Genomic DNA, 115,343 nt, shown 5'->3' with positions numbered 1-115,343 from the left:
CGTGATCGAGCTGGCGTTGTCGCCAAGTGCGGCCGGCAGGCTGCGCGCCAAGGCGAGCACATCCTCAACGGTTGCGTTTTCGCGCGCGGCAAAGCTGGTAAGAACGCTTCGCACTGCTTCAGATATCAACATGTTGCTTCTATCTTCCATTTGCGCACTCTCTCCTCTGACGTTTTGCCCTGCGAACCCAGGGCGCGATAATCCGTTTCAGGTGAGAGGCTGTTTTTGCGTCCCGCGAATGTTTTTGCACAAAAAACGAACATGTCAAGAACAGTCTAAGTTTAAGCGCTTTTGGGCCTTGAATTTCAATCTATAGGCGATTTTTCTCCTTCGATGGCGTCAAAGTAACGCCTGCAAAGAGCCGATCCTAAGAAGAGTGGGCGAAAGAATTTTTCGGCAGCCTCAGCTGTGCGTCCTTCGTTTGGCTCAATGAATGGATAATCTGGTGCCAAAACCCAATGGGTTGTCTGATTTGCGCGTGACATCATCCGTTAAAATACCTGATTGCATCACAACCAGATGGGCGCTGCGCATGGCTTGTTGAAGGAAAATATCATTTTTTTCTATAGAAATTAAATGCTTAAGTCGCTGTGCCGCCGCTATGGCGACCTTGTGCGGGTGGTCCGTAATGCTTGTCATAGTTCTACCTAGCTTCCAGGTTCGATCAGGCGCTTCTGCGACCGTGACACCATGTATGTAACGGCGAAAGTTAACAAAAGGTTTCAGTTTTAGAGATTTGCAAGAATTAGAGCTATGATGCCTAAGAACAGCGAAGGGATAAAAAAGATCAAAATGAATTGAGTTCAGCGCAATTTTGGCGCTGTATGGGGGTCTGTTCCGATTCTCGAGTTGCATTGTTTTTGTGTTTTTGCCGATAGTTGACGGATGTATCAGTGAGTCAAAACAAGCCAACCTCCCTTTTGATTACCAGCGATAGCCGGTTAAGGAATCCGCTCAACTACCTGTTTTCTGTCGTCCTTAAGCATGACCTGGAAGTGGTCGAAGATGCCGACGCGGCACGCGGAGTTATGAGGGCTGATCAGCCGGTCAAATCCGTGGTTGTGCACATGCCAGGCCGCGAAAGTGAGGCGCTGGAGATTACCCGAACTGTGAAATCCACGGGTGGGCCTAATATCGTCATCATGCTTGCGGCTGAGCAGGATAATCTTGGGGTCGATGCATTCTTTGCCGGTGCGGATGATGTTGTTGTCTGGCCGTGCAGTTTGCGTGAACTGGCCGTCCGATTGTTTGTGCGTCTCGGTTTGCCGTTGGATGACGCGATTTTGCAAACGGACGAAGGCAGTTGGAATGCGCGCGCTTATATCGCTGATCGGGCGGGGCTGACCGTATCGGAAGCTCAAGTGATGCACGTTTTGTACACGCATGACGGGGAAACTGTCAGCCGTGACGCGTTGAGCCTTGCGGTTGATGCGCGGCCCTGGCGCTATGGGGATCGCAAGTTCGATGTTCATGTGGCCAAGCTTCGCAAGAAATTGTCGGACACTTTCGGCGACAAGGTTTCTGTGTCGACGATCCGTTCGTTGGGATATCGGTTGGTCACCAAGGGTGCCAACATTTTTGATCCGGCCTGAAACACCCCTCATCAGAATTCTCTGATCGGACTTGAAAGCCGTCGATTTTCGACCCGCTACTTCAGGTTGGGAGGTTTGCGAATTTCGCAACTGGAGTTTTGTAAATCGTTCAATCCGTTGCCCACTGATCAAGTTGACGAGTGCACAACAGCTAGGCGCAGCGGATTTTCGGGATACTACATTTAGACGGCTGAAATTTAATGGAAATTTGCAATAATTCATCCGGAGGTTGAGATTTTGCCGTTCGGAGAGGCACTAAACCGGCAAGTCCGCCGAGGTCGGAACCCCTGAAAAAATTAACACTTTGGCCATTCAATCTCACCTTAAGCGGGAATAATCTGGTGGTGCAGAGAGAGTTTTGGGGAACGGATTAATGAATATTGTCGAGCATATCTGGAGTGGCACACTGGAGCTTCGTGATGAGGCGAACCTGCCGCCTCTTGGCAAAATTCTGAATTCTCTGCTTGCCGCACCGATGATCTGTTTCACGACAAAACAGGGTGGTCCTAACGTCCAGCCCGTCGTCAGCTATGCGGCTGACGAGGTTTTGCCGGGGGCAAGCTTGGCCGATGTGCTGTTCGAAGAGTTCGGCATCGAAATTTGTGACCGCACCATCGTCTTGATCGAACCTGCCGAAACCGGGAAGGCGTTTGTTCTGTCGAGCCAGGATCTTGGGCAGGCTTTGGGCCAGGTTCTTGTCGATCTTTCAAAGCTCAGCATGGGCCGCGCCGCAACAGGCAATGGACAGGTTGTCACGGAAGTTTCTGCCAAGGCCCAGCAATCTGAAAAACACCCGGAACTGATGAGTTTGGTTCAGTAAACCCAACGACCACTGCGCAATAGATTGCCCGTCGCAACTGATGTTGAGGCGGGTTTTTCATGTGTAAGTCATAGATTCTAAATGTTTTTAACAAGGTGTGTTCAAACCGACACTATTTTGACCAATAAGGGTGAAAATTGATGCCGCGGTGAAAATAACAAGAACGTTAAATTTCCCTTAACCGCGACTCGTTAAAGATTAATGTGAGGCAGAATAAAAACATAGGTGACGAGAATGAGTGTAACCGCGTACAAGCGGACCATCTCGCACACGGAAGCGCCACGCCAGATTGAGCGTCGCATCCTTGCGCAGGTGACTTCAGAGTTGGAATCGCAATATCAAGCGTTCGATAGCGCTGAAAGACGTCTGGATCGTCTGCAGATTCTGGCGGACGGTCTTCGGCATACGTTGGTGAAAAACCAGATGGTTTGGTCGACGTTCAAGATGGATCTAACCGAAGCTGAAAACGGACTGACGCCCGAGTTGAAGGCAACGCTGATCTCGATCGCGATTTGGGTGGAATCCCATACGCAAGGCGTCCTTGCCGGCGGCAAACTGGTCCGGCCGCTGATTGATATCAACCGCAGCATCATAGATGGGTTGAGCGGTCGCAGTTTTGAAACAGCAGCGGAGTAAGTGACATGGCACTCCGACTGACGTTGAAACCGAACGAACGTATCTTGATTAACGGCTGTGTGGTCCGCAACACGGACCGGCGACAATTGTTGGTGATCGAAAATCACGCTGATATCGTACGCGAGGCGGATCTGCTGGGCGAAAGCGAGGCGCGCACGCCGGTAAAGGAAGTCTATTTCTTTATCCAGGCCGCACTTTTGGATCCCTCAAAGCGCAAAAAGCTGGTTCCGATCATCCAGAAAAAGCTCGCGCAGTTGGTGCCGGTTTTTCATGATGAGGTGGGCGAACATATCTTTGAAGCGGCCGGTCATGTGTCACAGGCTGATTTTTACAAAGCAATGCGCGCCCTGCGCCCCTTGATGGAATACGAAGACCGGTTGTTTGAAATGATCCACGCAAAGGCCGCCGCAACCGCGGCGGAGTAGGGATCAGATGATCGGCATCTCGGGTCTTTCCAGCGGGGCGGCGCTTCGGTTGATCGATTCCACACGAGACCAGCAATTGGTTTCGATGCGCAACGATGCCGCAAACAAGCGCGGCGAAGAAGCGTTTCGCGACCGTATCGGAAGCATCACAACGCCCCAAGAGCTGGTCGCTGATTTCGAGGTCTATAGTTTCGTGATGAAAGCCTTTGATCTGGAAGACCAGATTTTCGGGAAAGGTATGCTTCGCAAGGTACTGGAAAGTGATCCGGTTGCGCCGGAATCCCTGTTGAACCGGCTGACAGACGAACGGTTTCGCGAACTGCATTTGGCGTTAGGATTCACTACGGAAAACGGGCCGCAGGTACCTGATTTTACGGATGCGGCGTTCCTTGATGACATCACGGGTCGCTTTTACAACCAGCAATTCATCAATGCGAACGACGCGCAGAATTCGACCGTCGGCACCGTGCTGGAATTCCGTGAAGAAGGCGAAAGTATTGGCAGTTGGTTCGATGTGTTGGCCAATGAGAAATTGACCAACTTCTTTCAGGTGGCGCTTGGCCTGCCCGAACAGATTTCAGGGCTAGATCTGGACAAGCAAAAACAGCTGTTCGAAGATAAATTTGATCTCGCTGATTTGGCTGATCCGGCAGAACGTGAGCGGTTGATCTCGCGCTACGTTGCGATCTCTGACGTGATCAATCCACAGTCCTTTGCGTCCAACAGTGCTGCGGTCAATATTTTGCAAAATTCACAGATTGGTGCACAATTTGTATCCATTACGTTGGACATTGCGACAGTGAATTACAGCGCGTCGCAGCTATACCGTTGATGGCAGCTGGATCGGCGGTTTAGTCCGCCATATCTTCCATCATCTCTTCGGTTGTATCTGCCAATGCCACCGAACCATCCGCCAACAGGCGTAGCGCCCCTTCAACCAGTTGGCCCTGCGCTTCTTTTACGTCGCGCAACTTGATCGGGCCCATGGATGACATTTCATCTTGCAGCATACCCCGTGAACGGGCGGGCAGAGCTGAGAGGAAATGTTCGCGGATTTCTTTTTTGGCACCCCGCAGAGCCAGCGGCAAAGCGGTTGCTGTCACTTCGCGCATAATCTTACCCAGATGCATTTCGTTGAACTTAACCAAATCGTCGAAAACAAACATCTTTTGTTTGATACCGCCAAACTGTTCGGGGCGGCGCTGCTCAAGCTCGGATGAAATCTGGTTGAACAAATCCCCGTCGAGCTTGTTAAGGATCGAAACCAGGTGCCCCTCAATCCGCGCTTCGGGGCTGTTGTTGGCCTTGGCCAACACATCTTCGCGCAGGGTATTTTCGATGTTCTGGATCGTGTCTGACGGCAGGTTTTCCATCGCCATAATGCGTTCGATCAAATCGGGTGCCCGTTCGGGGCCAAGCAGCGGCAACACCTTGGCTGCGGCGTCGGGGCGGATGCGGGTGAGAATAACAGCAACCGTTTGATTGTGTTCCTTACGCAGAAATTCGACCAGTTGTTTTTCGTCCAGATCGGACAGATCTTTCCAGACGTTGCCGGTGGTGTTGCTGTTAATCTCTTGCAAGATGTCGGCAACGCGATCTTCCGGCAGGAATTCACTTAGCAGGTTGCGCGCGGCATCAATGGAACCGACAACACCACCCTCGTGGTTAATCTTCTCATCGAATTCCTCAAGAATACTTTCGACAATACCGGCGTCGATTTCACCCATATTCGAGATCGCGGTTGTGATTTGACGAATTTCAGCCACGTCCAGTTGCTGCATCAATGCGCCGCCGCGCCCCTCGCCAAGGCACAGGAACAGAACCGCAGATTTCTGCGCGCCCGTCATGCGGCGGTGCTTACGAAGGGGGACAAATTGGCTCATGACAGGCGTGATCCGAATGAAGGCGGGCGTTAGGTAAGGATAAAGCAAACTATCCTTGAATCAAATGGCTTTCTTGAAGGCGCGACGATTAACCGGAGAGATATGACTGGATCAACGACCCTGCCAGCATGTACCAGCCGTCGATCAAAACAAAGAAGATCACCTTGAAAGGTAAGGACACCAGAACCGGCGGCAACATCATCATACCTGCGCTCATCAGAACCGAAGCGACGATCAGATCAATAGCGACGAAAGGCAGATAGATCAGGAACCCGATGGTAAAGGCGCGGCGCAACTCTGAGATCATGAAGGACGGGACCAATACGCGCCAGCTGGGGCCGTCGTCGTCATCCTCGACCGCTTCGGCGGTGTCATTGGCGATGTCCGTGAAAAGCTGGATGTCCTTGTCACGGGTGTTTACCAGCATGAAATCATAAAACGGTTCCGAGATGTTGCGGATCGCTTGTTCTTCGGTGATGGCATTGTTCATCAGGGGTCTGATCCCGCCCTCCCAGGCGTCTTCGAACACGGGTTGCATGACGAAAAAGGTCATGAACAACGCCATTGCGTTCAGCACAATATTGGGCGGTGTCTGGTTCAGACCCAAGGCCAGACGCAGCATGGAAAACACGATCACAAAGCGGGTAAAGCTGGTCATGACAACCAGCAAACCGGGGGCGACGCTGAGCGTCGTGATCAGCACGAAAAGCTGGATCAGACGTCCCGACAAACTGGCCCCCGCATCGCTGCCCGGTTGCACGCCGCCCAGTTGCGAAGACAGTTCGCGGATCAACCCACCCACCTCTGTTTCCTGCGCAAGGGCGGGGGCCATTGTGACAAGCAACACCAGCGGCAAGGCCATGATGGCATTCACCACAGGGCGACGGATGGGCAGGGCAGAGGGGTGCATTTTAGCTGTCTGTAACAAAATCTTTGACGATTTCGCGCAGCGCAACACCCAGCATGTCGCCTTTTACCCGCACCAGATCACCGCGGGCGACAAGCCGGTCATTGATCATCAGATCAACGGGTTCGCCGACGCGACGGTCCAGTTCGATCACTGATCCTTTGGTAAGGTTCAGCAATTCGGAAATCGGTATTCTGCTACGGCCCAACACGGCGCGCACGTCCAGTTTGACACCGAAAATTGCATCCAGATTTTTACCAGTGGCCTGCGCATCGGCGCCGGCTTTGGGGTCGGTTGCGTTATCCTTGACCGGTTCTGCCTTGGCGGCGTCAGCGGTGGTTTCTGCTTCGTCGTTGTTTTCCAACATCTATCTGGCTTCCTACGTCGCTTCGTTATAGTCGTTTGCAGCTTGCGTCAGTGCCTGAAGCATCTGCGTGCAGGCGGTTTCGAGGTCATATTCAAGGCGACCGCCCTTCCAACGCACCTGCGCTGAGCCACGCGGCATGTCAGGGTCCGCAAAAATATCGATTTCCGCTGTATGAGACGCGATCGTTAACCAAGAGGTCGCTTCATCTTCCAGAACCGCGACAACGTCAGGACAGGCGGTGATGGTGAGTTCCGGTGAGGTGCGGCTTTGTTGGACGGCCTGTTTGATCCGGTCGGCGGCCAGTTGCGGGCCATAGTGACCGATCAATTCCGGCACCAAGCGTTCCGTGATGCCCAAGAACAGTTCGATGATGTCACGCTCGGTATCCGACCGGTCGCGGGTGTCCTGTGCAACCAGCTGGGCCAGGCTTTCCTGAATGAGCTGGCGTTCTTGTTCGAACCGCTCGGCAGCGCCGGCGTCGAATTCCGCTTTCGCTTCCTTACGGCCAAGGTCACGCCCCGCCTCAAAACCCTCTTTGCGGGCGGTTTCGAGTTGTTCCTTCAAATCGGCAATGGCCGTGACTGTAGCGGCAGCATCACGGTGGGTCGATTGCTCGGTTTCGGCGTCGAAGTTATGATCGAACAGGGTGATCACGCTTCAGCCTCGGTGGTCAACCACGACCGCATCACACGCAGCACATCTTCGGGTTTTTCATCCGCAAGGCGTTGAATTCTATCGATATTGCCCTTCTGGATGCTGCCGCGGATGCCCTGTGTCGTGACATATTGCTGATCACCCACCGCAATGTCGTCCTCGACGACGGCCGGTGCCAGCTTGCGCGGTTCGGTGGCGTCACCGGTGCCAGCTGTGGAGGACAGCAGCTTTGCCTCGGGCGTCCCTGCCGGTTTGTCCGGCGCATTCAGGGCCTCGCGTTCGGTTCGGTCTGATGAAAGCGCAGGGTCTTCGACAAGGTTAAGCGGGTCCGGCTGGTTCAGGCGGCGCAACATCGGGCGCACCCCGAGGATCATTACCAGCGCGACGATCAATAGGGCAAGCACGCCGCGAATGATTGGCACCATGCTTTCTGAAAGGCGATCCCCCAAAGTCTGGACAATCGGATCGCCCAGATCCATCGAGTAATCCATGAACCGCATGCTATCGACTGACACGCTATCGCCGCGGCCTTCTTCGAAACCGACGGCGGATTTCACCAGTTCGGTCAAGCGGTTCAGTTCTTCCGGCGTCCGTTCGGCATAGGCCACGTCGGAGCCTTCTAGGTTGTAGATACCGTTCACCAGAACGGCGACGGTCATACGGCGGACTTCGCCCGCTTCGCGTACGATTTCGCGGCGTGTGTTGCCGATCTCGTATTGCACCTGCTCGCCTGCTTCACTGCGGTTGGACGTGGCACCGCCGCCCTCGACCAAAGCTGCGGGTATGTTGTTTTCAACGCCGACATTGCCACCGTCTTCCGAACCGGTCTGACTCTCTGTACTGCTCTCTGTTGAACGCACAACTTGCTGATCGGGATCAAAGCTTTGCTCGACGATCACTTCACGCTGCGTGGTCAGATCGACATTGACGCGAACGCGGGCATTTCCGGCCCCGACGCGGGCGGTCAGGATGTTCTGGATTTCTTGCGACAGCCGGTCCTCGATGGAGGTTTTGGTGGACTGAATGCCGGTAGGCCCTTCGCCGCCAGCGCCCTCGGCCAAAATGGTTTCGCCGCTTGCAGACAACACCGCAACGCGTGAAATTTCCAGTTCGGGAACGGAGGAGGCAACAAGGGTGCGCACCGCAATCGCTTGTTTGCGGGTGATCGCGCGGCCGGCACCGGAGCGCAGAATAACAGAGCCGCGCGGCGAAGGCGCTTCGCGGGAAAACGGTTCGCGGTCAGGTAAAACCAGATGCACACGCGCAGATGAAATGCCATCGAGCGTCTGGATAGAGCGCGCCAGCTCCCCCTCCATCGCGCGGACGCGGTTGATTTTTTGCAGGAAGGAGTTCATCGCCAAGCCGCTTTTTTCGTCAAACAGCTCCCAACCGGGGTCGCCATCAACCTGAACACCGGTTTCGGCCAGCGCCATACGTGCACGCGCACCATCGGACCGCGGCACGGAAACCGAAGAGCCGTCTTCGGACACCATCACGCGAAACCCTGCATTGGTCAGGGTCGCTTCGATTGCGCTGGCGGAGGTCACAGAGAGATTGGAGTAGATCGGTGCGTAATCCGGCCGCGAGATCGTGTTCAGCCCCAACAGCAGCGCGACAACAACGGTGACGGCGGTGCCTGCCAAGATCATCAATCTTTGCCGCCCCAAAGATAGCAGGTTATCAATTAATCCTTGCACGGCAAACTCCACTGGACGTTGTGTTGACTATACATCATTAAAGCAGAGTTAATGCAAGTTTAAGTTCAAAAGTAAACTTGTATTTCATGCGGAAAGTGGCAATTATCCTTGGAAAGGAAAGACGGTAAATCATGGCTGCCAAGCCCGACCCAAAAAAGAAGTCTCCAGAAGCCGGCGCAGAGGATGCGGAGGCGCAAAAGTCGCGCGGGTCACGCAAAACCCTGCTTGCGGCCGCTCTGATGTGTCTTGTTTCGCTTGGGGGCGGCTTCTTTCTGGCGCGCGCGGCTTATCTTCAGGATGCCGAGGAATATGCGCCGGAGTATAAGGATGCGGAAGCCGCGGATGCGCATGACGAACAGGCGGATGCGCATGGGGGTGATGCGAAAAAGGGTGGTGCCAAGTTGCGCGAGGATTTAACGGATCCGCTGGCCAAGGATGGGCACGATGCCGAAAAGGCGATGGCGCTGCAGCCTAAGGACGACGGCGACGGGCACTCAGGCGCGGCTGTGGATAGTGGTCTTCTTGATCTTGGTGACATGCTGACGAATATTCAAAGCGTAAGCCCGCAAGGCACGCCAGACACGGCGTTTCTAAAGATCAACCTTGTTATCGCTTACCGGCCGGACGCAGAAGCGGGTGCGCTTATGGAAGAGCGTCAACCGTTCATCCGCGATCTTTTTAACAGCTATCTGCGCGGCCTGTCGGAGGCAGATCTGCGTGGCATGGGAGGGATCATGTACGTCAAGGCAGAGCTGTTGAAACGGGCGCGGGCCGCGGTGGGAAATGACCTGCCTCAGGAAATCCTGATCAAAGACCTGATAGTTCAATGAGGATGTGCGGGTGAACGAGGTACTTTCACAAAACGAAGTCGAGGACGGGAACGTCAGTCTGGTTGACGAGATCATCCGGCAATCCGACTTTACGTTTGACCGGCTGCCGATGCTCGACATTATCGGTGCGCGTCTGGTCGAAAACCTTGCCGAAGCATTTTCCGACCTGACCCGAACCAGTTGCGAAGCCAGCATGGTGTCGCTGGATTACATCACGATGGATCAGGTCGCCGCAGACGTACCAACACCCGTTCTGATGGCGGTTGGCATTGGCAAACCGTTCGATGGTGAAATCCTTATTGCGATCGACAAGGTAACCTTGTTGGCGACCAGTGAGTTGATGCTGGGGGGCAGTGCGAAAAATCTGGATGTTGACGGGGTCGAAAGCTTCACAGCAATCGAGTTGGGGTTTGGTGAGCGGGTGGCCGCAGCGGTGCTGGCGGAGCTCCAGCGGGCGTTGACGGTGGTGAGCGGCTCTGCGCTGGAGCTGGAGCGTGTCGAAACCGACCCCGAAGCCGCGGCAGTGGCGAAACACAATAGCCTATGCGCGCGCATCAAGGTTTCCGTTGCAATCGCCGGCCATCAGGGTGCGGTGGATGTCATCATCCCTTACGACGCGCTTGAGCCAATCCGGCCTGATCTGGGCAAGGTGTATTTCGGGGACCGCGGCGACGGGCAAAGCAGTTGGCATGACATGATCGGCAGCCAGATAGAGCGCGCCCATATGACGTTGGAAGTGCTGCTGGCTGAAGAGGCAATCCCGATTCAGCAGATCATGGCGTGGAAACCCGGCGATACGATTAACTTTGGCATCGAAGAAGGTCAGGACGCGACCATGATCTGCGCCGACACGCCGATGTTCAAAGTGTCCATTGGCAAACGCAACAACGGCTTTGTCGCCGTTCAAATCACCGAAGAACTGAAACTCAAAAAGGAGCTAGAAACAGATGGCGATGATAATTGACAGCGTAATCATCCTGCTTCTCATCGGCAGCATCACATACGGCTATATCGTGTCGCGCAAGGTGCGCATGTTGATGGCGATCCTGAAAGACCTTGAACCCTTGGTCGAGGAGTTTTCGTCGGCGGTAGATAAGTCGCAGGATTCAGTCAGCCAGATGCGCGATAACATCGAAGTTGCAGAACAGGTTCAGCATGCAGAGCCCGAAATGGAGCCGGAGCTGGCGCAGCAAACGGCCTTTTCCAGCCGCCGTGCCGCCCCGGTTGAAACACCCGGCCTGCGCGTGATGCGTGACAAGAAAGAACTGGTGCGCGCGTTTTTCGACACCCAAAGCACTGCGAAGGTATAAGTCATGCGAAACCTGTTGAGCGGTAAGATGATCCTTGGCGGTTTGGGCGTCATGTTGTTTGCCAAGGCCGCGATGTCCTTTCCTGAACTCCCGTCATTGAAAGACGTGGCACCGGTTAGGGATATCGGTGTTGTCACAGCCGCAGGCAAGACCGAGGCCCCGGCGGAGTCGGCAACGGATTCACCGCCCTTGGTTGAAGGACTTATCGAGCCGACAGGAAACCTTGATACGCCCGAGGCGATTTTACGTTCGTTGACGCGGGAACGTGAATTGGTCGCGTTGCAAAAGGCAGAGATCGATAAACGGCAGGCTGAAATTGCTTTGGCCGAGGAGCGGTTGCGGGTTGAACGCGCATCGCTGACAGAGTTGAAGACCTCTATCGAAACGCTACTGGCGCAGGTCGAAGCGTCACAGACCGATGATCTGGAGCGGTTGATTGCGTTCTACAAAAACATGAAACCTGCTGATGCCGCACGGATCATTGACGATCTGGACATCGAGACAACCATCATGATCCTTGGCACGATGAATCCGCGTATTGCCGCGCCGATTATGGCCAAGGTATCGCCTGTTCGGGCGCGGGCTGTGTCCAAGATTATTCTGGAACGGTCGCAACTGCCCGGAGATCAGGACCTGACAGGTATCAAGCTGAACTAAACCTAAACCGGACGGGTCCGTAAAACCGATCCTTCCGGTGCGACATGGGGTTTGTTTTCCTTCAGCGCAAAGACAAAGCTGATGATCTCGGCCACGATTTCCCAATGTTCGACGGGCACCGCCTGATCAATCTCGACCGTGTCAAAAAGCAGTCGGGCAAGTGGTTTGTTTTCCACAATCGGAATGTCGTGTTCAAACGCAACTTCGCGGATACGCAGGGCGACTAGATCAGCGCCTTTCGCGATACACACGGGTGCCATGTCGGTGTCGGGATCATATTTCAGCGCCACGGAATAATGCGTGGGGTTGGTCAGGATCACATTGGCAATCGGCACTACAGCTAGGGTCCGCTGACGCGACAGCTCACGCCGACGGCGTGCCCGCTGATTGCGAATCTCGGGGGATCCTTCGCTTTCCTTCATCTCGTCACGCAGGTCTTTCTGGCTCATGCGTTGCTTTTTGCGCCAGTCGAAACGGCGCCACAGGATGTCGGCAATCGCGACAGGCACCAGAAATAATGCGGCGGCCAGCAGCAGTTTCTGTGAGGCCGCAACAAGGTATCCGGGCAGGTATTCGGGTAAGAATCCGGACATCATCCAGACCCGTTGCACCGCTTCAAGTGTGACCCAGATTGCAAACCCGCCCACGGCAAATACCTTGACGATGCTTTTGACAAACTCCACCAGCGAGTTGGCCGAAAACAGGCGTTTGAGCCCCTGCGCGGGGGAAAGCTTTGATAGCTTGGGGCGGATGCGTTCAAAGGAGATCACGGTCTCGCCCTGAATGGCCGCACCTATGGCGGCCCCTGCGAGCAAGACGGCGAACATCGGTGCAATGGCGATGACGATACTCAGAGAAAAGTCGCTCATGATTTCACCCAGACGGGTGACGCCGGTTGTTCCTGTATCCACCGTCAAAGTGGTGGATTGTTCGATCAACGCAAACAAGGCATCCATCACCTTGGGTGTCTGGACTGGCAACACAAACGCAATGATACCCAACAGCGCCAGAACCACGACCATGTTCCCGGTCTCTTTCGAGGAAGGCACATCGCCTTTCTTGCGGGCGTCCTGAAGCTTCTTTTCGGTGGGTTCTAGGGTCTTTTCTGTGCTGTCGTTGTTCTCTGCCATGCTCAGAACTTAAACCCGCCGAGCCACGCGCGGAACTCCGATATGTAGAAATCAAGAATTGTCGGCATGGAGACCGCAAGGATCAACAGGCCCGCGCCGATCAACAAGGGTGCTGCGACAAAAAACACCGGAAGCTGTGGCATCACGCGGTTGGCCAGACCCATGCCAAGGTTCAATACCACCCCCATGATAAAGAACGGGGCGGCGATGGCGGTTCCGATATACAGGCTTTGGCCCGCGGCCCTGAGAATCTGGTCGGTCATATCAATGATCATAATCTGACCGGGTGGGAAAATCACATAGCTGGACAGCAAAGCGCGCAAAATGATGTGGTGCGTGTCGGTGACAAAGATCATGGCAACAGCCGAGATCAGCATCAAGGTTGCCACCATCGTTGCGCCCTCGAACGATCCGAAGGACGGCCCGAAAGCATTGGCCAAACCGGAAACCTGCCCCGCCTGAAACCCCGCAAATTGCAGCGCGGACAGAATGATGCGGGCGCTCAGCCCGATCCACAAACCGATGGTGATTTCGACAGCTAGCAAAAGCAGAACAGCAACGGGGGCGGTGGGCATCACAGCCTGCACAGGCGTCATTGGCAAAAGCGCGGCACAGAGTACCACGGCAAAAGACAGGCGCGCACGGACAGGAATCTGCACCTCGCCAAAGGCGGGCATAAAAATCAACGCGGATCCGAGACGGGCAAACACAACGAGGTAGGAAAAGAACAGCGAGCTGATGAAGGTATCAAGGGGCATCGGTCATTGCCCGACTGTACCAACCGTGCGCAACGACGCTTTGCGGTGGACTTCGTTGTGGGAAATCACTTGGGTCATCGGGCTGACACGTTCCAGAATCGAGCGCACATAAGGGCGCGCGCGCGGCGTGACCAGAATGGCTGGCCATTCGTCAGCGGAAGAAAATTTCTGGATTTCCTTGCGCATCTCAAGAACAAATTCCTGTACCCGTGTGGGTGACATCAAAAAGGTTTCTTCGCCGTTGGTGGTTGAGATGGCATTGATCAATTCGCTTTCCCAAGAACCGCCCAGATTGATCACAGGCACATAGCCCTGCGCATCGACAAGCGCGTGACAAATCTGCTTCGCCAGCTTGCCCCGTGCGTGTTCGATAACGGTGCGTATGTTCTTGGTGTTGGCGGTTGCTTCGGCCACGGCTTCGATGATCTTTGGAAGGTTGCGAATGGAAACCCGTTCGGCCAACAGCGCTTGCAACACATGTTGCAATGTCACCGCAGGGTTGTTGTTGGAGCTGTCCGCCAACAGTTTTTGATAATCTTTTTCCTGCCCTTCAATCAGTTCCTGCGTGGCCGCATAGGTCAGGATTTCGGGCATGTGTTCCTTGATCACCTCGGTCAGGTGGGTGGTGATCACGCTTTCTGGGTCCACAACGGTCAGGCCTTGCAACTCGGCTTCCGATGCGCGGGCCTCATCCACCCAAATCGCTTCCAATCCGAACGTTGGTTCACGGGTGCGTTTGCCGGGCAGGTCGATTTCTTCGCCGGTGGGGTTGATGACCATCATCATGTTCGGGTCCACCTCGCCGCGTGCGGCCTCGACGCCTTGCAGGGAGATCGAATAGGTCATCTGTGGCAGATCGGTATCGTCCTTGATGCGCACCATGGGTAGGACGAAACCGAAATCCTTGATAAACAACGACCGCAGGCTTTTGACCTTGCCGGGTAGGGCGGCGTTGTTTGATGTGATCATCGGCACCAGTGCCGTTCCAAGGTCAAGGCGCACATCATCGACGCGCAACATCTCTGACATGCTGTCTTCCTGCGGCGCTTGCGCGGCCTCGCTGTCTTTTTCGACCTGTTTTGCCTTTGCCTCATTCTCGGCCGCCTGTCCTTGCATGCTATATCCGAAAGCGGCCAGTCCAACAGACATGGGCAGAAAGATGAACAGCGGGAAACCGGGCAGCCAGCCAATGCAGAATGTCAGGACCGCCGCCATATAAAGCGCTTTGGGAAAGTTGCTGAGTTGGCCCAGAACCGCCACGTTCGCAGCACCATGTGTACCGCTTTTGGTGACCAGAAGACCCGCGGCAAGTGAGACGATCAGCGCAGGAATTTGGGTGACCAGACCATCGCCGATGGTCAGGACGGTGTAATTGCTCATCGCTTGGCCGACGCTCAGATCGTGGCTCATCATGCCGATCAGAATGCCGCCGAACACATTGATCAGCGTGATGATCAGACCCGCAACCGCATCCCCGCGCACGAACTTGGAGGCACCGTCCATCGCGCCGAAGAACGAGCTTTCTTCCTCGACGGTTTTACGGCGCAGCTTGGCGTCTTGTTCCGTGATGGCACCTGCCGCCAGATCGGCGTCAATCGCCATCTGTTTGCCGGGCATCGCATCAAGCGAAAACCGTGCAGCGACTTCGGCGATGCGGGTCGACCCCTTGGTGATGACGATAAAGTTGATGATCACAAGGATGGTGAACACAATGATCCCGATGACAAAATCACCACCGACAATGAACCGCGCAAACCCTTCGATCACATTCCCGGCGGCCCCGGGCCCATTGTGCCCTTCGCTCAGGATCAGCCGTGTCGATGACACGTTCAACGCCAGCCGCAGCATGGTCACCACGAGCAAAAGCGTCGGGAAAGAGTTGAATTCAAGCGGCGTACCGATCCACAGCGCCACCATGAGGATCAAGACAGAAAGCGACAAGGATATCGCCAGACCCAGATCCAGAAAGAACGGGGGCAGGGGGACAAATAGCATGCCCAGAATAAGCACAACGCCAATGGCAAACCCGATGTCGCGGTTGTTATGCCCTAACTTCAACAGGCCGCTTAGTTGAAACCCGCCTGTGTTGGTGTCGTTCACAGCCATCTCAATCGGCCTGTTCATAGTCGGGCAACACGGCCTGTAAGGGCGAGGCTGAATAGATCGACATGACATTGCGCGAAACGCCCTGCGACCCTGTCATATCAGAGGTCCAATTGACGGCCGGCGCATACCACGGCGCGGCCGTTACGGCTGTTGCTTGGGTGGGGGCGTTTTGTTTTGCAAAATGGACCTGGTGCCTGTTCGCGAGTTTCTGGTTTTTGCCAAGCTTGCGCAGGTAAACAGATTTGTAGCTTTCGGTGGACGAATGATAGCGGCCAGCCGCCTGCCACCAGTCGCGGGTTTCGCGGTAAAGGCTCAACAAAAAACGCGCCGCATAATCGACGTTCGATTTGGGATCTGTCGCTTCCTCAAGGGAGGCGAACTGGCGGGCATGCCATTTCTGGTTGATTTGCATACAGCCGACATCAACCGAACGCGTCCCCGACGCTTGGGTTTGGCGCACCCATGCTTCCAAATCTTGCTTGGAGTCGAAAAAGACGCCTTTGCCGCGGGCGTTCGCAGTCCATGGCCAAATGGCGATCTTTCCATCCACGCGCCGGCCTGCTTCCTGAATGCCAATGGCCAGCAGCAGGTTGTCGGGAATGTTATATCGGGCCTGTGCTTGCAGAATCTCGGTCATGCAGACGCTGGCATTCACCGGCGCGGCAGCGGCGGGCGCTTGCGTGACAGACGGACGGTAAAATCCGAGCCAGCCGCCGGATCCCTCGGCCTGCGCCGCGCCCGCCGTGAGGGCGAAGGCGATAACCACATATGTTGCGCGTGTCCGCCGCACCTTACACGCCACCATTTACGATAAGATCGAAAACGCGGTCCGTCAGTTGTGTTAGCGTGCCGAAAACGAACGGCAAGGATAGTGCGATGGTCACAAAGATAGCAGCGATCTTTGGCACGAAGGTAAGGGTCATTTCCTGAATCTGCGTCAGCGCCTGAAAGAACGCGATCACCAGACCGACGATAAGCGCAACCGCCAAGACAGGGGCGGACGACAATAACGTTGCAGTAAGCGTCTGGCGGATGATTTCGTAAGCTGCGACAGGTTCCACGGACTGGCCCTTGTGTTTATGCGACGGGAGGTCGTCAGATCGGCATGCGCATGATGTCTTGATAGGCTTCGACCAGCTTGTCACGCAGTGCCACGGAAACCTGAACAGTACTTTCCATGGCCATCGTTGCTTCGACCACCTGCTGCAAACCAGCCTGACCGTTCAGGCCGGCAATGGCCATCTGGTCGCCGGTGCGCACGGTCTCTACCGCTTGCGCTGCGGCATTCGAAACCATTGTGGAAAAATCAGCCGTGGCCGGATTTGCATCAGCCGGTTTCGGTTTGGTTTCTGCTGCCTTGGAATAGGCCGCTTGGACATAGGAGGACCGGATGGCCGCGAAATCTGACATCTGTTATCCCTTACTTCAACATATCGACAAGCTGGCTGCGCATGTCGCGGGCATTTTCCATCATCGACAGGTTCGCCTCGTAACTACGGGAGGCTTCGCGCATGTTGCTCATTTCAATCAACGGGTTAACGTTTGGAAGCTTGATGTATCCGTTTTCGTCTGCTGCCGGATGGGAGGGGTCAAAACGCAGCTCGAAGGCGCTTTCATCCCGTCCAATGTCGCCGGATTCGACAATCGCGGCACCTGTGCGACTGTCGGTGGAGGACTCAAACGACATGGTTTTGCGCTGATAGGGATCGCCCCCCGGTTGTTGCGCGGTCGAACTGGCGTTGGCCACGTTTTCGGACACCACGCGCAACCGGTCTGCCTGGGCGCGCATGCCGCTGGCGGCGGTTGTTCCGATACTGCTGAGAGGATCCATCTTGCGTTCTCCTTAAGCTTACCGGCGACCGGCGACCGTATAGAGCATCTCATGTGCTTTGCGGTACAGGTTCGCTGCAATTTTGAACTGCGAGGCGGTCGAGTTTGCTTCGATCATCTGTTCTTCGAGGATGATGTTGTTGCCCGACATATCCTCACCCCAGCTGACATCGGCGTCTTTGACTTGGGCGTCGGGCAGAACCTCGCCCGCGCGAATGCCGTTGAGGTAGCTGGCGAAACTTTCGACATCCTGCGCGCGTGCGCCGCTGACGTCTGCGTTGGCGATATTCTCTGAAACCACCTTTTGACGGTTCGCCAGCCATTGCAGGCGCTGGGGTGCCAGATCAAAGAGAGATGTCGGTTCGGTATTCATTGTGGACTCGCTATTTATCCTTGATCTATAACAAGGATAGAAAGATTAGGAAAGTTTTAAATCCCATGAAAACCTTCGCCAAAATGCAAGATGCTATCTATTCATCTTCTAGCGCGCGGACCATTGGCAGCACCAAAGCCATTGTCGGCCTGACCTTGACGGTTGGCGGGCTTGAGGCAGTTGCCGGCATTGGCAGTCGCTGTCGTGTGTTTGGTCGGAAGGGTATCGTCGACGGACAGGTTGTCGGCGCGCAGGAGGGTGATTTGTGCGTGCTGCCTTTCGGGGCGTGGGATGGCGTTGCCGTTGGTGACCCGGTCGAATTGATCGAGCTGGACGACATGGTTTATCCCGATGAAAGCTGGATCGGCACGGTTGTGGATGCCTTGGGGCGGCCCTTGTCCGATTATGACCGCGCGCCGCGGCCGCGCAAGAAAACCACCGGCGCAGCGCAGCCGCCCAAAGCGTTCGAGCGCAAACAGGTTGGCGAAAAGCTTGAGACGCAGATCAAATGTGTGGATGTGTTCACACCGCTGTGCCGTGGCCAGCGGATGGGAGTTTTTGCCGGTTCGGGTGTGGGAAAGTCGACGCTGATGGCGATGTTGGCGCGCAACACGGATGCGGATGTCATCGTGATCGGTCTGATCGGGGAACGTGGCCGCGAAGTTCAACAGTTCATCCGCGAGGATCTGGGCCCCGAAGGCATGGCCCGTGCAGTTGTCGTTGTGTCCACCGGCGACGAGGCACCGTTGCTGCGCAAGCAGGCGGCCCTGACGACAACTGCCATCGCCGAGTACTTTAAATCGCAAGGCAAGCAAGTGTTGCTGCTGCTCGACAGTGTGACCCGATTTGCCATGGCGCAACGTGAAATCGGCCTTGCCCGTGGCGAGCCGCCAACGCTGCGCGGCTACCCCCCGTCAGTGTTCAGCGAGTTACCACATCTGTTGGAACGTACGGGCCCCGGACGCGAAGGGGAGGGGGATATCACCGCGCTTTACACAGTTCTGGTGGATGGTGATGACATGAACGAACCCATTGCGGACGCCGTGCGCGGTATTGTGGATGGCCATCTGGTGCTGGATCGGCGGATCGCGGAACAGGGGCGTTTTCCGGCGATTGATTTGCAGAAATCACTGTCGCGGATGTTGCCGGGGTGTCATTCACCAGAAGAGTTCGAGATCACAAGAACGGCCCGTAAGGCATTGGGGCGTTATGCCGACATGGAAGACCTTATTCGATTGGGGGCCTACAAGCCTGGCTCGGACGTGGATACCGATCAGGCGGTTCTGCTGTTTCAAAAGGTCAGCCCGTTTTTGTCACAACAGCGCAGTGAGTGTAGCGCTGCCGGACAAAGCTTTGCCGAGATTTACCGGATGATCCTGGAAGCGGGCATCGACGACCCGCTTGCTGCGTTTTTTGAACAGCAAGACGCGCAAGCCGGCGCTGTCCCGGCGCATGCGCAATAAAACACCGGCCTGCCATAATGGAAGACCGGTGTTTCATAGGCTAGGATAGGTGCCGCGCCCTGATCTCGGGCGAGGCTTTTGCTTTAACTCAAGTCAGCCCGAATTAACGGAACAGGCTCAGGATGTTCTGTGGCGATTGGTTCGCAATCGAAAGCGATTGTGTCGCGAGCTGCTGCTGAACCTGATAGGCCTGCAGACGCGCTGCTTCTTCTTCCATGTTCGCGTCAACCATCGAACCCACACCGGAATCGAATGTATCGGTCAGGCTTTCAAGGAATACCATCTGGCCTTCAAGCGTGTTCTCTGTGATGCCCAAAGATGTTGCAGCGTCGATTGATGCCGCGAGCTGGGTTTCGACAGTTGCCAGATCGGCCTCAAGGTCGGTAGAGGTCGCCAGGTCGATGCCGTCCATTGCAGTCTGGATCGCCTGCAAGTCGACCGAGTTAAAGTCGATCGATGTTGTGGCGAACGAGCCGGAGGCACGTGAAACACCCGTTACAACAGTAACCGCTGCAACGCCTGTAACCAGATCGTCACCGTTAAAAGTAGACTGGTCGATGGCGGACTGCATGTTCAGAACCATTGCGTCAATTTCCAGCTGAACGTCAGCCGGATCAATACCGCCACTTTGTGCGAATGCAACGCGTTCGACGATTTGCTGGGACAGTTCCTTGACTGTTTCGGCGCCAAGGCGGGCAGTCGCAACGGAGTTTTTCGTTGCAGTCATGCCGTCATTCAGCGCTTTGAACATTGCGCTATCGCCCTTCATTGTCTCGGAAACCGAGAAATAAGCGGCGTTTTCTTTACCGGAACGGATCGACAGGCCGGTAGAGATACGGGTTTGGGTTTCGTTCAGATTGCGGTTCACGTCTGTAAGGGACGCGAGTGCGATCATGGCGGAGTTATTGGTGAGAATGGACGACATTTAATGTTCTCCTTGGTTCTCTAGTCTTTTTCAGTCTTCTGACTGAGGCGGGCTTTAGGCCAGCAAGGAACATTTAGGAGCTGAGGTTAACGGAGGGTTAAAGAATGGCGCTTTTTGACGCGTGGCCCTTCAAAACTCCCGATTTATCTCTTGTTTTCCGCTGGCGTTCGCCCCCATCTTTCGGCCCGACTTGCCGTACAGCCCGCCCAAGCTGTTGCGATTGCTTACCTTATCGACTTCACGCAGGATCGTTCGGGCGGCGACCGCCATGCGTGACAACATTGCGCCATCTTCCTCGATATATTTCTTGAGATCGCCAAGGTGCTCTTTGATTTTAAGTTTTCGGGCAAATTCGTGGTGAAGGAACGGTTCAACCAAAGGGGTCCGAAGCTCAAGCCATTTCAGCACTTTTGACTTTTCCTCAAAGACGTTGCTGATGACTTCCAATTCACCATTGTTGATCGCGGTAATTTCCTTGCGCAGGATCGCAACCGTTTCCTGAATCTTGCCAACATATGCGTCAAGATTTGCCTCGTCTTCTGCGGTCAGCGTCATCGGCGTCTCTGATTGGCCGTCGATTGCCGGTCTCTCGCCAAAACGGAATTTCTTTCTGGGGGTCATGTGCCGGACCTCTCGACAGGTGTTTGTGGTTTCGCTGCGCTGGTGTAGGCATCCATCATTTGCTCGACACTGCCGGCCAGTCCCAGACCGCCCTGTTCAACCAGATGTTTGGCAACCGCTTCGGACATGAAAGACCGCCACATTTCGGCTTGATCCTTGCCGCCAAACGCGGTCTCGCCTGCGGTCTTCATCATTTCATCTACAAACTGCGTGAGGAACACGGCTTCGAAATTCTTGGCGGTTTCGGTGGAGCGTGCCTGCTCAATCGCGGCTTTGGTCAATGCGGGCTGTGGCCCTTGTGCCAAGAGGGATGTGAGATCGCTCATCAGATGATCTCCAGATCTGCATGCAGGGCACCGGCGGCCTTGATCGCTTGTAGGATCGCAATGGTTTGCCGCGCACTGACCCCAATCGCGTTCAACCCGTTCACCAGTTCTTGCAGGCTGACATCGCCCTGCAAGATGGTAAAGCTGCCGTCCCTTTCTTCGATGTCGATTTCGGTTTCTGGCACGACAACGGTTGATCCGCCAATCTGGATCGGGGCACCGGTGACCACAGCCGTGTTGCCACCAAAACTGACCGGACCCGGCTGGCTGACCTGAAAGTTCTCTTGCACGCGCACAGTCAAACCGCCCTGACTGATCGCGACCTGCGCAATGCGGACATCGGCCCCCATCACAATGGTGCCGGACTTTTCGTCAACGACAACCCGCGCAACCGCATCAGGTGTAAGCGTCAGGTTCTCGACTGCCATGATGGTGTCGGCCACATTGCTTTTGCCGTTTACCCACACCTCAACGGTACCAGAATCCAGCACTTCGGCGGATTGGGGGCCCAGCTTGGCAACGATGGCTTCGCGCATCCGGTCTGCTGTGGTGAAATCGGGGTCGCGCAGGGCGATGCGGATGCTGTCCAGTTGGAACAGGTTAAAATCAATCTCCTGCTCTACAATCGCCCCGTTTTCGATTTTTGCGATGGTTGGCACGCCTTCGACAACGCTGGCGGCATTGCCGTCGACCCGGTAACCCGAGGTCGCGACAGCACCCTGCGCCACAGCGTAAACTGCGCCGTCGGCACCGGTGAGTGGTGTCACCAGCAAGGTACCGCCGCGCAGGCTGGTGGCATCGCCCAATGAGGAAACCGTGATATCAATTGGCGACCCGCGCCGCGCAAATGGTGGTAGTTTGGCGGTTACCATGACCGCTGCCGTGTTCTTGGTCTTGAGGTCCGATCCCTCAAGGTTGGCCACACCCAGACGTTCAAGCATGCCGCGAATGGATTCACGGGTGAAGGGGCTTGAGTTCAGCTTGTCGCCTGACCCCAAAAGCCCCACCACCAAACCGTAGCCGATCAGGTGGTTTTCACGCACGCCTTCAAAGTTCGCGATATCCTTGATCCGTACTTCCGCGCTGGCAAGATGGGGCGCGAACGAAAGCGCACCGATCACAACCGCCTGCCAGAATGTTCTGCTAAAATCCCGCATCCACTTAACCCCGTACCCGCAAGAACAGGCGTTGATAGTAATTCTATGTTTGCCTGCTAGTGTTTAACCTAGAATTAATCCACTATTTAATCATTGTAAAGAAAATCTATACTTGATATTCAGCAAGGATAGAAAGCACAGGGGTTGGCAAACATATGAAAGCGTATGTTTACGAACAGCAAGAAGAGCGTCGCGTCGGTTTGGCGTCGGAATTGCGCAATGCGGGGATTGATCCGCAGTTTGTAGGAAGCGACTTTTTTGCCTCCGGTCTTGGTATTTTGACGCAGCAAGGCCAAAAGAACCGTGCCATTTTACTGAGTGAATGCGATGAACTGCGCGAACATATTCGCGCGCTCAGGATGGCGAAATGCGTCAGCCCGATCATCGTTTTCCGGAACTTTCGCAATTCGCAAGATACCGCCAGCTTGCTTGATCTCGGGGCGGACGACGTGATGGTCAGCCCGATCAGGGGTGCCGAAGTTGTGTCGCGGATGAACTCGGTTATCCGGCGGCTGTATGGCCATGCAGCGGACAGCATCGTTATGGGCGAACTGACGGCCTATTTCGACGGGCGCGATCCGATTATCTCCGGCAGCCGGATCAAGCTGTCCAAGCGGGAGCATTCAGTTTTCCAGCATCTCGCGTTGAATTCGAACAAGGTGATCTCGAAGGACGCGATCTATGACGCGGTCTACGGGTCAAGCATTGATCAGCCCTTTGACAAGATCATCGACGTTTATATTTGCAAGCTGCGCAAGAAAATCGCCGCAGCATCCGAAAGCGGTTGGCAATATATCGAAACCGTACAAGGGCGCGGCTACCGGCTTATGTTGCCCGAGACCATTTCGAAAGCCGGTTAACCGCTATCTCAGGAAGTTCAGGATCGACAGGCCGGAAAGGCGGGATGTCACCTCGTAACTCGCCTGAAGCTGGATTTCCAGACTTTGTACCCGCGTGGCCGCCTCATAAGGATCGACGTTTTCGTAGGTGCCAATTTGGGTGCGCTGGATCAGGGATACATCGGTCAACTGGGTCTGTGCCGTCTCGATGATTTGCTGGGTGAAACCGATCTGCGACGATATCGTGATCATGCCGTCCTGCGCATTGCCTAGTGCCGTTATGACGCTGTCCATATATGTTGCATAGGCGTCTTCATCCATGGTGCTGACATCTGTGACCGCCAGCATTGAAAGCCCTTTGTATGCCTCGACAAAGGCGTCGTCGTTGGCTCGCACCCCATAGGACACTTGATGGCCGACGTTTACCCACGCCTTAAGCTGGTCATTAGGCTGCCCGCCCCCGTCTAGCGCCGGTGTGCCCTGATACATTGTGGCTTCGAAGTTTCTGTTGGGATTGCCGGCATCATTTGATGCAAAAGCAAGGTCGATCTGTCCTGCAAGCGCTGCAGCACTTGCGGCGTCAGTCGGCCCGCCCGCAAAGATTGACGCGATCGCATCCTCAGGGGACAGTCCGGTCGTGGCATTGGTTTGCGACCATTGCACCAGCGGGGCCGCTTCGGAATTCACCCCAGAAAACAGGTGGTCGCCGTTGTATTTTGTGTTCATCACCGCGACAAGTTTGTCGAGTGCAACAATCGCATCGCGCTGCAATGCTTCGGCGTTGATGTGGGGGCGTGACGCATTGGTAACAGCGCGTTCCAGCACCGAATTCACACTGTTGCGCGCGGTATCGACCGACAGCAGCATGGTTTCCAGCTTGTTGCCCAGAACATCGTTGGATTTCATGTAAGTCTGCGTATCAGCCTCGCGGGCGCGCAGTTTAATGGTGGAAACGGCGTTTGACCCCAGATCGGCAAAAATGTCCGCTTTGCGCCCGGTCGCCAGTTCCTGTCCGGCCCGCTGCAAGGCCAAGGTCGTGCTTTGCACATTCTGTCGGTTGAACATGCTGAATTGCAGGCTTGAAATATTGGTGATGCCGAATGTCATGCTAGTGCCTCATACCGCTGCGATTAAGGTATCAATCATATTCGATACCGTGGTCAGCACTCTTGAGTTTGCCGCATAGCTCTGCTCGATCAACAGTAAGCGCTGCATCTCGTCATCTATGTTCACGCCTTCGGCGTTGGCCCGCGTGCCATTGGCCATTTCAGCCGATGTTCGGGCGGCAAAGTAACTGTTTTCGGCGCGAACACGTTCGGTGGCTTGGTTGGTTACCATCTCGGCGGCGAAATCCTGCAAGGTGACGGTCGATGGGATGCCTGTATTTGCGGAAGCACCCATCGTCGTCGCGAACCCGTCGATAAAGCTGGCGATTTGGGTGGTTTCAGCGGCGGGACCCTGCGTGGTGGCGCTCATCCCGTCGCGCAGGCGCCAAACTTCGGCGTCGCCTGACATGGATACTTTTTCGTTCACCTGTAACCGGCTTGCCAAACCTTGCAGATTGGCCGGATCGAAAGGTATGCCATTGTCCGTGAACAGCCCGGCATCGCCCGGTGCCAAAGACGCATCTGCGGCCTCAAAAGTCTGGATCAAGCCACGGGCATATTCGTCAAGCTGGGAGTTGAATTGCGGAATGATCGTGCCCTTTAGCTCCGACAGACCCACCAAGCTGCCGTGCTGCAACCCGCGCACGCCGTCCTTGAAGGGGGTGATGTCCTGTTGACCGGCCATCAAGGTGCCATCGCCCGCGTTAAAAGTGACGTCCTGTACGGATTGCCCTTCGATTAACGCCGTGCCGCCGATTGTATAAACGCTGACCGTGCCCGAAGAAGAAAAGGAAACCCGCGTGTCGACGATACCCGAAATCTGATCGAGCAACCCGTCAATCTGTTCACTTACATCGGCGGAATTGGCCGACCCTGGAACGGTGGAAAGCTGTTTGGCATTAAGGTCCTGCAATTGGTACAGCGCTTGATTGAGGTCGGCGACCTCATAGCGCATTTCCATATCGACCTCGCTTAACGTCGTACCAAGGCTTGTGGCTGCCCCCCGCACCACTTGTGCCAGATCTTCTGCGGCAAAGGCGACGCCGGCCTGCGCCCCGTGAGAGGACGGCATGTTCACCAATGTGGTAAAACTGTTCTGAAAAGCGCTGAATTTATCCGCAGGCGATGTGCCGTCACCGGGCTGCCCCAGATAGGATGTGTAACGGCTTAACCCTTCATCAAGGGCTTGGTAGCGGGCCATCTTACCGGTTTCCAACTGTGACATCCGCTGCAATGACGCATCTACGTCCCGGCGGATGTCTGCAATTGTAACGCCATCTGCCCCGCTGGCCGTGGAAATCACCGACGCCGTGCGGCGCGTGTATCCGGGCGTTAACGCATTGGCCACGTTGTCTGCTGCAACGCTCGACAGGGTCTGCGTTGTGCGCAGCCCTGATGATGCGGAATTAAGTGCCCCTGTTAGACTCATGTCTTACTCCGGCATTAGAGAATTAGCGCTTGAGCCGCGCTGTTTCGTCCATCAATTCATCTACCGTTGTGATCACTTTGGCATTTGTCGAAAACGCGCGTTGTGCTTTGATGAGGTCGGTCATCTCTTGCGCGATGTCCACGTTTGATCCTTCAAGCGCGCCTGCGTTCAGGGCACCGACGGTTGATGAATTGGCTTTCAGCGCATTGAATGATCCGGTTTCGCCTGAAAGATTGTAAGCGTTGCCTTTTGCGGCGATCAAGCCGTTCGGATTCTCAACGATAGCGACCGGAATTTCATAAAGCGCACGGCGCATGCCGTTGTCGAAAATCCCGAATAGAACACCGTCCGCCGATATTTCGCTGCGCACCAATTCGCCCGCGCTGGACCCGTCACGGTCGAAAGACAGGCTGAAATCGCCGGCAAATTGGGTGATGCCATCAAACGTCCCCGGCGCGCCAAGTTCCAGTTCCAGCACTTGCGGCGTCGTTCCGTTATCGAGCGTCAGCGTTGCGATACCTGTGGCTGCGTCAAAGGCAAAATCGGCAGGTGCTGTCGCGGTGGATGTGATGGCGCTGTAGGACAGCGGTGACCCGGCTTCGGGGCCGGAATCGTTAAACTCGACCGTTACTGTGCCAAGCGGATCACCGTTTTGGTCCGAAAGCTCGAGATCCCAAATATTTGCCACAGATGTCGGTGACCAGGACTGGCCGATGCGCTGGCTTGCCCCCAAGGAGGAGAATATTTCGGAAGAAGTAAGGAAAGGGGCACCCGGTGTGGCAACGCCAGTGTCTTGTGATGGCAAGTTGCCGGATGCGGTGACGGAGGTTGTAACCCCCGCTGATATGTCGATGTTGCCGATGTTTACGGTTTCCATCTGGTCAAATGAACTGCGGTCGACCGACCCGATGGTCCCGTCCAATCCAAAAGGGTATCCGGCAAGGTAATACCCTGCGGCATTACGCAAATCGCCATTTTCGTCCGGCAGAAACGATCCGGCCCGCGTCAGCAGATAATTCGTCGCGATGGGATCGTTCGGGTTGATCGATACGGCAAAAAAACCGTTGCCACCAATGGCGAGATCGGTTGTTGACTGGGTTGAGATCAAGCCACCAGCAGAGGAAATATCAACTTCGTCAACAGCGGCGACGGATAAAACACCCTCTTTGTTGCCACCGGAGGCGGTCGTCGTAACCATATGTACAAAGCCGCGCCGGTATCCGATCGTGTTGGCATTTGCGATGTTTTCAGAGATGCTGCCGACTGCCTTGGAGTTAGCCTGAAGGCCACTCACGCCCGTCTGGAGTGCGCTTGAAATACTCATTATCCCGCCTTTTTTAACTTTTTTATTCTTGCCTCTTAACCACACTTAAAGAAGTGAAGTTTAAGGAGAGTTAAAGAAATGCAAAATATTGAACATTTAGAACTTGTTGAAGTGAGGTATTAATCTGATGTCCTTGGTGAAGCACTTGTATTCTTGATGGATTGGAACGCATCTTCGAGACTTTGAAGCCTATCCGCCGCTTTCTCCGCACTTAACGGAAGCAATTCCGCCGGATCAGCGTTCAGGCTTTGGGCCAATTCAACAAGGGATGCGGTGCTGGTCAGCTGCGGAAACGCCCGCGCGACTCTTCCAATTGTCGCCCCGTCACCCGACCGGTTGGCGGCGATAAGCAGTCTTGTGGCATCCTCAAAGGCAAACGCCCGTGGGTGATTGTCCCAGAGTTGTAGATATTGAACAACAGCATCATCCCATTGTTCGGCGTCAGAAAAAGCCATTCCCAAATCGCGCAAATGGGTTGGCGTTGGTGTTTTAACGGGCGTCTGCAATAGCGCCGGACTGTCGTTCAGGCCGGATAAGACCCGCGCCAACAAGGCGCTGTGCGCGTCCTTGTCCGCTTCCGTCATTGGCAAGCCCGCTTTGGTTAGGGTCTCGCGGGCTTGGGCGAACAGACCGGCCTGTCGTTGTGCATCTGCCAACTTGAGCGTCAGGCGGGTCAGGTCCGGTGTGTACTGCGGCGCATCGCGTCTTTCGATCTCTTGCATGGCGCGTCGATATTCTTTGGCGGCAAGATCAGTTGCGCCGAGTCCAAGAATATAATCTGCCAAGGCCTCGGTGTGTGCCGGAAAGTCGGGAAAGGAGCCATAGAGCGGCACCAATCCCAGATGCGCAGTCATCCAGTCTGACAGCAAATATTGGCCGCTGGTCCCTTTGGCATAAAGGCGCTTCAGCAGGTCTTGGGCCTGTTCCGTGGCGCTTGTGGCCTCGGGGGAATCGGAAAAGCGGGTCAGTAGTTTGCCGAGCGTCAAAAGCTGTTCGAGATCATTTTCGGTTGCCGCATAAAGGCGTGCCAGTCGTTTGATGATTTCCAGCTCAAACCGGTCCCCCCGCCATGCTTCTGCGCCATCTTGCAGGACACTCTGCGCGGCCAGCAAGGCACCGTCCCCGCCATCCCGCAAGGACATATCGGCCACCGCAAGTCGCGCCCGCGCTGCATATTGGTCCCAGCCTTCTGCGGCTTTGAAATATGCCTTTAGCGCTGATGACTCATTGCCGCGCCGTTCTTCGACCCGGCCTCGCAGGAAGTGACCTGTGGGTGCAGCCGCGAGGTCTGGCAATTCTTCCAGCAATTGAAGTCCGGCGGCGGCATGGGCGTGCTCGCCCAACTCTGTGGCTGCTTCGATAAAAACCGGCAACATTTGACGTAATGCCGCGCGTGATTGAAGCCCCAGCCCCGTAAAACTGTCGCGGATGTTGGTGCCAAGCAATCCTGCGTCAGCGGTTGCGATGGCTTGAAGGGCTGCCCAGAATGCACGGTCCGGCCGTTCCGGCTGATTGAGTGCAGAGGTTTGGAACTCCTCAACAGGCTGGCCCGATAGCAGAGCTGTTGCATGTTGCACGGCAAGCAAACGGCGTGTTTGCGCGGGTGTTGTCGGGGTGACACCATGCAGTGCTGTTTCGGCCTCGAAAAGAAGCATATGGGTCAGGAATATCTCTGCGATATCGAGCATGACCGCGTCTTTGGTTGCGCCATGTGCTGCACTTAACGCGCGGATAGCCCCCGATAGATCATTGTGAAAACTCGCGGTTCCCCAATGCTGAAGGTCAAGATCGCTGCGCCAGCCCTCTGCCCGTGTTGCTGCGATCGCCGGGGGGCTCGCAGCGGTTTTCGCACCCGCATATCCGGTCAGAGAGGCAAGGATTAAGCTTGCAAATACAGTGCGTGCTCTTGTTGGGCGCATTTGTTCTTGCTCAATACATTAAATCTTGCCTTAACCTTGTATTTGTGAAATTTTGTTTTTGCAACAGACTGCCATCTGAATGAATAAATTCGGTGCCTGCCCACCGGAGGAGACTGTCATGAGCAATATCGGTTATGTGTCGCTGTCTCAGGCGACAGCGCTTGAGCGTAGCATGAATATGACCGCTCATAATCTGGCGAACGCGTCGACCTCTGGGTACAAGGCGATCAACCCGCTGCTTGAATCTGTTGACAGTGCAGCGTCGTCGGATGGCATCAGCTATGTGGTGGACAAGGGTACGTATCTGGATCTGTCCAATGGCCCTCTGACGCCAACGGGAAACCCGCTTGATATAGCGGTCGCCAGCGAGGGTTGGTTCTCTTTCCAGCTTGATGGTGGCGAAACCGGTTACAGCCGTCACGGGCAATTTGTCGTTGATGTTGATGGCCAGCTCAAAACATCCACCGGCTTGCCCTTGCTTGATGCAGGCGGCGGGCCTGTCACCTTGCCCGATGATGTGGGGCAGGACGTCGTCATCACCACGGGCGGCACAATTACCGATCCCGAAGGCGCTGTTTTAGGCACCATCGGCGTTTTTAAAATCGAGCAAGAGGCGCGTATGACGCCTTTGGGTCGCGGCATGTATCAGCTCCCCCCGGACGCCGCGGCCCCACAACAGGTAGAAGACCCAAAGGTTAAACAGGGCTTTGTCGAAGGCAGCAATGTTCAGGCGATTTTGGAAATGACGCGTCTGATCGACATTCAGCGGGCGTACGAAAATTCGGTCAAGCTGATGACCGAAGATGACAGCCTCACCAAAACATCCATCCAACGATTAGGGCGCGTTTGACCGCGGGCGCATAGGAGCGACACATGAAAGCACTGGGAATTGCCGCGACGGGCATGTTGGCACAGCAGACCAACGTGGATGTCATTGCCAACAACATCGCCAACGCAAACACGACGGGCTTCAAAAGCGGGCGCGCTGCGTTTCAAGATTTGATCTATCAAAGCGTCAACAGCGCGGGGGCGCTGACGTCGGAGGAAGGCACTGCGCGTCCTGTCGGCACGGATATCGGGCTGGGCGTTCAGGCCGCCGGTGTGATCCGCCACAACACCCAAGGCGGGTTGGTTCAGACCGAAAACCAGCTTGATATGGCCATCGACGGCAACGGGTATTTCATCGTCAACCGGCCCGACGGCACGCAGGCCTATACCCGCGACGGGAATTTCCAGCTGAGCGGCGAAGGGCAGTTGGTGACGTTGAACGGGTACGAAGTCGAGCCGGCGATTGTGGTGCCGGAACTGACCCGTCAGGTTGAGATCAACCAGAACGGCGTTGTCATGGCCTATATCGAAAACGAAGCGGAGCCGGTTGAGCTGGGGCAGGTGACCTTGGCGACATTCCTGAATCAGGCTGGGCTAAAGCCGATGGGAGACAACCTTTTGGCGGCCACTCCAGCATCTGGCGAGCCGGTCGAGGCCACCCCTGGCGATCCCGGTGTTGGTGTGACGCGGCAGGGGTATCTGGAAAATTCCAACGTGAACATCATCCAGCAGATCACCGACCTTATTTCGGCCCAGCGGGCGTATGAGATGAACTCAAAGGCGATTGAAACCGCTGATCAGATCATGACCACAACCAACCAGATCAAGTGATGAAACCTTCTTTTACCTTTGTTTTGATGATGCGCGCTTTTTCGTCGATGATGGTGCTTGCCAGCCTGTGCCTGCTGACGTTGCCGGCGTCTGCGAATACGATGAAAGTTGCAGACCTGATCGAAGAACGGGCATTGTCGGCACTGGAACAACAGATCCCTGCAAACGGGCGCATCGACATTCGCATGGCCGAAGGGGCCATTCACGAAGGCGAGTTTATCAAGGAATTCTGGATTGATCCCGACAGCGGTCAGTTCATCGCGAATGTCGTCACCGCATATGGTGAAACCCACCGCGTTTGGGGCCTTGCGGTGATGACCGTTAAGGTGCCTGTGCCCGCACGCCGGATCATGCCCGAGGAAATCGTCACTGCCGATGATGTGACCCTTGTGGAAATGCCCCTGCAACGGGTCGGCACTTTCGCGATTGCGTCGGCCGAAAAGCTGGTCGGCCAACAGGTGCGCCGGATGTTGGTTGCGGGACGCCCCGTACCACGTCAATCCGTTATCCCGCCTGTCATCGTAAACCGCGGTGAAAAGGTAAAGATATTGCTAAGCTACGGTGGCCTTCAGCTTACCGCGGCGGGGCGTGCGATGGCGGATGCGCACGCTGGCCAAGAAATTCGGGTGGTAAACCTGTCGAGCAACAAGGCGATTTCCGCAATCGCAACCACCCCCGGCACCGTCGAGGTAACCCAGTGAACTTAGCCGCCCTTTCCCCCCGCATTCCCTTCGCTCTGGCGCTGTCATTGATCGGTCTGGCGGGGTGCGCACAATTTGAAGAAAACCGAAACCCCGAGGTGAGCAATCTGGTTCTTGACCCGTCAAACATGAACGAGGTGAACCGGATCAGCGTGCCAATGGCACCTGCGGCGATCAAGTTGCCGCCAAAGCGCGCCGAAGGGGCCAGCCTGTGGTCCAATACAACGACCAGCTATTTCACTGACCGGCGTGCCACGGATGTGGGCGATCTGGTGACGGTATTGATCGAAATTGACGACCGCGCGCAGTTGCAAAACAGATCGGGCCGCAGCCGTGGATCGAAACAGGAAGTCGGCGATCCCGATTTCCTGAACTTTGATTTGTCCACGGACAGTGGCAATATTCTTGATCTGGAAAGCAGTTCTGAGTCCAGCGGCGAGGGGTCGATCCGGCGCAACGAGGCGATCAGTTTGCGGGTTGCTGCCTTGATCATCGAAAAGTTGCCGAACGAAAATTACGTGATCGCTGGGCGCCAAGAGGTCAAGGTGAACTCGGAGTTGCGAGAGTTGCGCATTGCCGGGATCATTCGCGGGGCCGACATCAATGTGAACAATACCATTGATTACGATAAAGTCGCTGAAGCCCGGATATCTTACGGGGGGCGGGGCCAGATTTCTGCGGTCCAAAGCCCGCGCATCGGGGAGGACGTCCTTGAAGTTATCCTGCCTTACTAACCCAACTGTCTGATGCTGAAAATCCTGATCATGTTGGCGATGGTCGCGGGGGCAGGGGCCCTGGGCTATTTCGGTGAGCGTTTCGTGCGGGTGACGCAAGCTCCTGCGTCCACGGGGGCAAAGAAGGATGCGGACAGCGCGCTGTTGTACAAGATGCCGCTGGGCGGATTCACCGTTCAACTGCCGCGCGGCATTCAGACCTTGAACCTCAAATTCGATTTGGATGTCTATGTAATGGGCGCAACTGCGTTTCAGGAGATTAACGGTGCGGTCGGTCGTGCGCGTCTACGGGATGCGACCGTCGTGGCGATCGCTGATCTTGCGGGCTCCGATATTTCGTTTCACGATGTGATCACCGGCGAGGGCAATAAGGTTGCGCTGGCGGAAATGCTGGTGCGTAAACTATATGTGAATTTTCCGACAGTGCGTACTGCGCGGATCAACACGCTAATTTCCAACCTAAGCGCTGAGGGGTAGCGCTTAGCTCGCAGCCTGTATCGTGATGGAAGAGACAACTTCGCCCCCGCTCAGACCAAAGAAAATTTCACCTGCGTTGAACCGGACATCCTCTACGGTGGCGCTGCGTGACACGACGTTGGCCACCTTTGCACCGGCTGTATCAAGGGCCACAATCTCAACCGTATAGGCCCCTTCAAGCATCGGAGTGCCATCGTCATCCGTGCCGTCCCAGTCGAGCGGAATCTGCTGGCCCGCGGTCGTAGACAGTCCTTCAAGCGTGCGCACAACGCGGCCCAGCGGATCGGTGATACGGGCAGAGACATCAACCGCACCCGCGCCCAACACATAGGTTGAGTCGACGCTGCCGTTTTCCAGATCCATGACGTTTGACGTAATCGAAACCTCTCGACCCAGCAGATCGGTACCACCCATGTTCATCAGGGCGGACACCTGTGTGTTCAGTGTTTCCAACTGCGAATTGGTCTGCACGGCCTGCTCGACCTGCGACAGCTGTGCCAGCTGTGCAACGAACTGTGTGCTGTCGACCGGGGCGAGGGGATCTTGGTTGGAAATCTGCGCAGTCAGCAAGGTCAGAAACTTGTTATAGTCATCCCCAAGCTGGGACAGCGATGTGTTGCTGGCATTCGTTGTCGTCGCGCCGATGGTATCTATAAGGCTGGGATTGGTAAGCATGATCTGATCCTTCTTACGTCAAGATATCAAGCTGGCCGTCCTGGACCACATCGAGATGTTTAGGTTCCGGCTGCGCCAGGGGGCCGTCGGAAAGAGCGATACCACCCTGATTGCTGTTGTGCTGGCGCTGGGACGGGTGATCCCCCGCGGCCTGTTCCTGAAAGTCAAAAATGCTGCTGTCCGAAACGCCAATCGCCTGCGCAAGGCCTTGCCGGTCATCCCGCAACGCTTGCAAAACAGCCGGATTTTCAACGCGTACTACAACCTTTTGTGTGACGTCACTTTCCGAAAGGACTTCAATTTCGATACTGCCTAACCCACGCGGGATCAGGTTAACGGTGGTGCGCCCCTGCGCGACCTCGACGGATTTCACCTGTGCCATCAGTGCTTCTGAAAAGGGCTTGGCGGCAGGTTTGGCCACGGTTTCAGCAGCGCTCATGGCCTGTCCGGCTTCGGTGCTTGCTGTTGTTGATGAAAGGGCAGGCGCAGGCGGCAGGTGTTCGGGATGATCAAGATCAAGCGGGACCGTCCCTTGGTTTGCCGGTTTGAGAGGGGCGTTTGGTAGCGTCGCTTTGCCGGTCGCGAAAACAGCGCCCATCATCGATGGCCGATCTGCCGCACGTCCGTCTGGCGCAGCGTGATCGATCTGGGACAGCTCACCCTGTTTGATCAAGGAAGGTTTCGCAACGCCCTGCGCGGTTTGGATGGCGGGCATGCCTTGGGCTGCGATCGTCTGTTGTTCTGGTCCCAAAACCTGAAGCTGCCCTTGGCTCAATTGAACCTGTACCGTCGGTTTCGCGATGTCTTGTGCAGGGTTTGGTGTCGTCAGTTGCAACGCATCCTTTGCGACGGTTTGAGGTGCCTGAGCGGTGGGCATTTCTGGTGTTCGGATTGGGGGGGTGGGCTTGTCCGACGGCAACGATAAGGGCGCCGCGCTGTCCTGCCCGACTTGCGAAACGGGGGTGATGGGCGCGGGAGATTGCGGCTGTCCGGCGGCTGCCACCGTAACCTGACGTTTGGCGATGTCGGTCGTATCCACGGCAATTTGGGGCTGGGTGCTTGCTTGCGCAAAAGCTGGTTCTGGCAGGGCTGACTGGACCATCGGAGCGGATGTGATCGCAACCGGTACGGGCTGCGGCCCTGTTTGGACAGGCGGTACCGTCTGATGTGTCAGTTTGGTGTCCGTGGCGATTACAGGCGTGCTGTTCACTAGATTTTGGGATTGTTTGTTGCTGTCTGTCCCGACCAATGTCTGCGGCGCAGCGTCGGGTTGTTGTACCTTTCCGGCGTCGGCGAACTGGTCTGGCACAGCGAAACCGCGACGTTCAAAAGTTTGGGCATCAGGGAGACCCACCTTCGCCGAAACCGCGGGCACCACCGTTTCACCGTCCTTCAACAGGGGCGCGGGCGACGGCATTTGAGCGGGCGGTCCAGGTGTTTCCGTCGCCCGCTCAGCTGCGCCGTCAATAAGTTCCCCCGCAACCAACTCGCTTTCTGCATTGGCAATCTCAGGGGCGGTGACAGCGGTTTCAACGGCCGACTTGCCCTGCATCAGCGCGGCAAAACCTTCCGGCACAGTTTGTTGATTGGTTGCATCCGATGATTTTGACGGCGCTAATAGGTTGATTGTCTGGATCACGCTAATCAGCTCTGCTTGTTGTGACGCCGCGGGCCAATAGCTCGTTTTTTAACCGCGACATTGCGCGGCGTTCGACCTGTCTTACCTTGGTGGTGTTCATATTTAACCTTGCCGCCAGATCGTTGATCGTTTCCGAGGGGTGCTTCAAGGTTCTGCTGGTCACGATTTCACGGTCAATTTCGTTCAGCCCCGTAAGGGCATCGGCCAGCCGCGCCCGCAGCTGATCGCGCGATGAGATCGCGATCATCCGTTCTTCGGGCGTGGGATCGTCGCAAACCAACATATCAAACAGGTCTGTACTTTGTTTGACCTGCTGCCCTTCTTCCGCACGCATACCGGCGGGCAATTCAACGATAGATCTGAGGCGTTCAAATGCGGTCAGCACACTATTCTTGACCCACCACCGGGCGTAGGTTGAGAACCTGACGTCTCTCGCAAGATCAAACATATCAGCCGCCTTGATCAGTCCAAGGATACCTTCGGACACCATCTCTTCTTGTTCTGCGCGGTCCGTGCTGAGTTTCCGCACCCATGCAAAAACAATCCGCACGTGAGACAAAAGCAATTTTTCCAGCGCTGTGCGGTCTTTCCGCTGTTGCCAGCCTTCGATCAAAACACGCTCGTCTGCCCATTCAAGAATGGGTGCGCTCCTTGCGGTCGCATAAGAAATTGTCATGTCACTGCCCAATGGTCGTTTTTTGTACTTTGTTTTCCAAGGACACAAACACGTTTTACGGATTTTTCAAAGATTATTGTGATTAACTGATGGTTAAATTCTTGAGATTAGAGAACATTTCCATGTTCCACCCCAGCTTGACGCGACTTAACCGACGTGACGCGTTGAAAACGGCCCGCGTGCTGCAGCAATCGCGATCTTGCGGCAGGCAAAACCTTAACCGGCGCGCCAGTCCAGCACGACCTTGCCTGAGAGGCCGGATTTCATCACGCTAAACCCCTTTTCAAAGTCCTTCATCGCAAAGCGGTGGGTGATCACGCCAAAAACGTCCAAGCCGTTTTGAATCATGGCAATCATTTTATACCACGTTTCGAAAATCTCGCGGCCGTAGATGCCCTTGAGAGTGATTGCCTTGAACACGATCCGGCTCCAGTCGACAGGGCTTTTGCCGGGGGGGATGCCAAGCAAGGCGATGCGGCCTCCCATCACCATGGCTTCGACCATTTGATCAAGTGCCGCCTGATTACCTGACATTTCCAGGCCGACATCAAACCCTTGTTTGATTTTCAAGCGCCCTTGAACGTCTGCCAGATCTTCGCTTGTCACATTCACCGGCGTAACATCTGCAACCTTGGCTGCCAGATCCAACCGGTCCTGATTTATGTCCGTGATAACGACATTGCGCGCGCCTGCGTGGCGGGCAACTGCCGCGGCCATAATGCCAATCGGCCCCGCGCCGGTGATCAGCACGTCTTCGCCCAGCAGATCAAAGGACAAGGCCGTGTGAACAGCGTTGCCCAAAGGATCAAGGATGGCCCCGATGTCATCACTGATCTCGTCGGGCAGGGGCACAACATTGAACGCAGGCAGGCGCAGATATTCGGCAAATGCCCCCTGTTCATTCACCCCGATACCGCGGGTTTCGGGATCAAGGTGGAATTTTCCGCCCCGACTTTGACGGGATTGTTTGCCAATCAGGTGTCCTTCGCCGCTGCATCGCTGCCCCATGTGCAGCCCTTGGACATTGCGCCCGATTTCGACAATCTCGCCGGCAAACTCATGTCCGGTGATCAGAGGCACAGGCACGGTTTTTTGCGCCCATTCATCCCAGTTCCAAATGTGGATGTCGGTGCCGCAAATGCCGGTTTTGTTAATGCGGATCAGAACGTCATCCTGCCCGATTTCTGGAACAGGTGCGGTTTGCAGCCAAAGCCCTTCACGCGGGTGGGCCTTGACCAGGGCATTCATTTCATTGCTCATTTCAAAACACCTACTGCTTTGCCGGCAACCGCGAATGCTGCCAGTGCGCGGTCCAGATCGTCAAACGTCAAGGCGGCGTTCATCTGGGTGCGGATGCGGGCCTGACCGCGTGGCACAACGGGGAAAAAGAAGCCGCTGACATAGACGCCTTCGTCAAACAGTCGGGCGGCCATCTCTTGTGCCAGATGCGCCTCGCCCAGCATCACTGGAATGATCGGGTGCTCGCCCGGCAACAGGTCAAATCCCAGACGGGTCAGCCCGTCCCGCCAGTAGGTCGCGTTTTTGAACAATTGCGCGCGCAGGGCATCGCCCTCTTCAACCAGACGAATGGCTTCGAGGCCTGCTGCAACAATGGACGGGGGCAGGGAGTTGGAAAACAGATAGGGACGGGCGCGTTGGCGCAGCAGGTCGATCACCGGTTGCGGGCCAGCGATGTATCCGCCAATCGCGCCGCCCAAAGCTTTGCCCAAGGTACCGGTCAGAATGTCGACATCAACACCAAAATGGGCGGGTGTGCCCGTGCCTTTTGGGCCCATAAAACCGGTTGAGTGGCAATCATCCACCATGACCAGCGCGCCATAGGTTTCAGCCAGTTTGGTGATTGCGGGCAGCTTCGCCAGATAGCCGTCCATGCTGAAAACGCCATCGGTCGCGATCATGATGAACCTCGCACCGTCTGCCTTTGCGGCCTTTAGCTGGGTTTCAAGGTCGTCCATGTCGGAATTGGCATAGCGATAGCGCTTGGCCTTGCACAAACGGATGCCGTCGATGATCGAAGCATGGTTCAGGGCGTCGGAAATGATGGCGTCTTCCGGCCCCAAAAGCGGTTCGAACAGCCCGCCATTGGCATCAAAACAGGCGGCAAACAGGATGGAGTCGTCCTTGCCCAGAAACCGCGCAATCCGCGTCTCTAACGTGCGGTGCAGGTCTTGGGTGCCACAGATAAACCGGACTGAAGCCATGCCGAAACCCTTGTCGTCCATCGCCGTTTTGGCAGCTTGGATCAGGTCGGGGTGGTCAGCAAGCCCGAGGTAGTTGTTGGCGCAAAGGTTGATCACCGATTTGCCGTTTGCGGTGACGTGACCCGCCTGCGGCGAGGTGATGAGCCGTTCGTGTTTGGTCATCTTTTCCGCGTCGATTTGCGCCAGCGTATCGGTCATGTGGGTCAAGAAAGCTGTGGTCATGGCGTCCTCCGTTTGGTGGGATTTTGCATAGTGGATTTATTTCCGCAATAGCGGATTTATGCAAAAATGGAAAGACGTCCGCAATCACGGATATGTGTCAGGCGCCGTGCACCACCAAAAACGCGCGTGCAGGTCCATCGGCAGTGATCCGGTGGGCAACGTCTGCCGCGTATCGCGCGGTGTCGCCTTCGGCCAGTTGTTCAACCGCGTCACCGCTGGTCACTGTCAGATGGCCGTGGATAACCGTCAGATGTTCGCGTGCGCCGGTGGCATGGGGCAGGCTGTCCAGAACGCCGTTTTCCTGAAACCGCAGGTCGTATACCTCGTGACGTCCGGCTTCTTCCGGTGGCGAAAGGATACGTATTGAATATCCCGCGCTAAGTTTTTCAATCGCAGGCACATTGCCGCTGCGCAAAACTTCGATACGGCTTTCCAGATCATCCTCAAGAAGTCCGGCAAAATCGACCTGAAGCGCCTTGGTCAGGTTCCATAACGTTGAAATCGTAGGCGAGGATTCGCCCCGCTCGATCTGGCTGACCATGCTCCGCGAAACGCCCGACAGTTTTGCCACAGCATCAAGCGACAGGCCCTTGGCGCGGCGCGCATCCTTCAGGCGGGTCGGGAGAAGCGATAGTATTGCGTCGGTGTTTTCCATAATAGCGGACGATAGCGAAAAGCGGTCAAGGGCTGCAAGGCGCAAAAACCTGTGGCGATGCCCAAGGCGTGCAACCTGTGTCTGGCGTAAACCGGATGCCGGTCAGTCGCAAAACGTCTGACCGTTGTATTTGAAACAGCTGGAGCTGGATTTCGATGTTGTTCTGTTGCGGGGTTTCGCGACTTGCGGTGTGTAACATTGACCGCGCGAGGACAGGCGCTGTCCGCTGGCGCAGGTCTTGCGCACACATGCCCCGTCAATCAAATTTTGGGTCGGGGCGCAGACCAGTGGGCAGATTCTGCCGTCAAGTTGCGCAATTTGGCGCAACAGCACTGCGCTTGGTTCCTGTGCCCCTATTTCAATTGAAGGAGCATGTTCGACCAGACGCATAAGTGCGGCATGGCTTTTGCGGCCCCAAATTCCATCCGGCGTGCCCGCATTACAGCCCAGACGGTTAAGCTGGGTTTGAACCTTTAGTGTCAGCTCCTGGTCTTTCCGGTTATCAAGAGGGAGCACAGGTAGAGTTTTGCGTTCTGGGGTTAAAGGTTCGGGCGCGGCCGCTGGCGGCGCTGTCGGTGTGGCCGTCTGGACAGGCTTGGGCTGAAAAATGAAACTGCCGGTGAGCGACGAACTGCTCCACGGAACCTGCTGGCCCGCGGTCTTTTGCATGACGTCCCGCCGGACGCTGCGCATCATGATTTCGACATCCAGATCAGGCGTTGAAATATGGTCAAGCAATGCATCGGTAAATGGAGAGTGGCGCCCCGCACCGTCAAGCGCGACATTCCCGGGTTGTGTGGCATAAGCAATCAAGGTGCCAACACCCGTGTCCACAGGTGCCAACCCGCGCCCGACAGCGACCGATCGCGTGCCCATGTTCAACGACAGATTGCGCGCCATCGGGTTGTCACGGCAAGCGTCCAGAAAGATCAGATTGGTGCGCTGTTCGCGCTCCATAAAGCCGATAATGTCATCAAGACTGATGGTTTCGAATTTTAAATCAGCCTCGTCACGGATGTTCGCATCCACTGGCACTAGATAATTCACACTGCCGACTTCTAACCCGTGACCGGCGTAATAAAGTACCGCAGCATCGGCACCTTCGGCACCGCGCGCGAAGTCGCGGATCAATTCTTCGAAGGCATTGCGAGTGAGATCATAACCATCAAAAACCTCGAACCCCAAGGCACGCAAAGAGCTGGCAATCGCTTGTGCATCATTGCGCGGGTTGGCCAGCGTTTGCGTGTTCTGATACTGCGCATTCCCCACCACCAGCGCCACACGACCGGCATGCGCGGCGGTGCTGATGCCTACCATCAACGCCACCCAGAGAATGGTGAGAAACAGTACGGGAATTGCACTCTGGGTCTTCATGAAGCCATCCCAATTGCCATTTGACTTTCGATCGAGATGGCGCAAGCCTATCCGCAACAACAAGCAGGTGTCGACAAACAATTCAATTGGAACCGATTTGACGGGGAAATGAAGATGAAGACAGGCAGTTTCAGTTTTGCGAACTTCGCGGCGATTTGGCTTGCCGCTCTCCTGTCCATCGTCACGGTTCAAAGCGTTGCCGCGCAGTCTACACGCAATTGGGACCGCCGTGTTGCCGCAGGTAGCGAAATGGAATTCCAATGGCTGAATTACGATGAAAAAACCTGTAAGGATCGCGGCCACCCGCGCCTAATCATCAATACCCCGCCGTCATTGGGGACCTATCGCGCCGAGCGCCGCAAATTCACCCAGCGGACGGGCCGTTGCAAAGGTAAAAAGTTAAGCGTGTTGTTGGTCTACTATGTTGCGGGCCGCACAAAGGGGCGTGATCGTACGTCTTATACAATTCGCGGGGCTGGCGACATTCGGATCAACCTGAAGATGCGCATTTATTAAGGCACATGGGGCCGATGGCCTTTCCATCTATTACTTCATAATTGCGGCGCTGTGTTATTCCGCGATCTGGCAGGGGCGTTCGCCCCTGTGAGGGTAGCAATTTGAACGCTTAGGGACGGAGCGCGGAGTTTACAGCATCCAGTAGAGTTGCTTTTTGAAAAGGCTTTTGCAGGAATACAACCGCGCCGCTGATGTCTGAGATCGCAGCGGTAGATTCAAGATCCATCCTGCGGTTGCCCCCCGAAATCATGATGACCGGCGTGCTTTGATCTTTCGACCGGATCTTGTCGATGACAGAAACCGCGTGATCTTGACCAAGCCAGAAATCAAGGATCACAAGATCGAATGGCCCATGCGACGACAAGCTTTGAAGCGCGGCAGGGACGTCACTGGACTCGACGATGTCATAAGGTTCCGAAGCCAGGAATAGCGAGATCAATTCACGGATATCGGGATCGTCATCGACCAACAGGATCTTTTTATGTTTGCTCATCGTTCGACCCTACGGAATTCAAAGCAATTGATCGGATGGCATTGATAAAGTGGGTCTGTTCGATTTCGGGCAAAGCGCGAATTTGCTTTACAGCGTCCAAGATTGGATCGCTTGCCAAGGTACTTGAACCAAGCGGAGTAAGGGCGATCGTTTTCGTGCGTGCGTCTTCACCATTGGTTATCTGGTGCACGTATTCGTGTCGTTCCAGAGTTGCGATAGCACGGGTCACGGGAGCACGGGTCAGCCCCAAAAACTTTGCGATCCATCTAGGTTCGCAGCGCTCGACAGGCATCCGTTCCAGATAGCGCAAGATAGACCATTGCAGGGGCTGGATGGCGGAAGAGTGTTTTGTCGGGTAGATGTCGCGGACAAACCGTTCAAGCAACACAACAGAAGCGATCAGCTTTTTATTGTCAACGTCCTGTGTCATGCGCCACGGCCAGCCCTTCTGTGCTTGGTCTCTATACACATAATTCCTAATCGTTGCGAGATCATTGCCAAGGGCAGGCGAATTCATCAAGTTGCTCCGTCAGTTTGGGATTCCAGTTCCAAGGCGGTAGCCACAGCATCAAGCAAGGCTGTGCGGCTAACGGGTTTCACCAAACGGATGTCGGTGGATTTCAGGCTGTTGTCGCCCGATGTCAAATCAGCGGCGTACCCGGACAGGATGATACAAGGTAAATCCGGTTCGATTTGGCGGATGGCCTTGATAAGGGAACCCCCCTGCAAACGCCCCGGCATCACCACATCGGTCAACAGAAGATCAACCTTGCGGGATGATTTGAACGTCTCCAGCGCCGCGCTGCCTGTTTTTGCGGTAAGGACGGTGTAGCCTGCGCTTTCTAAAAACATTGCGATCACTTTCAGAACTTCGGGCTCGTCCTCCACAACAAGAATGGTGCCTTGTGTCGGCTTTGATGCGTGCTCCTTTGGCGGGGGATCTTCGGGCAGCGACACGGCGTCGACAGCGGCCTTGAAATAGAGTTTGAAAGTGGTGCCGGTCCCGACCTCGGACGACAGGCTGATTGTCCCGCCCGATTGCTCCACAAATCCTTGCACCATGGAAAGCCCCAAACCCGATCCTTTGCCACGGGGCTTATCGGTGTAAAACGGCTCAAAAACCTGATCGATCTTTTCGGGCGCAATGCCATGTCCTGTGTCACTGATTGTCACGACAACATAGGGGCCCGGGGAAATGTCCAGTCCTGATGATACAATGTCGTCGTCAAAGAGTTCGATGTTCGCGGTTTCAATTTTGATCCGGCCCCCCTCCGACATGGCGTCACGTGCATTGAGAATAAGGTTGATAATGGCGTTTTCGGCAGACGCTGCATCGGCTTCGATATCCCAAAGATCAGCAAATAAGGTTTCTTCGATCGAAATGGTCGCGGGCAAGACACGTGCAGTCCAATCCAACGTACTTTCGAACAGGGTGTTCAGATTTAGACGAGCAGGTTGCAGCGGCGCCTGTCTGGAAAAACTGAGCAAGTTGGTTGTCAGGTCCGCCCCGCGCTTGGCTGCCTTATAGGCGGTTTCGATTTTCTTTTTGCCTTGCTCTTCTTTCCCCGTTTCTAGCCAAAGCTCCAAATTCCCGAGGATGACAGCCAAAAGGTTATTAAAATCATGCGCGACGCCCCCCGTCAGGGTTCCGATTGCTTCGATCCGTTGTGATTGGCGCAACCGCATTTCCGCTTCACGCAGATCGGTCAGATCAAGGCTTGTGCCGATTATCTCGATGACGTTGCCGTTTTCATCACTCACGGGCTCTTCGATCTGGCGGATAAACCGGATGCCGCCATTCGGGTGGATCACGCGGTATTCGAATGTCTGGGACTGCCCCTGTTTAACACGTCTGATTGCGTCGAGGACCGTAGGTTGGTCGTCTTTATGAATGTGTTTTAAACTGTTGCTGTGGTCCGCCACCATTTCTTGGAATGCGTCAGGTGTCATACCCATATGTGCGGCATGTAGGTCGGAGCAGAACGTACAATTGCCGACGTCGGGCCCGAAGGTATAGAGGCCGATTCCCGCGATGCGCACTGCGGTGTTCAGTCGTGTTTCTGCCTTTACCTTTTTCTGCTGCGCCTCGACTGAAACAGTAACGTCTTCGTATATGCCGACGACCCGTTGGGCTGGTGATCCGTCATTCGGTTCTGTGGCCCAATGCGCCTGTACGTAACGTGTTTCGTTATCGGTCCGACGGATGCGAAACAGTGTCGGTTCGCGGGGGGGGGCACCTTGCCAGACCTTTGCGGAAGAACGCAGTGCGATGGAGAGGTCTTCTTTGAATATGAAGTTGAGCCATCTCTTTAGATGCATCCTGCCATCGTGCTTTTCGATCCCGAGAATATTGGCGATGCCTTTGTCGAAGGTGATGAATTCGCTGTTCACGGTGCGTTCGAAGACGCCCAGATTTGCCGCAGATGCCGCCAGCCGAAGCCGGAGGGTGGTTTCAGCGTCCTTGCGCAACCCGGAAGCGATGGTGTTGGCATATGATATGGTAACACTCATGATGATCGTCGAAAGAACTGCCGTGAGCGCCAATAGGAAAACCGAAACAGCAATTGATTGCGTTGAAACGGCTGATCCCTTCCATGCTGTGATCAGGGCAGCTGCGAATTGAATGGTCCCGGCACCGACGATCAGTGAAAAAGTCGCACGTCCCGGCACGTGTGGCCAAACAGGAGAGATATAGATGCGGGCCACGCCAGCGCCGAACAGAGCCAGCATCCCGCACATCAATGTGCCGACCCAGACATTTTGTTCCCCAATGACAAAATGATAAACCGCGCTAAGTCCTGCCGCTATTAGCCCCCCCGCGGGCCCTCCGAGATAGCCAGCGTAAACAAGTACCCCGGCTTTGGCATCAAGCTGGATCGGGATGCCCTCAATGGTAAAGCTGTTGGATGATATGAGAAAAGCCGAAATCCCCATTATCACGCCGACCCAGAGGTGCAGGCGACCTTCATTCTCTTTCAGTTTGGCAAGCGTGAAAATTGCATAGGCCCCAATGCCCGATAAAAACAGAAGCCCTGTATTTTGTAAGATTGGGACAAGCATTGATAACCTTTCGCCACAAGAGATTATTCTGATTAGCCAATAAAACATAGCTCTTTGGTTGCATAACTTTTCTTTACGCGCGCAAAGGTTGCGGTTCGTCAGAATACTCAAGCAGAAACAAGTTGTTAGGTGGAGCTGTCGTGAAGCTTCACCACTTCTACGGGTGTTGCCGCTAACGATCTTGCTGTAAATCAGTTGATCGGTTTGAGTTTAGTTGCTATTAGCAACTATAATTTGATGATTGATGAGTGAAACTTAGAAATGAATAAATCTGGTCGGGATGCGCTTGCTGAAACCCATGATGTCCTCAATGGATTGAGACATTTTTTGCTCGCTGTGGAGGAGGCTGCCCAATCGGATGAAAATGCCGAGCTAAGGCAGATCGAGAAGAGTCTCGGGAATGTTGTAAGTGAAATTGACGTGATTACCGGACCGGACTTTCGGTCAAATGCCGGTGATGATCCTCTTTTTGAACCGCTTTTTGGAGAACGGCGGTTTCACACAGGCTAATTGAACCTCTCGGTATCATACTTTTCTGTATTCAAGCGTTCATAAAATTTGAACAACCGACTTTCCTTTTCCGAAAAATGCCGCGTCGAGTTAGGGTTGAAAAATGTTCGCTTGAAATGATTGACCGCACCTTGTCCGAAGTATGCAATGGCATTGCCAATATGGCATGGCAAACGGGGCAGGTCAGGAGAATATATGTTCGCGTTTGCCTTGCAGAGCCTCACGTCATTACTTCTTGCGGGCATGTTCGTGTATTGGATCTGCACGTGGCGCTACCTGCATAACCGACATCTTCTGCAGCAATCGCTCATTGGTCTTGTATTTGGGGTCGCGGTGATCTCCCTCGGGATAAGCAGCACATTGGTTGACGCTTATGCGGCCCCTTTTGATGCACGATCGGGACCATTGGTCTTTGCTGGGTATTTAGGTGGGCCCCTTGGGGGCCTGATCGCTGGGACTTTGGGCGCAATTTACTGGCTGTTCTTCGGTGGGCCTGTGCCTGTGCTTGGTGTGTTGATCAACCTTTGCATTCCATTGGTGGGGGTGGTTGTTTCACGGTATTTGCAGCCTCGCAAATTGCAACTCACACAGGGCGTAACCGCTGGCTACCTCATCTTGGGCTTTGGTGTGCTGCAAGCGCCTGCGCTCTACTACCTAAACATCACCAGCGCGCCCCCCGATCCATATGAATCCTACCTGCCAGTGATGGCGGGCTTTGTTGCCAGTGGGTTTTTGTCGATTCTGGTAACTTGGCTCATCCTGCGTCACGCGTGTCGACTTGCAAAGGACACCAATTCATCCAGAGAACTGGCTCGTAATCTTGAGCTGGCCAAGCAGACATCAGGCATCGGAATGTATGTCTATGAGGCCGGTGATACCGGCGCATACTTCGATGCCGAATTTCTGGCTATGTTGGGAATAGGAGGAGAAGGGCGGATCGTTCAACGTGCCGAATGGGAAGCCGTCTGTCATCCTGACGATCTGGGTAAGATGCAGCAGGATATGGGGCAAGCGATCGAAAGTGGAAAGCTGCGCGGCAAGTCGGAATTCAGGGTGGTGAGAGCGGATGGCACAACGCGGTTTATTCGTACGAGATGGGGCGTGGAACTGGACGCCTATGGCGGATTTCAACGCATCACGGGAATGAATATCGACCTGACAGATAGTCACGAAGCCGAACAGCTTACCCTCAGTTCGGTGGAACGTGTCGCAGCGGTTGCACAACAACTGCCGGGCGCAATTGTCGAATTTGATGCAACGGTGCGCGACGCTCCCAAGCTGCTGTACATCAGTCCTAAGTGTAAAGAAATATGGGGGTATAGTGACAAGGAACTCTATGCTGATCCAGAGTTGCTTTTCCATATGCACGACCCCGAAGATGTCGGTAATTTCCTTAGATCAGTTCACAAAAGCAACGAAGCGGGCGACGCGCTTTATCACCGCTATAGGATCACAGCGCGCAACGGGCAAACGCGGTGGCTGGATTATCACGGCAAACCAAAGCGGGAGTTTGGCAGGCTCATTGTCAAATCGATCGTCCTTGATGCGACCCGTGAGGTCGCGCTGCAACAGCGTATGGAAGACGAGCGCGAAATATCCCGCAGGGCGCAGAAAAACGAGAGCATTGGCCAGCTGACGGGCGGCGTCGCCCATGATTTTAACAATCTGTTGGCAGTGATTTTGGGGAATCTGGAATTGCTGCGTGAGGAACAGGATCATGCAGCCCAGAAAGACCTGATTGATGCCGCCAGTACCGCCGCCTTGCGCGGTGCCGACCTGACCAAAAACATGTTGGCCTTTGCGCGCCAAGCGCCGCTAACGCCGGTGGTTCTGGACCTGAACAAAGTGGTTGGCGATGCGAAGAACTGGATCACACGGATCCTGCCGGAAAGCGTTGTTGTTGATACTAATCTGGTCAAAGGGCTTTGGCCGATCAAGGCAGATCGCGCATCGCTGGAAAGTGCGCTATTGAACCTGACCCTCAACGCGCGGGACGCGATGGAGGGGCATGGTACCATGACAATTGAAACCGCGAACCTGATTGTGGACGAGATCCAATGCGCAAGCGGGCAGGAAAAACTGACCGCCGGCCTATATGTCACGCTGTCGGTCAGGGACAATGGCACCGGCATTGCACCAGATGTCGTCGGCACAATATTTGAACCGTTTTTCACGACAAAGGCACCGGGTTTGGGCTCTGGCCTTGGCCTGTCGATGACCCTTGGTTTCATGCGACAATCCGGTGGCACTGTTCATGTAGAAACCGAGGTGGGGAAAGGCACGACCTTTAAGCTGTTTTTCCCCGCTGTCGCGCCCCAACACACGCAGCCTGAAAAACTGCTGTCACGCGCAAGCAGCGGGGCGAGCCATGGCCGCCGGATACTGGTTGCCGAAGATGAAGATGCGGTGCGTGCCACTTTGGTTACAACCCTTGTGCGGGCCGGTTATCAGGTGACGGAAGTTGCAACCGGCGATGCGGCACTTGCAGCTTTCGAGGCGGATCCGACGTTCGATCTTTTGCTGAGTGATATCGTTATGCCCGGCAGTTTGCAGGGGCCCGATCTGGCCGCGGCACTTCGCAAGCGTTGGCCAAACCTGCCGGTTCTGTTCTTGTCAGGCTATGCCGGGGATGCCATTGCCGCCGGAAAGGAGCTGGGTACCGATGATACCCGTTTGATGAAACCGGTACGGCGCAGTGAACTTCTTGCGGCAGTTAGCAGGGCGATGGCACCGGCCAAAGAATAATCTGCTGGCCGTTCCTAGCGTTGACAGTCCGATCTTGGGTGCAACCACCGGCGCTATGCCAACGCGCAAGGCCCTGCGGCCTCGCGCCAATATCACGCTGGTGGTCGTATCAGCTTTCCAGTTCTTTGATCATATCAACGCGCAGGGCGTGACGGTCACCTTCAAAATCGGCGTTCAGAAACGCATCGACGATATCCAGCGCCAGTCCTTCACCGACGACACGTACACCGATGGACAGCATATTCGCGTCATTGTGCTGGCGGATCATGCGGGCGGAAAACGTATCTGTGCACACGCCGCAACGAATGCCTTTTACCTTGTTCGCCGCCATCATGATGCCTTGGCCGGTGCCACATAGAATGATGCCAAGCGCACAATCACCGGAGGCCACCCGCTCTGCCGCAGCGGCACCGTGCTTGGGATAGTGAGTGCTTTCGGGGGTGGTTGGGCCGATGTCGACGGCTTCCCAGCCAAGGGCAGTGATGTGGGCAGCAACCGTCTGGCGCAGTTCGATGGCGGCGTGGTCGCTGGACAGGACGATACGTTTGTTGGCGGTCATGGGGGCGTTCCGTTTATTGACGAGGCAGGCAAGGGATGATCCCTGCGCGATAGCACGCAGCTTGCGATGATGCGAGGGGGCGACGCCTAAACTGTGTTGGTATTTTCGGACTGCGATGCCAGAGTGTCTGACAGGGTTTTAATCTCGCGCACCCTTTCGGCATTGGAGGCTGCCATAGACCCGTCCGCATTCCAGAACGAATTTTCGAACCCGACCCGTACATGGCCCCCCCGCGCCAGCGCGGCCCCCAGACAAGCGGTTTCCTGTTTGCCAAAGGCGCAGACCGCCCATTGCGCCGCTGGGCAGGTTTGTTCCATCCATTCGAGAAAGGGATCAAGATCCGCGGGCGTGCTTTGCTGCCCTTGGGTGTAGCGACCCAGTACAAATATCATCTGGAGGGATTCGCGATCCAAACTACCGTCGTCGAGTAAGTCCGACATCGCCAGCAGATCCTGCGGACCATACAGAATGTGCTGCACGGCAATCTCTGCCTGTACACAGCGGTCATAAAATGCGACCGCCGCCCGCTTGTCGCCATCGGCAAGCATCTCCGCCAAAGAAACCGAGGCGGCTTGTGGCTTTGCGTCTTCCACCACTTGGCGTTGTATGGCCGGTCCATATATCCCGACAGCTTCCGATGTGATTTGCAATGCCATATCGGGCACCGCCTGACGCAGCGCGCCAAGCGCTTCGCGGTACAGTCCCGCATCCAGAATATGACCGCCCTGTTTATCGCGCAGATGCAGGTGCAACCCGTCCGCCCCCGCGGCATGGCACTCAATGGCGGTTGTAACCACCTCGTCCAACGTCATCGGCAGGGCGGGGTGATCCGCTTTGGTCTTACGCGCGCCGTTCGGGGCGACCATCAGTTTTGGCAGCGCCCTCATAGCACTTTGGCAATCGCAACGCCCAGTTTGGTCACCACCTCGTCAATATGGTGGTCTTGCATGATAAACGGCGGTGCCAGCAAGATGTGGTCCCCGTTCCGCCCGTCGACAGTGCCGCCCATTGGATAACAGGCCAGACCGGCGGCGAATGTTTCCTTTTTCAACTCTTTATGGATGGCGCGCGCTGGATCGAAAGGGCGTTTGGTTTCGCGATCCTCGACAATCTCGATGCCGCGAAACAACCCGCGCCCGCGTATGTCGCCGATGTTGGGGTGCTGGCCAAAGGCCTGCTGCAGGGCATCTTGTAACTTTTTGCCCATGTCCGCGCAGCGTTCGACAAGCCCGCCATCGGTCAGTTTGGTCAGTACCGCCAAAGATGCTGCACAGGCGGTGGGATGACCGACATAAGTATGACCATGCTGGAAAAAACCGCTGCCCTTCTCAATCGCGGCATAGATTTCCGCCGAGCATAGCATCGCGCCGATGGGTTGATAGCCAGCGCCCAGTCCCTTGGCTACGGCGACAATATCGGGGGCAATCCCTTCCTGTTCGCTGGCAAACAATGTGCCCGTGCGCCCCATGCCGCACATCACCTCGTCAAGGATCAGCAGCACGCCGTATTGATCGCAGATTTCGCGGATGCGTTTGAAATACCCCTTTACTGCGGGGACCGCTCCCGCCGTTGCGCCGACAACAGGTTCCGCCACAAAGGCAAAAACCTTGTCTTCGCCCAGACGCTGGATTTCGGTTTCCAGCTCGTTGGCGACGCGTAGGCCATAGGCATGCGTGGTTTCTTCGGCGGCCTTGCCACGGTATTCATAACAGGCCGAGATATGCGTGGTTTCAACCATCAGGGGCGCAAACGGGGCACGCCGCCATGCATTGCCGCCGGTGGCCAAAGCCCCCAAGGTGTTGCCATGGTAACTTTGCTTGCGGGCAATTACGTGCCGGCGCTGTGGTTGGCCGGTTTCCACGAAATACTGACGCGCCAGTTTCAGCGCGGCTTCCATCGCTTCTGATCCGCCGGACACGAAATAAGCGCGGTCAATGCCGTCGGGCGCATGGCTGATCAGCTTATCGGCCAGCTTTTCGGCGGGGTCCGATGTGAAAAAACTGGTGTGTGCGTATGCGATTTCATCCAGCTGGCTTTTGATCGCCGCAATAACATCCGGGTCGCCATGCCCAAGGCAGGACACCGCCGCCCCGCCGGAGCCGTCAAAGTACTGTTTGCCATCGCGGTCATAAAGATACACGCCTTCACCCCGCGCAATGGTGGGCAGTGCCGATTTCGTATGTCGTGGAAAAACGTGGGACTGAGGTGCAGGGGACATTTGGCCAATCCTTTGATGTCCGGAATGGCGGCAGTGAAACAGATGATTCTCGTGTTGACAAGGTGTGAAACAGATGAAACATTCTCGAAATAAGAGATTTCCGGGGGGTGTCTAAACTTGCAATTGTCGTTCGAGCAGCAGCTTTCCGGCAAATATGCTTCGCTCAGCGCCAAGCTGAAGGAAGCGGCCGATTTTGTTGTCGCCAATCCGATTGACGTTGCAACCCGAAGCCTGCGGACTCTTTCCAAAGAGGCGAACCTTTCGCCTGCGACGTTCTCGCGAATGTCGACGGCGCTGGGCTATGACAGCTACGAAGACCTGCGCGATGTTTTGCGGTCGGGGATCGAACATCGCGGCAATTCGTTTTCACACCGGGTCGAGGCGCTACAACAGCGCCATGGCGGTGGGGATCAGGGTTTTCTGACAGATCATATTCTGGATTGCGCTGCCAACTTGCAGAACCTCGAGGCCGCGATAGATCGCCCGATGCTGGAAAGCTGCGTCGAACGCCTGCACGCTGCGCGCAACGTGCTGGTTGTCGGCGCACTCGGCTCGACCGGTATTGCGGAATACCTGACCTATATGGCCAGCTTTCTTGCCGATAACTGGTCAATGGCCAGCCGGATGGGGGCATCACTGGCCAGTGGTCTGGTGGGGATGTCGGATCAGGATGTTCTGATTGTGATGACCAAACCGCCCTTTGCCAGCAATGCCATCAATGCTGCGCGCGAAGCCCATGATGCAGGGGCATTTGTGATCGTTATTACCGACACCCATACCTGTCCCGCACTGGTCTTTGCCTCAGCTCAATTTATTGTTCCGACAGAAAGCAGGCATTTCTTTTCATCCTATGCCGCAACAGTGGTGTTGTGTGAGGGGATGATTGGTATGCTTGCCGGACGCGCCGGTGCGCCAGCAATGGCGCGCATCGCCGAAGTCGAACTTAGAAACCGCCGTCTCAGCGAGGTCTGGGCCGGCTGACGAAACGAACCATCACTCAGGGAGAAACCGATGACCAAGACTTTCAAACTATCACTCGCATCCATGGCCGTAGGGGCCATGATGGCACCCGCAGCATTTGCCGAGGAATTCATCACCATCGGCACCGGCGGCGTGACCGGAGTATATTACCCGACCGGCGGCGCGATCTGTCGCTTGGTCAACAAGGGCCGCAAGGACCACGGCATCCGCTGTTCCGTCGAATCCACGGGCGGTTCTGTCTATAACATCAATACCATCCGCGAAGGCGAACTGGAATTCGGTGTGGCACAGTCCGACTGGCAGTATCACGCGTACAACGGCACATCGAAGTTTGAAGATGCAGGCGCCTTCGAAGGGCTTCGCGCTGTGTTCTCTGTGCACCCCGAACCCTTTACAGTTGTGGCACGCGCGGATGCCGGCATTTCCACCTTTGACGATCTCAAAGGCAAGCGTGTGAACATCGGCAACCCCGGTTCCGGTCAGCGCGGCACCATGGAAGTGCTGCTCGAAGCCAAAGGTTGGACCACAGACGATTTCGCCCTCGCAACAGAGCTGAAAGCAGCAGAGCAGTCTGCGGCCTTGTGTGACAACCAGATCGACGCGATGGTTTACACAGTGGGTCACCCGTCCGGTTCCATTCAGGAAGCAACGACCGCGTGTGATTCCGTATTGGTGACCGTGAGCGGTGCCGAAGTTGACGGTCTGATCAATGACAACCCGTTCTACCGCTCGGCCAAAATCCCGGGTGGCATGTACCGTGGCAACGACAATGAAACCGCAACCTTCGGTGTGGGCGCAACCTTTGTCACCTCTTCTGATGTGTCGGAAGAAGCGGTTTATACTGTGGTGAAATCCGTGATGGAAAACATGGACGACTTCAAAAAGCTGCACCCGGCGTTCGCCAATCTTGATCCGAAAGAAATGGCAACGGCTGGTCTGTCGGCACCTCTCCACGCTGGCGCGATGAAGTACTACAAAGAAGCAGGCCTCATCGACTAAGCTAGACTCGGCTATACCAATCGAAGGGGCAGGCGCTGCCCCTTCGTCACGACCTGACAAATAAAATGCAGTCTGAACTGCAACTCCAGGGGGACACGAAACATGACGAACAAGACATCCGAGAACCGTGCGTTGACCGAAGAGGAGCTACAGGATCTTGTTGCCTCTTCCGACGCAGGGGCGCGTGATCCAGCGGGGGCAGTTGGCACACTGCTGATGGTTGTTGCCGTCGTCTGGTCGTTGTTTCAGGTGGTGCTTGCATCGCCCTTGGCCAATTATGTGCTGCCCGGCGATGTGATCAACAACTCGCGGCAGATCCATCTGGCCTTTGCTGTTTTTCTGGCCTTCATGGCCTACCCTGCCTTCAAGTCGAGCCCGCGCACCTATATCCCCATCGCGGATTGGCTCCTTGGACTGGTGGGGGCTTTCATCGCGCTTTACGGCTTTTTCTTTTATCAAAAAATCGTTGATGCGGGCGGTCTGGCCGATGACATGGACAAATGGTTCGCGCTGGCCGGCCTGCTGATCCTGTTTGAAGGGGCGCGCCGCGCGCTAGGCCCGGCAATGGCGATCATCGCCACGATTTTTCTGGCCTATGTGTTCTTTGGGTCGTCCGAAATTGTGCCCGATGTTATCCGCTGGAAAGGGGCGTCGCTGAAGAAGGCGATGAGCCACATGTGGATCACTTCCGAAGGTGTCTTTGGCATTGCGCTGGGCGTTTCGACAAAATTCGTATTCCTTTTCGTGCTGTTCGGTGCGCTGCTGGATAAGGCGGGCGCGGGCAACTACTTTATCAAAATGGCTTTTGGCGCCTTGGGCCACCTCAAGGGGGGGCCAGCCAAAGCTGCGGTGGTTGGTTCTGCGGCGACCGGCCTGATTTCCGGTTCATCCATTGCGAACGTCGTGACCACCGGTACCTTCACCATTCCGCTGATGAAGCGGGTCGGCTTTTCGTCTGAAAAGGCGGGCGCGGTCGAAGTGGCTTCGTCAGTCAACGGTCAGATTATGCCGCCGGTCATGGGCGCTGCGGCCTTTTTGATGGTTGAATATGTCGGCATCTCTTATGTCGAGGTGATTACCCATGCCTTTTTGCCCGCGACGATCTCTTATATCGCGCTGGTCTATATCGTGCATCTCGAAGCGGTAAAGAACAACATGCCGACCTTGGGCAACCGCGTTGTGTCGATGGGCAAAACCATTGGCGGCATGGCTGCTTTCTTTGTCGGGTTCGCGGCACTTTGCTATGGGGTGCAATACCCGGTCGGCTGGGTTGTCGCCGCGATGCCCGATGGTTCCGGTCTGGTGATGTCGCTGCTGATCTTCGCGACCTATGCCGGCCTGCTTTATCTGGCCGCCAGCGTGCCGGATCTGGAACCCGACGACCCCAACGCCGAAGAGGTCGAATTGCCGGTTGTCGGGGAAATCTATAAATCAGGTCTCTACTTCCTGTTGCCGATTATCGTGCTGGTCTACTTTTTGATGATCGAACAGAAGTCTCCTGGTTTGTCGGCCTTCTGGGCCACGATGCTTCTGTTTGTCATCCTGCTGACACAGCGCCCCCTCAAAGCGATCTTTCGCGGCGAAAGTGACATGGCAAACGCCTTCACTCAGGGGGTGGGTGACCTTATTCAAGGTTTGATCGACGGCGCGCGCAACATGATCGGTATCGGTCTTGCGACCGCAACGGCCGGTGTGATTGTCGGTACGGTAACACTAACCGGCGTGGGACAGGTGATGGCCGATCTGGTTGAATTCCTGTCGGGCGGAAATCTGATCCTGATGCTGGTGATGGTGGGGCTGTTGTCCCTGATCCTTGGTATGGGGCTGCCGACGACGGCAAACTATATCGTTGTGTCTTCCCTGATGGCCGGTGTGGTTGTCGAACTTGGTGCGCAATCGGGACTGATCGTGCCGCTGATCGCGGTGCATTTGTTTGTGTTCTATTTCGGGATCATGGCCGATGTGACGCCGCCCGTCGGCTTGGCCAGCTTTGCCGCTGCCGCTGTGTCGGGCGGGGATGCGATCAAGACGGGCTTTGTCGCGTTCTTCTATAGCTTGCGCACCGTGGCCTTGCCGTTTGTGTTCATCTTCAACACGGATCTGTTGTTGATCGACGTCGGATGGGGGCAGGGCATTCTTGTCTTTGTAACGGCATCCATCGCGATCCTTGTCTTTACCGCAGGCACAATGGGCTGGTTCCTGACCAAAAGCCGTATCTACGAAAGCGTCGCACTGGTGCTTATCGCCTTTGTCCTGTTCCGGCCCGACTTTGTGATGGACCGGATACAGCCACCGTTCAAACAGGTTGAACCGGCAGCATTCTCGACCGCGCTAGGCGAGGCTTCGGAAGGGGATGAAATACGTTTGATCGTTTCCGGCCCGGATTTTGATACCGGCGAAACCAAGGAGACAACATTGGTGCTGCCGGTTGGGGCGGGTACAGCAGATGAACGTCTGACGGCATCGGGGCTTTTGTTGTTGGAAGAGGACGGCGCAGTGAAAATGGACGAACCGTCTTTTGGCTCGCCCTTCTCTGACAGCCTTTCCAGCTTTGATTTCTATGGCGACGATCCGGTGCAAATCGCATCCGTTAACGCGCCGGCAAGCCAGATGCCCAAAGAACTGGTGTTCATTCCGGCGCTGATCTTCTTGTTTTTCGTCGCCTTCTTACAGCGGGCACGTATGTCACGCACAGGAGTTCCATCATGAGCAATTCGGTTTTATGCGCTGTCGACGTCAGCAATGGTGACGATGACCTTCCCGTAATCCGCCGTGCTGCGCAACTGGCGGCGCTGGACGGGGCACAGCTTGATGTGATTGCCGTTCTGCCGGATTTCGGGATGAGTTCGGTCAGTTCCTTTTTCGGCAAAGGCCATCACGAAAAGATGGAAGTGGAGGCCAAGACGCATTTGAATGCGTTGGTCACCAAGGCGCTGGATGCGGATCAGAACGCCAAGGTCCGGCATGTCATCGCAACCGGACGCGCCTATGAAGAGGTGCTGAAGCTGGCCAAGAAAACCAATGCCGCGCTGATCGTCGTGGGGGCCCATAAGGCGGAGTTGTCGGATTACCTGCTGGGGCCGAATGCGTCCCGGGTGGTCCGCCATGCCAAATGTTCGGTCTATGTGGTGCGTTCGTCCTGACAAGGCGGGGCGCATTCATCTTGACCACGGGGCAAGCTCTGCATACCCTCTGGTCTAACGGTCACATATCAACAACGGGAGGGCACAAGCTGAACATGCGTATCATCCGCCGACTTCAGCATGGTCCCCGTCCAGCCCTGTAAATCCGTTTGCAGGGCTGACCACATCACGGTCTGCCCATCCTGCCGCCTTGTGCGGCGCACCCTCTATGTGCAGAGACCACAATGAACATCATCAATATTCAATCCCTTGGGGTGACCTTGGGCGATCCGCTGTTTGCCGACCTTACTTTTACCATCTCGAAAGGCGACCGCATCGGCCTTGTTGCTGCGAACGGTCGGGGCAAATCCACGCTGCTGGGTTGCATGGCTGGCAGTTTCGAACAGACCACAGGCGAGGTGACACGCGCCCGCGGTACGCGGATCGGATATGTCGAACAGAACATTCCCGCAAATGCATTGACGCAAACGCTTTATGATTTTGTGCTGTCTTGGCTACCGTCCGAGCAGGCGGATTACGAAAGCTGGCGGGTGGATGTGGTGCTGGACGATTTACACGTCCCTGTCGATCTGCACCGGAAACTATTGAAAGACCTCAGCGGCGGATGGCAACGCACGGCGTTGCTGGCGGCGGCATGGGTCACAGAGCCGGACATTTTGCTGTTGGACGAACCGACCAATCACCTTGATCTGAACCGGATTGCCTTGCTGCAAAACTGGCTGGGGGCGCTGCCGCGCGACGTGCCGGTGGTGATCATCAGCCACGACCGCGCGTTTCTCGACGCGACCACAAACCGGACGTTGTTTTTGCGCACCGAGCGCAGCCGTGCCTTTCCGCTCGCGTTCACCAAGGCGCGACAGGCGCTGGACGAAGCGGATGCAGATGACGAACGCCGGTTCGCCAATGATCTGAACAAGGCCAGCCAGTTGCGCAAACAGGCCGCCAAGCTCAAGAATATCGGGATCAACTCCGGTTCGGATTTGCTGATCACCAAGACCAAGCAGTTAAGCGAACGCGCCGCCAAAATCGAAGCTTCGGCGCGGCCTGCACATCAGGAAAAAGGGGCTGGCGATATCAAGCTGTCCAACAGCGGCACCCATGCCAAGGCGCTGGTGACACTGGCCGACGTGGCGGTCACCACGCCGGATGGGCGCGCGCTTTATAAAACCGGCACCAAGTGGATCACCCAAGGCGACCGGATCGTGCTGCTGGGCACCAACGGAACCGGCAAGACGCAACTGGTCAAGATGATCCACCGTGCCTTGATGGGGGATGAACCTGCGATCAAATGCGCACCCTCTGTTGTCTTGGGCTATTCCGATCAGCATCTTAGCCAGCTTGATGATGCTGATACACCAATGACAGCCGTGGCCGGAAAATTCGACATTGGCGATCAACGTGCGCGCGGTTTGCTGGCGGGTGCGGGCGTTAACATCCAGATGCAAGACACCAAAATTGCCGCCCTTTCAGGGGGGCAAAAATCGCGGCTGGCGATGCTGGTACTGCGTCTGCAGCATCCCAATTTCTATCTGCTGGATGAACCGACGAACCATCTGGATATCGAAGGACAAGAGGCGCTGGAGGAAGAGCTGACCGGCCATGGTGCGTCCTGCTTGCTGGTCAGTCACGACCGCAGTTTCCTGCGTAATGTGGGCAACCGGTTCTGGCAGATCGAGCGTAAAAGGCTGATCGAGGTGGATGATCCCGAAGCCTTTCTTGCCGCTGAAATGGACCCTTTGCCATAGGCCATGCGGCGGCGCACGGGCGTTATAATCCGCGCGCCGCCGTTTCGGACAATGTCCTGTTTCGACCCTAGTGATGCCTCCTTTGGAACAAGAAGTTGGTGTCTAAGTCCTATCTATTGATGGATTCCGTCTGGCGACACCTGTGTGGGCAAGATGGAGAGAGACGTGCATTAAAGGCTTGCGAAGCGTCGAAAGAGGGTTTGTGCGATGGCTATTCTTGACAATGCAATTTGGATCGACGGTGCAACCGGTTTTGCGCAGGACGGCACGACGGTCATTTCCGAAGGCGCGAACAGCACGACCGTCAGCGCGCGCTTTAGCGAGAATGCCTGGGACGCCACCTCGAATGGCACAGGGGTTTCGGAATTCGGCGCTGCCTTCAATACGGGGCCGATCAGCGCAAACTACGCCTTCTCGAATGCGGTAGAGGATCTGTCGTTTACGCTGGAACATGTCAGCTCGTCGGGCACCACCTATGACGATGAGTTCACGCTCGCTTTGTATGACGAGAACGGCATTCTTATTCCGGCTGCGGATATTATTGCGGGATTGACCGGTGTTACGGATGTTACCGTTTACACAAACGCGGACGGCTTTGTTGTGATCGAGGCCGATAACGAGGTGGCCGAAAACATCGGTATCAACATCACCGATCACAAGGTTTCCGCGCTGAACATCACCTTTGATGTCGGCCCCGACGGGACACAAACCGGCGGCGCGGGACTAAGCGATTTTTCATTCACCGTGCCTATCGCACCTGACTACGTGGTGGAAGGGACAGCGGGTGATGACGTGATTGATGGCATTTATGCCGATGATCCCGAGGGCGACAGGGTTGATGCCAATGATAACCTTGCCGGCACCAATGACGACAGTATTGAGGCGGGGGCGGGGGACGACACGATCAACGCCGGTGCTGGCGATGATACCATCCTCGCCGGGGACGGTAACGACAAGATCATCGACAGCGCAGGCGATGATCTGGTTGAGGGTGGCGAGGGCAAGGACAACTTTGAATACACCACCATCTCCGGCAATGACACGGTTATCGGTGGCGAGCTGAACGACACCACCGTGACCGATAGCGGCGACAAGTTGAACGCGCATGCATCCGTTGATGACCTGACAGTGGTGTTCACCGGCAATGAATCCGGTACAATGACCGATGGTTCCGGCACCGTCACCTTTTCCGAGATCGAACATATTATGGGCGGTCAGGGCAATGATGTGATCAAGGCTGACGCTTCTAACATCCAGCAAATTCTGGACGGTGGTGAAGGCGCGGACACGCTATCAGGTGGGCGCGGCAACGACATCATCGCGATGGGTCTGACACAGGACTTTTCGGCGACGGACGGCGACAATGACACGTTGGTGCTGACGAATTCGTTCGGCAATGATTTTATCGAAGGGTTCGAAACGCCGACCGATTTGGGTGGCGGCGCATATCAAGGTAACGACAGGGTTGATGTGACCGCCCTGACGGATGGCTATGGCGTGTTGGTAACGACGGATACCGTGGTGGTCAGTGACACCAACGGCGATGGGACGGGCGATGCGATCCTGAACTTTCCCAACGGTGAAAGCATCACACTAAGGGGCGTGGATCCCTCGGAAGTCTCGAGCCAGGCGCAACTTGCGGCCATGGGCATTCCTGCCCCCGCGGTGCCCGACTTTATCGTTGAAGGCACCGAAGCGGGCGAATTGATCAATGCAGGATATGGCGGCGATCCCGACGGGGATCAGGTCGACAACAACGACCACTTCGACGGGTCTAACGATGACAGCATCGAGGCGGGCGGTGGCGATGACACGATAGCCGCGGGGGTTGGTGATGATACGGTTGATGCCGGTACTGGCAATGACATCGTCTATGCAGAAACCGGTAACGACTATGTCGAGGGCGGGCTGGGCAACGATTCACTGTTTGGTGAAAGCGGTGCGGATACCTTGCTGGGCGGCGACGGGGCCGACAGTTTGGATGGCGGCACGGACGCGGATCAACTGACCGGTGGCATTGGCAATGACACGCTCTGGGGGCAAGACGGCAATGATACGCTGGACGGCGGGCTTGGCGACGATTTCCTGAACGGCGGCTACGAAGACGACCTTATCCGTGGTGGTGACGGCAACGACTGGCTTGAGGGCTGGTACGGCAATGACACCATCGAAGGTGGTGCAGGCAATGACTTCATCGACGCCGATAACGACAGCGATCTGGTCTATGCCGGGGATGGCGACGACACGGTTGTGGGCGGCTATTCGATCAGCACGGACACGATTTATGGCGGTGCGGGGAACGACAGTCTGGACGGGCAGGGCGGCGACGACTTGATCTATGGCGGCACGGGTAATGACCAGTTGTTCGGATCTGGTGACGACGACACGTTTTTCCTTGAGGACAATTTTGGCGCAGACACCATCGATGGCAGCAATCTGGATGAAGACGTCGGTGATACGTTGGACCTCAGTCTTGTTACCACCGCAACGACCGTTGATCTGCGCGATGCCAATGCGGAAACCGGTACGGTCAGCGATGGTACGGACACCGCCAACTTTATCGAGATCGAAAACATCGTTTTGGGCGGTGGCCGCGATACCTTGGTTTTGGGTGACGGTTCCGGTTCGGATGCGGTACAGGCCTTTGATCTGACCGACAGTGGCGATGGCACAACGAACGACCAGCTGGATGTGTCTGATCTGACCAGCGACGGCGGCACAACGCCGGTAACGACGGATGATGTGGTGGTAACCGATACCAACGGGGACGGGACCGGTGATGCGGTCCTGACATTCCCGGGCGGTGAAACAATCACCCTTGTCGGAGTTACGGCCGCGCAGCTTGATAATGCCGCGGCATTGCAATCCATTGGCATTCCCGGCGTGGCTACGGTGCCGGACTTTATTGTCCAAGGGACGTCCGGTGATGACCGAATCGACGGATCCTATCTGGGGGATCCCGAAGGGGACCGCGTCGACAATAGCGACCATTTGGACGGATCGGATAACGATTCAATCGTGGCAGGCGGCGGGAATGATTTTATTGATGCCGGTCTTGGAAACGATACCGTGCGTGCAGGCGCGGATGACGATCGGGTTATTGCGGGCCTTGGCGATGACCTTGTCGATGGGGGTGCGGGCAACGATAACTTGTCGGGGCAAGAAGGCGATGACAGCATTCTTGGCGGGCTCGGGAATGACACCATTGACGGGGGTTTCGACAACGACAGCCTGACGGGCAGTGAAGGCAACGATGTGTTTGTCATCAGCGGCGGGAACGACACGATTGCCGACTTTAACTTCGGTGCGACCGGAACGCTCACGGACGGTGACGCCAGCAACAACGACTTTGTCGACCTCTCCGGCTATTACGATAACATCGCCGAGCTGCACGCGGATCAGGCTGACGATGGCATTCTCAACCAGTCGAATGCGGCGGATTATTCGGACAACACCCAGTTCGGCGCAGACTCATTGGTGTTGCAAGGGGTGTCGGCTGACAGCTCCGGCCTGACGGCGGAAAACACCGGTGTTGTCTGCTTTACCAAAGGCGCGCAAATTCTAACGGAGGCGGGGTACCGGCCCATCGAAACGCTGTACATCGGCGATCTGGTCTTGACCGAGGATAACGGATTCCAGCCCATCAGATGGATCGGACAACGCACTGTTCCGGGACGTGGAAACCTTGCGCCGGTCTTTTTTGAAACCGGCGTTTTGAACGGTGCCAAGCGGCCGCTTCTTGTGTCGCCACAGCACCGCGTCTTGATCTCGGGATATCAGGCTGAACTGTTCTTTGGCGAAGCGGCGGTACTGATCCCTGCCAAATTCCTGATCAACGGAACCACCGTGCGGGAACGGCCCTGCGCGGAAGTCACCTATTTCCATCTTATGTTCGACCACCACGAGGTGATCTATTCGGATGGTCAGGCGTCGGAAAGTTTCCATGCGAATGATACCGGTCTGGATGTGATTGCCGAGGCAGGTCGCGAAGAGCTGTTTGCGATCTTTCCCGAATTGCGATGGAACAGTGGGGCGCATGGCGACACCGCGCGCAATTGCCTAAAAGCGCGTGAGGCAGAGATTTTCAAGATTGCGATGGGCGATCGCCATTACCGCGGGGGCTAAACACCTGATTATGAAAAGCGGCAGGCTGTGATGGCCTGCGGCTTTCAGGTCAGCGTTTCCAGAACCTCCAAAACATAGTCGGGGTCCGTTTCAGGGTTCACCACACAGATGCGCAGCACCTTTTGCCCGCGCCAGGTGGTGGGCAAACATAACAACGCGCCGCTGCGCCGTTGCGCTTCGGCCCAGTAATCCAGATCAGCGGCTGACATGGTGTGGGGGCGAAACAGGATCACGGTAAGTTGCGGTCCCAGGATCAACTCCAGCCCGTCCATATTGTCGATGCCGTCCGCGATCTGCTGGGCAATCTCGCAGGTTTTGGCAATCGCCGCGCCATAGGCAAGAGTGCCATAGGTCACAAGCGAGAACCACAAGGGCAACCCCCGCGCGCGCCGCGTCAGGTGCAACGCATAATCGGACGGGTTCCATGCGGCCTGATCCAGCGTATCAAGATAGACGCCCTTTTGCCCATGCGCTTGCGCGCCCTTGATCGGGTCGCGGTATACCAAGGCGCAGCTGTCATAGGGGGCAAAGAACCACTTGTGCGGATCAACGATGAAACTGTCCGCGCGTTCGATACCGTCAAATTGTTGGCGCAGCGCAGGATCGGCCATCGCGGCAAGGCCATAAGCGCCGTCCACATGCAGCCAAAGGCTGTGTTGCGTCGCGAGTTCCGCAAGGGCGCGCAGGTCATCCACCGCACCGCAGTTGGTCGCGCCGGCATTGGCAACGATCGCGAACACACCGGATGTATCGGCCAATGCCTCTTGGGCTTTGGCGGGAATGATCCGACCTGTTGCGTCGGAGGAAACCTTCACCACCTCGGCGTCCATGACCTGTGCCACGGCTTCGATGCTGCTGTGGGCCTGTTCGCTGCACAGGATGCGAAACCTGTCGGGCCGTGGTTTACCCGCATTCACCCATGCCATTCGCGCCGCATGCAGCGCGGACAGGTTGCCCATCGTGCCGCCCGACACAAACACACCGCCTGCATCCTTTGACCAACCGGCCAGCCCGGCGAGCCACGCAAGGGTCTGGTTCTCGGCATGGATGGCCCCCGATCCTCCGTCCCAGTTGCCGGCAAAAATCTCTGCCGCGCCGAGGGCTGCATCAAACGCCAGTGACGCAGGGGTGGGTGCCGCTGCCACGAACGCAAGGCTGGTCGGATGATTGAAAGGCCGCGTTGAGGGAACGATCACGTCGGAAAACAGGGCAAAAGCCGCCTGTGGGTCCATCCCGTCAGCGGTGATCGAGCCGCCAATTTTGGCGTCCAGTGCCGCCGGTGTTTGCGCACCGTTGCGCGGATCGGGCCCTTGCAGAATGCGTGTTCGCGTCCACTCCAGAATACGGTTCAAGCTGTCAGGGTCTGATGGAAATCCATCGAAACGGGGGGTTGGGTTGGTCATCAATCTGCCGCCAGTTCTGCGATTTCGCGCCGGAAAGGCAGGGCATCGCCAATGTCTTCGCCATCCAGTTCCCGCGCAAAGCGATGACCGGCATAGGTCGCCCATGCGATCGGGCCGGGCGCATTTGCGTCACCGATCAAGCGCACCGATTTGATGCCAGCATCCTGCCATTCCGCCGCGCGCGCTTTTAAATCTTTGTACAGGCCATCATCCGAGCGTCTGGAGGCGACCATAACCACAGCATCCGCCGGTTGTTCGCGGGTCAGCCCAGTATAGGTGCAATTGGTGCTCAGCGATCCATCACCCACCGCAACAACGCCACGGTTCAGTTGAATGTCGACGCCCATCAGCACCAGCCGCTTGTGAATTTCTGCCTGTTCCAGCGTGTTGTTGGTCCAATCCGAGACATAGGCGCTGGGCGTTACCAGCGTCACGTCGCATCCCTTTTGGACCAAAAGCTCTGCCAGCACGCCGCCCATGTAGTAGTGATCGTCATCATAAACCGTGACCTTGCCGCTGGGGAGCCGCCCCGCCATCAGGTCATCCGGGGTAAAGACAGGCATCGCCGCATTCATCGGCATGGGCACGACATGCTGGCGCGATACGCCATCGGCACGCCAGTGTGATCCGGTAGCGATACAGATGTTTTCGAACCCGAACTCCAAAATCTGTGCCGCGTCGAGTTTCGAGGCGAGGTAGGTTTCTACATTCGCCTTCTGTGACAATTGATAGGTCCGGTAATCGGCGACACGGCCCCATGCGGAAAGTCCCGGCAGTTTGCGTTCGCGCGTGACGCGCCCACCCAGCATCTCGCCGGCCTCGGCCAAGGCCACGTCATATCCCCGTTCGGCACAGGCACGTGCGGCCTCAAGCCCTGCCGGCCCCGCGCCAACGATCAACACGTTTGCGGTTTCGCCCTTGCTGTTCATCTGTTCGGGGTGCCAGCCCTTGCGCCATTCTTCCATAAACGTCGGGTTCTGGGTGCAGCGGCTGATCGACATCGTCATATCGCCGGTGATGCAGATGTTGCAGCCGATGCATTCGCGGATGTCGTCGATGCGCCCCTCTTGCACCTTTTTGGGCAGAAAGGGGTCTGCAATCGAGGGCCGCGCACAGCCGATGAAATCCAGCGTGCCAGAGGTGATTTGTTTGACCATCACATCAGGACTGGTGAACCGTCCGACCCCGACAACCGGTTTCGAGGTGAGCGATTTGATCCCTGTGACCAGATCAAACTGTGCGGCCTCTTCCCTAAATCGGGATGGCCCTGAACAATCCTCCCATGCACCATGTGCGAGATCCCAAAGATCGGGCAGGTCTTTGTGCATTTCGACAAAATCACGCACCTCGGAATTCGCAAACCCCAGATCGCCAATCATCTCGTCCAAAGACAGGCGCAGGGTCAGGCCCATGGTATCCCCGACGGCCTCGCGGACATCTTCGACAACCTCGCGCACGAACCGCGCGCGGTTTTCAAGGCTTCCGCCATACTCATCCGTACGGTGATTGGTCGCTGTGGACAGGAAGTGCTGAAAGATGCCAAACCCATGTGCTCCATAAAGACAGATCAGATCAAATCCAGCCGTACGTGAGCGTATGGCGGCGTTCACAAACCAACGGCGCAGGTTCTTGATGTCCTGCTTGTCCAAGGCGCGGGCCTGCACGGGATCATTGGTAAAGGTGCGAATGGGCATGGCAGAAGGTGCAAGCGGCACTTCCTTGGTGTACAGGTTCGGCCCGTTGATCCCGGAATAGGCCAACTGAATTCCCGCAAGCGCCCCGTGCTCTTTCATCCGGTCGGCCATCTTGGCGATCATCGGGATGTCTTTATCGTCCCAAAGGCGCAATTCGATGAACGGCGCGATTTCGGATGTGTGGTGCATCTCGCATTGCTCGGTAAAGATCACGCCCCAACCGCCCTGCGCCTTGATCCCGCGCATTTCTGCGACAGCCGAAGGATCACGGTAACCGCCACCGTTGCAATGGGGCACCTGATAAAACCGGTTTTTCGCCGTGACCGGCCCGATTGCCACCGGTTCAAACAAGACGTCATACCGGCTGTCTCTTTTCATGTCGCTGATCCCCAATAGCACAAAACCCGCCGCGCGGGTTACATCCCCATCCAGTTCAACAAGTTTGCGCAATACGGGGCAAGGACCCTGTGCGAAAGCCTTGGTTAGGCGCATACTAACCATCACATCCACAGGGACGACTGGCCAAATGCAGCTAATTTGCTACGCAGTCCAAAAGCGAAAGAGCCCGTCATGACGACCCTTGAACATCTTCAGCATCTCATCGCGTTTCCGACAATTAGTGCTGATCCCAATCGGGCCTTGATCGAGTATTGCGCCGATGTCCTGCGCGACCTTGGTGCATCGGTTCAGATCATCGAGGATACAAGCGGCAAGAAAGCGAACCTTTATGCCACGATCGGTCCGCAGGATCGCCCCGGCGTGTTGCTGTCGGGTCATACAGACGTTGTGCCTGTGCAGGGACAAAACTGGACCGTACCGCCATTTGAGCTGACACAGGGCAAAGGCAAGGTGTTCGGGCGCGGCACCACCGATATGAAGGGGTTCGTTGCCAGCACGCTGCGCATCGCCTCGCATGCCGCACAGGCAGAGCTGCAAACGCCGCTGCACATCGCGCTGTCCTATGATGAGGAAATCGGCTGTGTCGGCGTGCGCTCAATGATCGACATGCTGCGCGTGGCCCCGTTTCGTCCGATGTTCTGCATTGTGGGGGAACCGACCATGATGGCCGTTGCGACAGGCCACAAAGGCAAGACCGCAGCGCGCGTTACCTGTACCGGGCGCGAGGCCCATTCCGCGCTTGCCCCGACGGCCCTGAACGCCATCCATATGGCAGTGGATATGATCAACGTGATCCGCGACCTGCAAACGGGCATTGCCGAAAACAGCCGGCAGGATGACGCTTATGATGTGCCTTATACCACGCTACATGTGGGAAAGATCGACGGCGGCGTTGCGTTGAACATCGTTCCCAACACCTGCGCCTTCGTCTTCGAAATCAGGAACCTGCCGGAGGATGACCCGAAAGCGATCATGGCACAGATCGAAGCGCAGGCTGTGGCATTGCTTTCTCCTTTGCGAAACAATTTTCCCGACGCGGATATTCGGGTTCAGGTGAGCAACACCTATCCGCCCTTGGGGACCGCGCCCGATGCGCAGGTGGTGGGGTTTGTCAAATCCCTGACAGGATCGAACAGCACGACCAAAGTTGCCTTTGGCACCGAGGGCGGGTTGTTTTCCTCAGTGCTGGATATCCCGACAGTTGTTTGTGGCCCGGGATCAATGGCGCAGGGGCATAAGCCGGACGAATTTATCGGTCTTGACCAGCTGGCAAAATGTGACGCGATGCTTGATGCGTTGTTGGTCCGCCTGATCGCGGGCGTCTAACCGGATGTCATCCCCGGCAACCCGTTTTGCGCCATACGGTTCTGAACGTGTTCATAAAATGCAGTGAGGATCCGGGACCGGTGTGCGGAACGCTTGGTTGCCAGCCCGAGTACCATCGCGCGGTGATCCCCCGTCAAAGGCAGGAACACAAGCGGTTCACCATCGGGCGCTTGCGTCAGCTTGGTAGGGACGTTCACCAGACCAAAGCCGAACCCGTTCGCCACCAGACTGCGCGCCACCCAGATATCGGATGTGCGTTCTGCAATGACAGGACGCACGCCTGCCGCATGAAACATCGACAGGAAATAATCGCGACTTAATGGCATATCCAACAGGATCATCGGTTCGCCGCGCAGATCATGCAGGCTGAGTGCTGTGCGGTCTGCCAATGCGTGCGATTGGGGCAGCATCACAAAAGGCGGCAGGGAGATCAGCGGATCGAACGAGATGTCTTTCGGGATTTCGAGATCATAGGTGATTGCCACGTCAATCTCTGCACGTCCCAACATGCGTAACAGATCAACCTGATGGCCTTCTCTTAGCGTCACATCCGCATCGGGAAAGGCGTGTTCAAAGGACTGCCTGAATGCGGCGCTGACCAAGGGCGCGACGGTTGAAAGCGCCCCAATTGAAATCGGTCCGCGGGCAAGATCGGAAATGTCGCTCGCCAGATCGTTCAGTGCGGCGGCCCTGTCGAGAATGCGCTTTGCCTCGTTGAAAATCCGTTGGCCGCCCGGTGTCAGGGTTAGTCCCTGCGCGTGGTGACGCACGAACAGCAAAGTGCCGAACTCTGCCTCCAGCTGGCTGATCGCGGCAGAGATAGAGGGAGAGGAGACATTGATCCGCTGCGATGCCATAGCGATAGTGCCCGCCTCACCTACGGCGACCAGATATTCCAACTGCCGAAAGGTAAATCGTAAGGGCATATGCAGTGCTACGCCTGAACGGGCACCGGGATCAAGCGCAGAGGGTCAATCGTCGCCCGGCACGCCATAAGACGGGGCTTCGCGCGGGTCGAGGGCGCGTTGAACATAGGCGTCAAGCTGCGGTTTATAGACTTCCCATGCGGTTGCGACAGTTTCGATCGGGCAGGCGTCGGTCCAGTCACAGCGCAGGTCGGCCACAGGCCACGCCACCTTGTCACACAGTTGCAGCCCCGCCGAATGAACCGGCCCCGACTCACCCCCGGCCGCAAGGCCTGCCCGCATAGACGCAATCAACCGGTCGCCCAAATGGCCGGTGGCCGCTTCAAACCTGTCGACGACCGCTTGCGGCACAGCATCATTCGCCAGCAGGTTCCCTGCACAGATCACGTTTAGCCCTGCGGCGTCTGTCCAGATGCCCAGCGAATTGGGCCCAGAATGGATCGCCGTAGTGCCCTGCGCATCAATCGCCAGCACCTGACGATAATCGATAAAGCGGCCCTGCGCGCGTACCTCTTGCACGGCCTGCGCTGCGCTCATGCCGTTCTGCATCAGGTCCAGCGCCAAAGGTCCCAACGTCGGATCGGTGATGTTCTGGCTCGCCACTGCGCCAACGCCGGCGCGGGTATAGGAACAGCGGGCAGCGACAGCGGGCGAGGAGGACGATATCGCAACGCCAAACATCCCTGTCTCAGCGCAGCGGGCAACAAGTGAAAATGTCATGCGGGGATCACCGCCGTGCCGTCGATTTCAACCAGCCACTCGGGCCGCGCCAGCGCTTGGACCACCAGCCCAGTTGAAACAGGATGCACCCCTTTGATGTACTCGCCCATGGTGCGATACACAGCCTCGCGGTGGCGCACATCGGTGATATAGACAACGACCTTGACCAGATGCGCCATCTCGCCGCCCGCTTCTTCGATCAGCTGGCGGATGTTCTGCATCACCTTATGCGTCTGCTCAACCGGATCATGGCTGGTGATGTTTTCTGCGGTATCAAGGTCCTGCGGGCACTGGCCGCGCAGATAAACGGTTTTACCGCCTTCGGTCACAACCGCCTGACACAGATCATTCTCGAGGTTCTGTTCGGGATATGTATCAGATGTGTTGAATTTGCGGATGCGGGTATGGGCCATGGTCGGGTTGTCCTAGCTTTGGGGCTGCGCTGAGGGGTGATAGTCGCGATAGGCGCGTTGAATGGCAATCTGGTCGGCAAGATATCTGGCATCATGCCAGACCCCCCAGATAAACGCAGAGCCGCGCCGCGATTGCCAGGGCAAGCCCAGAAAGTAAACACCAGGTGCGGCGGTCACGCCGCGTTGGTGGATTGGTCGGCCCGTTGCATCAAACACGTCCTGTTTCAGCCAGCTGTAATCGACGGTAAACCCCGTGGCCCAGATGACCGTTGTGATACCGGCCTTGGCAAGGTCCAGCTCAAGGATCGGGTTTAGCACGCAATCGGGATCGGGGGCCAAGTCACGCGCCTGCGGTTCTTCGGGCAGGTCCAAGCCTTGCTGGGTGATATAGGCGTCAGCCTCGTCCAGCACGGACAGGTAGTTCGCGTCACCATGGGCGATGTTTTCGGCCACATCTTTGGCGAAATGCAGGATGCCGTTTTCATACCGGTCGGTCATGCCAACCAGCGTCATGCCGCGCGCGCCATAGCGCCTGAAATCCACCGTCTGCCCGCCATGCGCGCCGCTGACAGAGATGGTGACATGTTCGGTACCTGGCGTCATGGCGGCGGCGTCCCAATTACCCAGTACACCCAGCCACCAGACAAAGTCGCGCCCGCGATAGCTGCGGGGCGGGCGGTCATGCGGGCCCACCGACAGATACACCTGACGGCCCGCGCGCAGCAATTCATCGGCAATCTGCCCGCCGGACGATCCGGCCCCGACCACCAGCACAGCGCCTTTGACCAATTGATCAGGATTGCGATAGGCGGTCGAATGCATCTGAACCACATCCGCGTCGGCAGGGATGACTGGCGGGATGGCGGGGCGCTGGAACGGACCGGTTGCCGCGACAACATTCAGTGCCTCAATCTGGCCCGCGCTGGTCGTCACAATAAAACCGGGCCCGCCCGTTTTCTCGCGTACTTCGGTCACCTCAACGCCGCATCGGATCGGCGCATTGATCATGGCGGCGTAGCTTTCCAAATATTCCACAACGTTGTGTTTTGACGGGAAATCGTCCGGCCCGTCCTTGGAAAATTCCATATTCGGAAAGCGGTCGTGCCACGCAGGGCCATTGGCCACCAGTGAATCCCAGCGTTCGCTGCGCCAGCGTTCGGCGATGCGGGCACGTTCCAGCACAAGATGCGAGATGCCCGCATTGCCGAGATGCTCGCTCATCGCGATGCCGGCCTGACCACCGCCAACAACAAGAGTATCTATCGTTTCAACCGACATGCGCGCACCCTCTTATCGCTGTATCAGCGATATGAATTCCGTTTGCGCCAGCCTTACAGATTCCGGTTTGCGATCAAGAACCCAATCGCGCAGCCTTGCTTTGGCACAGCCTAATCAGGGGCTGTTTAGACCGTCATTGTTGCCTTTACGGCGCGTTGCCATGCGTCATAACGCTGCTTGCGCAGGTCGGGGCCCATGTCGGGGGTAAAGGTTCTTTCGATGGCCCAGTTGTCGGCAAAGCCTTGCATGTCAGGGTACAGTCCTGCCCGCTGCCCCGCGAGCCATGCGGCCCCCATCGCCGTCGTTTCCAGGACCTGCGGGCGGTCAACCGGCGCGTCGATGATATCGGCAAGGAACTGCATCGCGGGATTACTGGCCGACATGCCGCCGTCGACGCGCAAAGTGGCATCGGCACCGTGGCCTTGCCAGTCGGCGCGCATGGCTTCCAACAAATCGCGGGTCTGGAAACCGACACTTTCCAGCGCTGCGCGGGCAAATTCGGCAGGGCCGGAATTGCGCGACAACCCGTAGACTGCACCGCGACATTCCGCATTCCAATAGGGCGCGCCAAGGCCCGTAAAGGCGGGCACGATGATGACGTTCTGTTGCGGATCGGCGTTGGCGGCGAGGTCTTGGGTTTCGGCAGCGCTGCCGATGATCTGCAACCCGTCGCGCAGCCATTGAACCACAGCACCAGCCACAAAAATCGACCCTTCCAGCGCATAGGTCGGCTTCCCGTCCAGTTGATAGGCAATGGTGGTCAGCAGGCGGTTGGTCGATTTGACCGGCGTGTCACCGGTATTAAGCAGGGCAAAACACCCTGTGCCGTATGTTGATTTTAACATACCCGGCTTGAAACAGGCCTGCCCGATGGTCGCCGCCTGTTGGTCACCCGCAACGCCAAGGATCGGCAAGGCAGCCCCGATGTGTTCGGGCGCGGTGACACCGAAATCAGCGGCGCAGTCTTTGACTTCGGGCAGCATCTGCATAGGGATGTCGAAGAGATTGCAAATGGTCTGGCTCCACCGGCCATTGTGAATGTCATACAGCAGCGTACGCGCGGCATTGGTGGCGTCGGTGACATGTGCGGCACCATTGGTCAGCTTCCAGATCAGGAAGCTGTCGACGGTGCCGAACAGCAATTCACCCTTTTTGGCGCGCGCACGGGCCCCTTCGACGTTGTCCAGAACCCACTTGAGCTTGGTGCCAGAAAAATAGGGATCGGCCAGCAGTCCGGTTTTGGCGGTGATCATCGCGTCATGGCCGGCATCGCGTAAGGACCGGCAGTAATCAGCGGTCCGGCGGTCCTGCCAGACGATGGCGTTATAGATCGCCTCGCCCGTAACGGCGTCCCAAACCACGGTTGTTTCACGCTGGTTGGTGATGCCGATGGCAGTGATGTCGGAAGCGTTCAGACCAGCCTTGGCAATTGCGTCGCGGCAGGTTTGCACCGTAGTGTCCCAAAGGTTTTGCGGATCATGTTCGACCCAGCCACTGTGCGGAAAATGCTGTGGGAATTCCTGTTGCGCGGTGGCGGCAACCTTGATGTCTGCATCAAAAACCAATGCACGAGATGATGTCGTGCCTTGGTCAATGGCAAGGATATGGGTCATGGGGTGCCTCCGTTTGCGAAGCGCGATCCTGCGGAAAATCAGGGGGGTATGTCAAGCCATCCTGTTAACGCAAACAGCCCGTAGATAGGGAAGACCTACGGGCTGTTGAGTGTCTTACGCAGCGTGATCTTTACAGGCTGGCGTCGAGCGCCCCTAGGATCAGATCACCCATTTCCGTGGTACTGATTGGTGTGCCCCCTTCGGGGCCCATCAGGTCCGCGGTGCGTGCCCCGTCCGCAAGCACTTTCTCGACAGCTTTTTCCAGACGTGTGGCTTCTTCGCCTTGATCGAAGGAATAGCGCAGCGCCATGGCAAAGCTGAGGATACAGGCGATCGGGTTCGCCTTGCCCTGTCCGGTGATGTCGGGTGCCGAACCGTGCACGGGTTCGTACATCGCTTTCGGACGGCCCTCTGCGTTTGGTGCGCCCAGTGACGCGGATGGCAGCATGCCCAGCGAACCGGTCAGCATCGCGGCGCAATCAGAAAGGATATCGCCGAACAGGTTGTCGGTGACGATCACGTCAAACTGTTTGGGCGCGCGCACCAGCTGCATCGCGCCGTTGTCGGCATACATGTGCGACAGTTCGACATCGGGGTAATCTTCGTCGTGGACCTTTTGCACGACTTCGCGCCACAGGATGCCGGATTCCATGACGTTGGCTTTTTCCATCGAACAAACCTTGTTGCCGCGACGACGGGCCAGTTCAAACGCCGAACGTGCAACGCGGTCAATCTCGGACTCGGTATAGCGCTGGGTGTTGATACCCACGCGTTCGTTGCCCTCTTCGATGATGCCGCGCGGTTCACCGAAGTACACACCGGATGTCAGTTCGCGTACGATCATGATGTCCAGACCGGCCACCAGTTCAGGTTTCAGCGATGAGAAATCCGCCAGCGCGTCAAAGCATTGAGCGGGGCGCAGGTTGGAGAACAGATCCATTTCCTTGCGCAGGCGCAGCAAGCCGCGCTCCGGCTTTACGCTGAAATCAAGGTCGTCGTATTTCGGGCCGCCCACGGCACCGAGCAGCACAGCGTCGACTTCCAACGCGCGCGCCATCGTATCGTCGTGCAGGGGGGTGCCGTGTTCGTCATAGGCGGCACCGCCGACAAGATCGTGTTCAACGTCAAAAGGCAGATCGCGCTTGGCACCGAACCAGTCGATGATGCGGGTCACCTGGCCCATGACCTCGGGGCCGATGCCGTCACCGGCAAGGATAAGAAGGGATGGGTTGGCCATGGGACGCTCCTTGAGAAAATATGTTTATCGGGGCGTAGCGTGATGGGGCGAAAGGGTCAAGAACACCTAGCGCGCAAGGTCAACCCAGACCAATGAATGGCGGCTGGCATCCGGGATCGCCGGGGTGACCTGCCCCGCTGTAATGCGCCAGTCGGCGGAGGGCAAAACATAATCCACGCGCATCGGTCCGGTTTGGCTAAAGGTCACCGTAGGCTGCATCGGCAAAGGGTCCTGTAGGCGGGGATCGGAAAGCAGGCTGTCGATCGCACGTCCGATCCCGTCACCGGTGTTCGGATCAAGGTTCGCATCCCCCATCAGTACAAACCTGTCTTCTGGCACTGTGCCGAAGGCACCATCAAGATAGCGGCTCCAGAACGCTGTTTCATCATGGTTGCGCTTGCCGTTGCGATCCTCCGGTCCGTCAAAGACGGGTGGGGTAGCATGATAGGTCAGGATCGTGACGCGGCCCATGGTCGGATGCTGGATAGGGACCGCCCAATGCCCATGGGACGACAGGCGCTGGATTGCGTGTGCTTCGGCGCTTGGAAAGGGTTTGCCATCGGCTTGCGGCAATAGGGCCATGGGCAGATCGCGCCACAACAGCGTCGAGAAATCCTGTACCTCATCGGTAAGGATCGGGTGTTGCGACAGTATCGCCATGCTGCCCTGACCGAAGAACCGGCCATAGCCCTGTGCATCTGCGGCTTCGCCCAAGCGGCCGTTGTCATCCAGATCAAGCGGGGTCATCAGGCCGGCATTGGGCGGCGCTGCAAAGAAATGGGGGTAGCCCAGCGTGTCGGCCAAAGCAGCAAGCGCGAGGTTTTGCAGATCATAATCGATGCCTTGCAGGGCAATGACATCTGCTTTGGCGTTGGCGATCACAGTCAGTGCAGCCAGAAGTTGGGGGTCTTTGCGGGCCGCGAGGTCGCGCAATAACAGGCCAGGCCCCTTGCGCGACAGCTCTGTGTTATATGTCGCGACGCGTAGGGTGTCGGCTGCAGATATTGATGAAAGCAAGCAAAGGCAAAGCGCAATCAGGCCGCTTGGAAACCATCCTCGGCTTCGGCGCTGGCATAGGTGCGGCGACGTTTTTCTCCGATCATCTCGGCGACGCGGCCCATTGCGATGCCGCGCATGATCATGCTTGCGGGAAGAAAGGCCCATGCGCTGAGTGTCCAAATGACGGTTTGCGGGTTCTGCAATGAGATCGGGTCTATCAGATCAGCCGTGGCTTTGACCACCGCAGGGATCACGAAGGGCAGCAAGAAGCCCAAAACGATATTGATGCGGGCGTCACGCTGAAGCCGTTCGACCACATCACCGCCAGTGGTCGGATCAAACAGCGGCAAATTCACCCAAACGTTGAAAGCGCCCTGACGTGCAGGCCAGCCCATCACACGGACCAGCACAAAGAAGGCTGTCATGGCAATGAGCGATACGAAATAGGCAATCCCCGCGGCGGTGCGTACCGAAGATACCAGAGCGGCGTCCGCGTCGGCGGGCAGCATCAGCACCACCAAACGCACGGGAGAAAAGGGAAAGTCGCTGGCGTTGCCGATGATGAGGCCCAAGGATGTAAGGCCCGATGTCAGCAAGGAGGATTCAGTCTGGCCCTTCAGGATCAGGCTCAGCAACAAAACGGTCACAGCAAGGGAAGCGAAGCGCAGGCGGTTGAATGGCGGGGCATCGCGGAATTCAACGATGCTTGGAAAGCTGGAGTTATATTCAACGAAGGTCAGGAAGGCCGCGAGGAAGGCCACAAGTACGGTGATTTGTGTGGAATCGCTGGCCACGCCCGGCAGCAAAAGCGCCGGTGTCGCGATCAATAGGGCCACTATCAGGCCACGCGTTGCCGCGCCTGTCATTCGTCCAATCACTACTTTACCCTTCCAAACTGGCCAGACGCGATACATGCCGCGGTCTTGTCCCAACTTGTCGCCCCCAGGGAAGTGGGAGCCTGCCTCATTTCTGCCCAATTTGTGCCTTCTTTCGCCTTGTTGCTCAAGTCACTGGTTAACGATCCTTAAACGGTTGGGCGATTTGATGGTCAGGGTGGTGCGTTCTTGCATCTATTTGCGGGCAAAATTACGGCATCCGCAAGATGTTGTGGGTGCCAGTGAGGCACCCACAAGTCTCGTATAAGGCGTGTATTGGCTTAGCAGTTAACTGCCAAGAATTGTTTACACCCAAGGACGGCTTTGGGATGCAGTCGCTTCAAACGCGTCAATGGAGGCCGCTTTTTCCATTGTCAGGCCGATGTCATCCAACCCGTTCATCAGACAATGCTTTTTGAAGGAATCGAGTTCGAAGGAAAACACTTCGCCATCGGAGGTAGTGACGGTCTGCGCTTCAAGATCGATGTCCATCCGCGCGTTGGCCCCTTTTTCGGCGTCCTTCATCAGTACGTCGACCTGTTCCTGCGGCAAGGTGATGGGCAAGATGCCGTTCTTGAAGCAGTTGTTATAGAAGATGTCGGCATAGCTGGGTGCGATGACGCAGGTGATGCCAAAATCAGCGATGGCCCAAGGGGCGTGTTCGCGCGAGGAACCACAGCCGAAGTTGTCGCCAGCCACAAGAATCTGCGCTTCGCGGTACTGCGGTTTGTTCAACACGAAGTCAGGGATCTCGTTGCGGTCGTCGTCATAGCGCATCTCGTCAAACAGGTTCACCCCAAGGCCGGAGCGCTTGATGGTTTTGAGGAACTGCTTGGGAATGATCATATCTGTGTCGATGTTGATCAGGGGCATAGGTGCTGCGATGCCGGTGAGTTTGTCGAATTTGTTCATAGGATTTGTCCTTTGACCTGTGCCGTGTCGGAACCCATCGATACTTGGGATGGTTTTGGTGGTGACACTGCACATAAAAGAGAGTTTATCATGTCATATCGCGAAGGCACGAAAGTTGAATGGAACTGGGGTAACGGCACCGGTACGGGTAAGATCGTGAAGAAATATACCCGAAAAATTACGCTGGAAATCTCGGGCACCGAAGTAACCCGAGATGCCAGTGAAGACGAACCGGCCTATAAGATCGAACAAGATGACGGCAGCGAAGTGCTGAAATCCGGCAGCGAGTTGTCCAAGGCCAGCTAATCCAGTTAGCCGGTGCAGTCGCGTGCCAGATATCACATCAAGTCCCGCACGTCCGTGAGTTTACCGGTGACCGCTGCCGCTGCCGCCATCGCGGGTGACATCAGGTGGGTGCGTCCGCCCCGACCCTGACGGCCCTCGAAATTGCGGTTGGAGGTCGCGGCACAGCGCTCGCCCGCTGACAATTGGTCGGGGTTCATCGCCAGACACATGGAACAGCCTGCAAGGCGCCATTCGAAACCTGCTTCGATAAAGATGTCTGCAAGACCTTCTTCTTCGGCTTGTGCCCGGACAAGGCCGGAACCAGGGACGACCATCGCGCGAATGCCGTCCTTTTTCTTTTTGCCCTTCAGGATTGCTGCGGCTGCGCGCAGATCTTCGATGCGACCGTTTGTGCAAGAGCCGATGAATACGGTGTCGATTTCGACGTCGGACAAAGGTGTGCCCGATGTCAGGCCCATATACTCAAGCGAACGCTGCGCCGCTTCAACCTTGCCTCCTTTGAAGTCGGAGGCAGACGGGACGTTTGCGGTAATTGGCAGCACGTCCTCGGGTGAGGTGCCCCAGGTCACAACAGGTGCGATGTCTTCGCCCTTGATTGTGATCACTTCGTCCCAAGCGGCATCGTCGTCGGAATAGAGGGTTTTCCACCAGTCCAATGCAGCTTCCCACTGGGCACCTTTCGGCGCGTGGGGGCGGCCCATGCAGTATTCATATGTCTTTTCGTCAGGTGCGATCAGGCCTGCGCGTGCGCCGCCTTCAATCGCCATGTTACAGACGGTCATGCGCCCTTCCATCGACAGATCGCGGATCGCTTCGCCGCAATATTCGATGACAAAGCCGGTGCCGCCCGCCGTGCCGGTCACGCCGATCACGGACATGGTGATGTCCTTGGCTGTGACACCGGGGCGCAGTTTGCCGGTGATCTCGACCTTCATGTTTTTGGATTTCTTCTGGATCAGCGTTTGCGTGGCCAGAACGTGCTCGACTTCGGATGTGCCGATGCCGTGGGCCAGCGCGCCGAATGCGCCGTGGGTCGCGGTATGGCTGTCGCCGCAAACCACTGTCATGCCCGGCAATGTCCAGCCCTGTTCAGGGCCAACGATGTGCACAATGCCCTGACGGACATCGGACACAGGATAGTAGTGGATGCCGAAATCCTTGGCGTTCTTGTCGAGTGCTTCGACCTGAATGCGGCTGTCTTCGGTCATGGTCGCGGCATTGGCGCGGTCCAGCGTGGTCGGCACGTTGTGATCCGGCACGGCAATTGTTTTGTCCGGCGCACGCACTGTGCGGTTCGTCATGCGCAGACCTTCAAAGGCCTGCGGGCTGGTCACTTCGTGCACCAGATGGCGGTCGATGTACAAAAGGCAGGTGCCGTCTTCGGCTTCATGCGCGAGATGCGCATCCCAGATTTTATCGTAAAGCGTTTTGGGGGACATAGGTCCACTCCCGTATTTAATGGTTTTCGTGGCTGTCAGGCTTCGAGCTGTACCGAACGGCACAGGTATTCTTCTGCGCAGGCTTATAGTCGGGCCAGCACCGTATTGGTGGCCCCGAAGAAACGTTCGCGCAGGCGGGCGCGGTCGCCGATATTGATGATCCGTCTCATATCGGGGTGGATACACCTCCGCCTGCGTCCCTGCAAGCGCTGGTCGTTTGAGCCATCCCCGCTAAATGTAGAGAGGGTTGCACGGGTTGGCCGCTTCTGCGACTTTTCTGAAGGAGAGGTGTGTGCATGAACGATCTAACCGACCCTTTTGCGGATTTCATTGCCACGCTGGAAGGCATCTGGTTGTCTGCCCAGTCGTTCCTCATGGGGGTGATGGCCCCGGGGTGGCGGCAAAATCAGGTGTTAATTGTTGTCGGTTTGGCCTTGCTGTCATGGGCGATGCACGGGCGTTGCGTGCAGCTTCTGGAAAGCTATGTTCGTTCGCGCGAGGGCTGGGCGAAATGGCAATTGCGTTTCATCGTACAGCTTAAACAACGCCTTGGGCTGATCATTTTTGCCATACTGGCCGGCTGCACCTATTTCGTCATGCAGAATATCACATGGCCGTCACGATCCTATCTGATTGGTTTGGCGGCGACGTTAGCCGCAGTGCTGGTGGGCACGGCATTTGCCGCGCAACTGGTGCACGACAGGTTTCTGCGGCGCATCGTGCGGTGGTCCTTGTGGGTCTATGCCACGCTATATTTGTTAAACCTGTCCGATGATGTCGCCGGATTTCTGGACAATGTTGCGCTGGAGCTGGGCGAATTCAGGCTATCCATCCTAACGTTGATCACGGCGCTGGTGGTGATCGGTGTCTTGTTGATGATGGCGCGCTTCGCCAGTCGGGCGACGGCCAGCACCATTCGCAAGAATCAGGACATCAGCCCGTCCATGCAGGTCTTGGCGGTCAAAGGTGTGCAGCTCGCCTTGTATGGTGTAGCGTTTTACATGGGCGTCAAAGCGGTTGGCATTGATCTGACCGGTCTTGCGGTGCTGTCGGGTGCGATTGGTGTCGGCCTTGGTTTTGGTCTGCAAAAGGTGGTGTCGAACCTTGTGTCCGGCGTGATCATCCTGCTGGATAAGTCGATCAAACCGGGGGATGTGATTTCGCTGGGCGAGACCTTTGGCTGGATTCAAACACTGGGCGCACGATACGCGTCGGTGGTGACACGCGACGGTAAGGAATACCTGATCCCGAACGAGGATCTGATCACGGGGCAGGTGGTCAACTGGTCGCATTCGGATGATTTTGTACGGCTGGATATCCATTTTGGCACGGCGTACGGTGATGATCCGCATCAGGTGCGCAAGCTGGCCATCGCAGCGGCAAGCGGCGTTGATCGGGTGCTGACGTTCAAGCCGCCGGTCTGTCATATCGTGGGGTTCGGAGATAGCAGCGTGGATTATATCCTGCGCTTCTGGATCAAGGACCCGACCGGCGGGCTGACCAACATTCGCGGCAATGTGTTTCTGGCGTTGTGGGATGCGTTTCAGGAAAACGAGATTTCGATTCCCTTCCCCCAGCGCGAGGTTTTGATGTTGGAAGACAGCAAGCTTTCGGTGCGCAACAAGACGGGTGCGGATTGAATTGACCGTGGGCTGGCGAGGCCTAGCTCAGTCGCAGGGCGGGGTGGGGTGCAGGATATGACGCAGGCCGGAGAGATCGTTTTAATCATGGGGAGCGGACCCAATGCGACGCTGTCACGCGGATGGCAAAAGGGGTGGTTCGACCGGATCGTCGCGATCAACAACGCATGGCAACTGCGGCCCGATTGGGACACGCTGGTGTTCCCCGAAGATTTCCCAGTGCAGAACCGGCCCCGCAACGTTTCCGGTTTCCAGCGGTGCGTTGAGGCAGATGCCTTTGTGCCGGCGCAGAACCTCTATGGCGGGTTTGTCCATGCGGGGGCGACGATGGCGTTTACCACCGGATATTGGGCGCTGGCCGAGGTGCGTCCGCGCATCATGGCCTTCATCGGCTGTGACATGGTGTATCCGGCGCAGGGCCGCACACATTTTTACGGAACCGGCACGGCAGATCCGTTGCGCGATGATATAAGTCTGCGCGACCTCAGGGCAAAGTCGGCGCGGCTGGCGGTGATTGCCGCTGCGCAGGGCTGCGCCTGTGTGAACCTGTCACAAGACGATTCGTCCTTGCTGTTTCCAACCGCAGCGCCGGACGGGTTGCGCGGCGAAATACCGCCGTTGGGTGTGGATTTGCAGCAGATAAGCGCATTGCGGGCACAAGAGGACGCGTTGGGTTATGCCACGCCGGACGGACGCTATGCGAATGACCCAAGCGCCTATGATATGGATTTATTGGCGGAAATTGACGCCAAGTGGCAGGCAATATTTCATCAAGAGGGTTAAAGACCTTCGGGTGCGTACCCACATGACGACGGCTTGCGAGGATGACGGGCAGGAATGCCACACATTGCGGCCTTGTCATTGAATTGTCAGGTTCGTGTTGTTAAAATATGAAAAACCCCAGCGCCGGGGGCAAGGCGGCGCGCCCAAAGGAGGACAATGTCCTGTCACTACATACTGACGCATCCGTGCATGCGAAACCGGGGGCACCGCTGATGGCGCGTACCTCTGACATGACAACAAGCAATGCTGTGTTGGCCGCCATCCTCGAGTCTCTTGAAGAAGACAAAGCCGAAGACATCGTGCAGATTGATCTGCGCGGCAAAACCGAGATTGGCGATCACATGATCATCTGCTCGGGCCGTTCGACCCGTCAGGTTTCAGCGATCTCGGAAAAGCTGGCACAGAAGGTCAAAGATGATTTCGGTCGTTCGCCGAAGATCGAAGGCAAAGATATCGGCGACTGGGTCCTGATCGACACAGGCGACGTGATTGTACATGTTTTCCGCCCTGAAGTACGCGAGTTCTATCAGCTGGAAAAGATGTGGATGGACGGCGGCGAAGTCGCATCCCCGCAAAACTGATTTTTCGGGCCGCGCAATGAAAGTTCACATTTGCGCGGTTGGCCGCCTTCGGGCGGGCCCTGAAAAAGACCTTATCGACGATTATCTGACACGTTTCGACAGAACGGGGCGGGCTTTGGGCCTTGGCCCCGCGCGTGTCGTTGAAGTTGAGGACAAAAAGGGCGGGGGCATGGCGGCGGAGGCCGCGTTGCTGGAACGCGCCCTGCCTGCCGGCGCGCTGATCTGTGCGCTGGATGAACGCGGCAAGATCGAAACATCGCCCGAATTTGCGAACCGTCTGGGCGGATGGCGCGACATGGGGCGCAGCGATGTGGCTTTTGTGATTGGTGGCGCGGATGGTATCGCCCCTGATTTGCGGGCCCGCGTGGATTACAAGCTGTCGTTTGGCAAAATGGTCTGGCCGCATATGCTGGTGCGGGTGATGCTGTCCGAACAGTTGTATCGCGCCGCATCAATTTTGGCCGGTGGGCCCTATCATCGGGTTTAGGCGCTTGAGCCCAAGCGATGTAATAGAGCCGGGAACCGGTTAGCTTTAATACCACTTCGCCATCGGCGGCAGGCTCATCAAAACCGCGTCGGGGTCGTGACCGGTTTCAAGACCAAATTTGGTGCCCCGATCATAAACAAGGTTATATTCAGCGTAGAGCCCGCGATGGCGCAGCTGCGTGTCTTTGTCGACCTCGTCCCATGGGGTGTCACGGCGTTTGTCAATCAACGGCAGGAAGGCAGGCAGGAATGCTTTGCCGACGTCTTGGGTCAGTTGGAAATCTGCGTCCCAATCACCGGTGTTGCGGTCATCATAGAAAATGCCGCCCACACCCCGTGCGCGTTTGCGGTGGGGGATGTAAAAATACTCATCTGCCCATTTTTTCAATTCAGAATAAAGCGTGGCACCGTGAGGGTCGCAAGCCGCCTGCATTTTGCTGTGAAAGTGGGCGGTATCTTCGTCATATTCGATGCAGGGGTTCAGGTCAGCGCCGCCGCCGAACCACCATGCATGGGGTGTCCAGAACATGCGTGTGTTCATGTGGACGGCTGGAGAATGCGGATTTTGCATGTGAGCGACCAAAGAGATGCCGGAGGCCCAGAACCGTGGGTCGTCCTTCATGCCGGGAATGCCTTTTCGCGCGGCCATCGCGGTTTGGGCGCGTTCGCCCAGCGTGCCGTAAACCGTCGAGATGTTGACGCCGACTTTTTCGAACACGCGCCCGCCGCGCATCACGCTCATCTCGCCACCACCAGCGTCGGAGCCGTCATCAGCGGTGCGCGTGGTTTTGCGCACTTCCATCCGTCCCGCCGGTGCGTCTGAAACATGGCGGTCTTCCAGGGCATGAAACGCGCTCACGATCTCGTCGCGCAATTGGCGGAACCAGTCGGATGCTTGTTGTTTTTGGGTGTCAAAAGTGTCGGTCATGGAGCGGTGTCTCTGCTGGTTTTGCGGCATTATGCGGCGGGTTGTCGGGCAGGTTAGAAAGGGTTTGCCCAACCGCGTCTTTGATCCATGTCATCATTTGAAGGTGGATTTATGCCTGTGTGTTTTCGTGACCTAAAAAGGAGTGCGCGGCCGACTAGTTGTCGGCGGTCGCATCGGTCTTTTATAGGTCATCGCGCAGGTTTGAAACAGGCTTTAGTTGTCATAATAGGCGCTGTATGCGCCGTAGCTGTCGCCATACCCGTAACGCTTCATACCACGGGAACTGATCTGTCCAAGGACCAGACCGGCGATGCGGACATTGACGTCTTCGAAGGCTCTGATCCCTTCGCGTACCTGACGGTGTGATGTGCTGTCCCATTTGACAGTGTAGATCACGGCATCGACCGATTTCCCGATAATCCGCGCGTCTGGAACGGCCAGAACAGGTGGGGTGTCGATGATAATATAATCGTATAGCTCTCGTGCATGGTTCAGGAATTCTGCGAAGCGCTCGGACGAGAAAATATCCGCGGCGTTTGTCTTGGCCTTCTCCCCAAGCAATACGTCGGCCCCCAATTCGTCAATGCGGATCGCGCTTTCTGACAGCTGGGAGTTGCCGGACAGGACAGAGACTAAACCGGGTTGATCTGCGATGTCGAAATACTGGCTGAAAACACGGCGGCGAATGTCCCCTTCGATCAGCAGTACGCGTTTACCTAATCCGGTAAGGTTCTGCGTCAGCGCGAGGGATTGTGTTGTTTTACCTTCACCGGGGATGGAAGAGGTAGACATGATGATCTGGGGCGGATTGTCGATGTTTGACAACAGCACCGAGGTCCGCAGGTTACGGATTGCTTCTGCCGCAGCCGAGGTCGGTTTGTCCGTGAGGTATTTAAGTACGTTCTTGCGACGACGCGCCGGAATTGATGGCACCTGTCCGATGACGGTATACCCTGTGCGGCTTTCCAGTTCCGACGCTTCACGGAAGGTGTTCTGTGCAAATTCACGTAGCAACACAAAGCCCGAACCGGCCATAAGTCCCAGCATCATCGACAAGGCGAGGATCAGGGATTTGCGGGGGGCGGAGGGGGACAAAGGAACAACCGCATCCGAAAGGACGCGGCTATCTGCCTGCTGGATGCCGGCCTGAACGCTGGTTTCCTTGAGCCGGTTCAGGAAGAATTCATAGATCAGACGGCTGGCTTCGGCTTCGCGCTGAAGTTGTTGAAGCTGTACAAGGTCAGAAGATTGGTCTTCGATCTGCCGTTCCTGTTCCGCAATGCTGTTTTGCAGGGCATCGATCTGGCTGCTGCTGCGGGTTGCCTCAAGCTCGGCCCGGGTCAGGACCTGGTTTAGTCGTGCGTCAAAAGCGGAGCGGTCGGGATTGCTGTCGCCGCTGGCTTGCATCAGTTGCAACACACGATTGAGCGTGGGATCATTAACAGCGTTTGCGATGGCTTCAACGTCATCACTTTGGGCGATGGCTTTCAGTTCGGCAAGACGGGCATCAGCGGCTTCTTTGACGGCGGTGGTTTCACGCAGCCTGTCGCGCAGATCTTTGATCTGGCGGTTCAAACCGGTTAGCGCCTCAGGACTAACCAATTGCGCACTGGCGTTGAAATCTTTCACCTCTGCTTCGGATTTTTCCAGCTGGATTTGCAATTCTGCGACACGGTCCGTCAGCCAGCTTGTCGCCTGTTGGGTGGCGTTGAATTTTGTTTCCAGCTGTTCAAGGATGTACAGATTGGCGAGGGTATTCGCGATCTTGGCAGATTTTGTCGGATGCTGAGTGATGGCTGTAATGCTGAACACATAGCTTTGCCGGACATTGGCGATTGATATGGATTTCAAGACATTGTCGATGACCGCATCAAGTTCGCCGCGCGGATCTGTCACGCGCTCCTCAACCGGGCTGCCGAGCATACCGCGAATGAAACCGACTGCGGCACCAATCGAGAAGTTTGATTTGGGTCTGAGGCTGGCATTGAATTCGGGATCTGCCAAAAGGTCCAGTTCCAGCACCAACTTTTCGATGAGCCCCCGTGAACGGATAACTTCAACTTCTGTGTTAATCGTTGCCTGATCCCCGGACAGTCCCGTCACCACGCTTTCGATGTCCACCACCTGTTCCTGACGGCTTTCAAGCGCGACGATAGCCTTCGATGTATAGACAGGAACCGCCTGAAAATATGCGTACCAAATGCCGATCAGAAGACAAACGACGGCGCTCAAAATAATCAGTAGTTTTCCACGCCACAGGGTTCGCGCCAGTTGGCTGAGGTCAATTTCATCCTGACCATTGGTTTCAAAGGACGTGCGGTCGAGGGGTTGAGCTGGCGTCACTAGAAAACCTACCATTTGAACAAAGCTGAAAGTGCATCACATATGGCAGGCCCAAAGGCAATGTTGCAACCTGTCACAAAGCTGCAAAAATCTTGTGTCATTGCACAAATGAGCGGAGGCGGCCGGAATCCGCTTAAGCTGTTTTGCATTGAGCACATTTCTTGGTATATTCTTAAGGTTGTATTAATTGAGATTCGTACCAGTGCCCTTTCTGAAACTACATACGCTGTCGCGGCGGGTGAAACGCGCCATTTTTCTGTCCGTGGACAGTCTCCTCGTTCCTTTAAGCCTCTATTTTGCTTTCGCTTTGCGTTACGGCACTGCGCAACCGTTTTCCTATTTGGCCTCCAGTTGGGTCTTGTTCCCGATCTTATCAATCATCGGCGTTATTCTGGCGCTTGGCGTGCGGCTTGACCGGATCAAGCTGAATGCGTTCGAAAGCAGGGCAATGACGCGCATTGCTCTTGTTTCGATGGCCTTAGCGATGAGTGCGATTGTGCTGAGCTATTTGCTTGGTCTGAATGCCCCTCGTTCAGTGCCGCTTTTGTTTGGCGTCATCTTTTGTGTGCTGGCGGTATTCGCGCGGCTTGGCGGGCTGGCTTTCCTGAACTGGCTTGCCGAGCATGGAAGTGACCACACAAGGGTCGCGATTTACGGCGCTGGCGCTGCCGGCATTCAGCTGGCCTCGGCTTTGCGTCAGGCGCAGGAAGCGCGGCCTGTATTTTTTGTTGATGACAACCCAAGCTTGCAGGGGTTGATGATTGCCGGATTGCCAGTTTTTGCGCCTGATGCCCTCAAAACGCAATTGGTGCGGGCGGGCATTGAACAAATCCTGCTTGCGGTCCCTTCCTTGTCAAAGGTGCGGCGCGCCGAAATCGTTGAAACGCTGAAAGGGTATGAGGCTGAGGTCAAAGTCCTGCCGTCCTATATCGAGCTGATGTCGGGCAAGGGGCTTGTCGAGAGTCTTATGCCGGTGTCACCGGACCAGCTTTTGGGGCGGGACAAGGTTGTTCTAGACACGCCGGAAATCGCCAAAAGCTATGCCGGTCGGGTGGTTATGGTGACCGGGGCGGGGGGCTCGATCGGATCAGAGCTTTGTCGGCAATTGATCCACTGCAAACCGACGCGGATTATTCTGTTCGAACAAAGCGAATACCAGCTTTACCAGATTGATCAGGAAATGCAGGCGGAGGCGGACGGACGAAACATTACGGTCGTTGCGCGTCTGGGGTCGGTAACCAATAGCCCGAGGGTCGAAAATGTAATTGCCGAGGAAGGCGTAGATATCATCCTGCACGCGGCTGCTTACAAACATGTGCCTTTGGTCGAGGAAAACGAGTTGGAGGGCGCGCGTAACAACGTTTTGGGGACACAGGTCGTTGCCTCGGCGGCAGCAAAGGCCAAACTTGAGCGCTTTATTCTGGTATCGACCGACAAGGCGGTGCGCCCGACCAATATTATGGGGGCAACGAAGCGGCTTTCTGAATTAGTGGTTCAGGACATCCAGACCCGCAGCGCGGTGACAAAATTTGCCATGGTGCGTTTTGGCAATGTGCTTGGATCCTCAGGGTCCGTGCTGCCGCTATTCCAGCGCCAAATTGCCAAGGGTGGTCCGGTGACGGTAACGCACAAGGATGTTACGCGGTTCTTTATGACCATCCCTGAGGCGGCGCGTTTGGTGTTGCTGGCCGGTGCCTATGCAGAGGGGGGCGACGTGTTTGTCCTCGATATGGGGCAACCGCAGAAAATTATCGACATCGCGCATCAGATGATTGCCCTTTCGGGGCGCAAAGTGAAGGATCCGGTGACGGGTGAGGGTGATATCGCAATAGAAATCACCGGCTTGCGGCCAGGAGAGAAACTTTACGAAGAGTTGCTGATTGATAACGACAGCTTGCTCGGAACGCCCCATCCTAAAATTTTGCGAGCAGAAGAGACGATGCTGAGTGAGCTTGAAGTTGCGTCGATGTTGCGTGAAATACAGGGGTCGCTTGCGGCCAACGACGTTAGCAAATTGCGCGATATCATCGTGCAGCGCGTTGAAGGATATCATCGGCAAATTGACGATCACGCAATTGGTTGAACAGTTTTTCCATAATTGAACGGGGCTACGTTTTTCTGTGTGAGAAGACGGCCTAACATGGTTCACAGCTTGAGGTTGTGGGTTTGCCGAAACTGGCTAAGTATGTAATTGGTTCGGGTGTTCCCCGCTTTAAGGCAACGATACGTGTTAAAACGACTGAAATCCCTGTTCTCGACGATACAATCACCGACACAGCAGGCGGACGCCGATATTGCCGCCATCGCGCCAGAGCGTTTGCTGCTGGTCTTGGGGGATATTCACGGTTCTTTTGACCTTATGGGGCAGGCCATTCGACGCGTCGAGGAATATGTAGAAGCGGTGCCAGAGCGTGCCGCACAGAACCCTCAGCTTATTTTCGTAGGCGATTACATTGATCGCGGCGAGCAGTCCAAGCAAGTGCTGGACTGGATATACGACCTCGCGATGCAAATGCCCGATGCGGTGACCTGTCTGATGGGGAACCACGAACGGATGATGCTCGACTTTATCGACGATCCTGTCGGGCGTGGTGCGCGGTGGTTGCGTAATGGCGGGTTGCAGGCTCTTGCAAGTTACAACATCGGACGGGTCCGCGAAAATTCGGATGCTGAGGAGCTGGTCGAGGCTAGCCTAGCGTTGGAGGCAGCCCTTCCGGAGGGCATGCTACACTGGCTGCGCAATCTGCCGCTGCAATATCAAAGTGGCAATGTCTGTGTGGTGCATGCGGCAATGGACCCGCATTTGGCACCGCATGATCAGACCCGCCAGACAATGCTGTGGGGGCATAACGAGTTCATGTCGACCCCCCGTACTGACGGAATCTGGGTTGTGCACGGGCACACAATTGTAAAAGAACCGCAGTTGCACCCCCAGCGGATTTCGATCGATACGGGGGCCTATCATACGGGTCGTTTAACGGCTGCGGCGATTGGGCCTGGCACTTGCGAATTCATCTAAAGCAGCGCAGGTCAGATTATACGGCATAGTATTGGAGTGCGGGTTGCGGCAATCTGGCGACAATCCATTTGATTTGTGTATTATTAACCACTGGAAACTTGAATTTGTAGTGGTTTCCTGAAAAGCAGACAGCAACTGTTTTGGGGACTTTTGTATGTTTAAACTGCCTATTGCTGCGTCGATTCTGTTCTTTCTGGCAAGCTGTGGAAGCGTCTATGTTTCCCCGAAGGTGGATGCCCGCGACGGTAAGGTGCGTGTGCTTCCGGTGAATGCAGAAACCGTTCTGGTTGCGAATCGTGCAAGATATAATCCCAAACAATTGCCTGCCGTTTTCTTCCAGAATGCGGGTGGTGCGGGGTCTGTGCGGGGTGCCGGTGCGGTTCCGCCAACCAGTCAAAGCGAACAGCAGCGTCCGGCGGCGATGACCCTGCGTATTCCGCCAAACGCGGCGGCAGGTCCATACCGGATTGGTGTCGGTGATGTTCTGCTGTTGGCCACAAAATCCGGCGGCAGCACGGTTGAGGAACTAAGCGGGCTGCTGGCTGCGCAGAATTCCCGCCAAGGGTATACAGTACAGGACGACGGTGCGATTGCGATACCGGATGTCGGCCGCGTTAACCTTGATGGTTTGACGTTGGAAGAAGCAGAAGCGCAATTGTTTCAAAGCCTTGTGCAAAGCCAGATTGACCCGACCTTCAGCCTAGAAATCGCAGAGTTCAACTCCAAGCGCGTGTCACTGGGGGGGGCCGTTTCAAATCCGACAGTGGCACCGATCACGCTGACGCCGCTTTATCTGGACGAAGCACTGGCCGCGGCGGGTGGTATCTCGACCCGGGATCTGGAGTTCGCGTCGATCCGTATTTACCGCGATGGCACATTGTACCAAATCCCGCTTGAGGAATATCTGCGACGTGCTGATCTGCAAAAAGTCCGTCTTGTGAATGGCGATAGCGTTTTTGTCGACACCGAGTTCGAGCTGGAAAAAGCGCAATCGTATTTCCAAGAGCAGATCACCCTTGCCCAATTCCGCCAGCAGGGCCGCGTTCAGGCTCTTGCAGAATTGAACGCCGAAGTGAACTTGCGCCGTTCGTCGTTGAGTGAAGAGCGGAGCAACTTTAAAGACCGCGTTGATTTTGACGCCGTTGACCGCGACTTTGTCTATCTGACGGGCGAAGTATCAAAGCCCGGCCGGTTCACGATGCCCTTCGGGCGTCAGGCGTCGCTTGCGGATGCGCTGTATTCCGACAGTGGTTTTTCAAGCGAAACAGGCAACCCCTCCCAGATTTACGTGCTGCGCGGATCGTCCGACCCGGCCGAATTTGGCGCGGTCACCGCATGGCACCTTGATGCACGAAACGCGGCCAATATGAGCCTTGCGACACGCTTCAAAATGCAGCCCAACGACATTGTGTTCATCGCAGAACAGCCGATCACCCGCTGGAACCGTGCGCTTAAGCAAGTGTTCCCGTCGGTTATCAGCTTGGGCAACGCCGTAACCAACTAAACTGAGCTGCCGTTCAAACACGGCGGGCTGGCAAATTCACCGTCAGTGCCTATATCAAGGCGCTGACGGTCTGCCTTTTCGGTCGAGCGCCAGAACCGCGCACCGGTAAGGAGATACCCAGTGGACCTTCTCAAAAAGCTGCAACGTATTGACGCGACAATCGGCATTATCGGGCTTGGCTATGTCGGGCTTCCGCTTGCTATTGCATCGGCCAAAGCGGGTTTTTCCGTGATCGGCTTTGATGTTGATGACAGTAAGGTGGAGCGGCTCTATGCGGGTCAAAGCTACATCGAAGCTGTTTCCGGCGCTGACCTGAAAGCGACAGCAAAACGTTGTGCATGGACGGTTGATTTTACACAATTGGCCAGCTGCGATGTCGTCGTGATTTGTGTTCCGACGCCGCTGAACCAGCATCGCGAACCTGATCTTTCTTATGTGGAAGACACCGCGCGGGTTATTGCAAAACATATGACGTCGGACACATTGGTCGTGCTGGAATCAACCACTTGGCCGGGCACCACTGAAGACGTGTTGAAACCCTTGCTGGCCGAAAGTGGCCATGCATTGGGGCAGGAGATTTTCGTCGGGTATTCGCCGGAACGGGAAGATCCGGGCAATACGACCTATCGTACACAGACCATTCCCAAAGTGATCGCCGGTGACGGGCCAGCGGCGCAGGCGATGATGGAAGCCTATTACGGTGCGGTGGTGGAAACGATTGTGACGGTGCCGACGCCGACTGTTGCCGAAGCCGTCAAGATTACCGAGAATATCTTTCGTTCGGTTAACATTGCTTTGGTCAATGAGTTGAAGCTGATCTATGACGAAATGGGCATCGACGTTTGGGAAGTGATTGACGGCGCTGCAACCAAACCGTTTGGCTATATGCCGTTTTACCCCGGTCCCGGGCTTGGCGGGCACTGTATCCCGATTGATCCATTTTATCTGACGTGGCGGGCGCGTGAATTTGATGTTCCGACGCGGTTCATTGAATTGGCCGGTGAAATTAACACGAACATGCCGCATCATATCGTGCATCGCACCCGCGAAGTTCTGGATCTTGCAAAGGGCAGGGGGCTAAATGGTGCAAAGCTGCTGTTGGTCGGTGTGGCGTATAAAAAGAACGTTTCGGATATGCGCGAAAGCCCAGCAATGCGGTTGATGCAACTGTTTGAGGAGGCGGGTTCAAGCGTCGCGTTTATTGATCCGCATGTGCCGAACATACCGCCGATGCGCGAGTATGGTGTATTCGAGGGACGCGCGGCGCTGGAACCTGATGCAATTGCGGAGGCAGGGTTCGATGCCGTGGTGATCGCGACGGACCATGACGACGTTGATTATACGGCCCTTCTTGCGCTGGGATGCCCTGTGGTGGACACCCGCAATGCGATTGCGAAACGCGGATTGGACATGGTCAATGTGACCAAGGCGTGATCAGAAGTTGAATACCTTGGTAATGGCCAGCTCGCCAATGTCTTCGCCGCCCCACTGTCGAGACTGAACGATGGTCCCGCGGCGGGGATCAACCCAATAGGTGTTGGTGAACGCCTGATCCAGATTGCGACAGTTCTCTGACATGCGGCGGGTGGATGTCGCGCCGGTGTCCAGATCAATCGTTTCGGACCCTTGGTTCGTGATCGTGCAGCTATAGGCGCGGCTGACAGCCTGATCGTTGCCATTCAGATAGGTGTGAATGCGTTGCACCTCGCCCGAGCGACCGGCAAGGACGGCGTTTGCCACTTGTGACACATCAGAGGCCAGCAGCCCTGCACCGATGCCACGCGTGCCATGCAGGACGCCACGGTCGAAAGTCAGGGAAACCCCGTCATTGCCAAGCCAGCTTTCGATATTGCCGCGCTTTGCTTCGCGCAGGAACCCGCCCCGGACACCGGTTTCGGTGACGCGGACGTTCAGTGCTGGGCCTTTGCCAGCCTGCAAAACCGGCTGAAAGCGGGGGAATTGCGTCGGGGTTTCCTGCACAGGTTCGCCTGTCAGAATGCCGAATGTGCGTTCCTGAAGTGCCGGGTTACTACAGCCCGCTAGGGTCAGTGCCACGGTGGTTGCTATGCTGATAGGCCAATTCATCGCAGATACCGCCCCCAACCGTCGCGCAATTCCTTGCCGCGGTAATCCCTGACCTGACGATGCAGGCGGTTGTCTACGTTCAATCGGGCCCCACCGTCACGCGTAATCGGGCGTAGCGTTTGTTTTAGCACCGTTTTGGAGGGTTTGCCGGTGATGAAGGACAGAGGCACTTCAAACCGGATACCTTTGTCGAAAGAGCCTTCGCCGAAGTCGGAAGAAGAAACATCAGTCAGTGTGAAATACCCGCCTACGCGAAAGCCGTTGTTGAATTCGCGGTCAATCGCAACGGTCGCACCCCAGTCGCCGGCAAGGTAGCGCCCCGCATCAATTTGCCCGAGGAACCCGTTGCCAAGGTCATAATAAGCGGAGGCATGGCCGGTGACGACGCCGTAGTCCTGAAACCCGAACAGCATATCGAAATCGCGCTGTCTTGCGTAGTTTACCTCGGCCCCAAGGGCGAGACGGCTGCCTGTCGGGTACCAGAGCAGTTCGGCAGAGACCCCGCCAAACATATCCTCCAAGTAACCCGCTGTGACACGCCCAAACAGATCCTTGCCCGGGCGGAACATATATTCGGCGGTAAGCGTGTTCACCTCGAGTTCGGATTCGCGGGCATAGAGCACGGCATTGGTGCGCACAGGTTCAATGGCGGAGTCAGATACACGATCGGAATCGCCAATATTGCCGGCGAAGGGATACCGGAACCGGCCGGCGAAGGTCAGGCCGGGGGAAGGGCGATAGGACAGTTTAAGCTCGGCCCCCGCTTCGGCGCGCACGGGGTTGTCGGGATCAAAGAACGACAGCGCCATGTAAGGTGAAAGACCGTAGTCAAAGACGGGGTAAGCCCCAGATAGCTCGCCCGCGCGGCCTTCGTCGGCTGCGTCCTGAATCTCGGCGCGGGCGTAGCTGCGCCAAGAGCCATCGTAGTCATATTGGAGCTCTTCAAGATCGGAGCGTTGTGTGACGACCCGGCTGATCGGCACGCCTTTGTCCTGAAATACGACCACAAGCTCTTCAATTTTTGGCGGCAAGGTGGTCGCCATGGCGCGCGCAGCACGCCCTGCGGCTTGGGCTTCGATGTCCCAGCGCGTGTTTTCGATCCGCGCAATCGCGCGACCGCCGCTCATTTCAAAGCTTTGTAGGACCAGCCCTTCATCCGCCAGACGCGCATTCAGCACGCGGGTTGCGGCCTCTGTTCCGCCGCCGCGGGCCGAATTGTTCCATTCGGCGACGGCCAGATCATTGCGTGATCCGACCGGACGCGGCGATGTTTCACGCCCGCCGGCATTAAAGCGTTTTGCGGGATCAAGCACATAGCTGAACTGCGCCCCGATTTCTTCGCCGCCCACAACATAGGCTTTCAGGTCGATGCCGTTGCGAAACCCGTATTGCAGACCAAAGTTGACCGGCGAGGAAATGTCGATAAGACCCTGCGCGGTGTCGCGGTCATAGGTATCCGTGGAATATTCTGCGAATAGGGTCGTACGATCGTTTAAATGATACGCGACGCCGCCAAAAAGGGACGCAGGGCCACGAAACCAATTGCCGGTTTCGACTTGCCCGCCTGTATTGCTGGACCCACCAGGCCGCGTTTCAAAGCGGTCGTCAATGACGCCGAGAGGATTGGTAAAGCTGTCACGGCCTGCGAAACGCCCCCAGCCGATCCCGCCGGTTACTTCCAGTTTCGATCCGATGCTTTTCGTCGCAACCAGATATTCGCCGCTATAAAGACCGGTGCCCAGAAAGTCGCGTAGGCCAAGTGCTACAGCTGGGCGCAGCTCGCCCTCATCAAGCAGTTGAAAGCTGATGTCGAAGCTTCTGTCGAAGTTTGGCGTGCCGTCGGCTTGCCCGCCGTCAATACGGGTGTAGCGGAAGCTGCCTGAGACTCGCGGCAGGATTTGAAAAGTGACTGTATTGCGCAGGGTGGGGCCGACGAGACTGGTGGTGAACGCAAGTTCGCCATCCTTCAGGCTGCGTGCGGTTGGCGTTTCGATGAGCCCAGGCGTGCCGTAGGTGGAAAGCGCCGTGCGGTCGGATTGCGCCGCAGCATTCGTCAGCGCGAGCGCCGACGCGGTGCCAAAAGCCAAGATGAAAAACGCTGAAGCTCTACGACGCATAACGACTACTGTACCCCTGTAATTGGCGACAACATAGAGCAATCGTTGATACGGGTAACAGGGTGCGGTGGCGGGCATCGAATCATGCTTTGGTCAATGCGCTAGATTTGCAACAGACTACAGTTTCTCGATCTGGTCTCGTGGGAGGGATGTTCGAACTTTTCGCCCCATGAGATCAATCAAAACGCCAATGCGTGCTTGATCTGGCAACGTCTCAATCGTTGTGATGATCTCGGCGAATGGACCTGAGATCACACGGATTTCGTCGCCCACAGCAAGGGTCGCTGGAGGAGCAAGCAGCCCGCTCTCATCACATCGCGCCATTATGCCGCCTATGAGTTGCTTCGGCAGGGGCGTTGGTGAGATAATTCGCGACACGCCACGTGTGGAGTTGATGGAGGTCCATCGCGCGTTTTCATGCTCAAAGCGGACAAAAATATACCCCGGGAAGAGTGGAGCGCGTGTTTGCCTGCTTGTGCCACTTCGGACAACCGTTTTTTCGTACATCGGCGCAAAGGTGGGGAAGTTTTGCCGCTGCAGGTGGTCCAATGCGCGTTTGAGGCCATGCGGGCGCAGTTGAACCACAAACCAAGGGAGCTCCTGCATGATTTCGGTGTTAGCCATGACTAGAGGGTGCTCTGATCGGTGAACATCTTGTTCGTATATGTGAGTGTCATGCTTCGATTTTCCCCGTAGAAAGATATTTATCTCGAACTTCTTATCAGTTAACCGTTCAACTGTGAACGGACGTCTCTCTTTGTGCGCCCCTCGCAGAGATCGCGCGGCGAGCTCTGCTGCGGTAGCCATGGCGCGCCATGGTTAAGCCTATATCCGAAGATGTGCATTTCCGGGTGCTGCGTGTGTTGAACGACCGGCCCGGCCTTTCCCAGCGAGAGATCGCACAGGAGTTGGGGGTGAGCCTTGGGGCGGTCAACTATTGCCTGCGCGCCCTGGTGGAAAAGGGCCAGATAAAGGTTCAGAACTTTCGCGCATCAGATAATAAGTTGCGTTACGCCTATATTTTGACGCCTCGTGGGATGGCCCAAAAAGCGCAGCTAACGGGAGCGTTTTTGAAGCGCAAGATTGCTGAGTATGAGGCTTTGAAGGCCGAAATCGAAGCGGTTAAGAGTGAGATGTAGGTGGGGTGGGCTGTGTCTGATTGTTTACGTTATCGGGCGTTTGAGGAAATATGCGGTTTTGAAAGTATGAGCGACATACTCATTTGGCTCAAATGCTAATTTCAAATTTATGACAAAGTGAAAGAACCGCCAAAAACGGAGCATGGAAGCCGCTATCCAAGAAAGGCGCTTCTTCATATTCCATCCCAACCCTCCTAAACCATTTAGACCCCGGCCGTTGCTCTCCAAATTTGAAATGCCAAACATAGACTGCAAAGTATGCTTGAAAATATTATGAACCTCGCTCCGATCCCGGAGCTTTATGTATCTTACGAATCCGCGCAGAAGATGAAAATGGAAGCGGGCGACCTTGTCAGCCACGACCTGACACCGCGCCAGATTTGTGATCTGGAACTGCTGATGAACGGTGGGTTCAATCCGCTCAAGGGGTTCCTGTCGGAAGAAGATTATAACGGCGTTGTCGACAATATGCGGCTGGCAGATGGCACGCTTTGGCCGATCCCGATCACGCTGGACGTCTCCGAAGATTTCGCGGCAAAGCTGGAAGTCGGACAGGACATCGCCCTGCGCGACCAAGAGGGCGTGATCCTCGCCACCATGACCGTCAGCGATCGCTGGGAGCCGAACAAGGCGCATGAAGCGGCGCAGGTTTTTGGAGCCGATGACAGCGCCCATCCAGCGGTGAACTATCTGCACAATCAGGCCGGCAAAATCTATCTGGGCGGTCCCGTGACCGGCATCCAACAGCCCGTGCATTATGATTTCCGCGCCCGCCGCGACACGCCGAACGAACTGCGCGCCTATTTCCGCAAGGTAGGCTGGCGCAAGGTTGTGGCCTTTCAAACCCGCAACCCCCTGCACCGTGCTCATCAGGAACTGACCTTCCGCGCCGCGCGTGAAGCACAGGCGAACTTGCTGATCCACCCTGTTGTCGGCATGACCAAACCCGGTGACGTCGATCACTTTACCCGTGTGCGCTGTTACGAAGCGGTCCTTGATCAATACCCGCAGGCGACCACATCCATGTCCCTGCTGAACCTTGCAATGCGCATGGCCGGCCCGCGCGAAGCGGTCTGGCACGGGCTGATCCGCAAAAACCACGGCTGCACCCATTTCATCGTCGGCCGCGACCACGCTGGCCCCGGCAAAAACTCAGCCGGTGACGATTTCTATGGCCCCTATGATGCGCAGGATCTGTTCCGCGAACATCAGGAAGAAATGGGCATCGAGATGGTCGATTTCAAACACATGGTCTATGTGCAGGAACGCGCCCAATACGAACCCGCCGACGAAATCGCCGACAAGGAAAACGTCACCATCCTGAACATCTCCGGCACCGAATTGCGCCGTCGTTTGCAGGAAGGTCTGGAAATCCCTGAATGGTTCTCCTTCCCCGAAGTCGTCACCGAATTGCGCCGCACCCGTCCGCCGCGCAACAAACAGGGGTTCACCGTGTTCTTCACCGGTTTCTCAGGCTCCGGCAAATCCACCATCGCCAATGCCTTGATGGTCAAACTAATGGAAATGGGCGGACGCCCCGTGACTCTGCTGGACGGCGACATTGTGCGCAAGAACCTCAGCTCCGAGCTGGGCTTTAGCAAGGAACACCGCGATCTGAACATCCGCCGCATCGGCTATGTTGCGTCCGAGATCACCAAAAACGGCGGCATCGCCATCTGTGCGCCCATCGCGCCTTATGCCACCACCCGCCGCGCTGTGCGTGAAGACGTCGAAGACTTTGGCGCCTTTGTCGAGGTCCACGTCGCGACCAGCATCGAAGAATGCGAACGCCGTGACCGCAAGGGTCTGTACAAACTGGCCCGCGAAGGCAAGATCAAGGAATTTACGGGCATTTCAGACCCTTACGATGTGCCTGAATCTCCTGAACTGGCCGTCGAAACCGAAAATGTCGATGTGGATAACTGCGCCCATCAGGTGCTTTTGAAACTGGAAAGCATGGGACTGATTTGAGGTTGTTTCCGCCGGTTGGGTTCGTTTGAGTGATGGAATTTAATAGTAGATAGGAAAAAATGAAATAAACGACTTAGCTGGTATACGCGCAAAATAATGAGATTTTTAGCTGATTTGTCTGCTCGGATATTTTGAAGAACAAATTGGACAAGTTAAAAGACTATTATTCAAGAAACGGAGTTCCGATGAGTAGAGTGGTTCAGAGTGTATTAATTACCGGTGGTACCGGATCCTTCGGTAAGACCATGTTGCGGGGCTTATTGGATCAAGGAGTGGATGAGGTCCGCATCCTTAGCCGTGATGAGGAAAAGCAAGACGCGCTGCGCAATGATTTGCGTGACGATCGGGTGCGATATTATATCGGAGATATTCGCGACCGCGACAGCGTCGAGCGGGCGGCCTACGGGGTGCAATGCGTGTTTCATGCCGCTGCGCTGAAGCAGGTTCCATCTTGTGAATTCTTTCCGCATGAAGCAGTGCGTACTAACATCATAGGCTCTGAAAACGTCATCCGCGCGGCAATTCGTTCTGAGGTCGAAAGCCTTGTCTGTCTTTCTACGGACAAAGCGGTATTTCCAGTGAATGCGATGGGCATGTCGAAGGCGATGATGGAAAAGGCGGCTCAAGCCGCGGCACGCGACTTGGGCGTTGGTGCTAAAACAACGATCTCCTGTGTGCGCTATGGTAATGTGATGTACTCGCGTGGCAGCGCAATTCCGCTGTTTATTCGTCAGATCAAGTTGGGCAACCCGATTACGGTGACAGAGCCATCGATGACCCGATTCCTAATGCCGCTGCGAGACAGTGTTGCGCTTGTAAATTATGCGTTTGATCACGCAAATCAGGGTGATTTGTTCATTAAGAAAGCGCCTGCGTCAACAATTATTGACCTTGTAAGCGCCATAAAAGAGTTGTTCGAAGTGCCGGGCCATCCCGTTGAAATCATCGGCTGGCGCCACGCGGAGAAGCTGTATGAAACGCTCGCGAGTGCGCAAGAACTGACCAGCTCAGAGGACTTGGGTGATTATTACCGCATCGTGATGGATCAACGCGGCCTGAACTATAAGCAATATTTCAGCGAGGGTGATACCGGGACGGCGGCGTACGAGGATTATCATTCTCACAACACAGAGCAGTTGTCGGTCGAGGGTGTTAAGGATCTTTTGTTGGGCTTACCTGAAGTGCAAACGGAGCTTGCCGCCTGGAAGAGTGGCCGATGATAAAAATCGTCGTAACAGGGGCCAAGGGATTGATCGGTTGGCATGCTCATGCCCGACTGCATGCGGCCAACTGTGCTGCAAGTTTTCAAGGCGGGCCATTGCCTTATGAGATTGTGGCGCTGAGCCATGCTGGGTTTGATGATGACGCAATCTTGCAGGCCGCGGTCCGCGGGGCTGATGCAGTGCTGCACTTTGCCGGCGTGAACCGCGCGCCTGATGATGAGGTCGAAGCCGCTAACCCGAACATTGCGCGACGTCTTGCGAGCGCCTGCCGCGCCGCCGAGTCTACACCGCATATTGTTTATGCCAATTCGACCCATGCCGCCAGCGACACACCATATGGCCGTTCTAAGAGAGTTGCTGGCGAAGTCCTGGATGCCTCCTTTTCGCGCTACACTGACCTGGTTTTGCCACATATTTTTGGCGAGGGCGCACAGCCCTTTTACAACAACGTCACCGCGACGCTGATCAAGCAAATCCTGACCGGTCAAAAAATCACCGCGAACCCCGATGGCCGCGTGCAGCTTTTGCACGCAGGTGCGGCGGCACAGGTGGCCATTGATGCGATTATAGGCGGGACCACAGGCTGCCTCACGCCTGAACCTCGCCCCATCAGCGTGCCCGATCTTTTGGCTAAGCTTGAAGGATTTCATGCGTCTTATATCGCCAATATCTACCCTGACTGCTCTGACGCGTTTGATCTTGCTCTGTTCAACAGTTATCGCGCAGCGACTTACCCTGACGGATGGTCACGTCCCTTAAAGCTCAACACTGACTCACGTGGCACTCTATTCGAAGCGGTCAAGGGCGGTGGTGGTGGGCAGACATTCTTGTCAACAACAGAACCAGGCATAACGCGCGGCGATCACTTTCACCTCGATAAGGTCGAGCGCTTTCTTGTTATACAAGGTGAGGCCGTGATCCGCGTGCGCAAGGTGCTGAACGATGAGGTCTGGGAATATCACGTTTCGGGTGACGCCCCCGCAGCCGTGGACATGCCGACGCTGCATACCCATTCGATCGAAAATATTGGCCAGAAATCGCTTCTAACACTGTTCTGGACGCATAATTTATATGACCCACAAAACCCTGATACTTTTTCTGATAAGGTACTGCCATGAGTAAGCTAAAGGTCATGACAATTCTAGGTACCCGCCCCGAAATCATCCGCTTGTCACGCGTGATGGATCGGTTGGACCGCTACACTGATCATGTGATTGTCCACACCGGACAGAACTGGGATTATGAGCTGAACGAGGTTTTTTTTGAAGACCTTGGCGTGCGCAAGCCTGACCATTTCCTTGGCGTCGGTGGTGGTAGCCTTGGGGAAACCCTTGGTGGGATCCTGACGGAAACGGAAAAGGTACTTGTTGCAGAAAAACCAGAGGCTGTGGTTGTCTTGGGCGACACGAATTCGGCAATTTCGGCAATCATGGCACGACGAATGAAGATTCCAGTCTACCATATGGAGGCTGGCAACCGTTCCTTTGATCGTAATGTGCCCGAAGAGACCAATCGCCGCATCGTTGACCACATCGCCGACTTCAACCTTGTTTATTCTGAGCACGCCCGTAGGCATTTGTTGTCCGAAGGCTTGGAACACCGCCGTATCAATCTCACTGGCTCGCCAATGCGCGAAGTTTTGGAACATTACCGCCCACAAATCGAAGCATCTGACGTGGTCAAACGTTTAAGTCTAACAAAGCGGGGCTATTTTGTTGCATCCCTTCACCGTGAAGAAAACGTCGACAACAAAAAGCGCCTGACCCAGTTGGTCGATACGTTGAATACGTTAGCGAAAACCTATGACATACCAGTAATTTTGTCGACACACCCACGTACCCGCAAGCGGCTTGAAGCATTAGAATTGACGTTTGATTCGCGTGTCAAAGACATGAAACCATTTGGATTCCATGACTATAACAACCTGCAAACGAATGCCTTTTGCGCGATTTCCGACAGCGGGACGATCGCAGAAGAGGCGTCAATCCTTGGCTTCCCTGCGATCACACCTCGCGATGCGATTGAACGGCCCGAAGCCGTGGATGTGGGCTCTTTGGTCATGACTGGACTGAACCGCGATACTATATTGGATGGTGTGCACACGATAGTTGCCCAATACGAAACCCGCACAGCCGCTGGATTAAATCCTGTACCCACCCCTGACGACTACATTATCGCTAACACATCTGAGCGGGTCGTGAATTTGATCTTAGGCACAGCACGCCTTTCGAATAACTGGGACGGCATTCGAATGAACCAAAGCTAGGGCCACTTTGATGAAGGTTATTTGCTTTCTGTTTGACCCCAATGTGGGTGGTCCCACAATTCGTGCTCGAGCAGTTTATGAACGTATGCTAGCCGCGGGCGATGATATTCGTATAGCTATCCCCGATATGGACGGCACAGCGGCAGCGTATTTAACCGAACGTGCGATACCTCTCGACCGCTTGCCCATTGCCAAACCGGTTTTGCCAAGAAAGATCCGTGCGTTCTCAAAGTTTGTCTTTACCGCTCCCATCAGCATAATCAAGTTGCGTGCCTATTTGCGGCGCGAACGTCCCGATGTGGTCCATGTGAACGGCGCGTTTGATGTGATCCCTGCCCTAGCCGGGCGTCTGGCCAACGTGCCAGTTGTATGGCATCTGAATGACACCGTGTTTGGAAAAGGACTGTCTCGCATTTTGGGTAGACTGGTCAAACACGTCGCCGATGTCATTGTCATAGCCGCAACTCGTGTCGGACAACATTATGACGTAATGGATGCTGCCCCACACGTAATTTTCGCTCCTGTAGATATAGATCGGTTTCAACCGGTAACACATCCCTTGCACAGCCCCCCCAAAGCAACACTGATTGGCAATTGGAATTGGATCAAAGGCCAAGGACGCTTTGTTGACGTGATTGACATATTGCGGGGCCGAGGCATTCCCATCGAAGGGGAAGTTGTGGGCAAATTCTTGGACAGCCAAACTGATTTTTGGCAACCCATATTGGCAGATATCAAAGCCCGCGATTTATCGGATCATATCGCCACCCCAGGATTTAAAGACGATATGGTTGCGGTCTTGAAAGACACCGACCTTTTGGTGCTAACTTCCCATTCCGAAGCCAGCCCCATTTCCTTGTTAGAAGCTATGGCCATGGGCGTGCCTTGTGCCTGCTTCGATGTGGGCGGCGTAGCCGAAATGATGGGCACATACGGGGACGATCCTGCTGGGATTGTTGTTCCCGAAGGCGATGTGCACGCATTGTCCGACGCTGTCGCTCAGATTATCACTAATTCGGCGATCTACGATCGATATCGGAAGGCGGGTCGCCGCCGCGTCGTGGCACATTATTCTCTAGATGCTTGCGTTCAGCGACATCAACTGGCCTATGCAGCAGCAATCTCAAAGAAAGAAAAGATACCAACATGAAATGGCTGATTACTGGCGGATGCGGCTTTATTGGGCGGGCATTGATCCGGCACCTGAAAACTGCCTCGCCCCACGATCAAATACGGGTATATGACAACTTGACTGTTGGAACCCGGGACGACTTGGCGTTGGAAGGCCATTTTAGCGATCACGACGAGACGAACCTATTGTCTTGGACAGTGGGAACCACGCTGATCAAGGGCGATATCTTGGATGCTGATAGTCTGCGCCAAGCAGCAGCCGGAGCAGATGTGATTGTACATTTGGCTGCCAATACCGGTGTCGCCCCATCGGTCACCGACCCCATCGGGGACTGTCGCGCCAATGTTCTAGGTACCTTGAATGCGTTAGAAGCTGCGCGTCACCATGCTGTAGGACGGGTTGTTTTTGCCTCTTCGGGCGCACCCTTGGGTGTGCAGACCCCACCTCTGAATGAAGAAATGGCTCCACACCCTGCGTCACCTTACGGAGCATCCAAATTAGCAGGAGAAGGCTATTGTTCTGCCTACTTCCATTGCTTTGGAGTTGAGACAGTGACCTTGCGCTTTGGCAATGTTTATGGCGAGGGATCAAACAAGAAAGCGTCGGTTGTTGCCAAATTCATAAAGCAAGCGATGGCGGGCGAAACCTTGGAGATCTACGGCGATGGCAGCCAGACCCGCGATTTCATTTACCTAGGCGACTTAATCGCCGCCGTCTACAAAGCTGCGACTGTTCCTGGGATTGGCGGCGAAACATTCCAAATTGCTACAAACGCTGAAACCACTATTGGGCAGCTGACCGACAAATTAGTCTATGCTCTAGAAGAAGTTGCAGGTATCAAAGCAAACTACATCAACGGCGAAACTCGCCAAGGCGATGTGGCTCGTAATTATTCAGACACACGCAAAGCCGCGAAGATGCTGGATTGGACATGTCAAACACAACTTGATGACGGATTGCGCAAAACGGTTTCGTTCTTCCGCAATTAGAAAACAAAGGATATCATGATGAAAGTACTTATATTGGGGGGTGACGGATACTTAGGTTGGCCCACCGCAATGGATTTTGCCGCAGCGGGGCATGAGGTAACGGTTGTTGACAACTATTTGCGACGCCTCATCGCCGAAGAAACTGATAGCGAAGCTTTGTTGCCCACCCCGACCCTCACCCAACGAGCTGCAAAGTTTAAAGAAATTTCTGGCCACGACATCCACGTACGCATTGGTGATCTAGCCGATCCCGAGGTGATGATGTCTGCGGTAGCCGAGACGGCACCCGATACAATCATCCACTATGCAGAACAACCCTCTGCTCCTTATTCGATGCAGAATTTCAAAACCGCACGCACCACCTTCAAAAACAACTTGGATGTGACGTTCAACCTGATCTGGGCAATGATCGAACATGCCCCCAAGGCTCATATGGTCAAATTGGGCACAATGGGCGAATACGGCACCCCCAATATTGATATTGAAGAAGGCTGGATCGATATTGAACACAAAGGGCGCACTGGCAAATTCCTGTTCCCGCGCGCAGCCGGATCGCTGTATCATACGACCAAAGTGCTGGATACAGATCTTCTGTGGTTCTATGTGCGCATCTATGGCTTGAAAGTCACCGATCTGATGCAAGGCCCTGTGTATGGCCTGTCGACCGATCAGGCGGATATGGACCCATCTTTAGTGCCAAACTTCCATTACGATGATATCTTCGGCACCGTTGTGAACCGCTTTTTAGTGCAGGCTGTCGCTGGTATCCCGCTGACCGTTTACGGCGGCGGTGGCCAAACGCGCGGCTATCTGAACCTGCGCGACACTTTGCAATGTGTTATGCTGGCGGCCCAACACCCAGCCGGCGAAGGTGAATTGAAAATCTTTAACCAATTGACCGAAACCTTTAGCGTCAACCAGATCGCCGACAAAGTGCAGTCAGTGGGGAACCAAAAGGGTCTAAACGTCGCAGTGAAATCTATTCCAAACCCGCGTAAGGAAATGGAAGAACACTATTACAATCCGAGCCATTCGGGGCTGATCGAAATGGGCCTAAAACCTCATTACATGACCGATGACGTGGTCAGCGACATGCTGGACCGGATCATCGACGTTAAGGATCGTATCATCGAAAACCGAATTATGCCACGGGTGAAATGGAAATGAGCCAGACAGTAGATTTTAAAGGGCGCAGCGTCCTGATCACGGGAGCCTGTGGCACCGTAGGGGCAGAACTGACAAAACAGGTTGTGGCCGCAGGGGCAGACCGGGTCGTCTGCGTGGACAACAACGAAAGTGAACTATTCTTTTTGCAACAGACGCACAAAGATCACTTTCACGTCAACTGCTATCTGGCGGATATTCGAGATTTGGAAGCGCTCAAACAGCGGATGCAAGGCATTGATGTGGTGTTGCATTCTGCTGCGCTGAAGCATGTCGGCCTGTGCGAAGACAGCCCGACCCAGGCCGTACGCACCAATATCGAAGGCACGCAGAATATCATCGATGCGGCCCTGGCCAACGGTGTGGACCGGGTGATCTTCACATCGTCCGACAAAGCGGTAAACCCCACCAATGTGATGGGCACATCGAAACTGATGGGCGAACGACTGATGACAGCCGCCAGCCTGAACAACCGCAATTCTAAAGCTGTCTTTGCATCCACCCGCTTTGGCAATGTGTTGGGATCGCGCGGGTCCGTCGTGCCATTGTTCCAACGCCAGATTGAACAGGGCGGTCCTGTGACCCTGACAGACCGGGAAATGACCCGGTTCATCATGACTTTGGAAGAGGCCGTGGGCCTGGTCCTGCAATCCGCGATGATTGCCACAGGCGGCGAAGTCTTTGTCACCAAAATGCCGGTGGCCCGGATCGAAGACATTGCAACCCATATGGTCAGTACATTGGCGGGCGGCAAAGACATTCAAATTACCGAAATCGGCGCCAAGCCTGGTGAAAAGATGTACGAAGAGTTGATGAACGATGAAGAGGTGCGCCGCACCTATGAAATCGAAGATTTCTTTGTTGTCCTGCCCGCCTTTGCTGGAAACCACGAAGACCAGTATCCACTGGTCAAAGGCCGCCAAAAAGCCGATCGCCCCTATAATTCGGCGGTGGAAAAAGGGATGACCGCGCAGGACGTGGCAGACTATTTTGACAGCCGTGGCATCTTACGATGACCCCAAAATGAGACATCCTAATTTCTTCATCGTTGGTGCACCCAAGTGCGGCACTACAACGTTGCACGCTTGGCTGTCGAAGCATCCAGATGTTTTTATGCCGCACCTCAAAGAACTTCGATTCTATTCGAATGATGATTTTTTTTATGATCAGGGTTATCAAGGATACTTGAACTTACACTTCAAATCTGCCCGAAATGAAAAAGTTGTTGGCGAAGCTACCCCTGCGTATTTCCAAAATTCTGATAAAGTTATCTCTCGGATCAAACAAACAGTTCCCGAACAAAGCGCAATACGTTTTATAGTCTTGCTTCGGCACCCGGTAGAGCGAATGTTTTCGCACTATCTGCATGCTTGCCGTCAAGAAGAAGAAAGAGGTGAATTTCAGTCTGCCGTGTTCAAAGCTAATGGCAACGAACTAAACTCCGAATGCGTCTACGTAAAAGAATCCCGGTACTTAGCTGCAGCTAAGACCTGGAAAGCATCATTTAACAGAGATCAAATTCTATTCCTACGGACAGAAGATATAAATACATTGGACGGCCGTCAAAAAATTGCTTCATTTCTAGGAATCTCAGTGGCACCTTTATTGGCCCAAAGCGGCTTAGCGAACACACAATCGCATACAAGATCACGCATATTGGCTAAACTGATGGCTAAAAATTCAGTTATGAAAACGGCGCTAAAACAGGTTTTGTCGAATACGGTGCGCTATAAATTGCGTGTCGCTTTGACGCGCGCCAATACACTAGCAACATCTAAACGACTGACCTTACCGGATAGTCTTCAACAGAAAATTTCTTTGTATTTTCGTAAAGAGCTTGAAGAGCTTGAAATATTGACCGATCTAGATCTCAAAAACTGGTATAAAGTCTAACACACTGAATAAAAGAAAGCAGACACATGAAAGATGATTTAGCAGGCGCTGCCATAATGCGTCTTCTTTCGGGTGTTGGCGTTATAAAACTAGCTAATGTTGGTTTTGGTTTTGGTGTCTCCGTTCTGTTGGCAAACGCACTGGGGCCAAGGGGAGTGGGAATTTATACGTTCGCTATTTCAGTGGTCTCTATCGCTGGGGTGCTTTCTTTGTTTGGTATGCCGCGTTTACTGATCCGAGAAACCGCTTGGTATGCATCTGAACAAAAATGGAAAGAAGTTCACAGTTTATGGACTTGGTCAGTAAAGACCACATTTATTTTGTCTATAACAGCAATGGGTATCATATACTTTGCACTCTGGTCTTTTGGGAATGTCGCAGCAGAGCGAATTTTCATTATGGTGATAGCAACCATGATTGTACCTTTGTCAGCAGCCCATGCGCTGGTTAGCGGGGCTTTGAGAGGGCTACACCACGTCGCTTACGGCTTGTTTCCCGACCTTGTTCTTAGGCAAGCAATACTCATAATTTTATTGTTGCTCGCTACCAGCTTTTACACCCTCACAGGCGTGATTGCTGTCGGTTTGTATGCGGTATCTTCACTATTTGCGCTCGTTGTTGCAGTATGGATTTTGTGGAACAAAACCCCTACTTCAATACGTCAGGAAAAAACCAATTTTTACGATCCAAATTGGTTTCAAACACTTCTGTCATTCGCGCTTATTGCTGGCATATTACAGATCAATAACTATGCGGATATCATACTGATCGGTATCTTCCGGACTGACGAAGAAGTGGGAATATATCGTATCGCCCAACAGCTTTCTTTGTTGTCTGTTATAGGGCTGCAGATCGTTGGAACTTCTTTTTCACCGCGATACGCTAGGCTTTGGAAAGAGGGTAGTTTTGTACAGCTGAAACGACTAGTGGTTATCGGCGCCTGCGTATCACTGGTTTTGGCTTTGATTCCGATGGTCGTACTGGCCCTAGCTGGAAACCTATTGATCCCCATTGTATTTGGCGAACAGTTTTCGGAAAGCTATTTTCCTATGTTAGTTCTTTTCATCGGAACAGCGGGTTTTGCTGCGGTAGGGCCCGCTAATGTCGTTCTAAATATGATAGGCCAGCAAAGTCTAAATGCAAAACTAACTGCAGTATCCGCAACTGCCAACATCGTTTTGAATATCGTCCTTATTCCCAAATTCGGTATCATAGGTGCCGCAAGTGCAACCGCAACTGCAAGTTTATTTTTGGGAGCCGCTTCTTTGTACGAAGTCACAAAGGCACTTAAACGAAAATAAGGCATTCCATGGAAAAATTACAAAGTGTTCACATTGGTCGTTATAAGCGTAAACTTATTTCGCACATGCTGAAATTTTCATCCATTCGGTTGAATTCGAGCGTCGTACCACGCGGCACAAGATTAAATGCCCCGCTGAGTATTGGTTATCATAACCGTATAAATGGTCCTGCAATTCTTAAGGGACATGCCCCAATTACGTTGGGAAACTATAATGCCCTTGGAGATAATATACGAATAATCAGCTCTAATCATCCACGGACGGTTGCAAACCAACTAGCAATCACATCTCGACTGAGGCTACAAAGACAACACACAAAAATTGCAGGTGTAAGGCTGGAATCAGACATCTGGATTGGTGATAGCACAATAATTCTACCAGGTGTTGTTGTTGGAAACGGTGCAATCATCGGAGCAGGAAGCGTCGTAACACGAAGTGTTGAAGCATTTAGTATTGTTGCAGGTGTTCCAGCACGCAAAGTTGGAAGCCGGTTTTCACAAGAAACTATAACCTTGCTTCAAAACTTGGCCTGGTGGGAGCGACCGGTTTCAGAACTGCAGGATATTAAAGAAGTCTTCTCGTGCGAAACAGAAGAAGATATTTTACTCCATCTCAAAGGAATAACAGAAGCTACTAAGGCGAAAGAACTATGAAAACTATCACCTTCATAGCAAATGCTCCCAGTCCAAACACAACGGAAATATACCGGACACTGAATGCGAGATCAGACTTAGATGTGCATGTAATTTATATTCAGCGCGAAAACCCTAAATGGAAAGACTCCATCAGTACGAAAGGGTACAAAACAACTTTTTTGGCAGCGGGGGCAAGTTATTCTGCAAACATCCGATCGGTATTTTTATCTCTGAAAAGGCAAAATAGCGACTTTGTGATCCTACAGGGATATACTGATGCATATAGACTGATCGCCTTGGTCGGGCTGGCGTTTTTCTCAGCCATACCGTGGTTTTTTTGGGCCGAGCGATTAAAAAAATCGAACGCCGATAGCTGGTTCAAGAATGCAGCAAAAAAGATTGTCATTCAGTGCGTTATGCGCGCCCATAAAATACTACCCGTAGGTAAGGCTGGGTTAGAAAGCTTCCATGATTGGGGCGTACCACGCAGTAGGATGATTTCCATTCCCTACGCACGCGACTTATCAGTATATACGCAAGTGCATCCCAAAACTGATAAAGATGGCATCGGCATCGTGTGTACTGCACGTCTTTTACCTTTGAAGCGCGTTGATATACTGATAGACGCATTTAGGGCGTTGGCAGAAAACAACCAATCTCTAACTTTGCATCTTATTGGAGATGGTCCTTTAAGAGACGCACTAAGAAAAAAAATCCCTGCAGAGATCGAAGCCCAAGTGATTTTCCATGGATATTTAAACCCTAAAGAACAGGTAGACGTGTACAATTTAAGCGACATATTTGTACTGCCAAGTGAGCATGATGGTTGGGGCATGGTAGTATTGGAGGCAATGGCTGCTGGACTGCCCGTAATAACAACTGAAGGGGTAATATCATCATATGAGTTAGTACGGGACACCCGGGCTGGCTATGTTATACCAACAAGTGATGAAGTAAGATTGCGCAAAAACCTAACAACGCTAATCGAAGATAAACAACTGCGTGAAGAAATGGCAAACCGAGCACGGGACACTGCTGGGCAGTATAGTCTAAAAAATGTCGTGGATCAGCTCAATAGCGTTCTAACCGAGATTGAGTAGATCAGTGATCATAAGACGCTCAAAAAATCTAAACTTTGCCGTATCGGTTTTTTTGGTTGCTCTGATTGTTTTTGCGCCATCCATATTGGTTCAAAGTACAGCATCAATAAGAATAAATCTTCTCATGACAATCAGCGGACTATCGATCATAGTCGCAATGAAGACCGCGAGTTCAGCTCTCGTGTTTTTCAACTCGGTTATGTTAGTTCTGTTCATTTTTCCTTTTTATATACAAACATTACTGAATTTCACATTCATAACCACTTTTTCAGGCCATATTATCTACGATATTCACGGCGCAACATTTTTATTGATAAGCTTATTCATAATCTTGTCTAATTTTTCATTCTATTATCTGAATGTGACCTTTGTATTGAAAAAATCTATTCGTTTTCCACAAATACGTCAGACACCTAAAGTGTCTTCAAAATCGGTAGTTTTAGGGTCGTTGGCTACGCTTATTATATTCTTCCTTCTATTTGGACCGCAAGAAATTTTCACAGGCAGAGATCGATATAGACTGGGCGGAATTGACCGTATGGGCAGTGGTGCCACATTTGTAAAGAATGTAATAAAAATAGTTCCATATTGGCTACTGTACATGCACATCTTCTACAAAGCACCGAATGGAATGCGTCCCTCAACAGTAGCACTAATCTCGGCGCTCGCTATTGGTTTGCTGCTGGGAAACCCATACAATACGCAACGCTTTATTTCTCTACTGGGCCCCTTCATTATCTTTCTTGGATATATCCAAATGGGATATTTCAAAACACTCTGGCGAAACTCCTTCTTTCTCGTCTTCAGTATTCTAACACTATTACCAATCACCTCAGCACTCAGAAATGGGACCTTTGATATATCCATCGAGAGACTTGCGAACAGTTTCTTTACTCTCGAATTTTCAGCAATGGCTTTGTTCAATGATCTATTTGAAAGTAAATATGCAGGCTACGAACCGGCTAACAGAGTTATTTCCGCAGTTTTGATACTTGTACCTAGATCTGTCTGGGCGTCAAAGAATGAAGGGACTGGGCCAGCGATTGCAGAACACGCAAATTATGTTTTCAATAATGTTGCTATTGCCCCTATAGCAGACTTTTATCTCGACTATGGCCTAATTGGGGTGTGTAGTTTTGCTATTGTAACGGGATGGGTCATGAAACAATCAAGTAAGGCTCTTGATCAAACAGAAGTTCGAAACACATCAATTTCTAATGCTCTTAGCCTCGTATTTATTGGCTGCTTTCCACTCTTCGTAAGAGGTGATTTTTCTACATTCTTTGTAGCGTTTTATTCTGCGATTTTCGCTTTCCTGATAGCGAAATCCCTAGTACACATTAAGTAACGTGACATAGAAACACTGCATGACATAACTGTTACGTCATCAAGGTATAGCAACATGATAAAGTACTTTTCTGATCGGGTTTTGTCTATCTTCCTCATCCCTGCACTTCTCCTCTGTATCCCAGCCCTGATCGCGATTCGGCTGGAAAGCCCAGGCAACCCGCTGTTCCTTCAGACCCGTGTGGGCAAAAACCAACGGCCCTTCACCCTGGTCAAACTGCGCACCATGGCCGCAGGGACCGCCCATAAGGGGAGCCATGAAGTGTCTGCGGCACAGATCACGCGCATCGGGGCATTTTTGCGCAAAACCAAGATTGATGAATTGCCGCAGATTTGGAATGTTCTGATGGGCGACATGAGCTTTGTTGGTCCCCGGCCCAATTTGCCCAACCAATCCGAATTGATTGCGGAACGCGCCAGACGGGGTGTTTATGACGTGCGCCCCGGCATCACCGGCCCCGCACAATTGACTGGCATAGATATGTCGACCCCAGTGGAATTGGCCACTGCCGATGCCGCCTATATTGCAAATCAAACTTTTTGCGAGGATCTGAAACTGATTTTACAAACCGGTACTGGCGGGGGTCGTGGGGATGCGGTCAAAGGCGCCTAGGCGTCTTCTAAAAACACCAAGCTTTCTGGTATTTGTTCCATTGGCTGCCAACCTAAGATGTCAGATACACTGGGGTGGGGCCGCACGATTAATGGGTCCACAATGCTTTCGATCAAGCTGGCCTTGCCGGTCACACTGCCTAACAGCCGAAGCATAGAAACAGGCGCAGGCAGAATGCGGGCTTTTTTACGCATGGCGGTCGCAAGCGCCTTTGCCAAATCTCGTGTCGAGATGGGTTGGGGGTCACTGGGTTCAAACGCTTGCCCTGCCGCAGTGGCCCAGTCCTCATCTGAAAGCGTGACGAGGTGAGACATCAAATCAACCACATTCCGGCGCGATATATAGCATCGCGGTGCCGTTGCGAACCCGACAGGCAGAGGGGCCGCTTTGTCAACCAAACCTGCAAGTCGGGCAAAGCCACCACCCCCTCCCGGCCCGTATACGGGCGGCAGGCGCAACGCAATCATCTGAAGTTCTGTTGCATCCCAAAACACCTGTTCGGACGCTGCCTTATGGGCCCCATAATCAGAGACAGCCCCATCGAGATACTTTCGGGCATATATACTGCTAGCATAGACCAATTTGCACACACCGGCTTGTGTCATAGCGTCCGCCAAAACCTGCGCTGTGTCAGGTCGGAGTTGCGCATTGCCTTTGTTGCGGTTGGCATCATCTGCCAAATGCAAAACAATATCGACATCAGACAAGGCCGCCGCCATTTGCGCCAGATCGGCATAGTCGACTAGAACGCAGGTGGCAGTTACACGAGTTTGTTCAGAGCGAGACAGCGCAACGACATCATGGGTCTGTGCCAACGCGTCCGTTAAGGCACGGCCGATAAAGCCAAAGGCGCCTGTGATTGCAATCTTGGCCATTACTAAAATTCCCTCTATGGAGGAGCAAACCAGCTTATGGGGCAGCTTCCGAACATGAAAATTACCTTCATCAGCCAGTACTTCTTTCCAGAACAATTTTCAAACACAGATATCACTCGGCACCTGCATGACGCCGCACACCACGATGTCCATGTCATTACCGGTGTACCCAACTACCCCGCTGGAGCTTTCTTTCCAGGCTATTCCAATACCAAAAACCGTGAACAATACTGGAATGGCTTGCACATTTCGCGCAGCTGGACAAAGGCCCGTGGTACCGGTGCCCTCAGCCTTTTGTTGAACTATATAACTTTCCCGATCACAGGGGGATGGACCGCCCTACGCAAAACGAAAGCGCGCCCTGATGTATCACTGGTGTCTATGCCGTCCCCGGTGTCACAGGCATTGGTCAGCATTATCCTGAAGTGGCGCTATGGCACCCCTGCGGTCTATTGGGTGCAAGACATTTGGCCTGAAAGTGCGCTGTATACGCTCAAGATAAAGAACCCGCTGATCGTTAAACCGCTGACTTGGCTCTGTGGTTGGATCTATCGCCGCGCAGATCTGGTTTTAGTGCAAAGCGCCGCCTTCCCCGCCATGATCGAACGCTTTGGGGTGCCCGCGGAAAAAGTCCGCGTCTTCCCCAATACCGCCCCTGACAGCTATCGTCCCCTGCCCCGCGATCCTGATTCGTTCGCTGGAAAACTGATGCCCAAGACAGGGTTCAATTTGGTCTTTGCAGGCAACATTGGAGAAAGTCAGGATTTTGACACCTATATAGAAGCCGCCCATTTGTTGCGCCATCGCGAACATTTAAATTGGGTGATCATTGGATCCGGACGCGATATGGGCCGTGTACAACAGATGCTCGAAAATCGGGGCCTCGCGGACGCATTTTATTTTTTGGGTCGCCATCCCGAAGAAGCTATGCCCGATTTTTTTTCCCATGCCGATGCAATGCTAGTTGGATTGAAAGACAACCCGATATTCAGACTTACAGTGCCTTACAAAGTTCAATGCTACATGGCATGTGGTCGACCCATAATCGCGTCATTGAATGGCGAAGGTAGCCGCATCATTGATGAAGCCCAAGCTGGCATTACTTCGCCAGCACAGGCGGCACGCGAATTGGCACTTAAGATTGAATCTATGATGGATATGTCCGCTGAAAATAGAGCTAAATTTGGCCGCAATGGTCGCGCATATTTTGAGAAAAACTATGAGGCTAAGAAAGTGTACGCCGATCTAGAAAAATGGCTCAAGCTGGCGGCTGCGTCGTAGTTTAGGTCCCCAGTTCTAAAGTCAGTGCGTCGGTAGCAGGTCGTTCCGCTTCAAGACGGATAGAGCACCGAGTGGAGTAGGATAGCGCCGAGAATTTATCACGATTTACCTCTAGAAATTTGAGGTCACGCGCAAAAACTACCTGTATAGGTTCGAACACCTAGAACCAAGTTTGCTGCAGAATAAGCTCCCCTTCAGGCCCAAACGTTGTGTTCTGCCATCTCAAGATAGCGCGACAGGATATTTATCGACTTCCATCCCCCTGCACGCATGATTGCTGCAGCGTCATATCCCGCACAAAGCAAATCTTGCGCCGCGCCCACACGGAGTGAATGGCCGCTAAAATTTTCAATTTCCTTGGCATTCAGACCTGCCTTTTTTGCGGAGGTTTTGATAAGACGTTTGACTGTATCTGCACTCAAACTTCGCTCCACAGCCTTGCCATTGTAAATGGGGCAAAACAGATAGGTGATGTGTGGACCGCGCCAATCCAACCAGTTCTGAATTGCTATAGCGGTTTTGATCGAGGTGAATGCAACGCGGCCTTGCCCAGATGGATCGGCTTTGCTCCTTCGGATCAGCACACTTAAGGTGCCGTCCTCTCTGAGGCTCAGATCTCTGCTGGTCAGGGCAACCAGCTCAGATCTGCGGGTCAGAAGCTCATACCCCAAAGACAACATTGCGCGGTTGCGCAGCCCCCACGGATTATCTGGCTGAACCTCAAGGAATGCGTCGAGGTACTTTCGAGTCAATCCCTTTGCCTGTTTTGGCCGCCCGAATTTTGCCCGCCGGATTCGGCGAAAGGTGATGTTGATGTCTTCATCAAAAGTTGGGTCTGGTAATTTCAAAAGCCGATGTGCCTTGCGGATAGCATAGAGGCGCCGACGCACAGTTGAAGGGGCCCGGCCCGGCGCTTGGCTTTCCAGGAATTGGCAAATATGGGACACGTTTGCTGGAAATGGCAACAAACCTTGCCCAATGCACCATTTTTCAAAGATCTCGATATCTGCTCAATGTGACATCGTGGTACCGGATCATCCTTGATGACCCTGACATAGAGCCGGACCCGCTCGTCATTGACCCCAAGCGTCAAGCGGCACTGAACCTGGCTGAGGCAGAAGCCTGGCGAGATCGGGCAACCCGGGTCGAGCAAGCCCATATTGCCGACATTGCCAACCGTGCGTTGGCGCAAGGGCAGTGGATGCCTCCAGAGAATGGAGAGCTTGACCTAGATGATCCAGAAACGCTGCAGTTGATGATCGAGAATTATAGCGATGACTTCATGAGAGGCGCACTTCGGATTTTTCTGCGGACCAGCCCAAAACGTCCAGTGGCCCAGCGTAATAAGCAAAAGCAATTGACGCGTTACCGCCGCGAGGCTGAGGCGCGACGGAGGAAGGCGCTGAAGATTTGGATTGCTTTAAATTTGAATGTCAAAATTTCCTCAAAGAACTCGAATACAACCTAAAGAATCAATTTTTCTTTAGTTACGGTTTGTATTGAGTAATGCTTATTCGAGGTGAAGTTCCACCTGCCGACGCACCATTCCCCAGCACCCAATTGCATGTCTCTGATCCCGTCTGCCTCAAATGCCCGACAACTTGCTCTTTTCAATGTCATCTCGAGCATTGCTCTCAAAGTGGTAATCCGACTTTGAGGAGACAATCAGAGCAATGGGCCGTGACTATCGCCGTTTCCCTAACAGTGAAGAAGCCCACCATAATCTATTAAACTTCTGTAAATAAGCAATAAATTGAATGACCTTGGAATTTCCAGATTATTTCTCTAGCTCTAAGCCCGAAATGGGCGCACAAGATTTTTAACCATTAATTCGCGAGGATAAACATGCCTAGAATCAACATGTTGGATTCACTTGTCTACTCTCTAGTCGGCGAAGATACAGAGTTATTCCAATTTGACACCACAACTGGTGAGGTCAGTTATCAAAGCTGGTACACGCCATCTTATACTGACGTCTGGGATTTCAACCGCGATAATGTCTATGAAATGTCGGTCATCGGCTTAGATAACAACGGTGTTGAAGTCACCCGTACTGATCTTGAGCTTGTTGTCTCGCAAGCAGGCGCTGTCTGGCAAAATGCAGACGGCAGCGATCCCGTTGACCCGGTTGATCCCGATAGACCCAGTTGATCCTGTCGACCCTGCTGGTTCACTTGTCTACTCTCTGGTTGGCGATGATACAGTGTTGTTCCAAGTGGACGCTGAAACTGGTCAAGTCAGCTATCAGAGCTGGTACACGCCGTCCTATAATGACGTCTGGGATTTTAACCGCGATAATATCTACGAAATGTCGGTCATCGGCACAGATGACAACGGCATTGAAGTCACCCGTAATGATCTTGAGCTTGTTGTCTCACAAACAGGAGCTGTCTGGCAAAATGCAGATGGTGGTGATCCGGTTGATCCAGTCGACCCTGCTGGTTCACTTACCTACTCACTGGTTGGCGATGATACAGTGTTGTTCCAAGTGGACGCTGAAACTGGTCAAGTCAGCTATCAGAGCTGGTACACGCCGTCCTATAATGACGTCTGGGATTTTAACCGCGATAATATCTACGAAATGTCGGTCATCGGCACAGATGACAACGGCATTGAAGTCACCCGTAATGATCTTGAGCTTGTTGTCTCACAAACAGGAGCTGTCTGGCAAAATGCAGATGGTGGTGATCCGGTTGATCCAGTCGACCCTGCTGGTTCACTTGTCTACTCTCTGGTTGGCGATGATACAGTGTTGTTCCAAGTGGACGCTGAAACTGGTCAAGTCAGCTATCAGAGCTGGTACACGCCGTCCTATAATGACGTCTGGGATTTTAACCGCGATAATATCTACGAAATGTCGGTCATCGGCACAGATGACAACGGCATTGAAGTCACCCGTAATGATCTTGAGCTTGTTGTCTCACAAACAGGAGCTGTCTGGCAAAATGCAGATGGTGGTGATCCGGTTGATCCAGTCGACCCTGCTGGTTCACTTGTCTACTCTCTGGTTGGCGATGATACAGTGTTGTTCCAAGTGGACGCTGAAACTGGTCAAGTCAGCTATCAGAGCTGGTACACGCCGTCCTATAATGACGTCTGGGATTTTAACCGCGATAATATCTACGAAATGTCGGTCATCGGCACAGATGACAACGGCATTGAAGTCACCCGTAATGATCTTGAGCTTGTTGTCTCGCAGACAGGTGCTGTCTGGCAAAATGCAGACGGTAGTGATCCCGTAGATCCAGTAGATCCTGTCGGCTCTGCCATTGATGTAGTTAGGCTCGCTACTGATCCAAATGAAACCATCTACGGCATTCGGGACGATACCTCATCACGTGGCGTAGATTTAGACGGGGCTCTGATCACTGCAACCTATGCTGACGGTTCTGTCGAACATCTGACATGGCACGCTCTGGACCCGTACACCAACGGTGGTGCTACTGGTACGGACATCAATATGTTCTATGGCTGGAGCCAGCATGAATTAACTGTGACCAAAAATTTGGCATCGCTTGAAATGGATCTGCAGCCTGCCAGTTCAGTATTCGATACAACTATCACTTTTGATGATGATCCTCTCGGAGGGTCCACGCCAGGTTCCAGTTTTGGCTACACATTTGAATTTCTAGGCGAATCCGCAGAAATGAGCGGGAATGTCACAGCGACCTATTCGGGAATTGTAAATCTAGTTGGGAGCCCAGCCGACGGTGACCTCTATACAACAATGCTTGTTGATTTCTCGGATTTTTCAGGCGGTGGCATCCTTGGTGATGTGATCTGGAACTCTGATATCGACACGATGAGATACGCCGGTGACTTAGTACAGAAAGGTACAGATGCTGCATTGGTGGGCAATGATATGGTAACTGGTACGGTCGCTGAGGACTTTCTGAACGGATCAATTGGACAGGATACGCTCATTGGACTGGCCGGGAATGATATCTTGATCGGCGGTGCTGATGCGGATGAATTCGTATTTGCGGACGGGTCAGGCGATGACTTGATTGTTGATTTCGACATCTCAAGTGGCGATTTGCTGAACATTCATGCCTTCGGATTTGCTGATTTTAATGCTGTATTGGCCGCATCTGCGGACGTTGGCTCTGATGTTGTTATCCAACTGGATTCAGACGACAGCGTAACCCTGGTTGGTGTGAGCACGAGCGACCTGAC

General features: G+C 55.0%; 108 protein-coding genes and 1 pseudogene (1 of these 109 running past the window's edge). 54 read left to right on the top strand and 55 right to left on the bottom strand.

The window, feature by feature from the left end:
• Both Z947_RS0102560 and Z947_RS22020 read right to left on the bottom strand, forming a co-directional pair.
• Nucleotides 1–150 carry the start of a Ros/MucR family transcriptional regulator gene (locus Z947_RS0102560; RefSeq protein WP_025042746.1) on the bottom strand. It extends 312 nt beyond the left edge of the window, so 150 of the gene's 462 nt are visible here — the first part of the coding sequence; its start codon is at nucleotides 148–150; its stop codon lies off the left edge, out of view.
• Between the two features lie 276 nt (nucleotides 151–426).
• Entirely contained in the window at nucleotides 427–639 is a 213-nt protein-coding gene (locus tag Z947_RS22020; RefSeq protein WP_156026612.1) for a hypothetical protein, read from the bottom strand.
• Nucleotides 640–893: 254 nt separating this feature from the next.
• On the opposite strand from Z947_RS22020, the gene Z947_RS0102550 reads away from it, so the two are divergent.
• The 5 genes from Z947_RS0102550 to Z947_RS0102530 all read left to right on the top strand — a co-directional run bounded on the left by Z947_RS0102550 (nucleotide 894) and on the right by Z947_RS0102530 (nucleotide 4,305).
• Nucleotides 894–1,592 (top strand): response regulator transcription factor, encoded by a 699-nt coding sequence (locus Z947_RS0102550; protein ID WP_025042745.1) that lies wholly within the window; start codon nucleotides 894–896, stop codon nucleotides 1,590–1,592.
• A gap of 373 nt (nucleotides 1,593–1,965) precedes the next feature.
• A complete protein-coding gene (locus tag Z947_RS0102545) occupies nucleotides 1,966–2,412 on the top strand; it encodes a hypothetical protein (protein WP_025042744.1) in 447 nt (148 codons plus the stop codon).
• 234 nt (nucleotides 2,413–2,646) lie between these two features.
• Nucleotides 2,647–3,048 (top strand): flagellar biosynthesis regulator FlaF, encoded by a 402-nt coding sequence (locus Z947_RS0102540; RefSeq protein ID WP_025042743.1) that lies wholly within the window; start codon nucleotides 2,647–2,649, stop codon nucleotides 3,046–3,048.
• 5 nt (nucleotides 3,049–3,053) lie between these two features.
• A complete protein-coding gene (locus Z947_RS0102535; protein ID WP_025042742.1) occupies nucleotides 3,054–3,473 on the top strand; it encodes a flagellar biosynthesis repressor FlbT in 420 nt (139 codons plus the stop codon).
• A gap of 7 nt (nucleotides 3,474–3,480) precedes the next feature.
• Complete coding sequence (locus tag Z947_RS0102530; RefSeq protein WP_025042741.1) at nucleotides 3,481–4,305, top strand: DUF1217 domain-containing protein; 825 nt, start codon at nucleotides 3,481–3,483, stop codon at nucleotides 4,303–4,305.
• A 19-nt stretch (nucleotides 4,306–4,324) separates the two neighbouring features.
• On the opposite strand, the gene Z947_RS0102525 is transcribed toward Z947_RS0102530, so the two are convergent.
• From Z947_RS0102525 to fliF, 5 genes are all read right to left on the bottom strand, one after another.
• Nucleotides 4,325–5,356 carry a flagellar motor switch protein FliG gene (locus Z947_RS0102525; RefSeq protein WP_025042740.1) on the bottom strand — a complete coding sequence of 344 codons (1,032 nt, stop codon included), beginning with the start codon at nucleotides 5,354–5,356 and terminating at the stop codon, nucleotides 4,325–4,327.
• Nucleotides 5,357–5,444: 88 nt separating this feature from the next.
• Complete coding sequence (gene fliP, locus Z947_RS0102520) at nucleotides 5,445–6,266, bottom strand: flagellar type III secretion system pore protein FliP (protein ID WP_025042739.1); 822 nt, start codon at nucleotides 6,264–6,266, stop codon at nucleotides 5,445–5,447.
• 1 nt (nucleotide 6,267) lies between these two features.
• Nucleotides 6,268–6,630 carry a FliM/FliN family flagellar motor switch protein gene (locus Z947_RS0102515; protein ID WP_138058646.1) on the bottom strand — a complete coding sequence of 121 codons (363 nt, stop codon included), beginning with the start codon at nucleotides 6,628–6,630 and terminating at the stop codon, nucleotides 6,268–6,270.
• Nucleotides 6,631–6,642: 12 nt separating this feature from the next.
• Nucleotides 6,643–7,284, bottom strand: coding sequence for a FliH/SctL family protein (locus Z947_RS0102510; protein WP_025042737.1), 642 nt, complete (start codon nucleotides 7,282–7,284; stop codon nucleotides 6,643–6,645).
• Nucleotides 7,281–8,933 carry a flagellar basal-body MS-ring/collar protein FliF gene (fliF, locus tag Z947_RS0102505; protein ID WP_240477553.1) on the bottom strand — a complete coding sequence of 551 codons (1,653 nt, stop codon included), beginning with the start codon at nucleotides 8,931–8,933 and terminating at the stop codon, nucleotides 7,281–7,283. Before fliF ends, Z947_RS0102510 begins: the two co-directional genes overlap by 4 nt.
• A gap of 179 nt (nucleotides 8,934–9,112) precedes the next feature.
• On the opposite strand from fliF, the gene Z947_RS0102500 reads away from it, so the two are divergent.
• Genes Z947_RS0102500 through Z947_RS0102485 form a run of 4 tightly spaced genes read left to right on the top strand, consistent with a single transcriptional unit; the run spans nucleotide 9,113 to nucleotide 11,778 of the window.
• Nucleotides 9,113–9,811 (top strand): flagellar basal body-associated FliL family protein, encoded by a 699-nt coding sequence (locus Z947_RS0102500; RefSeq protein ID WP_025042735.1) that lies wholly within the window; start codon nucleotides 9,113–9,115, stop codon nucleotides 9,809–9,811.
• A gap of 10 nt (nucleotides 9,812–9,821) precedes the next feature.
• Complete coding sequence (locus tag Z947_RS0102495) at nucleotides 9,822–10,775, top strand: flagellar motor switch protein FliM (protein WP_025042734.1); 954 nt, start codon at nucleotides 9,822–9,824, stop codon at nucleotides 10,773–10,775.
• Nucleotides 10,759–11,121 (top strand): SNARE domain-containing protein, encoded by a 363-nt coding sequence (locus Z947_RS0102490; RefSeq protein ID WP_025042733.1) that lies wholly within the window; start codon nucleotides 10,759–10,761, stop codon nucleotides 11,119–11,121. The genes Z947_RS0102495 and Z947_RS0102490 overlap by 17 nt, the downstream gene beginning before the upstream one ends.
• Before the next feature lie 3 nt (nucleotides 11,122–11,124).
• Entirely contained in the window at nucleotides 11,125–11,778 is a 654-nt protein-coding gene (locus Z947_RS0102485; protein WP_025042732.1) for a MotE family protein, read from the top strand.
• Between the two features lie 2 nt (nucleotides 11,779–11,780).
• Here the strand turns inward: Z947_RS0102485 and flhB are convergent, their stop codons facing one another.
• The 8 genes from flhB to Z947_RS0102445 are packed head-to-tail and all read right to left on the bottom strand — an operon-like array spanning nucleotide 11,781 to nucleotide 17,975.
• Entirely contained in the window at nucleotides 11,781–12,908 is a 1,128-nt protein-coding gene (gene flhB, locus Z947_RS0102480) for a flagellar biosynthesis protein FlhB (RefSeq protein WP_025042731.1), read from the bottom strand.
• A 2-nt stretch (nucleotides 12,909–12,910) separates the two neighbouring features.
• Nucleotides 12,911–13,666, bottom strand: coding sequence for a flagellar biosynthetic protein FliR (locus Z947_RS0102475; protein WP_025042730.1), 756 nt, complete (start codon nucleotides 13,664–13,666; stop codon nucleotides 12,911–12,913).
• 3 nt (nucleotides 13,667–13,669) lie between these two features.
• A complete protein-coding gene (gene flhA, locus Z947_RS0102470) occupies nucleotides 13,670–15,772 on the bottom strand; it encodes a flagellar biosynthesis protein FlhA (protein WP_025042729.1) in 2,103 nt (700 codons plus the stop codon).
• A gap of 1 nt (nucleotide 15,773) precedes the next feature.
• Complete coding sequence (locus Z947_RS0102465) at nucleotides 15,774–16,562, bottom strand: lytic transglycosylase domain-containing protein (protein WP_037938628.1); 789 nt, start codon at nucleotides 16,560–16,562, stop codon at nucleotides 15,774–15,776.
• Between the two features lies 1 nt (nucleotide 16,563).
• Nucleotides 16,564–16,833 carry a flagellar biosynthesis protein FliQ gene (fliQ, locus tag Z947_RS0102460; protein ID WP_025042727.1) on the bottom strand — a complete coding sequence of 90 codons (270 nt, stop codon included), beginning with the start codon at nucleotides 16,831–16,833 and terminating at the stop codon, nucleotides 16,564–16,566.
• A gap of 34 nt (nucleotides 16,834–16,867) precedes the next feature.
• Nucleotides 16,868–17,182 (bottom strand): flagellar hook-basal body complex protein FliE, encoded by a 315-nt coding sequence (gene fliE / locus Z947_RS0102455; protein WP_025042726.1) that lies wholly within the window; start codon nucleotides 17,180–17,182, stop codon nucleotides 16,868–16,870.
• A 10-nt stretch (nucleotides 17,183–17,192) separates the two neighbouring features.
• Nucleotides 17,193–17,603 (bottom strand): flagellar basal body rod protein FlgC, encoded by a 411-nt coding sequence (flgC, locus tag Z947_RS0102450; RefSeq protein ID WP_025042725.1) that lies wholly within the window; start codon nucleotides 17,601–17,603, stop codon nucleotides 17,193–17,195.
• Between the two features lie 18 nt (nucleotides 17,604–17,621).
• Complete coding sequence (locus tag Z947_RS0102445) at nucleotides 17,622–17,975, bottom strand: flagellar basal body protein (protein WP_025042724.1); 354 nt, start codon at nucleotides 17,973–17,975, stop codon at nucleotides 17,622–17,624.
• Between the two features lie 65 nt (nucleotides 17,976–18,040).
• Between Z947_RS0102445 and Z947_RS0102440 the strand changes: the two genes are divergently transcribed.
• Nucleotides 18,041–19,438: a FliI/YscN family ATPase gene (locus tag Z947_RS0102440; RefSeq protein WP_025042723.1), complete on the top strand. Its 1,398-nt coding sequence runs from the start codon at nucleotides 18,041–18,043 to the stop codon at nucleotides 19,436–19,438.
• A gap of 103 nt (nucleotides 19,439–19,541) precedes the next feature.
• Here Z947_RS0102440 and Z947_RS0102435 read toward each other — a convergent pair whose 3' ends face one another.
• From Z947_RS0102435 to Z947_RS0102420, 4 genes are all read right to left on the bottom strand, one after another.
• A complete protein-coding gene (locus Z947_RS0102435) occupies nucleotides 19,542–20,363 on the bottom strand; it encodes a flagellin N-terminal helical domain-containing protein (protein ID WP_025042722.1) in 822 nt (273 codons plus the stop codon).
• 129 nt (nucleotides 20,364–20,492) lie between these two features.
• Complete coding sequence (locus Z947_RS0102430; RefSeq protein WP_025042721.1) at nucleotides 20,493–20,984, bottom strand: hypothetical protein; 492 nt, start codon at nucleotides 20,982–20,984, stop codon at nucleotides 20,493–20,495.
• Nucleotides 20,981–21,310: a rod-binding protein gene (locus Z947_RS20750; protein ID WP_025042720.1), complete on the bottom strand. Its 330-nt coding sequence runs from the start codon at nucleotides 21,308–21,310 to the stop codon at nucleotides 20,981–20,983. Before Z947_RS20750 ends, Z947_RS0102430 begins: the two co-directional genes overlap by 4 nt.
• Nucleotides 21,310–22,467, bottom strand: a complete 1,158-nt coding sequence (locus Z947_RS0102420; RefSeq protein ID WP_025042719.1) for a flagellar basal body P-ring protein FlgI — start codon at nucleotides 22,465–22,467, stop codon at nucleotides 21,310–21,312. The genes Z947_RS20750 and Z947_RS0102420 overlap by 1 nt, the downstream gene beginning before the upstream one ends.
• A 155-nt stretch (nucleotides 22,468–22,622) precedes the next feature.
• Between Z947_RS0102420 and Z947_RS0102415 the strand changes: the two genes are divergently transcribed.
• Nucleotides 22,623–23,327 carry a response regulator transcription factor gene (locus Z947_RS0102415; protein ID WP_025042718.1) on the top strand — a complete coding sequence of 235 codons (705 nt, stop codon included), beginning with the start codon at nucleotides 22,623–22,625 and terminating at the stop codon, nucleotides 23,325–23,327.
• Nucleotides 23,328–23,330: 3 nt separating this feature from the next.
• Here Z947_RS0102415 and Z947_RS0102410 read toward each other — a convergent pair whose 3' ends face one another.
• From Z947_RS0102410 to Z947_RS0102395, 4 genes are all read right to left on the bottom strand, one after another.
• Entirely contained in the window at nucleotides 23,331–24,413 is a 1,083-nt protein-coding gene (locus Z947_RS0102410; protein ID WP_025042717.1) for a flagellin, read from the bottom strand.
• Nucleotides 24,414–24,422: 9 nt separating this feature from the next.
• A complete protein-coding gene (gene flgK / locus Z947_RS0102405) occupies nucleotides 24,423–25,841 on the bottom strand; it encodes a flagellar hook-associated protein FlgK (protein ID WP_025042716.1) in 1,419 nt (472 codons plus the stop codon).
• Nucleotides 25,842–25,863: 22 nt separating this feature from the next.
• Nucleotides 25,864–27,165, bottom strand: a complete 1,302-nt coding sequence (locus Z947_RS0102400; protein ID WP_025042715.1) for a flagellar hook protein FlgE — start codon at nucleotides 27,163–27,165, stop codon at nucleotides 25,864–25,866.
• A 119-nt stretch (nucleotides 27,166–27,284) separates the two neighbouring features.
• The gene (locus Z947_RS0102395; protein ID WP_025042714.1) at nucleotides 27,285–29,084 is read right to left on the bottom strand and encodes a hypothetical protein; all 1,800 of its coding nucleotides are present in this window, start codon (nucleotides 29,082–29,084) and stop codon (nucleotides 27,285–27,287) included.
• Nucleotides 29,085–29,202: 118 nt separating this feature from the next.
• On the opposite strand from Z947_RS0102395, the gene Z947_RS0102390 reads away from it, so the two are divergent.
• From Z947_RS0102390 to Z947_RS0102370, 5 genes are read left to right on the top strand one after another with little or no spacing between them, the layout of a single operon-like run.
• Complete coding sequence (locus tag Z947_RS0102390) at nucleotides 29,203–29,934, top strand: flagellar hook basal-body protein (RefSeq protein WP_025042713.1); 732 nt, start codon at nucleotides 29,203–29,205, stop codon at nucleotides 29,932–29,934.
• 23 nt (nucleotides 29,935–29,957) lie between these two features.
• The gene (gene flgG, locus Z947_RS0102385) at nucleotides 29,958–30,743 is read left to right on the top strand and encodes a flagellar basal-body rod protein FlgG (protein ID WP_025042712.1); all 786 of its coding nucleotides are present in this window, start codon (nucleotides 29,958–29,960) and stop codon (nucleotides 30,741–30,743) included.
• A complete protein-coding gene (gene flgA / locus Z947_RS0102380) occupies nucleotides 30,743–31,444 on the top strand; it encodes a flagellar basal body P-ring formation chaperone FlgA (protein WP_240477503.1) in 702 nt (233 codons plus the stop codon). The genes flgG and flgA overlap by 1 nt, the downstream gene beginning before the upstream one ends.
• A complete protein-coding gene (locus tag Z947_RS0102375) occupies nucleotides 31,441–32,178 on the top strand; it encodes a flagellar basal body L-ring protein FlgH (RefSeq protein WP_025042710.1) in 738 nt (245 codons plus the stop codon). Before flgA ends, Z947_RS0102375 begins: the two co-directional genes overlap by 4 nt.
• A 12-nt stretch (nucleotides 32,179–32,190) precedes the next feature.
• Nucleotides 32,191–32,655, top strand: a complete 465-nt coding sequence (locus Z947_RS0102370) for a hypothetical protein (RefSeq protein WP_025042709.1) — start codon at nucleotides 32,191–32,193, stop codon at nucleotides 32,653–32,655.
• Between the two features lie 3 nt (nucleotides 32,656–32,658).
• Here Z947_RS0102370 and Z947_RS0102365 read toward each other — a convergent pair whose 3' ends face one another.
• From Z947_RS0102365 to Z947_RS21410, 7 genes are all read right to left on the bottom strand, one after another.
• A complete protein-coding gene (locus Z947_RS0102365) occupies nucleotides 32,659–33,330 on the bottom strand; it encodes a flagellar hook assembly protein FlgD (protein WP_025042708.1) in 672 nt (223 codons plus the stop codon).
• A gap of 13 nt (nucleotides 33,331–33,343) precedes the next feature.
• On the bottom strand, nucleotides 33,344–34,969 hold the full coding sequence (locus tag Z947_RS0102360; protein WP_025042707.1) for a flagellar hook-length control protein FliK: 1,626 nt from the start codon (nucleotides 34,967–34,969) through the stop codon (nucleotides 33,344–33,346).
• Nucleotide 34,970: 1 nt separating this feature from the next.
• Entirely contained in the window at nucleotides 34,971–35,645 is a 675-nt protein-coding gene (locus tag Z947_RS0102355; RefSeq protein WP_025042706.1) for a sigma-70 family RNA polymerase sigma factor, read from the bottom strand.
• A gap of 216 nt (nucleotides 35,646–35,861) precedes the next feature.
• Complete coding sequence (gene tdh / locus Z947_RS0102350; RefSeq protein WP_025042705.1) at nucleotides 35,862–36,905, bottom strand: L-threonine 3-dehydrogenase; 1,044 nt, start codon at nucleotides 36,903–36,905, stop codon at nucleotides 35,862–35,864.
• Entirely contained in the window at nucleotides 36,902–38,089 is a 1,188-nt protein-coding gene (locus Z947_RS0102345) for a glycine C-acetyltransferase (RefSeq protein ID WP_025042704.1), read from the bottom strand. Before Z947_RS0102345 ends, tdh begins: the two co-directional genes overlap by 4 nt.
• A 97-nt stretch (nucleotides 38,090–38,186) precedes the next feature.
• Entirely contained in the window at nucleotides 38,187–38,747 is a 561-nt protein-coding gene (locus Z947_RS0102340) for a helix-turn-helix domain-containing protein (RefSeq protein ID WP_025042703.1), read from the bottom strand.
• 99 nt (nucleotides 38,748–38,846) lie between these two features.
• Nucleotides 38,847–40,118, bottom strand: a complete 1,272-nt coding sequence (locus Z947_RS21410; RefSeq protein WP_025042702.1) for a caspase family protein — start codon at nucleotides 40,116–40,118, stop codon at nucleotides 38,847–38,849.
• A gap of 114 nt (nucleotides 40,119–40,232) precedes the next feature.
• On the opposite strand from Z947_RS21410, the gene Z947_RS0102330 reads away from it, so the two are divergent.
• Nucleotides 40,233–40,634: a hypothetical protein gene (locus tag Z947_RS0102330; protein ID WP_156026611.1), complete on the top strand. Its 402-nt coding sequence runs from the start codon at nucleotides 40,233–40,235 to the stop codon at nucleotides 40,632–40,634.
• 109 nt (nucleotides 40,635–40,743) lie between these two features.
• Here Z947_RS0102330 and Z947_RS0102325 read toward each other — a convergent pair whose 3' ends face one another.
• The 3 genes from Z947_RS0102325 to Z947_RS21400 are packed head-to-tail and all read right to left on the bottom strand — an operon-like array spanning nucleotide 40,744 to nucleotide 44,187.
• The gene (locus Z947_RS0102325) at nucleotides 40,744–41,127 is read right to left on the bottom strand and encodes a response regulator (RefSeq protein WP_025042700.1); all 384 of its coding nucleotides are present in this window, start codon (nucleotides 41,125–41,127) and stop codon (nucleotides 40,744–40,746) included.
• On the bottom strand, nucleotides 41,114–41,644 hold the full coding sequence (locus Z947_RS21405; RefSeq protein ID WP_081781105.1) for a MarR family winged helix-turn-helix transcriptional regulator: 531 nt from the start codon (nucleotides 41,642–41,644) through the stop codon (nucleotides 41,114–41,116). Before Z947_RS21405 ends, Z947_RS0102325 begins: the two co-directional genes overlap by 14 nt.
• Entirely contained in the window at nucleotides 41,644–44,187 is a 2,544-nt protein-coding gene (locus Z947_RS21400) for a hybrid sensor histidine kinase/response regulator (RefSeq protein ID WP_025042698.1), read from the bottom strand. Before Z947_RS21400 ends, Z947_RS21405 begins: the two co-directional genes overlap by 1 nt.
• Nucleotides 44,188–44,448: 261 nt before the next feature.
• Between Z947_RS21400 and Z947_RS0102310 the strand changes: the two genes are divergently transcribed.
• Nucleotides 44,449–44,697 (top strand): hypothetical protein, encoded by a 249-nt coding sequence (locus Z947_RS0102310; RefSeq protein ID WP_025042697.1) that lies wholly within the window; start codon nucleotides 44,449–44,451, stop codon nucleotides 44,695–44,697.
• Nucleotides 44,698–44,892: 195 nt separating this feature from the next.
• The gene (locus Z947_RS21395) at nucleotides 44,893–47,442 is read left to right on the top strand and encodes a PAS domain-containing hybrid sensor histidine kinase/response regulator (RefSeq protein WP_025042696.1); all 2,550 of its coding nucleotides are present in this window, start codon (nucleotides 44,893–44,895) and stop codon (nucleotides 47,440–47,442) included.
• Nucleotides 47,443–47,551: 109 nt separating this feature from the next.
• Here Z947_RS21395 and rpiB read toward each other — a convergent pair whose 3' ends face one another.
• From rpiB to Z947_RS0102290, 3 genes are all read right to left on the bottom strand, one after another.
• Nucleotides 47,552–48,001 carry a ribose 5-phosphate isomerase B gene (gene rpiB / locus Z947_RS0102300; RefSeq protein ID WP_025042695.1) on the bottom strand — a complete coding sequence of 150 codons (450 nt, stop codon included), beginning with the start codon at nucleotides 47,999–48,001 and terminating at the stop codon, nucleotides 47,552–47,554.
• 86 nt (nucleotides 48,002–48,087) lie between these two features.
• Nucleotides 48,088–48,888: a beta-keto acid cleavage family enzyme gene (locus Z947_RS0102295; protein ID WP_025042694.1), complete on the bottom strand. Its 801-nt coding sequence runs from the start codon at nucleotides 48,886–48,888 to the stop codon at nucleotides 48,088–48,090.
• On the bottom strand, nucleotides 48,885–50,219 hold the full coding sequence (locus tag Z947_RS0102290; RefSeq protein ID WP_025042693.1) for an aspartate aminotransferase family protein: 1,335 nt from the start codon (nucleotides 50,217–50,219) through the stop codon (nucleotides 48,885–48,887). The genes Z947_RS0102295 and Z947_RS0102290 overlap by 4 nt, the downstream gene beginning before the upstream one ends.
• 117 nt (nucleotides 50,220–50,336) lie before the next feature.
• On the opposite strand from Z947_RS0102290, the gene Z947_RS0102285 reads away from it, so the two are divergent.
• From Z947_RS0102285 to Z947_RS0102260, 6 genes are all read left to right on the top strand, one after another.
• Entirely contained in the window at nucleotides 50,337–51,200 is an 864-nt protein-coding gene (locus Z947_RS0102285; protein WP_025042692.1) for a MurR/RpiR family transcriptional regulator, read from the top strand.
• A 30-nt stretch (nucleotides 51,201–51,230) separates the two neighbouring features.
• The gene (locus tag Z947_RS0102280; protein ID WP_025042691.1) at nucleotides 51,231–52,199 is read left to right on the top strand and encodes a TAXI family TRAP transporter solute-binding subunit; all 969 of its coding nucleotides are present in this window, start codon (nucleotides 51,231–51,233) and stop codon (nucleotides 52,197–52,199) included.
• A gap of 102 nt (nucleotides 52,200–52,301) precedes the next feature.
• Complete coding sequence (locus tag Z947_RS0102275) at nucleotides 52,302–54,908, top strand: TRAP transporter permease (protein ID WP_025042690.1); 2,607 nt, start codon at nucleotides 52,302–52,304, stop codon at nucleotides 54,906–54,908.
• Nucleotides 54,905–55,342: a universal stress protein gene (locus Z947_RS0102270; protein ID WP_025042689.1), complete on the top strand. Its 438-nt coding sequence runs from the start codon at nucleotides 54,905–54,907 to the stop codon at nucleotides 55,340–55,342. Before Z947_RS0102275 ends, Z947_RS0102270 begins: the two co-directional genes overlap by 4 nt.
• Before the next feature lie 224 nt (nucleotides 55,343–55,566).
• Nucleotides 55,567–57,087, top strand: coding sequence for an ABC-F family ATP-binding cassette domain-containing protein (locus Z947_RS0102265; protein ID WP_025042688.1), 1,521 nt, complete (start codon nucleotides 55,567–55,569; stop codon nucleotides 57,085–57,087).
• 207 nt (nucleotides 57,088–57,294) lie between these two features.
• A complete protein-coding gene (locus tag Z947_RS0102260; protein ID WP_025042687.1) occupies nucleotides 57,295–61,212 on the top strand; it encodes a Hint domain-containing protein in 3,918 nt (1,305 codons plus the stop codon).
• 44 nt (nucleotides 61,213–61,256) lie between these two features.
• Here Z947_RS0102260 and Z947_RS0102255 read toward each other — a convergent pair whose 3' ends face one another.
• Both Z947_RS0102255 and Z947_RS0102250 read right to left on the bottom strand, forming a co-directional pair.
• A complete protein-coding gene (locus Z947_RS0102255) occupies nucleotides 61,257–62,615 on the bottom strand; it encodes a pyridoxal phosphate-dependent decarboxylase family protein (RefSeq protein WP_025042686.1) in 1,359 nt (452 codons plus the stop codon).
• The gene (locus tag Z947_RS0102250) at nucleotides 62,615–64,687 is read right to left on the bottom strand and encodes an oxidoreductase (protein WP_037939059.1); all 2,073 of its coding nucleotides are present in this window, start codon (nucleotides 64,685–64,687) and stop codon (nucleotides 62,615–62,617) included. Before Z947_RS0102250 ends, Z947_RS0102255 begins: the two co-directional genes overlap by 1 nt.
• A 192-nt stretch (nucleotides 64,688–64,879) precedes the next feature.
• Between Z947_RS0102250 and argE the strand changes: the two genes are divergently transcribed.
• The gene (argE, locus tag Z947_RS0102245; protein WP_025042684.1) at nucleotides 64,880–66,034 is read left to right on the top strand and encodes an acetylornithine deacetylase; all 1,155 of its coding nucleotides are present in this window, start codon (nucleotides 64,880–64,882) and stop codon (nucleotides 66,032–66,034) included.
• On the opposite strand, the gene Z947_RS0102240 is transcribed toward argE, so the two are convergent.
• From Z947_RS0102240 to leuD, 9 genes are all read right to left on the bottom strand, one after another.
• Complete coding sequence (locus tag Z947_RS0102240; protein ID WP_025042683.1) at nucleotides 66,031–66,960, bottom strand: LysR substrate-binding domain-containing protein; 930 nt, start codon at nucleotides 66,958–66,960, stop codon at nucleotides 66,031–66,033. The genes argE and Z947_RS0102240 overlap by 4 nt on opposite strands.
• Before the next feature lie 45 nt (nucleotides 66,961–67,005).
• Nucleotides 67,006–67,680 (bottom strand): DUF1028 domain-containing protein, encoded by a 675-nt coding sequence (locus Z947_RS0102235; protein ID WP_025042682.1) that lies wholly within the window; start codon nucleotides 67,678–67,680, stop codon nucleotides 67,006–67,008.
• Nucleotides 67,677–68,093, bottom strand: coding sequence for a RidA family protein (locus tag Z947_RS0102230; protein ID WP_025042681.1), 417 nt, complete (start codon nucleotides 68,091–68,093; stop codon nucleotides 67,677–67,679). Before Z947_RS0102230 ends, Z947_RS0102235 begins: the two co-directional genes overlap by 4 nt.
• Before the next feature lie 12 nt (nucleotides 68,094–68,105).
• A complete protein-coding gene (locus Z947_RS0102225) occupies nucleotides 68,106–69,371 on the bottom strand; it encodes a flavin-containing monooxygenase (RefSeq protein WP_025042680.1) in 1,266 nt (421 codons plus the stop codon).
• Nucleotides 69,372–69,496: 125 nt separating this feature from the next.
• A complete protein-coding gene (gene glpK, locus Z947_RS0102220) occupies nucleotides 69,497–70,984 on the bottom strand; it encodes a glycerol kinase GlpK (RefSeq protein WP_025042679.1) in 1,488 nt (495 codons plus the stop codon).
• A gap of 130 nt (nucleotides 70,985–71,114) precedes the next feature.
• Nucleotides 71,115–72,221: a 3-isopropylmalate dehydrogenase gene (gene leuB / locus Z947_RS0102215; RefSeq protein WP_025042678.1), complete on the bottom strand. Its 1,107-nt coding sequence runs from the start codon at nucleotides 72,219–72,221 to the stop codon at nucleotides 71,115–71,117.
• 66 nt (nucleotides 72,222–72,287) lie between these two features.
• Complete coding sequence (locus tag Z947_RS0102210) at nucleotides 72,288–73,259, bottom strand: endonuclease/exonuclease/phosphatase family protein (protein WP_179453262.1); 972 nt, start codon at nucleotides 73,257–73,259, stop codon at nucleotides 72,288–72,290.
• Nucleotides 73,256–74,098 carry a hypothetical protein gene (locus tag Z947_RS0102205; RefSeq protein WP_025042676.1) on the bottom strand — a complete coding sequence of 281 codons (843 nt, stop codon included), beginning with the start codon at nucleotides 74,096–74,098 and terminating at the stop codon, nucleotides 73,256–73,258. Before Z947_RS0102205 ends, Z947_RS0102210 begins: the two co-directional genes overlap by 4 nt.
• Before the next feature lie 303 nt (nucleotides 74,099–74,401).
• On the bottom strand, nucleotides 74,402–75,007 hold the full coding sequence (gene leuD / locus Z947_RS0102200) for a 3-isopropylmalate dehydratase small subunit (RefSeq protein ID WP_025042675.1): 606 nt from the start codon (nucleotides 75,005–75,007) through the stop codon (nucleotides 74,402–74,404).
• A gap of 90 nt (nucleotides 75,008–75,097) precedes the next feature.
• On the opposite strand from leuD, the gene Z947_RS0102195 reads away from it, so the two are divergent.
• The gene (locus Z947_RS0102195; protein WP_025042674.1) at nucleotides 75,098–75,313 is read left to right on the top strand and encodes a hypervirulence associated TUDOR domain-containing protein; all 216 of its coding nucleotides are present in this window, start codon (nucleotides 75,098–75,100) and stop codon (nucleotides 75,311–75,313) included.
• 32 nt (nucleotides 75,314–75,345) lie between these two features.
• Here the strand turns inward: Z947_RS0102195 and leuC are convergent, their stop codons facing one another.
• Nucleotides 75,346–76,752 (bottom strand): 3-isopropylmalate dehydratase large subunit, encoded by a 1,407-nt coding sequence (gene leuC / locus Z947_RS0102190; RefSeq protein ID WP_025042673.1) that lies wholly within the window; start codon nucleotides 76,750–76,752, stop codon nucleotides 75,346–75,348.
• 296 nt (nucleotides 76,753–77,048) lie between these two features.
• Here leuC and Z947_RS0102185 point away from each other — a divergent pair, with 296 nt between their 5' ends.
• From Z947_RS0102185 to rlmH, 4 genes are all read left to right on the top strand, one after another.
• A complete protein-coding gene (locus tag Z947_RS0102185) occupies nucleotides 77,049–78,392 on the top strand; it encodes a mechanosensitive ion channel family protein (protein WP_025042672.1) in 1,344 nt (447 codons plus the stop codon).
• A 57-nt stretch (nucleotides 78,393–78,449) separates the two neighbouring features.
• Entirely contained in the window at nucleotides 78,450–79,175 is a 726-nt protein-coding gene (locus Z947_RS0102180) for a hypothetical protein (RefSeq protein ID WP_025042671.1), read from the top strand.
• 107 nt (nucleotides 79,176–79,282) lie between these two features.
• Nucleotides 79,283–79,756 carry a ribosome silencing factor gene (gene rsfS / locus Z947_RS0102175; RefSeq protein WP_179453253.1) on the top strand — a complete coding sequence of 158 codons (474 nt, stop codon included), beginning with the start codon at nucleotides 79,283–79,285 and terminating at the stop codon, nucleotides 79,754–79,756.
• Nucleotides 79,757–79,772: 16 nt separating this feature from the next.
• Nucleotides 79,773–80,243 carry a 23S rRNA (pseudouridine(1915)-N(3))-methyltransferase RlmH gene (rlmH, locus tag Z947_RS0102170; RefSeq protein WP_025042669.1) on the top strand — a complete coding sequence of 157 codons (471 nt, stop codon included), beginning with the start codon at nucleotides 79,773–79,775 and terminating at the stop codon, nucleotides 80,241–80,243.
• Between the two features lie 45 nt (nucleotides 80,244–80,288).
• On the opposite strand, the gene hemF is transcribed toward rlmH, so the two are convergent.
• Nucleotides 80,289–81,170, bottom strand: coding sequence for an oxygen-dependent coproporphyrinogen oxidase (gene hemF, locus Z947_RS0102165; protein WP_025042668.1), 882 nt, complete (start codon nucleotides 81,168–81,170; stop codon nucleotides 80,289–80,291).
• Nucleotides 81,171–81,383: 213 nt separating this feature from the next.
• Nucleotides 81,384–83,528, bottom strand: a complete 2,145-nt coding sequence (locus Z947_RS0102160; RefSeq protein WP_025042667.1) for a GumC family protein — start codon at nucleotides 83,526–83,528, stop codon at nucleotides 81,384–81,386.
• A gap of 172 nt (nucleotides 83,529–83,700) precedes the next feature.
• Between Z947_RS0102160 and Z947_RS0102155 the strand changes: the two genes are divergently transcribed.
• The 4 genes from Z947_RS0102155 (at nucleotide 83,701) to Z947_RS0102140 (ending at nucleotide 89,470) form a co-directional block, all read left to right on the top strand.
• Nucleotides 83,701–85,596 carry a polysaccharide biosynthesis protein gene (locus tag Z947_RS0102155; RefSeq protein ID WP_240477502.1) on the top strand — a complete coding sequence of 632 codons (1,896 nt, stop codon included), beginning with the start codon at nucleotides 83,701–83,703 and terminating at the stop codon, nucleotides 85,594–85,596.
• 144 nt (nucleotides 85,597–85,740) lie between these two features.
• The gene (locus Z947_RS0102150; RefSeq protein ID WP_081781101.1) at nucleotides 85,741–86,532 is read left to right on the top strand and encodes a metallophosphoesterase family protein; all 792 of its coding nucleotides are present in this window, start codon (nucleotides 85,741–85,743) and stop codon (nucleotides 86,530–86,532) included.
• A gap of 154 nt (nucleotides 86,533–86,686) precedes the next feature.
• Nucleotides 86,687–88,036, top strand: coding sequence for a polysaccharide biosynthesis/export family protein (locus tag Z947_RS0102145; protein ID WP_025042664.1), 1,350 nt, complete (start codon nucleotides 86,687–86,689; stop codon nucleotides 88,034–88,036).
• Nucleotides 88,037–88,156: 120 nt separating this feature from the next.
• Nucleotides 88,157–89,470 carry a nucleotide sugar dehydrogenase gene (locus Z947_RS0102140; protein ID WP_025042663.1) on the top strand — a complete coding sequence of 438 codons (1,314 nt, stop codon included), beginning with the start codon at nucleotides 88,157–88,159 and terminating at the stop codon, nucleotides 89,468–89,470.
• Here Z947_RS0102140 and Z947_RS21390 read toward each other — a convergent pair whose 3' ends face one another.
• The 3 genes from Z947_RS21390 to nusG form a co-directional block, all read right to left on the bottom strand.
• Nucleotides 89,471–90,091 (bottom strand): YjbF family lipoprotein, encoded by a 621-nt coding sequence (locus tag Z947_RS21390; protein WP_162171858.1) that lies wholly within the window; start codon nucleotides 90,089–90,091, stop codon nucleotides 89,471–89,473.
• 26 nt (nucleotides 90,092–90,117) lie between these two features.
• Nucleotides 90,118–92,238 (bottom strand): YjbH domain-containing protein, encoded by a 2,121-nt coding sequence (locus Z947_RS0102130; protein WP_025042661.1) that lies wholly within the window; start codon nucleotides 92,236–92,238, stop codon nucleotides 90,118–90,120.
• A 117-nt stretch (nucleotides 92,239–92,355) separates the two neighbouring features.
• Complete coding sequence (nusG, locus tag Z947_RS0102125; protein WP_162171857.1) at nucleotides 92,356–92,862, bottom strand: transcription termination/antitermination protein NusG; 507 nt, start codon at nucleotides 92,860–92,862, stop codon at nucleotides 92,356–92,358.
• A gap of 191 nt (nucleotides 92,863–93,053) precedes the next feature.
• Here nusG and Z947_RS0102120 point away from each other — a divergent pair, with 191 nt between their 5' ends.
• From Z947_RS0102120 to Z947_RS0102050, 15 genes are all read left to right on the top strand, one after another.
• Nucleotides 93,054–93,377 (top strand): MarR family EPS-associated transcriptional regulator, encoded by a 324-nt coding sequence (locus Z947_RS0102120; protein WP_037938620.1) that lies wholly within the window; start codon nucleotides 93,054–93,056, stop codon nucleotides 93,375–93,377.
• 258 nt (nucleotides 93,378–93,635) lie between these two features.
• Nucleotides 93,636–95,348, top strand: a complete 1,713-nt coding sequence (locus Z947_RS20720; protein WP_052880587.1) for a bifunctional sulfate adenylyltransferase/adenylylsulfate kinase — start codon at nucleotides 93,636–93,638, stop codon at nucleotides 95,346–95,348.
• Between the two features lie 185 nt (nucleotides 95,349–95,533).
• The gene (locus Z947_RS0102105) at nucleotides 95,534–96,568 is read left to right on the top strand and encodes a polysaccharide biosynthesis protein (protein WP_025042658.1); all 1,035 of its coding nucleotides are present in this window, start codon (nucleotides 95,534–95,536) and stop codon (nucleotides 96,566–96,568) included.
• Nucleotides 96,565–97,689 (top strand): polysaccharide biosynthesis C-terminal domain-containing protein, encoded by a 1,125-nt coding sequence (locus tag Z947_RS0102100; RefSeq protein ID WP_205623822.1) that lies wholly within the window; start codon nucleotides 96,565–96,567, stop codon nucleotides 97,687–97,689. The genes Z947_RS0102105 and Z947_RS0102100 overlap by 4 nt, the downstream gene beginning before the upstream one ends.
• Nucleotides 97,686–98,837, top strand: coding sequence for a non-hydrolyzing UDP-N-acetylglucosamine 2-epimerase (wecB, locus tag Z947_RS0102095; protein ID WP_025042656.1), 1,152 nt, complete (start codon nucleotides 97,686–97,688; stop codon nucleotides 98,835–98,837). Before Z947_RS0102100 ends, wecB begins: the two co-directional genes overlap by 4 nt.
• 10 nt (nucleotides 98,838–98,847) lie before the next feature.
• Nucleotides 98,848–99,987, top strand: coding sequence for a glycosyltransferase family 4 protein (locus tag Z947_RS0102090; RefSeq protein ID WP_081781100.1), 1,140 nt, complete (start codon nucleotides 98,848–98,850; stop codon nucleotides 99,985–99,987).
• The gene (locus tag Z947_RS0102085; RefSeq protein ID WP_025042654.1) at nucleotides 99,984–100,958 is read left to right on the top strand and encodes an NAD-dependent epimerase/dehydratase family protein; all 975 of its coding nucleotides are present in this window, start codon (nucleotides 99,984–99,986) and stop codon (nucleotides 100,956–100,958) included. The genes Z947_RS0102090 and Z947_RS0102085 overlap by 4 nt, the downstream gene beginning before the upstream one ends.
• Before the next feature lie 18 nt (nucleotides 100,959–100,976).
• Nucleotides 100,977–102,125 (top strand): NAD-dependent epimerase/dehydratase family protein, encoded by a 1,149-nt coding sequence (locus tag Z947_RS0102080; protein ID WP_025042653.1) that lies wholly within the window; start codon nucleotides 100,977–100,979, stop codon nucleotides 102,123–102,125.
• Nucleotides 102,122–103,138: an SDR family NAD(P)-dependent oxidoreductase gene (locus tag Z947_RS0102075; RefSeq protein ID WP_025042652.1), complete on the top strand. Its 1,017-nt coding sequence runs from the start codon at nucleotides 102,122–102,124 to the stop codon at nucleotides 103,136–103,138. Before Z947_RS0102080 ends, Z947_RS0102075 begins: the two co-directional genes overlap by 4 nt.
• Before the next feature lie 7 nt (nucleotides 103,139–103,145).
• On the top strand, nucleotides 103,146–104,015 hold the full coding sequence (locus tag Z947_RS0102070) for a sulfotransferase family protein (protein WP_081781099.1): 870 nt from the start codon (nucleotides 103,146–103,148) through the stop codon (nucleotides 104,013–104,015).
• A gap of 26 nt (nucleotides 104,016–104,041) precedes the next feature.
• Nucleotides 104,042–105,316 (top strand): flippase, encoded by a 1,275-nt coding sequence (locus Z947_RS0102065; protein ID WP_025042650.1) that lies wholly within the window; start codon nucleotides 104,042–104,044, stop codon nucleotides 105,314–105,316.
• Nucleotides 105,317–105,324: 8 nt separating this feature from the next.
• A complete protein-coding gene (locus tag Z947_RS21765; RefSeq protein ID WP_081781098.1) occupies nucleotides 105,325–105,969 on the top strand; it encodes an LbetaH domain-containing protein in 645 nt (214 codons plus the stop codon).
• Entirely contained in the window at nucleotides 105,966–107,051 is a 1,086-nt protein-coding gene (locus Z947_RS0102060) for a glycosyltransferase family 4 protein (RefSeq protein ID WP_025042649.1), read from the top strand. Before Z947_RS21765 ends, Z947_RS0102060 begins: the two co-directional genes overlap by 4 nt.
• 4 nt (nucleotides 107,052–107,055) lie before the next feature.
• On the top strand, nucleotides 107,056–108,399 hold the full coding sequence (locus tag Z947_RS0102055; RefSeq protein ID WP_156026609.1) for a hypothetical protein: 1,344 nt from the start codon (nucleotides 107,056–107,058) through the stop codon (nucleotides 108,397–108,399).
• Nucleotides 108,400–108,453: 54 nt separating this feature from the next.
• Nucleotides 108,454–109,011 carry a sugar transferase gene (locus Z947_RS0102050; protein WP_025042647.1) on the top strand — a complete coding sequence of 186 codons (558 nt, stop codon included), beginning with the start codon at nucleotides 108,454–108,456 and terminating at the stop codon, nucleotides 109,009–109,011.
• On the opposite strand, the gene Z947_RS0102045 is transcribed toward Z947_RS0102050, so the two are convergent.
• Nucleotides 109,008–109,982 (bottom strand): NAD-dependent epimerase/dehydratase family protein, encoded by a 975-nt coding sequence (locus Z947_RS0102045; RefSeq protein WP_156026608.1) that lies wholly within the window; start codon nucleotides 109,980–109,982, stop codon nucleotides 109,008–109,010. The two genes, Z947_RS0102050 and Z947_RS0102045, sit on opposite strands and share 4 nt — an antisense overlap.
• Here Z947_RS0102045 and Z947_RS0102040 point away from each other — a divergent pair.
• Nucleotides 109,941–111,167, top strand: coding sequence for a glycosyltransferase family 4 protein (locus Z947_RS0102040; protein ID WP_025042645.1), 1,227 nt, complete (start codon nucleotides 109,941–109,943; stop codon nucleotides 111,165–111,167). The genes Z947_RS0102045 and Z947_RS0102040 overlap by 42 nt on opposite strands.
• Before the next feature lie 194 nt (nucleotides 111,168–111,361).
• On the opposite strand, the gene Z947_RS0102035 is transcribed toward Z947_RS0102040, so the two are convergent.
• Nucleotides 111,362–112,015: a tyrosine-type recombinase/integrase gene (locus Z947_RS0102035; protein WP_025042644.1), complete on the bottom strand. Its 654-nt coding sequence runs from the start codon at nucleotides 112,013–112,015 to the stop codon at nucleotides 111,362–111,364.
• A 101-nt stretch (nucleotides 112,016–112,116) separates the two neighbouring features.
• Between Z947_RS0102035 and Z947_RS0102030 the strand changes: the two genes are divergently transcribed.
• The 3 genes and pseudogenes from Z947_RS0102030 to Z947_RS21385 all read left to right on the top strand — a co-directional run.
• Nucleotides 112,117–112,635, top strand: a complete 519-nt coding sequence (locus Z947_RS0102030; RefSeq protein WP_156026607.1) for a hypothetical protein — start codon at nucleotides 112,117–112,119, stop codon at nucleotides 112,633–112,635.
• A 392-nt stretch (nucleotides 112,636–113,027) separates the two neighbouring features.
• Nucleotides 113,028–113,318 carry a hypothetical protein gene (locus Z947_RS0102025; protein ID WP_025042642.1) on the top strand — a complete coding sequence of 97 codons (291 nt, stop codon included), beginning with the start codon at nucleotides 113,028–113,030 and terminating at the stop codon, nucleotides 113,316–113,318.
• Nucleotides 113,287–115,343: pseudogene (locus tag Z947_RS21385) on the top strand (hypothetical protein); the annotation flags it as partial. The gene Z947_RS0102025 and the pseudogene Z947_RS21385, both read left to right, overlap by 32 nt.

The organism is Sulfitobacter geojensis (assembly GCF_000622325.1).
GTDB lineage: Bacteria > Pseudomonadota > Alphaproteobacteria > Rhodobacterales > Rhodobacteraceae > Sulfitobacter > Sulfitobacter geojensis.
This window is presented reverse-complemented; position numbering and strand designations above follow the sequence as displayed.

Excerpts from the sequence above, each read along its gene's own strand:
- Z947_RS22020 (WP_156026612.1), bottom strand. The coding sequence starts at position 639 with ATGACAAGCATTACGGACCACCCGCACAAGGTCGCCATAGCGGCGGCA.
- Z947_RS0102545 (WP_025042744.1), top strand. The coding sequence starts at position 1,966 with ATGAATATTGTCGAGCATATCTGGAGTGGCACACTGGAGCTTCGTGAT.
- Z947_RS0102540 (WP_025042743.1), top strand. The coding sequence starts at position 2,647 with ATGAGTGTAACCGCGTACAAGCGGACCATCTCGCACACGGAAGCGCCA.
- Z947_RS0102535 (WP_025042742.1), top strand. The coding sequence starts at position 3,054 with ATGGCACTCCGACTGACGTTGAAACCGAACGAACGTATCTTGATTAAC.
- Z947_RS0102530 (WP_025042741.1), top strand. The coding sequence starts at position 3,481 with ATGATCGGCATCTCGGGTCTTTCCAGCGGGGCGGCGCTTCGGTTGATC.
- Z947_RS0102525 (WP_025042740.1), bottom strand. The coding sequence starts at position 5,356 with ATGAGCCAATTTGTCCCCCTTCGTAAGCACCGCCGCATGACGGGCGCG.
- fliP (WP_025042739.1), bottom strand. The coding sequence starts at position 6,266 with ATGCACCCCTCTGCCCTGCCCATCCGTCGCCCTGTGGTGAATGCCATC.
- Z947_RS0102515 (WP_138058646.1), bottom strand. The coding sequence starts at position 6,630 with ATGTTGGAAAACAACGACGAAGCAGAAACCACCGCTGACGCCGCCAAG.
- fliF (WP_240477553.1), bottom strand. The coding sequence starts at position 8,933 with ATGATCTTGGCAGGCACCGCCGTCACCGTTGTTGTCGCGCTGCTGTTG.
- Z947_RS0102500 (WP_025042735.1), top strand. The coding sequence starts at position 9,113 with ATGGCTGCCAAGCCCGACCCAAAAAAGAAGTCTCCAGAAGCCGGCGCA.
- Z947_RS0102490 (WP_025042733.1), top strand. The coding sequence starts at position 10,759 with ATGGCGATGATAATTGACAGCGTAATCATCCTGCTTCTCATCGGCAGC.
- Z947_RS0102485 (WP_025042732.1), top strand. The coding sequence starts at position 11,125 with ATGCGAAACCTGTTGAGCGGTAAGATGATCCTTGGCGGTTTGGGCGTC.
- flhB (WP_025042731.1), bottom strand. The coding sequence starts at position 12,908 with ATGGCAGAGAACAACGACAGCACAGAAAAGACCCTAGAACCCACCGAA.
- Z947_RS0102475 (WP_025042730.1), bottom strand. The coding sequence starts at position 13,666 with ATGCCCCTTGATACCTTCATCAGCTCGCTGTTCTTTTCCTACCTCGTT.
- flhA (WP_025042729.1), bottom strand. The coding sequence starts at position 15,772 with ATGGCTGTGAACGACACCAACACAGGCGGGTTTCAACTAAGCGGCCTG.
- fliE (WP_025042726.1), bottom strand. The coding sequence starts at position 17,182 with ATGTCAGATTTCGCGGCCATCCGGTCCTCCTATGTCCAAGCGGCCTAT.
- flgC (WP_025042725.1), bottom strand. The coding sequence starts at position 17,603 with ATGGATCCTCTCAGCAGTATCGGAACAACCGCCGCCAGCGGCATGCGC.
- Z947_RS0102445 (WP_025042724.1), bottom strand. The coding sequence starts at position 17,975 with ATGAATACCGAACCGACATCTCTCTTTGATCTGGCACCCCAGCGCCTG.
- Z947_RS0102440 (WP_025042723.1), top strand. The coding sequence starts at position 18,041 with ATGAAAACCTTCGCCAAAATGCAAGATGCTATCTATTCATCTTCTAGC.
- Z947_RS0102435 (WP_025042722.1), bottom strand. The coding sequence starts at position 20,363 with ATGTCGTCCATTCTCACCAATAACTCCGCCATGATCGCACTCGCGTCC.
- Z947_RS0102430 (WP_025042721.1), bottom strand. The coding sequence starts at position 20,984 with ATGACCCCCAGAAAGAAATTCCGTTTTGGCGAGAGACCGGCAATCGAC.
- Z947_RS20750 (WP_025042720.1), bottom strand. The coding sequence starts at position 21,310 with ATGAGCGATCTCACATCCCTCTTGGCACAAGGGCCACAGCCCGCATTG.
- Z947_RS0102420 (WP_025042719.1), bottom strand. The coding sequence starts at position 22,467 with ATGCGGGATTTTAGCAGAACATTCTGGCAGGCGGTTGTGATCGGTGCG.
- Z947_RS0102415 (WP_025042718.1), top strand. The coding sequence starts at position 22,623 with ATGAAAGCGTATGTTTACGAACAGCAAGAAGAGCGTCGCGTCGGTTTG.
- Z947_RS0102410 (WP_025042717.1), bottom strand. The coding sequence starts at position 24,413 with ATGACATTCGGCATCACCAATATTTCAAGCCTGCAATTCAGCATGTTC.
- flgK (WP_025042716.1), bottom strand. The coding sequence starts at position 25,841 with ATGAGTCTAACAGGGGCACTTAATTCCGCATCATCAGGGCTGCGCACA.
- Z947_RS0102400 (WP_025042715.1), bottom strand. The coding sequence starts at position 27,165 with ATGAGTATTTCAAGCGCACTCCAGACGGGCGTGAGTGGCCTTCAGGCT.
- Z947_RS0102395 (WP_025042714.1), bottom strand. The coding sequence starts at position 29,084 with ATGCGCCCAACAAGAGCACGCACTGTATTTGCAAGCTTAATCCTTGCC.
- Z947_RS0102390 (WP_025042713.1), top strand. The coding sequence starts at position 29,203 with ATGAGCAATATCGGTTATGTGTCGCTGTCTCAGGCGACAGCGCTTGAG.
- flgG (WP_025042712.1), top strand. The coding sequence starts at position 29,958 with ATGAAAGCACTGGGAATTGCCGCGACGGGCATGTTGGCACAGCAGACC.
- flgA (WP_240477503.1), top strand. The coding sequence starts at position 30,743 with ATGAAACCTTCTTTTACCTTTGTTTTGATGATGCGCGCTTTTTCGTCG.
- Z947_RS0102370 (WP_025042709.1), top strand. The coding sequence starts at position 32,191 with ATGCTGAAAATCCTGATCATGTTGGCGATGGTCGCGGGGGCAGGGGCC.
- Z947_RS0102365 (WP_025042708.1), bottom strand. The coding sequence starts at position 33,330 with ATGCTTACCAATCCCAGCCTTATAGATACCATCGGCGCGACGACAACG.
- Z947_RS0102355 (WP_025042706.1), bottom strand. The coding sequence starts at position 35,645 with ATGACAATTTCTTATGCGACCGCAAGGAGCGCACCCATTCTTGAATGG.
- tdh (WP_025042705.1), bottom strand. The coding sequence starts at position 36,905 with ATGAGCAATGAAATGAATGCCCTGGTCAAGGCCCACCCGCGTGAAGGG.
- Z947_RS0102345 (WP_025042704.1), bottom strand. The coding sequence starts at position 38,089 with ATGACCACAGCTTTCTTGACCCACATGACCGATACGCTGGCGCAAATC.
- Z947_RS21410 (WP_025042702.1), bottom strand. The coding sequence starts at position 40,118 with ATGAAGACCCAGAGTGCAATTCCCGTACTGTTTCTCACCATTCTCTGG.
- Z947_RS0102330 (WP_156026611.1), top strand. The coding sequence starts at position 40,233 with ATGAAGACAGGCAGTTTCAGTTTTGCGAACTTCGCGGCGATTTGGCTT.
- Z947_RS0102325 (WP_025042700.1), bottom strand. The coding sequence starts at position 41,127 with ATGAGCAAACATAAAAAGATCCTGTTGGTCGATGACGATCCCGATATC.
- Z947_RS21405 (WP_081781105.1), bottom strand. The coding sequence starts at position 41,644 with ATGAATTCGCCTGCCCTTGGCAATGATCTCGCAACGATTAGGAATTAT.
- Z947_RS21400 (WP_025042698.1), bottom strand. The coding sequence starts at position 44,187 with ATGCTTGTCCCAATCTTACAAAATACAGGGCTTCTGTTTTTATCGGGC.
- Z947_RS0102310 (WP_025042697.1), top strand. The coding sequence starts at position 44,449 with ATGAATAAATCTGGTCGGGATGCGCTTGCTGAAACCCATGATGTCCTC.
- Z947_RS21395 (WP_025042696.1), top strand. The coding sequence starts at position 44,893 with ATGTTCGCGTTTGCCTTGCAGAGCCTCACGTCATTACTTCTTGCGGGC.
- rpiB (WP_025042695.1), bottom strand. The coding sequence starts at position 48,001 with ATGACCGCCAACAAACGTATCGTCCTGTCCAGCGACCACGCCGCCATC.
- Z947_RS0102295 (WP_025042694.1), bottom strand. The coding sequence starts at position 48,888 with ATGAGGGCGCTGCCAAAACTGATGGTCGCCCCGAACGGCGCGCGTAAG.
- Z947_RS0102290 (WP_025042693.1), bottom strand. The coding sequence starts at position 50,219 with ATGTCCCCTGCACCTCAGTCCCACGTTTTTCCACGACATACGAAATCG.
- Z947_RS0102280 (WP_025042691.1), top strand. The coding sequence starts at position 51,231 with ATGACCAAGACTTTCAAACTATCACTCGCATCCATGGCCGTAGGGGCC.
- Z947_RS0102275 (WP_025042690.1), top strand. The coding sequence starts at position 52,302 with ATGACGAACAAGACATCCGAGAACCGTGCGTTGACCGAAGAGGAGCTA.
- Z947_RS0102270 (WP_025042689.1), top strand. The coding sequence starts at position 54,905 with ATGAGCAATTCGGTTTTATGCGCTGTCGACGTCAGCAATGGTGACGAT.
- Z947_RS0102265 (WP_025042688.1), top strand. The coding sequence starts at position 55,567 with ATGAACATCATCAATATTCAATCCCTTGGGGTGACCTTGGGCGATCCG.
- Z947_RS0102260 (WP_025042687.1), top strand. The coding sequence starts at position 57,295 with ATGGCTATTCTTGACAATGCAATTTGGATCGACGGTGCAACCGGTTTT.
- Z947_RS0102255 (WP_025042686.1), bottom strand. The coding sequence starts at position 62,615 with ATGACCAACCCAACCCCCCGTTTCGATGGATTTCCATCAGACCCTGAC.
- Z947_RS0102250 (WP_037939059.1), bottom strand. The coding sequence starts at position 64,687 with ATGAAAAGAGACAGCCGGTATGACGTCTTGTTTGAACCGGTGGCAATC.
- argE (WP_025042684.1), top strand. The coding sequence starts at position 64,880 with ATGACGACCCTTGAACATCTTCAGCATCTCATCGCGTTTCCGACAATT.
- Z947_RS0102240 (WP_025042683.1), bottom strand. The coding sequence starts at position 66,960 with ATGCCCTTACGATTTACCTTTCGGCAGTTGGAATATCTGGTCGCCGTA.
- Z947_RS0102235 (WP_025042682.1), bottom strand. The coding sequence starts at position 67,680 with ATGACATTTTCACTTGTTGCCCGCTGCGCTGAGACAGGGATGTTTGGC.
- Z947_RS0102230 (WP_025042681.1), bottom strand. The coding sequence starts at position 68,093 with ATGGCCCATACCCGCATCCGCAAATTCAACACATCTGATACATATCCC.
- Z947_RS0102225 (WP_025042680.1), bottom strand. The coding sequence starts at position 69,371 with ATGTCGGTTGAAACGATAGATACTCTTGTTGTTGGCGGTGGTCAGGCC.
- glpK (WP_025042679.1), bottom strand. The coding sequence starts at position 70,984 with ATGACCCATATCCTTGCCATTGACCAAGGCACGACATCATCTCGTGCA.
- leuB (WP_025042678.1), bottom strand. The coding sequence starts at position 72,221 with ATGGCCAACCCATCCCTTCTTATCCTTGCCGGTGACGGCATCGGCCCC.
- leuD (WP_025042675.1), bottom strand. The coding sequence starts at position 75,007 with ATGAACAAATTCGACAAACTCACCGGCATCGCAGCACCTATGCCCCTG.
- Z947_RS0102195 (WP_025042674.1), top strand. The coding sequence starts at position 75,098 with ATGTCATATCGCGAAGGCACGAAAGTTGAATGGAACTGGGGTAACGGC.
- leuC (WP_025042673.1), bottom strand. The coding sequence starts at position 76,752 with ATGTCCCCCAAAACGCTTTACGATAAAATCTGGGATGCGCATCTCGCG.
- Z947_RS0102185 (WP_025042672.1), top strand. The coding sequence starts at position 77,049 with ATGAACGATCTAACCGACCCTTTTGCGGATTTCATTGCCACGCTGGAA.
- Z947_RS0102180 (WP_025042671.1), top strand. The coding sequence starts at position 78,450 with ATGACGCAGGCCGGAGAGATCGTTTTAATCATGGGGAGCGGACCCAAT.
- rsfS (WP_179453253.1), top strand. The coding sequence starts at position 79,283 with ATGAAAAACCCCAGCGCCGGGGGCAAGGCGGCGCGCCCAAAGGAGGAC.
- rlmH (WP_025042669.1), top strand. The coding sequence starts at position 79,773 with ATGAAAGTTCACATTTGCGCGGTTGGCCGCCTTCGGGCGGGCCCTGAA.
- hemF (WP_025042668.1), bottom strand. The coding sequence starts at position 81,170 with ATGACCGACACTTTTGACACCCAAAAACAACAAGCATCCGACTGGTTC.
- Z947_RS0102160 (WP_025042667.1), bottom strand. The coding sequence starts at position 83,528 with ATGGTAGGTTTTCTAGTGACGCCAGCTCAACCCCTCGACCGCACGTCC.
- Z947_RS0102145 (WP_025042664.1), top strand. The coding sequence starts at position 86,687 with ATGTTTAAACTGCCTATTGCTGCGTCGATTCTGTTCTTTCTGGCAAGC.
- Z947_RS0102130 (WP_025042661.1), bottom strand. The coding sequence starts at position 92,238 with ATGCGTCGTAGAGCTTCAGCGTTTTTCATCTTGGCTTTTGGCACCGCG.
- nusG (WP_162171857.1), bottom strand. The coding sequence starts at position 92,862 with ATGGCTAACACCGAAATCATGCAGGAGCTCCCTTGGTTTGTGGTTCAA.
- Z947_RS0102120 (WP_037938620.1), top strand. The coding sequence starts at position 93,054 with ATGGTTAAGCCTATATCCGAAGATGTGCATTTCCGGGTGCTGCGTGTG.
- Z947_RS20720 (WP_052880587.1), top strand. The coding sequence starts at position 93,636 with ATGCTTGAAAATATTATGAACCTCGCTCCGATCCCGGAGCTTTATGTA.
- Z947_RS0102105 (WP_025042658.1), top strand. The coding sequence starts at position 95,534 with ATGAGTAGAGTGGTTCAGAGTGTATTAATTACCGGTGGTACCGGATCC.
- Z947_RS0102100 (WP_205623822.1), top strand. The coding sequence starts at position 96,565 with ATGATAAAAATCGTCGTAACAGGGGCCAAGGGATTGATCGGTTGGCAT.
- wecB (WP_025042656.1), top strand. The coding sequence starts at position 97,686 with ATGAGTAAGCTAAAGGTCATGACAATTCTAGGTACCCGCCCCGAAATC.
- Z947_RS0102090 (WP_081781100.1), top strand. The coding sequence starts at position 98,848 with ATGAAGGTTATTTGCTTTCTGTTTGACCCCAATGTGGGTGGTCCCACA.
- Z947_RS0102085 (WP_025042654.1), top strand. The coding sequence starts at position 99,984 with ATGAAATGGCTGATTACTGGCGGATGCGGCTTTATTGGGCGGGCATTG.
- Z947_RS0102080 (WP_025042653.1), top strand. The coding sequence starts at position 100,977 with ATGAAAGTACTTATATTGGGGGGTGACGGATACTTAGGTTGGCCCACC.
- Z947_RS0102075 (WP_025042652.1), top strand. The coding sequence starts at position 102,122 with ATGAGCCAGACAGTAGATTTTAAAGGGCGCAGCGTCCTGATCACGGGA.
- Z947_RS0102070 (WP_081781099.1), top strand. The coding sequence starts at position 103,146 with ATGAGACATCCTAATTTCTTCATCGTTGGTGCACCCAAGTGCGGCACT.
- Z947_RS0102065 (WP_025042650.1), top strand. The coding sequence starts at position 104,042 with ATGAAAGATGATTTAGCAGGCGCTGCCATAATGCGTCTTCTTTCGGGT.
- Z947_RS21765 (WP_081781098.1), top strand. The coding sequence starts at position 105,325 with ATGGAAAAATTACAAAGTGTTCACATTGGTCGTTATAAGCGTAAACTT.
- Z947_RS0102060 (WP_025042649.1), top strand. The coding sequence starts at position 105,966 with ATGAAAACTATCACCTTCATAGCAAATGCTCCCAGTCCAAACACAACG.
- Z947_RS0102050 (WP_025042647.1), top strand. The coding sequence starts at position 108,454 with ATGATAAAGTACTTTTCTGATCGGGTTTTGTCTATCTTCCTCATCCCT.
- Z947_RS0102040 (WP_025042645.1), top strand. The coding sequence starts at position 109,941 with ATGAAAATTACCTTCATCAGCCAGTACTTCTTTCCAGAACAATTTTCA.
- Z947_RS0102025 (WP_025042642.1), top strand. The coding sequence starts at position 113,028 with ATGTTGGATTCACTTGTCTACTCTCTAGTCGGCGAAGATACAGAGTTA.